61 protein-coding genes are annotated in these 81,566 nt (G+C 45.1%); 29 read left to right on the top strand and 32 right to left on the bottom strand.

The annotated features are described in order from the left end of the window. Window positions 1-27: 27 nt before the first annotated feature. From QZ918_RS01185 to QZ918_RS01165, 5 genes are all read right to left on the bottom strand, one after another. Window positions 28-1,248, bottom strand: a complete 1,221-nt coding sequence (locus tag QZ918_RS01185; RefSeq protein WP_293330060.1) for a GIY-YIG nuclease family protein — start codon at window positions 1,246-1,248, stop codon at window positions 28-30. Continuing rightward, a complete protein-coding gene (locus QZ918_RS01180; RefSeq protein ID WP_293330058.1) occupies window positions 1,241-3,313 on the bottom strand; it encodes a DEAD/DEAH box helicase in 2,073 nt (690 codons plus the stop codon). The genes QZ918_RS01185 and QZ918_RS01180 overlap by 8 nt, the downstream gene beginning before the upstream one ends. Before the next feature lie 161 nt (window positions 3,314-3,474). Beyond that, a complete protein-coding gene (locus QZ918_RS01175; protein WP_293330237.1) occupies window positions 3,475-3,930 on the bottom strand; it encodes a type II toxin-antitoxin system death-on-curing family toxin in 456 nt (151 codons plus the stop codon). 3 nt (window positions 3,931-3,933) lie between these two features. Further along, window positions 3,934-4,947 carry a DNA-binding protein gene (locus QZ918_RS01170; protein WP_293330056.1) on the bottom strand — a complete coding sequence of 338 codons (1,014 nt, stop codon included), beginning with the start codon at window positions 4,945-4,947 and terminating at the stop codon, window positions 3,934-3,936. Between the two features lie 2 nt (window positions 4,948-4,949). Then, the gene (locus QZ918_RS01165) at window positions 4,950-7,751 is read right to left on the bottom strand and encodes a class I SAM-dependent DNA methyltransferase (protein WP_293330053.1); all 2,802 of its coding nucleotides are present in this window, start codon (window positions 7,749-7,751) and stop codon (window positions 4,950-4,952) included. Between the two features lie 247 nt (window positions 7,752-7,998). Between QZ918_RS01165 and QZ918_RS01160 the strand changes: the two genes are divergently transcribed. After that, a complete protein-coding gene (locus QZ918_RS01160) occupies window positions 7,999-9,108 on the top strand; it encodes a vWA domain-containing protein (protein WP_293330051.1) in 1,110 nt (369 codons plus the stop codon). A 966-nt stretch (window positions 9,109-10,074) separates the two neighbouring features. Continuing rightward, a complete protein-coding gene (locus tag QZ918_RS01155; protein WP_293330049.1) occupies window positions 10,075-13,113 on the top strand; it encodes an ATP-binding protein in 3,039 nt (1,012 codons plus the stop codon). Between the two features lie 240 nt (window positions 13,114-13,353). On the opposite strand, the gene QZ918_RS01150 is transcribed toward QZ918_RS01155, so the two are convergent. The 3 genes from QZ918_RS01150 to cobU form a co-directional block, all read right to left on the bottom strand. Further along, window positions 13,354-15,426, bottom strand: coding sequence for an ABC1 kinase family protein (locus QZ918_RS01150; RefSeq protein WP_293330234.1), 2,073 nt, complete (start codon window positions 15,424-15,426; stop codon window positions 13,354-13,356). A gap of 280 nt (window positions 15,427-15,706) precedes the next feature. Continuing rightward, entirely contained in the window at window positions 15,707-16,129 is a 423-nt protein-coding gene (locus tag QZ918_RS01145) for a hypothetical protein (protein WP_293330048.1), read from the bottom strand. A gap of 279 nt (window positions 16,130-16,408) precedes the next feature. Continuing rightward, window positions 16,409-16,957, bottom strand: coding sequence for a bifunctional adenosylcobinamide kinase/adenosylcobinamide-phosphate guanylyltransferase (cobU, locus tag QZ918_RS01140; RefSeq protein ID WP_293330045.1), 549 nt, complete (start codon window positions 16,955-16,957; stop codon window positions 16,409-16,411). Window positions 16,958-17,453: 496 nt separating this feature from the next. Here cobU and QZ918_RS01135 point away from each other — a divergent pair, with 496 nt between their 5' ends. Next, on the top strand, window positions 17,454-18,422 hold the full coding sequence (locus QZ918_RS01135; RefSeq protein ID WP_293330042.1) for a glycosyltransferase family 2 protein: 969 nt from the start codon (window positions 17,454-17,456) through the stop codon (window positions 18,420-18,422). Window position 18,423: 1 nt separating this feature from the next. Here the strand turns inward: QZ918_RS01135 and QZ918_RS01130 are convergent, their stop codons facing one another. Then, on the bottom strand, window positions 18,424-18,636 hold the full coding sequence (locus QZ918_RS01130; RefSeq protein ID WP_293330252.1) for a hypothetical protein: 213 nt from the start codon (window positions 18,634-18,636) through the stop codon (window positions 18,424-18,426). On the opposite strand from QZ918_RS01130, the gene QZ918_RS01125 reads away from it, so the two are divergent. Next, complete coding sequence (locus QZ918_RS01125; protein ID WP_293330231.1) at window positions 18,545-19,504, top strand: glycosyltransferase family 2 protein; 960 nt, start codon at window positions 18,545-18,547, stop codon at window positions 19,502-19,504. The two genes, QZ918_RS01130 and QZ918_RS01125, sit on opposite strands and share 92 nt — an antisense overlap. Window positions 19,505-19,632: 128 nt before the next feature. Here the strand turns inward: QZ918_RS01125 and QZ918_RS01120 are convergent, their stop codons facing one another. The 6 genes from QZ918_RS01120 to QZ918_RS01095 all read right to left on the bottom strand — a co-directional run bounded on the left by QZ918_RS01120 (window position 19,633) and on the right by QZ918_RS01095 (window position 26,597). Beyond that, the gene (locus tag QZ918_RS01120) at window positions 19,633-21,126 is read right to left on the bottom strand and encodes a hypothetical protein (protein ID WP_293330039.1); all 1,494 of its coding nucleotides are present in this window, start codon (window positions 21,124-21,126) and stop codon (window positions 19,633-19,635) included. 5 nt (window positions 21,127-21,131) lie between these two features. Further along, window positions 21,132-21,446, bottom strand: coding sequence for a hypothetical protein (locus tag QZ918_RS01115; protein WP_293330036.1), 315 nt, complete (start codon window positions 21,444-21,446; stop codon window positions 21,132-21,134). A gap of 5 nt (window positions 21,447-21,451) precedes the next feature. Continuing rightward, window positions 21,452-24,295 (bottom strand): CHAT domain-containing protein, encoded by a 2,844-nt coding sequence (locus tag QZ918_RS01110; protein ID WP_293330033.1) that lies wholly within the window; start codon window positions 24,293-24,295, stop codon window positions 21,452-21,454. 185 nt (window positions 24,296-24,480) lie between these two features. Continuing rightward, complete coding sequence (locus QZ918_RS01105) at window positions 24,481-25,140, bottom strand: hypothetical protein (protein ID WP_293330030.1); 660 nt, start codon at window positions 25,138-25,140, stop codon at window positions 24,481-24,483. A 5-nt stretch (window positions 25,141-25,145) separates the two neighbouring features. Further along, window positions 25,146-25,604 (bottom strand): hypothetical protein, encoded by a 459-nt coding sequence (locus QZ918_RS01100; protein ID WP_293330027.1) that lies wholly within the window; start codon window positions 25,602-25,604, stop codon window positions 25,146-25,148. Window positions 25,605-25,802: 198 nt separating this feature from the next. After that, the gene (locus QZ918_RS01095) at window positions 25,803-26,597 is read right to left on the bottom strand and encodes a cation diffusion facilitator family transporter (RefSeq protein WP_293330024.1); all 795 of its coding nucleotides are present in this window, start codon (window positions 26,595-26,597) and stop codon (window positions 25,803-25,805) included. Window positions 26,598-26,641: 44 nt separating this feature from the next. On the opposite strand from QZ918_RS01095, the gene hpsU reads away from it, so the two are divergent. Together hpsU and QZ918_RS01085 are read left to right on the top strand one after the other, a co-directional pair. Then, window positions 26,642-27,322, top strand: coding sequence for a hormogonium polysaccharide biosynthesis acetyltransferase HpsU (gene hpsU / locus QZ918_RS01090; RefSeq protein WP_293330021.1), 681 nt, complete (start codon window positions 26,642-26,644; stop codon window positions 27,320-27,322). Window positions 27,323-27,606: 284 nt separating this feature from the next. Continuing rightward, the gene (locus QZ918_RS01085) at window positions 27,607-28,749 is read left to right on the top strand and encodes a flagellar assembly protein H (protein WP_293330018.1); all 1,143 of its coding nucleotides are present in this window, start codon (window positions 27,607-27,609) and stop codon (window positions 28,747-28,749) included. 290 nt (window positions 28,750-29,039) lie between these two features. On the opposite strand, the gene QZ918_RS01080 is transcribed toward QZ918_RS01085, so the two are convergent. Then, window positions 29,040-29,648: a TetR/AcrR family transcriptional regulator gene (locus tag QZ918_RS01080; RefSeq protein ID WP_293330015.1), complete on the bottom strand. Its 609-nt coding sequence runs from the start codon at window positions 29,646-29,648 to the stop codon at window positions 29,040-29,042. Window positions 29,649-29,762: 114 nt separating this feature from the next. Here QZ918_RS01080 and QZ918_RS01075 point away from each other — a divergent pair, with 114 nt between their 5' ends. The 3 genes from QZ918_RS01075 to QZ918_RS01065 all read left to right on the top strand — a co-directional run bounded on the left by QZ918_RS01075 (window position 29,763) and on the right by QZ918_RS01065 (window position 33,529). Beyond that, complete coding sequence (locus QZ918_RS01075; protein WP_293330012.1) at window positions 29,763-31,184, top strand: HlyD family efflux transporter periplasmic adaptor subunit; 1,422 nt, start codon at window positions 29,763-29,765, stop codon at window positions 31,182-31,184. A 67-nt stretch (window positions 31,185-31,251) separates the two neighbouring features. Then, complete coding sequence (devC, locus tag QZ918_RS01070; protein ID WP_293330009.1) at window positions 31,252-32,436, top strand: ABC transporter permease DevC; 1,185 nt, start codon at window positions 31,252-31,254, stop codon at window positions 32,434-32,436. A 376-nt stretch (window positions 32,437-32,812) separates the two neighbouring features. Beyond that, on the top strand, window positions 32,813-33,529 hold the full coding sequence (locus QZ918_RS01065) for a DevA family ABC transporter ATP-binding protein (RefSeq protein WP_293330006.1): 717 nt from the start codon (window positions 32,813-32,815) through the stop codon (window positions 33,527-33,529). A gap of 109 nt (window positions 33,530-33,638) precedes the next feature. Here the strand turns inward: QZ918_RS01065 and QZ918_RS01060 are convergent, their stop codons facing one another. From QZ918_RS01060 to QZ918_RS01045, 4 genes are all read right to left on the bottom strand, one after another. Beyond that, the gene (locus tag QZ918_RS01060; RefSeq protein WP_293330003.1) at window positions 33,639-34,679 is read right to left on the bottom strand and encodes a glycoside hydrolase family 24 protein; all 1,041 of its coding nucleotides are present in this window, start codon (window positions 34,677-34,679) and stop codon (window positions 33,639-33,641) included. Window positions 34,680-35,154: 475 nt separating this feature from the next. Continuing rightward, on the bottom strand, window positions 35,155-36,423 hold the full coding sequence (locus QZ918_RS01055; protein ID WP_293330000.1) for a glycosyltransferase family 4 protein: 1,269 nt from the start codon (window positions 36,421-36,423) through the stop codon (window positions 35,155-35,157). Between the two features lie 189 nt (window positions 36,424-36,612). Beyond that, window positions 36,613-36,942 (bottom strand): hypothetical protein, encoded by a 330-nt coding sequence (locus tag QZ918_RS01050; RefSeq protein ID WP_293329997.1) that lies wholly within the window; start codon window positions 36,940-36,942, stop codon window positions 36,613-36,615. Between the two features lie 10 nt (window positions 36,943-36,952). After that, window positions 36,953-37,870 carry a YihY/virulence factor BrkB family protein gene (locus QZ918_RS01045; protein ID WP_293148008.1) on the bottom strand — a complete coding sequence of 306 codons (918 nt, stop codon included), beginning with the start codon at window positions 37,868-37,870 and terminating at the stop codon, window positions 36,953-36,955. 246 nt (window positions 37,871-38,116) lie between these two features. On the opposite strand from QZ918_RS01045, the gene QZ918_RS01040 reads away from it, so the two are divergent. Both QZ918_RS01040 and QZ918_RS01035 read left to right on the top strand, forming a co-directional pair. Then, the gene (locus QZ918_RS01040; RefSeq protein WP_293329994.1) at window positions 38,117-39,016 is read left to right on the top strand and encodes a CNNM domain-containing protein; all 900 of its coding nucleotides are present in this window, start codon (window positions 38,117-38,119) and stop codon (window positions 39,014-39,016) included. 103 nt (window positions 39,017-39,119) lie between these two features. Beyond that, complete coding sequence (locus tag QZ918_RS01035; RefSeq protein ID WP_293148012.1) at window positions 39,120-39,317, top strand: hypothetical protein; 198 nt, start codon at window positions 39,120-39,122, stop codon at window positions 39,315-39,317. Between the two features lie 38 nt (window positions 39,318-39,355). On the opposite strand, the gene QZ918_RS01030 is transcribed toward QZ918_RS01035, so the two are convergent. Next, a complete protein-coding gene (locus QZ918_RS01030) occupies window positions 39,356-39,913 on the bottom strand; it encodes a DUF7638 domain-containing protein (protein WP_293329991.1) in 558 nt (185 codons plus the stop codon). A gap of 343 nt (window positions 39,914-40,256) precedes the next feature. Next, window positions 40,257-46,985, bottom strand: a complete 6,729-nt coding sequence (locus QZ918_RS01025; protein ID WP_293329988.1) for a glycosyltransferase — start codon at window positions 46,983-46,985, stop codon at window positions 40,257-40,259. 498 nt (window positions 46,986-47,483) lie between these two features. Between QZ918_RS01025 and ftsH3 the strand changes: the two genes are divergently transcribed. The 5 genes from ftsH3 (at window position 47,484) to QZ918_RS01000 (ending at window position 51,600) form a co-directional block, all read left to right on the top strand. Continuing rightward, window positions 47,484-49,322, top strand: a complete 1,839-nt coding sequence (gene ftsH3, locus QZ918_RS01020) for an ATP-dependent zinc metalloprotease FtsH3 (protein ID WP_293148020.1) — start codon at window positions 47,484-47,486, stop codon at window positions 49,320-49,322. A 128-nt stretch (window positions 49,323-49,450) separates the two neighbouring features. After that, window positions 49,451-49,813, top strand: coding sequence for a YybH family protein (locus QZ918_RS01015; RefSeq protein WP_293329985.1), 363 nt, complete (start codon window positions 49,451-49,453; stop codon window positions 49,811-49,813). 98 nt (window positions 49,814-49,911) lie between these two features. Beyond that, entirely contained in the window at window positions 49,912-50,058 is a 147-nt protein-coding gene (locus QZ918_RS01010) for a hypothetical protein (protein WP_293329982.1), read from the top strand. Between the two features lie 132 nt (window positions 50,059-50,190). Beyond that, on the top strand, window positions 50,191-50,829 hold the full coding sequence (locus QZ918_RS01005) for a bifunctional 4-hydroxy-2-oxoglutarate aldolase/2-dehydro-3-deoxy-phosphogluconate aldolase (RefSeq protein WP_293329979.1): 639 nt from the start codon (window positions 50,191-50,193) through the stop codon (window positions 50,827-50,829). 249 nt (window positions 50,830-51,078) lie between these two features. Further along, window positions 51,079-51,600 carry a L,D-transpeptidase gene (locus QZ918_RS01000; RefSeq protein WP_293148028.1) on the top strand — a complete coding sequence of 174 codons (522 nt, stop codon included), beginning with the start codon at window positions 51,079-51,081 and terminating at the stop codon, window positions 51,598-51,600. A gap of 290 nt (window positions 51,601-51,890) precedes the next feature. Here QZ918_RS01000 and QZ918_RS00995 read toward each other — a convergent pair whose 3' ends face one another. Further along, on the bottom strand, window positions 51,891-53,480 hold the full coding sequence (locus tag QZ918_RS00995; RefSeq protein WP_293330227.1) for an Hsp70 family protein: 1,590 nt from the start codon (window positions 53,478-53,480) through the stop codon (window positions 51,891-51,893). A 463-nt stretch (window positions 53,481-53,943) separates the two neighbouring features. Between QZ918_RS00995 and QZ918_RS00990 the strand changes: the two genes are divergently transcribed. From QZ918_RS00990 to QZ918_RS00960, 7 genes are all read left to right on the top strand, one after another. Then, window positions 53,944-54,633: a CPBP family intramembrane glutamic endopeptidase gene (locus QZ918_RS00990; RefSeq protein WP_293148030.1), complete on the top strand. Its 690-nt coding sequence runs from the start codon at window positions 53,944-53,946 to the stop codon at window positions 54,631-54,633. 1,477 nt (window positions 54,634-56,110) lie between these two features. Next, on the top strand, window positions 56,111-57,283 hold the full coding sequence (locus tag QZ918_RS00985) for a glycosyltransferase family 4 protein (protein WP_293148032.1): 1,173 nt from the start codon (window positions 56,111-56,113) through the stop codon (window positions 57,281-57,283). Between the two features lie 332 nt (window positions 57,284-57,615). Then, window positions 57,616-59,070, top strand: coding sequence for an RNA-guided endonuclease InsQ/TnpB family protein (locus tag QZ918_RS00980; RefSeq protein WP_293142584.1), 1,455 nt, complete (start codon window positions 57,616-57,618; stop codon window positions 59,068-59,070). Between the two features lie 225 nt (window positions 59,071-59,295). Beyond that, window positions 59,296-60,423 (top strand): glycosyltransferase family 4 protein, encoded by a 1,128-nt coding sequence (locus QZ918_RS00975; RefSeq protein ID WP_293329976.1) that lies wholly within the window; start codon window positions 59,296-59,298, stop codon window positions 60,421-60,423. A 213-nt stretch (window positions 60,424-60,636) separates the two neighbouring features. Continuing rightward, a complete protein-coding gene (locus QZ918_RS00970; protein WP_293329973.1) occupies window positions 60,637-62,004 on the top strand; it encodes an O-antigen ligase family protein in 1,368 nt (455 codons plus the stop codon). Between the two features lie 431 nt (window positions 62,005-62,435). Further along, window positions 62,436-63,197, top strand: a complete 762-nt coding sequence (locus QZ918_RS00965) for a WecB/TagA/CpsF family glycosyltransferase (RefSeq protein WP_293329970.1) — start codon at window positions 62,436-62,438, stop codon at window positions 63,195-63,197. Between the two features lie 236 nt (window positions 63,198-63,433). Continuing rightward, on the top strand, window positions 63,434-63,877 hold the full coding sequence (locus tag QZ918_RS00960; RefSeq protein WP_293329967.1) for a DUF4079 domain-containing protein: 444 nt from the start codon (window positions 63,434-63,436) through the stop codon (window positions 63,875-63,877). Window positions 63,878-64,235: 358 nt separating this feature from the next. On the opposite strand, the gene QZ918_RS00955 is transcribed toward QZ918_RS00960, so the two are convergent. After that, complete coding sequence (locus QZ918_RS00955) at window positions 64,236-65,135, bottom strand: alpha/beta fold hydrolase (protein WP_293329964.1); 900 nt, start codon at window positions 65,133-65,135, stop codon at window positions 64,236-64,238. A 503-nt stretch (window positions 65,136-65,638) separates the two neighbouring features. Here QZ918_RS00955 and QZ918_RS00950 point away from each other — a divergent pair. The 5 genes from QZ918_RS00950 to QZ918_RS00930 all read left to right on the top strand — a co-directional run bounded on the left by QZ918_RS00950 (window position 65,639) and on the right by QZ918_RS00930 (window position 72,061). Continuing rightward, window positions 65,639-66,013, top strand: a complete 375-nt coding sequence (locus tag QZ918_RS00950) for a FeoA family protein (RefSeq protein ID WP_293329961.1) — start codon at window positions 65,639-65,641, stop codon at window positions 66,011-66,013. A 185-nt stretch (window positions 66,014-66,198) separates the two neighbouring features. Beyond that, complete coding sequence (locus tag QZ918_RS00945; protein ID WP_293329958.1) at window positions 66,199-66,441, top strand: FeoA family protein; 243 nt, start codon at window positions 66,199-66,201, stop codon at window positions 66,439-66,441. After that, window positions 66,441-68,780, top strand: coding sequence for a Fe(2+) transporter permease subunit FeoB (gene feoB, locus QZ918_RS00940; RefSeq protein WP_293329955.1), 2,340 nt, complete (start codon window positions 66,441-66,443; stop codon window positions 68,778-68,780). The genes QZ918_RS00945 and feoB overlap by 1 nt, the downstream gene beginning before the upstream one ends. A 118-nt stretch (window positions 68,781-68,898) precedes the next feature. Beyond that, window positions 68,899-69,243, top strand: a complete 345-nt coding sequence (locus tag QZ918_RS00935) for a FeoC-like transcriptional regulator (protein WP_293329952.1) — start codon at window positions 68,899-68,901, stop codon at window positions 69,241-69,243. Between the two features lie 385 nt (window positions 69,244-69,628). Further along, window positions 69,629-72,061 (top strand): heavy metal translocating P-type ATPase, encoded by a 2,433-nt coding sequence (locus QZ918_RS00930; RefSeq protein WP_293329949.1) that lies wholly within the window; start codon window positions 69,629-69,631, stop codon window positions 72,059-72,061. 292 nt (window positions 72,062-72,353) lie between these two features. Here QZ918_RS00930 and QZ918_RS00925 read toward each other — a convergent pair whose 3' ends face one another. The 5 genes from QZ918_RS00925 to ubiG form a co-directional block, all read right to left on the bottom strand. Further along, the gene (locus tag QZ918_RS00925) at window positions 72,354-74,348 is read right to left on the bottom strand and encodes a sensor histidine kinase (RefSeq protein WP_293329946.1); all 1,995 of its coding nucleotides are present in this window, start codon (window positions 74,346-74,348) and stop codon (window positions 72,354-72,356) included. 200 nt (window positions 74,349-74,548) lie between these two features. Further along, window positions 74,549-75,286 carry an alpha/beta fold hydrolase gene (locus QZ918_RS00920; protein ID WP_293329943.1) on the bottom strand — a complete coding sequence of 246 codons (738 nt, stop codon included), beginning with the start codon at window positions 75,284-75,286 and terminating at the stop codon, window positions 74,549-74,551. Window positions 75,287-75,557: 271 nt separating this feature from the next. After that, window positions 75,558-76,070, bottom strand: a complete 513-nt coding sequence (gene fldA / locus QZ918_RS00915) for a flavodoxin FldA (protein WP_293329940.1) — start codon at window positions 76,068-76,070, stop codon at window positions 75,558-75,560. A gap of 159 nt (window positions 76,071-76,229) precedes the next feature. Beyond that, a complete protein-coding gene (locus tag QZ918_RS00910; RefSeq protein WP_293329937.1) occupies window positions 76,230-76,556 on the bottom strand; it encodes a cupin domain-containing protein in 327 nt (108 codons plus the stop codon). Between the two features lie 480 nt (window positions 76,557-77,036). Continuing rightward, on the bottom strand, window positions 77,037-77,882 hold the full coding sequence (gene ubiG, locus QZ918_RS00905; protein WP_293329934.1) for a bifunctional 2-polyprenyl-6-hydroxyphenol methylase/3-demethylubiquinol 3-O-methyltransferase UbiG: 846 nt from the start codon (window positions 77,880-77,882) through the stop codon (window positions 77,037-77,039). 218 nt (window positions 77,883-78,100) lie between these two features. Between ubiG and QZ918_RS00900 the strand changes: the two genes are divergently transcribed. Continuing rightward, window positions 78,101-78,976 carry a TIGR04283 family arsenosugar biosynthesis glycosyltransferase gene (locus QZ918_RS00900; protein ID WP_293329931.1) on the top strand — a complete coding sequence of 292 codons (876 nt, stop codon included), beginning with the start codon at window positions 78,101-78,103 and terminating at the stop codon, window positions 78,974-78,976. Window positions 78,977-78,990: 14 nt separating this feature from the next. Here QZ918_RS00900 and QZ918_RS00895 read toward each other — a convergent pair whose 3' ends face one another. The 3 genes from QZ918_RS00895 to coaD form a co-directional block, all read right to left on the bottom strand. Next, on the bottom strand, window positions 78,991-80,043 hold the full coding sequence (locus tag QZ918_RS00895; protein ID WP_293329928.1) for an acyltransferase: 1,053 nt from the start codon (window positions 80,041-80,043) through the stop codon (window positions 78,991-78,993). A 338-nt stretch (window positions 80,044-80,381) separates the two neighbouring features. Beyond that, on the bottom strand, window positions 80,382-81,068 hold the full coding sequence (locus QZ918_RS00890) for an efflux RND transporter periplasmic adaptor subunit (protein ID WP_293329925.1): 687 nt from the start codon (window positions 81,066-81,068) through the stop codon (window positions 80,382-80,384). Further along, the gene (gene coaD, locus QZ918_RS00885; RefSeq protein WP_293330224.1) at window positions 80,951-81,529 is read right to left on the bottom strand and encodes a pantetheine-phosphate adenylyltransferase; all 579 of its coding nucleotides are present in this window, start codon (window positions 81,527-81,529) and stop codon (window positions 80,951-80,953) included. The genes QZ918_RS00890 and coaD overlap by 118 nt, the downstream gene beginning before the upstream one ends. Window positions 81,530-81,566 lie beyond the last annotated feature (37 nt).

Genomic DNA, 81,566 nt, shown 5'->3' with positions numbered 1-81,566 from the left:
GTAGTGAGGACTTTAGTCCTTCTTCTGTCAAGGACTAAAGTCCTCACTACGAACCAAATCGAGCATTGCAATCATTCCTGTTTCCCGATCGTACCGGAATCGATCGATCGTTTCTTCCTGAATTTTTGCGATCGCCTCCCCGATCGCCTCCAGAGGCACAAGGAACCACTCCCTCGGCTGCACTGCCATACCGAAGCGATCCTGCAATTCCACATCCAATCGAACGCTGGCAAAGAACTTGTGCAGGATTGCTTCAAGTTTCTTGCGGTTCATATTTGGTAGCAGATAGGTGGCGACAATTTCTACATCTGCTAGCAGATAGGTGGGGTCTTTCTTTGCATTAGCAATTCGGTTTTTTACGTTTCCTCCCGTGACACCAATCTTGTGAATAATAGACTGATTCTCCACAATAAAAGGATGTTCGGATTTGCTTCTAAGCACGTAAAGATAGCCAGTTGGTAAGTCATCTGCTGCTTCAACATCTGCAAACAGCGGGCCGAAATCTGGGGTGGTGATGCGGCGGCTGGCTTTGTCTTTATTTAAAGCACGTTGAAGCGATCGCACTAACAAATCGCTCTCAGTCCCATTGTCATAAACCACCCGCAGCCGACAGTCTTGCCGCCCGTAATCGCTGACAAACGGTTCACCCATATGCACCACCATCACCTTGTGCCCGTCAAGGATAAACAAATCGTCTTCGTTGACGGCTGCATAGTCCTGATATTTGACGCTTTTCCGTTCCCCAGACTGCAATTGAAGCTGCACTTTCTCGAAAATGGGTTTGAATTCATCAAAGTCCTGGCAGGGAGTCCGTTGGGCGATTTCCTCCGCTGCTTTGATTTCGCTGCGCGATCGCACATGGGTAAGCTGGCTAACGTCATTCTCAGAAGCGGCATCAACGCCCAGAGATGCCAGCAGCGCTTCATCTGTGAGATCGTTTTTGGCGATCGCACCGAGATCAGTCTCAGCATCCAACAGTCGGCGCGAGTCTAGCGGTTCCAAGACGGCGCGACATTCCTCCGATTCTCGCAGCCGATCGAGCCTGACAGCATAAAGTCGCTCGAAAATATCACAATCCTCACCGTGCTGAGGCAGTCTGCCCTGTTCCTCCACAAACCGCTCGATTTCCTCAAAACCCGCGATAATCCGCTCTTCTCTAGCTGAACGCTGGCCGGAGGGTTTGGGGGCGATGTCTATGCCCAATTCCGCCAGCAACTCCAAATCTTCATCGGTGGTATAATTAGGCATTTTTTTCCTCCTTTACCTTGCGTGTGAGGAAAGCAACCCCTTCTGCCATGCGTTTTTCCCACGGATCTGTCGCCGTCAGGGAAGGCAATCTGCCCTTTTCTTGTCTGAAACGACTCGCCCGTTTGGCTAATTCCCGCGCGTCTTCCACGCTAAGGACAATCCGTTTAGCCGCAATGATTTCCGCCACCAGCTTCAGTCTTTCTTCGCTCATCGATTTGGCAAGGATGGCGTAGGCTTCACCGAAAGGATTGATGCGATCGATCAAATCCATTTCCAACTCAGTTACTGATAGCGCAAACTGCCTCACTCCGTCGATGAGGGCAGTGTTTTTCGCCGCCTCACCGCCGGGATTGGTGGTATAGGTGCCACCGCCTTCGTTCATGGTTTTTTTGGCTTGTTGAACAACGGTTAAAGCTGCGATCGCGTGTTGGCGAATGGCTTCTCGATCGCCCTCATCTAGATTTGGACACTTTTCTTTGATGATTTTGCCCATGCGAACCTGGGTTAATTCTTCCGGCACCAATTCCTCATCAAATAGGCCGCGCTCGATCGTAGGCTTATCTTGGACAAAGGCCGCCACTAATTCGGTCAAATCTTCGCGACAAATGCGATCGGCTTCCGGGCTTTTGGGTGTCGCTAGCCCCTTAATTTCCATTTGAATCAAGCCTTTTTCTGGATTGATGCCCACGTTGCACTTATTGGGATTGTAGCCATCTTGTCCGTAGTCGAAGCCCGGTGTGGCTCGATCGTCCGGGCGCTTGGGTTTGAACTCGAAGCGCGGCGCGAGGACTTGCTCCATCAAGAGGCTAGCTGCGATGGCTTTGAGGGTGTCGTTAACTGCCTCGGTGACGGCAGATTCGGCCGCATCCGGTTCGGCAATCAGGTTAGTGAATCGGGCGCGGGTTTTCCCCGGTGCATCGCGGGTGGCGCGGCCGATAATTTGGATGATTTCGGTCAAACTGGAGCGGTAGCCGATCGTCAGGGCGTGTTCGCACCAGATCCAGTCGAAACCTTCCTTCGCCATGCCCAGGGCGATAATGATGTCGATGCGATCGCGATCGTTCTTATATTTCGAGTCTTTTAGAGCGACGGAGACTCGATCGCGCTTAGTCGGATCGTCATCTACGAGATCGGCAATTTTGAGAATCGTACCATCGGCGGTTTTAACCAGTTGAAATCCCGTACTCGGATCGATGCCTTGCCATTCGCCCAATTCCTCGATAATGTGTTCTACTTCGCGAATTTTGTCCTTCGTACTTTCGCGGGAATTCACATTAGGAATGTGCAGGATTGTTTTCTCTTTCGGATTCAACACCCGCACGATTTCATCGGTGTAGCTACCTGCGTAAAAGTAGTAGCCGATGTCGAGTTGCTTCAGGTATTCGTAGCCGTTTAGTTGTTCGTAATAAGTATAGGTAACAGTATCGAATCGGGATTCATCTTCGGGATGTAAAACGGCTTCGGCATCGCCACGAAAGTAGGAACCAGTCATCGCTATGATATGGGTTTTGTCGCGGGCCATGAGTTGGCGCACGCGATCGCCCAATTTGTTATCTGGATTGGCAGAAACATGGTGAAATTCATCTATGGCGATTAGGCGATCGTCCAAAACCTCCACACCAAACTTATCCAAGGCAAAGCGGAATGTAGCGTGAGTGCAGATTAGAATCTTGGCATTGCTGGCTAGAAACTTCTGCACTGCATCCACTTTGCCGCCGTCGTTTCCCGGTGCGTCGCAGAGATTCCACTTCGGCTCAACTTGCCAATCCGCCCAAAATCCAAACTGACTCAAAGGTTCATTATGGAAGCTGGAGCCGATCGCCTTTTCTGGTACTACAATAATGGCTTGTTTCAGTTTCTGATTCTCTAATTTGTCCAGGGCGATGAACATCAATGCGCGACTTTTACCGGAGGCGGGAGGCGATTTGATCAGCAGATATTGTTCGCCGCGCTTCTGGTAAGCTCGTTCCTGCATCGGGCGCATCCCCAGGGCGTTGGGGCGGGTGGAGGTGCCATCTTGGGCGTAGGTGACGGAAACTGAGGGAATCGCGATCGGATTGTTCATGGGTGGGATTTTTTTTCTTTAAGACTTGCTAAAATCGGTTTGCATTAAAGCACTTTTTTGTTGATATGTAGACGTTTCAGACTTCGAGACTAGCCAGCATCGATTTGCGTTAAAGCACTTTCATGCCCAAAAAGGGAGGTAACGAGTCTGTTCCAGCCGATCTATCCATTAGAATCAATATCGCCCATGACAGCAAGCGCCAACTTAAACTTAAGTTCTTCACTGAAATCTTCCTCGAAAATAAGAGACTCAATCAGTTCGCAGAGAAACTCTTTAGAAATTTTTCCCTCTGCTATCCAAACGGCGATATTTTCCATTTCTAGGACAAACTTTTTGACTAAAAAACCATAACCATTGAGCTTGAGAAAATAAGCACCCAATGCAATACTAGAGCGTTTATTGCCATCATTAAAAGCATGAAATTTGTTGACGGCAAAAACTAGGTGAGTTAACTTGTGGTGAATTTCAGGGTAATAGAGATCGTTTTGAATATGTTCTAATGCGCTCTCTAGTAGACTCGGATTATTAGAACCCGGAAATCCCCCTGATTTTTCGATAATCCAATCATGCAGCTCGATCGCATAATGAATGTCAAAGTAAAAAAAATCTGCTGCCATCACTTATCGATCCTTCAATCGCTTAAATACAGCCAAAACAGCCGGATCGGAAAGCTGCTCTTCTAAAGAACGGCTGGTTTCTCCTAAAAATTTCTCAAAGTCGTTCTCTGGAACGCTTTGGATATAGGCTTCTAATTTTTGATGCAGAGCATCCCGAAACCCTAGATCGCGACTGGCCATTTTGATGCGGGCATCTTCAATAATCGGTTTGAGATAGGGGTTTTCCTCTGCCGATTCCAATAGCGAATCGACCTCTTTCTGTTTCAGCTTTCGTCCTACTTTTTCTGACTCGGCTTTCAATTCTGCTGCTAAACCATTCTCTAGACTGGCAATGGCGATGAGAACTTCGGCATACATGGTGTCACGGGGGCAATCGTTTTTACCCAGACTTAATATCTGCTTGTATTCTTCGGCTTTCTCTCGGAAAACAATTTGATACACTTTGTTGGTGTAAATGCCATATTTAAAGTTGCCCATGTCGAGGTAATGATCGAGGGCATCGGTAAAAGTTTTACGATAGCTAAATTCTTGATAGATTGCTGGTAAATAATTGTTATCTCTCTGGTTAATGTATTTGGTATGTCCGCCTGCCCGTTCTGCCATTACGTCAATGACGATATCTAAAATGCGCGATCGCATTGCACGAGCCCGATCGCTCTCTACTAGCACCATCGCTAGGTTTAGGGTTGCCCGGAAGGTGAAAACCCCTAGGACTGTGGTTTTGGTACCGTAATCAGTTACGGTAGCATCCATCAAAGCCTTGAACTCTCGAAGTTTCTGACCTCGTAGCACCCTATAGCCATTAGTTTTCAGCTCATCGTTGTGACTGGATAGATACTTTTCAATTGTACTTTCGCTGATGCCGAAAATCTCAATCAGTTGTTGTTTAGTAAAAAGCAGTTCTTCTTCATAGTAAGTCCCTCCTAATCCCAAGTATTCTTCTATTTTTTCTAAGGCATAGCGATTGTTGAGGATATTTTGCCGATCGCGCAGCGATGAAGTTAAATCTTTTGCCATTATCAATTTTCTCCTTTGGTTTTACGTTTGGCAGACTTTTGGGGGGAAGTTTTTTCGGCGGTCATTTTAGTATACAATTCAAACAGTTTTTCGAGGCGTTCGGTGTCGTTTTTGAAGCGGCGGCCGATGTAGATTCGTTCCAGGATTTCGTCATTGCGATCGTGCGCTTCCCGAACCAAAGGAAATTCGGTATCCATGCGATCGCGATCGTACATATCTGCGATCGTCGCCGGGAAATAGTTCTCCCGTGCTAGCAGGATGTCTTCCGCGCTGCGGGTGAGATCGGCTTTGTTGCGATCGGTGAGGGTGGGGACGGGGAAGGTGTTCCAGCCGAGGGTGTTGGAGTAGCGAAAGTCGGTTTTTAGCTTGCCGCAGACGGTGGCGATCCAGACTAGGTGAATGCGTGAGGCGATGAGTGCCATGTTCCAGAGTGGTGCGTCGTAGAGAGCAAAGCAAAGATTGGTGACTGTAGACTGAGCATCAATTAACCCGACTGGAAGATAAGCTCGACTTTCAGATGAAACGCAGGGCATCGAAATCGTTTGCTTCTTCCCGATATTCATCTCACGCATCTGGTGTGCACGCATAGCCATTTCGTTCGCGCTTTTATCACGACTCGCCAGTCGCATTTGACGAACTCCTTCAATTCGCTTTCGGATCGGTTCGATGGTTAATGCTTCATCTAAATCTGCACCATCAATCCATAGACAATATCGAGATAACCCCCGAATAAATTCTGCCGATCCGTAAATCCGCCGAATAAATCTTTCGCGTTGCTCTTTGCTAAGACCAAGTGTATCTATCTCATTAGTGGAAAGAAGCAGGTTTCCACCGTCATAGGGCATATTGCCTCTCAGCATCTCGTTCGTATTGGATAAAGGATCTTCTTGCTTTGAAATCTGAACATTGGAGCTTAATACCAAATAGGCATTTATATTCGCAGCCTCCCTAGCAACAATCTCACTTCTATCGTCAACGGAAAATAAATATCGAACTTTATCAACGTGATTAGAAATTCCAACAATAATAACCGTCACCCCAGCATTATGACTTGCCAAATTCGCCCATTTGAATGAAGTATGAGCGAAAGCAATCTCGTGGCCCGTTTCAAAAATTATCGGCCAGAGAATCGGCACTTGTTGCCCCTGACAAATCGAATTTGTGGATACAAAAGCTGCGACTGATGTCGTTTTTGTTCCATAATCTGCCGCCTTCATAAACCAGCCCGACACATAATCCAGCGACTTCCACAACTTAGTCCGTCCATCAAAAATGAGTTTCAAATCATCCTTCTGCTCTTTCGATTGCCAAGTCGAACCTAAATAAGGTGGATTCCCACAAATATAAGTTTCCCCGCCCTGATTCTCAAAATCAATCTCCGCCACTTCCCCCATCTCCCCAAACAAATCCAAATCCTCCCGCTGCACCTTCACCCCCGTCCCCGTCGGCGGACAAAGACTCAACCAATCCAACCGCAACGCATTCCCACAGGTAATCCAGTTATCATTCTTCAGCGGCAAAAACTCCGCCAGCGCCAACTTCGGCCCGCGATACATCACATCACATTGATACTCCGCAATAATCAACGCCAACCGCGCAATCTCACAGGAAAAATGGCGCAATTCAATTCCCCGAAAATTCGTCAGCGGAATCTCAGATTTGCGATCCGGCTCCCCCCGCAAACGATTAATTTCCCACTCAATCTCGCGCATCTTCTTATACGCAATCACCAAAAAATTCCCCGATCCACAAGCCGGATCGAACACTCGAATTCGCGCCATTCGTTGCCGCAAATTCAACAACTTGCGCGCATTGTCTCCTGCTGTTTCTAATTGAGCGCGCAAATCGTCGAGGAAAAGCGGATTAAGCACTTTGAGGATATTCGGTACGCTCGTATAGTGCATCCCCAACGCACCCCGTTCCTCATCATTTGCGATCGCCTGAATCATCGAGCCGAAAATATCGGGATTAATCTTTGTCCAGTCCAGATTACCAACATGAAGTAAGTACGATCGCGCAATCTTGCTAAAACGCGGCACCTCCACCCCACCCGAAAACAGCCCTCCATTCACATAGGGAAACACATTCGCCCAACTCCGAATCTTGGCAGCCTCTCGCTCTTTCAGCGGCAGACACATCGCCCGAAACAACTCCGACAGCACCTCATGCGTATTCGAGGAATCACTCATCTGCTGGACAGTTTTCGTAAACAGCCCCTCACTGTGAAAAATATTCGTATCCTCCGCAAAAAAACAGAAAATCAGCCGCGCCATGAAGTGATTTAGCGCTTCCCGATGCTCCGCTTTATCCCAGTCCGGGTTCTCCTTCAACAGTTCCACATAAAGGCGATTCAGACGCGCCGTAGCCTTGATATCAAAGGCATTCTCCCGGATTTGCCTAACCGTCGTAATCCCCGCCAACGGCAGAAAAAAACCAAAATGATCGTGAAAATCGTGGTAATCGCAAGCGACTGTCTCCCCATCAGCCAAATTCTCCGCCTCAAAACTTTTGCCATCGGTAGCAAGGATAAACTTAGCCTTATGTCTAGCAGTCGCCGCACTTTCCCGCAAAGCAGTGAGGGTATTTGTCACCTCACCTTCGGAGCAAACCTTCAAATGAATATTGTTATGCTGAAGTACGCCACCGACATCCGATTTGTTTGAACCACCGCTTTTGCTTTTGAGCTTCTTGATGGTAGTTGACTTGTTACCAAAAGCTTCGAGGAAAGCAAAGGGAAACTCTTCCGAGTCAAAGGGCGATTCAGCAAGCCGGGAAACGGCTTCTTCGATTTCGACTGCATTCATAGTTGTAGTTGTAGGGTGCGTCAGTTGCGACATTACGAATCACCACCAAAAGTATAATTCTGACGCACCTTGAGTTTAAACCGAAAACGATCGTAGCTGACACATCCTACTAATAACTTTTTGTGGAACGGGCATCTTGCCCGTTTCGGAAAAATGTAAAATATTGTTACAAATCACTGGAAACCAGGAACTAAATCTAGATTACCACTGACTATAATTGGTGATCGTAAGGAAATCCCAAAATTCCATGCAGAAACTAACTCGAATTTTATTCACTACAGCCTTAACCCTAAGTATTCTGTGCTCCCCCACAGCCGCTTTCGCCAAAGCAAAAATTCAGATAGCCATCCTTTTAGATTCTAGTAATAGCATGGATGGACTGATCGACCAGACTCGCAATCAACTTTGGCAAATTGTGAATTTTTTATCTAAGGTCAGAAAAGATGGCGAAGTTCCAGATTTAGAAGTTGCTCTCTATCATTATGGCAATGATAGTTTACCATCTTCGGAAGGTTTTGTCAGGTTATTAACTGGATTTACTCCTGAATTAGATTTGGTGTCCGAAAAGTTATTTAGCATCAAAACCAACGGCGGTGAAGAATATGCTGGCTGGGTAATTCGATCGGCAATGCAAGAATTAAACTGGAGTAAAGATCCGGCAGATTTTCGCGTGATTTTTATCGCTGGCAATGAACCATTCGATCAAGGCCCTATAGTTTGGACTCAATCTGTCAATCTCGCTGTTAAAGGAGATACTCTTGTTAATACTATCTACTGTGGTTCAGCGGAAAGTCAGGAACGACAACTTTGGGCATCTGGAGCTATTTTGGCAAAAGGTAGTAACTTCAACATCAATCAAAATCAAGTAATTGTGGTAATTAAGTCGCCTTATGATGAGGAAATTTCTAGTTGGAATACTAAATTAAATGAAACTTATATTCCCTATGGCAGACAAGGAAGAATCGGACAACAACGTCAAGCTACTGAAGATAGTAATGCTGGCGTAAATATCGCAATGCGTGGTGCCTCCAAAGCTTCTGAATACTATAGTAATGATTCTTGGGATTTACTCGACGCTCTTGAAACTGGAAAAGTGAAACTAGAGGAAATATCAGATGAGAGCTTACCGGAAATCATGCGAGGTATGACATTAACTGAAAAAAGAACATATGTAGCTGGCAAGAAAACCGAAAGAGAAAGGATTAAAAAAACGATCCGCGAGTTATCTCAAAAGCGTACCGAATATGTCGAAGGCCAACGCAAAGCCAGTACAGACAAAGGCGAAAATACTGTCGATAGTGTCATAATTCAAAGTCTGCGCCAACAATTAGCTGCTAAGGGATTTAAGCTTCAGTAATTCTTTGAGTTTTATCCGCCCTTGGGTGCAATTGAGGATATTTATTTAGTTTGTCTGCCTTGCCGATAGTTTCTATGTGAGTGTTCAATCTTTAAATACAAAGGTAATATCAATTCCGCTTGTATCGGAATGATTTACCGCTCTTGACATAGAGAATGCAGAGGGACAGAGGAGAAAGATGAATAATTATGATGCTAACGAAATTAATATATAGCGGCTCCATCGAAATAACGGGTACTTTGTTGGGCTTTAGCCCTCTTATTTGAGTGTTATATAAGCTGTATGTCATGCCCGATCTTTTTGAGAAAAACTACAATATCAATCAAGTTAAATTAATAGTAATACCAATTAAAAAAATAAATGCAACAATATTGGTAGGCGCGGCTCCATTTATGCTAGGCAATAAAAAACGAAAAACCTAGCAAGCGACGCAAAGCGTGCGACAATATTTGAATAAACCAACTCAACGAAGAGCGTTGAAGCAAGGATTTTTGAAATTAATATTAATTGAGCCGTATTGGGGTTTATTTCTCACTCTTTGAAAAGAAGAGGTGCATTGCTCGCTCGATTATCGCTCTTTCTTGAGTCTTGTCTGTGGTGGCACACCCTACCACTAAAACCTTTGAAAAGAAGAGGTGCGTCGCTATGAGATAGTCGCTCTTTCTTGAGTATTTTCTATGGCGACACACCCTACAACTACAACTACCTATCAACAATTTATGAATCGCCGCACCCGATCGACAAAAAAGTATAACAACACACACTTTTTTGCCAAGATGGTATAAAATCGAGGAGATCGTTGAAATAATTGACCACAAGCGTAGTAAGTTCTATTTAGACAAAGAAAATAATTTAGCAAAATCTAGCAATGTTTGATATCAGAAAATCGCTGCTATTAGTTTCTGTAAGTCAATAAAAAAGCGATCGCTCTTACAAAGTCTTGGAATTCTATAATCAGTAAAGACAATGACAAATATTTCAGGTTTAGGCGACTACTCAAGACATAAAAATCAGTCAAAAGAACAATTGCGATTGACGGTCGTTTTGCTTTGTTTGCTGGTCTTAGGGTATTTGGGTAACTATTTCAGTATTCCAATTATTCTCTACACAGATTGGCTCTTTGGCAGTGTTTTTGTGATGTTGGTTATGAGATTGTATGGATTAGGCTGGGGAACGCTCGCTGCCGTAATCGCCAATTTCCGTACAATTTTAATTTGGTATCATCCCTACGCTTTTATTCTTTGGACAGTGGAGGCAATCTTTGTCGGATTGGGACTGCGCCGAAGTAAAAATTTATTATTACTTGATGTTATTTTCTGGGCAACGATTGGATTTCCATTGCTTTGGTTTCTTTATGTAGTTTGTGGCAAAGTTTCTCCTCAAGCCGTTCTCTTAATTTCGTTCAGAAATCCAGTCAATCAAATCTGTAATGCTTTGATTGCCAGTCTAATTCTGACTCACACTCCAATTGCTAAATGGCTCCGCGTCAATACTCTCAAAACTCATGCTTTTGAACAAACTCTTCTCAATTTGCTGGTAGCTTTTGTCTTGCTACCAGCATTGGTATTAACTATTTGGAACTGTCACGATGCTACTAATGTTCAACAAAAAAATCTTCTAGGCCAGCTAGAAAACAGCAGACAAGTTGTGAGTACGGATTTACAGGAGTGGCACCGGCAAAGTCTGGAGAAGCTACAAAAACTGGCATCTAATGTTCAGGATAGCAATCTGTTGGATGCTTCACAGATGCAGGAAAAAATTCAAATAGCTCGATCGACTCTTCCAGGGTTCAGCAATCTCTACATTACAGACACCAACGGGCAAATTCTGAATTCCACTACTGTCCAAAATACCGATCGCAATTCAGTCACAAAGCTCGATAGTTTGCCATTGCAGGCTTTACTGACAGCCAAACAACCCGTGCTCTCCGATCTCGTTACGCTGTCAAACTCGCCGACGATCGCGCAAACAGTACCCATTTTCCGGGATAACAACCTGGTAGGTCAAGTTTTTGCAGAAGTTGACACCAACAAATTAAAACAACTGTTGCTCTCCAGTCAAGCCGGATCGACTCGAATGGTGAGTTTGCTCGATCGCGAAAATCGCGTTATTGTCACCACTCGCAAGGATCTCAAGGAAGCGCAACCCTTTGATAAAGATGGGAATGGTGAAATTAATCCGTTGAATCAAAACACCAATATTTGGATACCGAACCTCCCCAACACGCCTAAGGTTATGCGCTGGAGAAAGTCATTTTACGTGCATAAAACTGCTGTTGGCGGTGATTTTTCTGGGATAATTGCGATCGAACAACCCAGCGCCTCCCATTTAGCAGTGTTCGATAGAATTTATACCAAAAGCTTCGCGATTCTCATGGCGATCGCAATTCTCGCCCCGCTTCTGGCAAAATCTATTAGTAGCAGTCTAGTCAAACCCTTGCTGGAACTTGCCAACATTACCAACAATTTACCCGATAAACTTACAGAACAACAATCGCTGCAAATTCCCAACAGTTCCATCAGCGAAATAAACACCCTGTCCAATAACTTCCAACTGATGGCTTTAGCCCTGCAAGATAAGTTTCAGGAAATTCAACAAGCCAACCTAGATATTCAGCGAGCGAAAGAAACAGCCGAATTTGCCAATCAAGCCAAAAGCGAATTCTTAGCCAACATGAGTCACGAATTGCGGACACCCCTCAACGGAATTCTCGGCTACACCCAAATCCTGCAACGCAGCGAACCCCTCACCCCGAAAGCAAGCAACGGCGTCAACATCATCTACCAGTGTGGCTCTCACCTGCTCACCCTGATTAACGATATATTGGATCTTTCCAAAATCGAAGCCCGAAAACTCGAACTGAATCCCGCACCTTTGCACCTACCTTCCTTCCTGCAAAGTGTCGTCGAAATCCACCGCATCCGTGCCGAAGAAAAAGGGATTTACTTTGAGTTTAAAGCGGAAAAAGGCTTGCCTGTGGGAGTTTTTGCAGATCAAAAACGCCTCCGTCAAGTTTTGATTAACCTACTGGGAAATGCGATTAAATTTACCGATCGCGGCGGTGTCACCTTCAAAGTTGAATCTGTTGGAAAAAAGATTCGCTTTCACATTCAAGATACCGGAGTTGGCATGACCCCGCAAGAAATCGAGAAGATTTTCCTGCCCTTTGAACAAGTTGGTGATACCCAAAAGCAAGCTGAAGGCACAGGTTTAGGACTCGCAATTAGCCACAAAATTGTTTCGATCATGGGCGGTGAAATTAGCGTCGCCAGTATCTCCGGTGAAGGCAGCACCTTCTCCTTTGAAGTAGAACTCCCCGTCGCCGACAATTCGGCATCCGTTGCGAAAGTATCTCACCAACGGGCGATCGCTGGATATCAAGGCAAAAAACACAAAATTCTCGTTATTGATGACTCTTGGGAAAATCGCTCGGTTTTACTCAATCTTTTAGAACCGATCGGTTTTGAAATCGTTGAAGCCAGCAACGGACTCGAAGGAATTGAACAAACTCTCAACACTTCACCAGATTTAATTATTACCGATTTAAGTATGCCTGTGATGGATGGGTATGAGTTCTTGCGGAAGCTACAGACTTATCCCCAACTCAAAGAAACGATTGTTATCGTCTCCTCTGCCAGCGTATTTGAAAGCGATCGCCACAAGAGTCTGGAAGCTGGAGGAACTGACTTTTTGCCTAAACCCATAGAAGCTGATACCTTACTCGAACTAATGCAAAAACATCTGCAACTGGATTGGATTTACGACACCAATAACAATCAAAACCAGAATGCTGATGTTGCAACAGAGTCAATTCAGCCACCTGCAACCGAAATTTTAAACGAACTATTTGAGCTAGCACAAAATGGAGAACTTGACGGCATTATCGAAATTGCAGAACAACTTCAAGATGATAACCGGGCTGCCTTTGCCAGAGAATTGATTCGTCTTGCCGAAGCTTGCGAGCTCCGACAACTGCAAGCATTTATCCAACAATATTTCAGTTAAAATCTAAATACAAAAAAGGTACGTTGTTGGGCTTGAGCCCTCTTTCCTAATATTATAAAGAGCGCCATACACAAAAAAGGTACGTTGTTGGGCTTTAGCCCTCTTTCCTGATATCATAAAGAGCGCGATACACAAAAAGGTACGTTGTTGGGCTTTAGCCCTCTTTCTGAGATCCGGAAAGAGCGCTAAAGCGCAACTACGTACCTTTTTTTATCTGATTTTTTCGATCTCCCGATCTAACTACTTCGCCGCCGGCAAAGACAACTGAGGCGAAGTATGAGAATAGCTGCCATTTTCAGGAATAGCTGCGGGTTTCTCGGAAAGTAAAAACTCGCGGATCAACCTAGCAACTGCTCTTTGAGCTAAGCCGCCGACGACTTGCTGGCCCATATTCTGCACTTCTGGTTTCACCAACAACTGTGGCAGTAGTTGCAATACTTTCATGCCATCAAAACCCGGAGTTGATTGCAAAATATCCCAAATCCGCTTGATGTGCTCTAAGTTTTTTTGTTCGGTTTGTGAAACTACAGGTAAACTTGCTTTGACTCCAAACCATTCGCCGACAACTGCTTTGGCGTTAGCAACAGCATTGCTCGAAAGTGTGTCGAGACTTTTCACCAATTCAGCAACAATGCGATCGCGAATATAATCTCCTCTTTGCGAAAATAAATACTCTAACGCTTGGTTGAGGATTTTGCTGACATCGTAATCGTCGCTTTCGCGGGCATTGTTCAGCAAGTTTTCTAAGCGATTCCAGCGGAATTCGCCTTGTTTGAACAATAAATCTTGTAGGGATGCTCTCAATTCCGGTGCAGGGTCGCTCAACAGCCGTTTTGCTACGTAAGGATAAGCTTTGCTCAGCACTTTGAATTCTGGATCGACATTAATCGCAATCCCTTCTAGCGTAACGAGCGATCGAATAATCAGCGCGTAGTAAGCTGGAACTCGGAAAGGATACTCGTACATCACCGCCGAAAGTTCGTCAGTAATGCTTTTGAAATTGAGTTCCGCAACGCTAGCACCCAAAGCATTGTTAAATACCCCAGCCAAAGCCGGAATAATTGGCGTCAAATCGGTGTCTGGCGTTAAAAATTCCAACTTTACGTAATCTCTGGCCAAACCTTCAAAGTCGCGGTTTACCAAATGCACCACAGCTTCCAACAAGCCGTACCGCTGATAAGGTTTGACTTCGCTCATCATCCCGAAATCGAGATAAGCCAACTGACCGTCAGGAGTTGCCAAAAGATTGCCGGGATGCGGGTCAGCGTGAAAGAAACCGTGTTCTAGAAGCTGTCTGAGAGAACACTGCACCCCCACTTCAATTAAGTAAGGAGCGTCGATTCCTTGAGCCTTGACGGCTTCTAAATTAGTGAGTTTGATGCCGGTAATCCACTCCATGGTCAAGACGCGGCGGCGGGTATATTCCCAGTAGATTTTGGGAACGTAAATATCCTTCAGATTCCCGTAGAGTTCGGCAAAGCGTTCGGCATTTTGTCCTTCGTGGGTGTAGTCCATTTCTTCGTAAATGCGCTCGCCCAACTCGTCCATAATTCCGGCGAGGTCACTGCGAATTATTTTGAAGTTGTTTTGCGCCCAAACTGCGACGCGCCGCAGGATGTAAATATCTAAGCCGATGTTTTCGGCTAAACCGGGTCGCTGCACTTTGATGGCGACGGTTTCGCCGGTTTTGAGTTTGCCTTTATAGACTTGTCCGAGGGATGCTGCTGCGATCGGATCTGCGGTAATTTCGGCGTAAATATCCTTGGGGTGTGCGCCCAATTCTTCTTGTATAAATTGATATGCTACTTCGTTGGGAAACGCTGGCAATTGGTCTTGCAGCGTGGTTAATTCTTCTAAATATGCTGGCGGTACTAAGTCAGGGCGAGTTGAGAGTGCTTGTCCGATTTTGATGAAAGCTGGGCCGAGTTGGCCCAGAATTTCTCGCAGGCGGGCGGCGCGGCGCTTTTCGTTGGCTGCGGTGCGGCCTCTCTTTTTGTCCCACCACAAACTGAAGGCAAAGCTAAAAAATGTCCAAACCACGCTTGACAGCCGTCTCCAGACTTGCAGGGGGCGATTGCGATACTCGGCTGCGATCGCAACTGGATCGTAGCGCACAGCTTCTCCTGCCAACTCATAAGCGATATCTTTGGCTGATTTGAGCGGTTCGGGAGTCGCTGCGGGACTTTCTATTTCTACTTGTACTGCTTGCAGGGGAAGTGTTTCTACCTCTTTGAGATTATTGCCGAGTGCAGCGTGAGTCCCTGAATTTGAGTAAGTTACTGGGGAGGCTGGCGATACCGTCTTGACATCCATAAACTCAGACCTAGTGTGAAGCATTGTAAAGACATTGTAACAATTTGTGGCCTTCTTGCCACTACTGTGAGATAGAGTTGGCAGTTGACAGTTGACAGTTGACAGTTGACAGTTGTCATTTTGGCAGTTGACAGTTGGCAAAGGACTAAAGAAATCGGGTTTTGTAGTGGAGTATCCAAGGTTGTAACGCTTGTTTGGGCGAAAAACCCCATTTCTCCCCCTCTCACATTCTCCCCCTCTCCCATTCTCCCATTCTCCCCCTCTCACCCTCTCTCCCTCTTCACTCCCCACCGGTTCTGAGGAGTCGATCGCAAATGCTGGAAAGTTGCAATTTGGTGCTGACGGGCGATCGGGGTTGGGGCATTTCGGCATCGGGCCAGTTGGCTAAGTCGAAACAAGGACAGCACTCTGGCGGCATTCCGGTTTGTTGGAACACCACGGGCATGGCACAGCGCGCGCAGGGACTGATTTCCCATGCTGGTGTCAGCAGTTCGGCAATTGTTTCGTTGGTGCCTTGCAGGTAGGAGTCTCCGCTGTCGGAGGAGATGATTTTTTGCCAGCATTCTTCAAATTCGCTGCTGTAGCGATCGCCCGCAATTACCGATTTGGGCAGCAGCGCTTCGGAACCGTTGCGAATAAATACTTTTTTGCCTAACTGAAACCAGTAAGCAATATATTTTCTGACTTCACTTTCTGATGCCATAGCTTTTACTCAATCCTGCAATTCATTGGTAATTTTAGACTTTAAACTTTAAATTCGAGTTCTATCTCAAGAGACATTTGATATTTGACATTCTTTCAAAAACTGACTATTTTCGCTGTCAAATTGTTGTGCTGGTTGCTGGGCGCGAGTATTTTTTTGGAGTGATTGATGTGATTTTTGAGTTTTCGAGCTTAATTGTAATTATAGCTGATTTTTAGTTAAAATTGTCTGCGGGCAAACGGAGCTTTTTGCTCCCCAAGTCGATCGGGCTTCCGTCTGTTAATTCTTGGCGGGCGGTAGCGGCGTACCCAAAGCGGACAGGTTCAAGGCGTAACCTCCGGTGGCGAGATAAACAGTATCGGCGATCGCCCCGATGTGACGGACGAGAGTGCCGAGGCGATCGCGAAACAGCCGCCCCGCCGGATAAGCAGGCACAACACCCCATCCGGTTTCCTCTCCTACAAAAATTGCATCGGCCGCAGTTGACTTCAAACTCGCTAGCAAATCTTGCTGTGCAGCAGTCCAAAGTGTGGCTTCTTGTTCTAAAAGATTCGCCGTCCAAGTTCCGAGGGAATCAATTAACAAGCAATCCGAGGGTTTACCAGTGCGGATAACTGTCGGTAAGTCGATCGGTACTTCGAGAGTTTTCCAATGAACCGGACGGCGATTTCGGTGCTGTTCGAGGCGGCGCAGCCACTCCAAATCTGTTTCATCAACCATGCCAGTAGCCACATAGATTACTTGTTTTCCCGAAGCCGTGGCCAGAGTTTCGGCCCATTCACTTTTACCACTTCGAGCAGGCCCAGTTACTAAGATTATTTTAGTCATTGGTTATTGGTTATTGGTTATTGGTTATTGGTTAACTGTCAACCAAGAGGGCGGGCACGGGGGCACCGCCCCTACATCAACTGTCAACTGTTACAGGAGCATCCCAATTTGGTAAAAAGGGTTTTTTAGGCAGTGCGAGCGTCTCGCTCGCGGCAGGGTTCGTTCGCGAGCGAGACGCTCGCACTGCTGCGATCCAAATATATTATTCTGATGCAACTTTCCGCGATCTGAAAGCAAAAATGGGATGCTCCTCCTGTCGATCGATGCAAAACCAGCCCTCCCATAAGCGTGTTTATTTGTAACTACATCTTTACGAAAGATTAAACACAATTGCCAATTATTAATGACAAATTGCCAATTACTAATTACCAATTACAAATTATCAATTATGATTTAAAATGCCAACTACCAAATGCTTTTTAAGCGATAATAGCATTGATGAGACAAGATCGGAGTCAGTCGATCGCGAATCCCAATATTTCCCAAACTGTTATTTATGAAAAATCCTCAGATATCAGCGATAATTTGCACTCACAATCGCGCCAGCTATTTAGCTGGGGCGATCGACAGCTTGCTGGTACAGGATTTTCCCGATAACTTTGAAATAGTAGTAGTGGATAACGGTTCTAACGATTATGCCAGCCCCACAAGTTCTACTTCGCGCACTCGCGAGGTGGTGGAAGCAAGACTCTCCGACGGCCGCCTCAAGTATGTCTGGGAACCCAAAATCGGTCTGTCAGTAGCGCGAAACACCGGCGCTAAGGAAGCTAACAGCGAAATATTAGCTTATCTCGACGACGATGCTATTGCTGAGCCGAATTGGCTTAGAGTGCTGCACGCCGCCTATCAAAGCAATCAAAAACTAGCGGTAGCCGGCGGTAAAGTTAACTTGCTGTGGCCTTGTGGAGTCTCCCCGCCCGAGTGGCTATCGCCCGGATTGGCCCAAAACTTGGGAGTTTACGATTTAGGGGATACTTGCCAGTACGTAACTGCTGCCGGTTTAACTCCCAGGGGTGTAAACTACTCGATCCGGCGTGCTTTTCTCGAACAAATTGGTGGCTTCGATGTCAAACTCGGTAGAATCGGCAAAAAGTTGTTGTCAAATGAAGAATTGCGCGCGACAGAATTAGCATTAGAGTTAGGCTGGCAAGTGGTTTATCTGCCCGAGGCCCTGGTTCTGCACAATGTGGCTGTAGAAAGGCTCAAGCAAGCTTGGTTTCTCGATCGGGGTTGGTGGCAAGGCATCAGCGAGTGTTATCGGGAACAATTGTCCGATCGAGCAGGTATTGCTCAGCTTGGGCGGGGGGGGGAAAGAATACTGAGGGGTGTCTACAAGTCTTTTAAATACATTAGAGATCCGGGACTGCGCTTTGAAAATTTTGTTTTTGCTTGGGGTCAAATCGGTTATTTGAGTGCAGCCCTTCGGGGCCTGATTTTTCTACCGAAATCGACCAGCAGGCATTAGGCTATAGGCAATATCCCTCGCTGTTAAAGTCGTCGGCGCTACCATGCCGATCGCACTTCATCCACAATAACTCGACCGCATTCAGGTTCAAGCACTCGATTATGACATCTAGTTCATCCAAGATTCCGGTTTCAGTTCTCATTCCGGCAAAAGACGAAGAACTCAATCTACCTGCGTGTCTGGCCAGCATTGCCAGGGCGGATGAAGTTTTCATGGTTGATTCCCAAAGTAGCGATCGCACGGTAGAAATTGCCATCAGCAGCGGTGCCAAAGTCGTGCAATTCTATTTTGACAACCGCTGGCCGAAAAAGAAAAATTGGTCTTTGGACAACCTGCCCTTTCGCAACGAATGGGTTTTAATTGTCGATTGCGACGAACGCATCCCCCCGGAACTTTGGGACGAAATAGCCCAAGTCATCCAAGACCCAAATTTTGACGGCTACTACCTCAACCGCAAAGTATTCTTTTTAGGTAAATGGCTGCGTTACGGCGGCCGATATCCCGACTGGAATTTGCGTTTGTTCAAGCATCAAAAAGGTCGCTACGAAAATCTCGGCACCGAATCCGTCCCCAATACCGGCGACAACGAAGTGCACGAACACGTCATTTTAGCAGGTCAAGTCGGCTACTTAAAACACGACATGATCCACGAAGATTACCGCGATTTATTTCACTGGATAGAACGGCACAACCGCTATTCAAATTGGGAAGCCCGCGTTTATTACAATATTATTGAAGGCCGCGACGACAGCGGCACTATTGGCGCCCACCTATTTGGAGATGCAGTACAGCAGAAGCGATTTCTCAAAAAAGTTTGGGTGAGGCTGCCTTTTAAGCCAATGCTGCGATTTATTTTATTTTACTTCATTCAGCGCGGTTTTTTAGATGGAAAAGCTGGCTATATTTATGCAAGGTTATTAAGTCAGTACGAGTATCAAATTAATGCAAAACTTTACGAGTTGCGCTGTTGCGGCGGTCAGTTAAATGTGGCAGAACCCGAGACTGCATTGTCGCCTCCAGTTATAAGTGATTCGGCGGTTGAAACCGCTACTACAAAAACGAAGTCTGCCTCCGCAGACTAAGAAATAAATGGATATTTAAGCCGAATTTTTGTATTAGTCCGCGGAGGCGGACATTGTTTGTATAGCCGCGGTTTCCAACCGCCGGGTTTCTTCGTTTGTAGAGCTGCGGTTTCTAACCGCCGCGTTTTTTAGTCCGCTTCCGGCAACCTACGATTAACTGCTGCACTTTGGGAACCAGATACAGTTTTTGGCTGAGATGATGATTTTATCACTTTACGGGCGATCGCCCAAGCAACCCATCCGAAGGCTCCACCGAACAAGCAACTAACTAAAATAGCACCAAAGAAGGGATGCGGCCATAGCAACAGGTGTTCGCGAGATGGTAAAGCCCAACTTTTGTCTACTTTGTCTACAGCCAGGGTGAAGCTGCTGGCGATCGTACCGGCAACGCCTACTCCTACGCCGATACCAGTACCTACTGATTGAATTGTATTTTGTAATTCGCGATCGCGTTCTGCTTGCTCAATCTCCACCCGTCCTCGGATAGCATTTAAAGCTTTTTCTAGTAAATCCGATCCATTTGCAAAATAGTCCAAGTCTGCTTGAATTTGCTCTTGAAAAATATGAGCTTTTTCATCTGCAAAATTTTCCAAAAAACTTAAATCTTCTTGTGGGTATTTTTTTTGTATCAGCTTGAGCTCTCTTTCATAATTTTGAAGATTGATTTTAAGGGGGAGGCGGTAGTTATTCAAGTCTCTGATTAACTCAACATAACTAAGATTAAGGCTGGGAATGCGGTTAAGGGTCTTTTTTAAGTCTTCTAAATTACTCGCATCTAAAGTCTTATTATCTGGCAAACTTTCAACAATAGCTATTTCGGCTTTTACTGCTTTATAGCTATGCGAAAGGACTTTATAGACAGAGCGACTTAATTTATATGCCTGGGTAATTTTATGGCGATAGCAAAAAATATCAACTAAATTCGGGTATTCTTCTTGTAATTTTGTGTCGGTTTCAGGAGTGACGAATATCCAAACTAAAACGTGACAATAATTTTCTAACTCATCGGCAATACCATACTCAAAAATGGGACTACCAAATAATTCACCCGATCGGTAAAATGGAGGAGTCTCTAAGTTTTCAGGAATAAAAGCTCGCAAGCATTTATCCGCCAAAGATTTCAGCTTTTTTTGGTCTTCTCTTGAGTTCCAAAATTGCCAAGTTTTCTCTGGAGTGTACCAAAGAGTTAACAATAATGTTTGACCAAGCGAAGCATTAACTTGGCTTGGCATCCAGCAGTCGCTAGGATGCAATCGTTCAAAACAGTCGATATCTACGTCGGAAGTTTTAATTCCCTGTTCGTTTTTTTCGGGACGGCGGACATTTAATGCTAAGGCAAAAGTGTCGTGAATTCGGACGGGATACGCAATGCCCGTGATGGGGGAATCCGACCACTTTTCAAAGAAAATGGAGGCATCATCTTCGGTTTGTTGAGCAGAAAGTTCAACTCGATATCCGGGTTTGTCTTGGATATCGAGTGTTTGATTAATCCCGAATTCTTTTAAGATATTTTCGCTTTTCTTAAATAGTTCTTGGAGATTATTTTTTTGAGGTTCCGATTCTTTTCGCAACTGATAGGCAAACAAATGAATGTTCGGTGCATAGATTTTAGGAGGAGACATAAAAGTTATTTACCTTTTTCGAGTTTTTCGAGTTTTTGTTTTACTGCTTCGCTTAATTCTTCAAAAACGTTAGTGACCCCGGTTTTGGGTTGTTGAGGTTTAACTTTAGTAACTTCTTTGTTATTTAGTGCAAACTTCCTTAGCTGTTCTCTGATATTTTTTTTGTTGCGTAACCATTCATTCAGAGTTTGCTCTATATTTTGTGAAGGTTCGCTACTGAGGGATTCTAAGGCTTGATCCAATTCTCTTAAACAGTCTATTTCAATGGGTTCGCTTTTCACAAAGTTTGGGAAAGCTAATAAGAGAGGGTTTGTAGTCATAATTTTTAGTTTCCTATAGCGCAAAACGCAGCCCAAAAAACTGGGCTTTCAAATGGTGTTTCGTCAGCATCGTAAGTTTCAAGAAAACCTTTGATATGTTGGGTTGACTCTGAATCTAATTTTAATTCGCCAATCCATTCTAGCAATTTAGATTGGGTAGCATCTCGCAGCCAAATTTGAGCAGTATTCAGGGCTACAGCCATATCAGCGGTTGCCAGATTTTCGTAGCATTTAATCATTAGATAGGCGGTGGCGAAGTCATCAACTGACCACAAACTGGAGAGTACCCCCTGACTACCAGCATACAAAAAGCCTGTAGCCAAGCCAATACAGTCATCACTCTGCTTGCTTGTGTCTGTCAACCCGGTTTCGCAAGCGGAGAGGGTGACGAGGCGACATTTAGGTAAGTTCAGTGTAGCAAAGATGTCTTGCAGAGTTAGGCATTTGGCGGGGTTGGCTTGTCCCCCGGAACGCAATCGGAGGGATTTTTGCCCGGTGGGGTTGGGTGAGTCTGTTGATTCCATCGCTCCTGCTAGGATTAGGGATGAAATTAGGGGTGTCTGGAAATCAAAGGAACCATGACAGGAAAAGTGGACGTAGTGCGCTTGGGCGAGGGTTTCGAGGTTGTCGATGAGGGCGGTTTTGGTGGCTTGTTGTTTGCTTAAAATGTCGGCGGGTTTAAAGGCCTGTTTGATGACTTCTACTTCTATATCAGTATAGGCAAGGTCTTCGGTAGGGTTTTGGATGGCGAAAAGGGTGCGGGTATCGGCGGCTGGACGTTTTCGTTGTTGTACCTGTTGCAGGAGTTGACAACTGGGGGCGTATCGCACGCCTTTTTTGAAGCAATCTAGCAGACAAGGGTTGGCGGGGGGTTGGAGATGCAAAGTTTCTTGGTTAAATCGCAACCAAGTTTGTTGGCTGACGGATAAGGAATGAAGGGGAAATAGATGCAAATAGCGGTGGGGAACTAAAATCAGGGAGTCACAATTGTCTAGGGCGGGATGATTGAGAATTTCATTGAGGCGCAATATCTGGGAAAGACTACTCAGCCACTTGGAAAGATTATCTTGCCAGGTTTCGGTGTCGTTAAATAAGGCTCCGAGATACTGCTGATTCCACGCTTCCAGCTTTTCTAATTTGGCTTTGTCAAACTGCACAACTTCCAAATTTGACTGGGTGACGATGAATATTTGGAAACTGTCTGTGCCAATATGCCACTCTAAAATAGCGGTGTGGGAGTCAATCAAATCGCGGATTTCGGCAACGGTAATAGGTTTGACTTCTTGAGTAAGGGTGAAGGCGGGATCTAGTTTCTGACACTTGGCGAAGACTTCATCGAGTTGGCGCTGATATTCTTGCAGGAGTTGGCGTTGTCGATCGATATACTCATGGGTGAGGCTGGATGTTTCGCTGCCACGAAATCCCTGGAAACTGTCGCGATTAAAAGTGCTTTTATTATCTGTTTGGGCTAGTAATTGGCGTATTGATGAAATGGTTCTTCTTAGCCTGCGTAAATCCTGTTTTAGTGAATCACTAGCACCTTTGGGTTCAAGTTCAGAATTTGCTAGTAGTTCGACTAAGTTGCGAGATTTGCTGCGTTCGACGGTTTCGAGGGCTTTTTCAATTTGTCCGTCATTGATGCAGGCTTGCACCATTTTGATGTAGACATCTATGGCATCCGATTGGATTTCTTGACGGGCTGCTTCGTTGGTTGCCCATTCGCGACGTTTTTCTACTGCTTCTATGGCTTTTTCATAACCTTGTATAGCTACTGTCCAGTTTTGAGTAATAAAAGCAGTGTCACCTAACAATAGAGCAGAGCCAAAACATTCTCTGGGTAACAATGCAGGAGTGAAAATTTCTAGAGACAATTGCAAACATTCAGTAGCAGATTTAATTTCACCCTTTTCTTTGTAAATAAATCCTAAAGTACGTTGAGTAAATGCCCATTCATAAGGATTTTTTTCACGAAGGAAAACTTGTAAAGCCTCTTGGCTATGAGTGAGTGCTATTTCTAAGTAATCTAGTCTTTCACCATTACTTATGAAGAGATAAATGGCTGCTAGGTTATGTTGGATATTTGCCCAATCTAGGGGAAACTCTTCACGGGTAACAACTTGTAAGGCAGATTGGCAATATTTAATTGCTATTTCCCCATTATACGCCTTATTTTTCGATTTTTTTATGGAGTTCTCTACTAAGTTATTTTGAATCATTGCCCATTGTCGGGGAAATGCCTCACGGCTATAAACTTCTAAGGCATCTTGATAATTGGCAAACGCCAACTCTTGATTATATGCTTTTTTCCCTCTAATCCTTTGAGCGTAAGCCATTGCCAGATTATTTTTAGTTCTTGCCCAATCTTCAGGAAACTCTTCAGGGGTGAAAACTTCTAAGGCATTGTGATAAAATGCTAATCCTTGTTTGATATTTTCTGTTTCATCGCCGAAAATTCTATCCCTATAAGCATTGCCCAAATTATGCTGATTTCTTGCCCAGTTTAAAGGAAATACCTCACGGCTATAAATTTTTTGCGTCATCTCAAGACCTGTAATAGAAATTTCTATGTTCTGGGCTCTGTTGCCTAAAGGGAACTCTTTGATTAAGCTACTAAAATTGCTAACAATATCAGTAATTATTAAAGCTTCTGGATAATCTTCTGTGTCTATAATTGCTGTTGTCCAGTCTCGCCATAAGATCCTAAACTCCTCATTTAGTTTGTCTTGATTTGCTGCTAATATTGGGTAAAATCCTTGGGGAGTATCATTGCCTTCTAAAATTGCTTGTAAGATTTCCAACCAAAAATCTAAATAGGTTTGTGAAGTTTTATTTGCTGCATCATTGTTCATAGCTATTTCCATTGCGTATAACCTTCAAAGTATCAGCCCTGATTTCTGCAAACTTCCACTCAGTCTCTTTTTTCGAGGTCAAACTACACAAACAAAGTCTGCCTACGGGGACTAAGAGATAACAAAATATTGCAACTTGTCAATATTTTTCTTAGTTTCTATACTGTAAACACTCTATTTAGCTGTTAGGCTTTCGATCGCATTTCTGTTTCGCCAGCACCAGCTCGCACCATAATTGTCCGAACAAGAGAACCAAATATTCTCCACCCGACAAGACTTAGGCTGGCGTGCCGTGTCGCTAACAGCAAATCATCAAGGCGTATCTGTATAATGCCATCAAATATGACAGCATTGCCCACCACATTGCGAGAGTCCCCTGGTAATGGTGGAAGATACATTCGCTTAGTCGATTTGAACTTTAGCAGTTCACCGAGGAGTTGCTTTGCATCAGGATCGTCAGAAAAAATTGGTTGCAATCGCAGCAGTGAGGCATAATCGCGGCGGCCCTGAACAAGGTCACAGGTTGAGCTTGCAACAGCAAACTTCATGTCAGTAATACGTTCTCCCAAGAAGTAGCCAGCGTCACTACTAACAATATCTCCCTGCAAAAGGGCGAAGGCATCCTCATCGTCGCCAACCAAACCTCTTGCTAGCATATCCCGATACTCAATGGGCTGACGCACCAGCGCTCCCTCTGCTCCGAAAACTTTCTGACGGTCTTTTGTCTTACCAAGTCGATCGGCAAAGTCCTGAATAATTGTGAAAACTCGATCGTCGTGAGAAAGTTCGCGAAGCTGATTTTCAAGAGTTTCTAGATTGTTAGGCTCATTATTTGCTACAGCCATCACAATTAATCTATCCTATTGTCGATCGCACTCTCAGATTCCAAAGGACGCTCAATTTCATCAGGATCGAGCATCACTTCATCATCTTCATCCAAGTCGAAATTCTCTGGAACTAATCGATCAAAACTATTGCGGGTTGGAAGCTCAGGCATATCTCCCAGCATAGCAACTGCTTCAGCAAGTAAATTCAGATTCTCTGGATCGGGGTGTTTTTGTGCCGCCCGCACAGCCAAAACAACGATACGCAATCCTCCCCTTAGCCGATCGACATCACGGGCCAGTCCATACATTGCTTGAAAGTCATTTTCCTCAATAATGCGGTACTGTCCTGTTTTTGTCTGGAGGGTAGCAATGACACCATTGGCGATCGAACTGAGTGCTTCTGCGCCTTTCAAACGAAACTTCTCAAATGATGTCCAATTTGCACCGCTTCGTAACCTAAATTTTTTATTTGTAATTTGCATAGTTTAACCTCTTTCTTATATCCTAACGTAAATCCAACGAAAAAACAACGGCTATTGATTTTGATGGGTGGCTGGCCAGAAACCGGGTTTTTGCGACAGACTTCGTTACAGCCCACAGATTCGGAAAAAAACCCGGTTTCTTTGGATCTTAACCGCAGATGGTGGCGGATAAACGCTGATGAACGCAGATGAAAGGCATCATTTAATCAGTTCTTCGAGGGATGGGAAAAGCAATTTCTCTGCGCTGATTCTTTCGCAGTCGCAAGGTTCTTGAACTGCGGATATTACTGATACTTTTCCCAGCAACAATTGGATGCTTTCAATCAGCAATGGTAGGGTTAATAAAATAATTGATGCCGATACTAGCAAGCTGATTAAGCCGTCCGCCCAATTCCAATGCAGCCACGCCACGGCGATCGCCGCTAAAATTACTCCAACCGACGAAAATATGTCGGCGACTGCGTGCAAAAAGGCGCTTTTGAGGTTCAAGTCGCCGTGACAGCAGGAATGCAAGCAGCAAGCGTTGATTGAGTTGACGCTTAAACCGACTATTGCGGTAATTAACATCGGAAGCCCTTCTACTTCGGGAGTTGGGGACAGCAAGCGGGCGATCGACTCTGCTGCAATCCACAGGGCGATCGCCACTAAACTGATACTATTAACTAAAGCAGCAATGATTTCTGGGCGGGCAGGAATTGCCGATCGGGCGATCGCACAATCCACCGATTTACTTCTTTGTCGTGACGAGTACCAAGTGGCTGTCAAAGTTATCGCTAAAGCTGCTACATCTGATAAAACGTGACCCGCATCTGCCAATAGGGATAAACTGTGAGAATTGATGGCGGCGATTAACTCTGCTACAAAAAAGCTGCTAAGCAGTATTAAAGCTGTTTGTAAAAGTCGCACTTTGGGAATGCTGGGATTTGGATTTTGGCTGTGTGCGAGATCCTTCGTGTTTTCAGAGTTAAAATTGTCCTTAACTGGAGATGTCATGCAGCAGTCCTTAAAGTTAAACTCGATTTTCAATTAAATATTAGATGACTCATTATACGCCAACTCCTGACCCGGAACCGCCGCATCCGATCGCCAATTCCGCAAATCCTGCAATCAATTATCATCCAACTAGCGACAACCAACCAAATATTTTAACAGGCGAATCTTTAATTGATTTGCGGAAGTACGATCAATCAAATTTCGATCGCGGAAGGCCTGGTTGGCTAATTTTGGTTTGGTGGTTCGTACAGGCGATCGTATTTCCGCTCACTCCACACCCTTTTAACGGCATCAGAAGCGGGTTGCTGCGGTTATTTGGCGCGAAAATCGGTTTTGGGGTAATTATCCGCCCTACGGCTCGTTTTACCTATCCCTGGAAAATTGAAATCGGCGATTATAGCTGGATTGGGGATGATGTTGTATTGTACAGTTTGGATCGAATTGCGATCGGCGAACACTGCGTCATTTCCCAAAAAAGTTACCTCTGCACCGGCACTCATGACCCCCAAGACCCAGCCTTTGGGTTAATAACAGCACCTGTTATCATTAATAACGGCGTTTGGATTGCCGCCGATTGTTTTATTGGCCCTGGTGTTGCGATCGGTGCAAATGCGTTAATCGGAGCTCGCAGCAGCGTGTTTAAAAATATGCCAGCCGGCTTTATTTGTATGGGAAATCCCTGTCGCCCGCGCGATCGGCGAGAAATCAAAAAAGTTTGTAGTTAGGACTTCAGTCCTTTCTCCTCCCACTTCGTTGATAAATATAGCAATCCTAAATTATTTGTGTAACTTTTGTAGGGGTTCTTCCCGAACTCGATTGCGCGATAGATAGGGCGTAGGTACGGGGGCGCTACCCCTAAAAATTTATATCAATCATTCATAAATGCTATATCACTTAAACGAAAATAAGAGGGCTAAAGCCCAACAACGTACCTCATATTTCTGAGAACTACTGTAAATAAATATCCCACATCTGCTATTATTAACGGATAAAGTTAATCGTAATTTCTATGACGCGATTTATTCACGATCGCTTTGCTAAAGAATTTCTGGAAGAATTGCTGTCCCCTCTCGGAACGGTGAATGTCGGTCGCGATGTGACGAGCGAAGTCCGAGAAATCGATGTTTACTTCACTCCTGGAACCGCAATTCCCGAATACTCCGAAAATCTAGGATTGTTGGGAAAAATGGCGGGTACGACTGCTATTTTTGAGCCGTTTCGCAATCCGGCAAACCCCAGCGAAATTTGTAGCTGTTTGGGCAAATTATTGGACGTGCGAGGCGAATTGGAGCGAAAGTTTAGAAGAGAAAATACTCGCTATGATGACGCTCAGTTACCCAAACTGTGGATTTTGACACCGACAGCATCGAAAGCATTGGTAGATGGCTTTAATGCGACACCAGATACAGAGAATTGGATGCAGGGAATCTATTTTTTGGGGGAATCTTTGCGATCGGCAATTGTGGCTGTTCACCAGTTGCCGGAAACTCCCGAAACTCTGTGGTTGAGGATTTTGGGCAAAGGGAAAGTGCAGGAAAGGGCGATCGCCCAATTGAGCGCTTTAGCCACAAACGATCCGTTGCGGATTATCGCGCTAGAATTATTGTATCGGTTACAGTCAAATTTAGTGACTGATATCCCACAGGAATTAGAGCCAGAAGAGCAGGAGTTAATTATGACGATCGCACCACTTTTTAGAGAACAAATACAAGCTGCACAGCAACAAGCTAGGGAAGAAGGATTAGAACAAGGGCGAGAACAAGGGCTAGAACGAGGGCTGGAACAAGGACTCGAACGAGGCAGACAAGAACAACAGCGGTTAATTTTAGAAAATTTTCTGCGAGTTAGATTTGGAGAATTAAGCCCGAAAATGACGGTTTTTCTATCTCCAATCTCAAAGTTGTTTGCTGCGGATTTTACGGTTTTGTTGCTGGCAATATCGATGCTGACAGTCGATGAATCGGGGCGGGAAGAAGCGGTCAAGTTGTTGGCTGAAAGTGTCTTGAAAATGTTTGTTACTAACTTGCAGGATATTCTGCCCCAGGCGGTGACTAATTTATTGGCTTTGCCTGTGGCAGAATTGACTTTGTTTGTGGAACAACTGCCACATTTATCAGATGCTCAATTGAGGGAAAGATTGGTTGACAGTTGACATTTGTAGGGGCGGTGCCCCCGTGCCCGCCCTCTTCGTTGACAGTTGACAGCGGGAGCATCTCAGGTTTGCAAAAAGCATTTTTTTATTATAGTGCTGTCCCCGCTCGCGTATTCTACCAATCGCGAGCGGGGACGCTCGCACTACTATAAATGTAAAACTCAGATGCTCCCGTTGACAGCAAAGTTTTAAAGCTCCAATGATGGGGGAAAAGCGAGATGGAAAGCGACTACTCAAAATCTCAAACATTAACCCGATCGCCCCATCTTCCCATCAATATTCGATCGCACTTAGGGATTTGACTGCGATCGCAAAATCAAGTGCAGCAGAGCATCGATTACTCGATCGCGCTCCATTGGGATAATATCTCTACCGTGCATCATCTCCTGCGTTAACTGGAAATATACCAGAGAGCCAATAAAAACCCGCGCCGTCGCCTCAGGATCGGGCAAATTTAACTCTGGATGCAATGTTAAATATTCAGTTAGGCGATCGATACCCGGTTTAGCTAAGTTTCTCACAAAAGTCTGCGCTAGCTGGGGAAAACGCCCCGACTCCGCAATCACTAGCCTGACGAAATTGAGAAATTCGGGTTCGTGCGTCGCCTGATCCAATATAGTTGTGGCAATGAATCGCAGCGCTACGGCGGGTTCTTCATCCAGAACTGTAAAATGGACTTTTTTTCGCGCCAGCCACTGCACCAAGGCCGCGAACAATCCCTCTTTATCTTGAAAGTAGCTGTAAACCGTGGCTTTGGAAACTCCCCCCGTCTTGGCTACCTTGTCCATACTCGTACCCGCGTAGCCGTGGGTTAAAAATTCTTGCATCGCACCTTGCAGGATTTGCTCGCTTTTATCGCCTAATGTTGCGTCTGGTTCGATTGGTTTTGTCCTTGCCATCTCTGGTTTCTGTAATTTTTGCTTCGGGTATTGACATCATTATACTGAACGGTTTAGTATTTATTTATAAACTAAACCGTTTAGTTTTTACCTACCCAAATCATGAGGTGTGTCATGGTACACCGCTTAACCGCAGAAAGCTTATCTTCCAATTCACCCTTAGTTAAACAACTCGTAGTTGTAGCAGCCTTAGCAACTCTGGCGGCTGGGGGAACTACTGGTTACACGATCTGGCGATCGCACCAGCCAGATCCCAATGCAGCAACCGCAGCAGCAGCAGTCACAGCATCCCAATTAAGCACAGTGACGGCTTTGGGGCGACTCGAACCGAGGGGAGAAGTGATTAAAGTTTCGGGCTCTGGGGCGGCGGATGGAAACAGGATCGATCGACTCCTGGTGAAAGAAGGAGACAGAGTGCAAACAGGTGAAACGATCGCAATTCTCGACAATCGCGATCGCCTGCAAGCAGCCTTTGACCAAGCACAAGAACAAGTGCGCGTTGCCCAGGCAAATCTCGCAAAAGTGAAAGCAGGAGCCAAAAACGGCGAAATTCAAGCCCAGAAAGCCAGTATTGCCCGCTTAGAAGCCGATCGCAGTAACGAGATCGCAGCCCAACAGGCGATCGTTGCTCGCTTAGAAGTCGATCGCAGCACCGAAATTGCAGCCCAACAAGCCACCATTGCGCGCATCAGAGCCGAACAACAAGGGGAAATTCAAACCCAAAAAGCCGCAATTACCCGCCTAGAAGCCGAACTCCGCAACGCTACAAGCGAGGAACAACGTTACTCGCAACTGTTTCTAGAAGGAGCAATTTCTTCTTCAACTAGCGACAGCAAAAAACTCGCCACAGAAACATCGCAACAGCAACTCAATGAAGGAAAGGCAAAACTGAATCAAATTCAGCAATCCCGCCAGCAACAAATTAACGAAGCCCAAGCCAAATTGAATCAAATTCAGCAATCCCGCCAGCAACAAATTAATGAAGCCCAAGCCAAATTGAATCAAATTCAGGAATCGCGCCAGCAACAAATTAATGAAGCAGCGGCAAATCTCGATCGCATCGCCGAAGTGCGTCCCGTTGACATAGAAGCAGCCGCCGCCGAAGTCGGTTCCGCCCAAGCCGCCGCCAAACAAGCCAAAGCCAATCTAGATCTAGCTTACATCCGCGCTCCCAGAGATGCTCAAGTCCTAAAAATTCACACGTATCCTGGGGAAAAAGTTGGAAACGACGGCATTGTCGAACTCGGACAAACTCGCGAAATGCTGGCGGTGGCTGAAATCTACCAAAGTGATGTGGACAAAGTACGGATTGGAAAGCCAGCCAAAATTACTAGCGATTCTTTTGAGGGGGAATTGCAGGGAAGTATTGAATACATCGGTTTGCAGGTGCAGCGGCAAAATATTGTTAACACCGATCCTTCTGCGAATATTGATGCCCGAATTGTGGAGGTAAAAGTGCGCTTAGATGCAGCTTCCAGTCAGAAAGTCGCGGGATTGACTAATTTGCAAGTCAAAGTTGCGATCGGCGGGAATTAAGAATTAAGATTTTTTAACCGCAGAGAGCGCAGAGAACGCAGAGAAAATAGAGGAAGAGAAGAGAGATATGATTGGACTAATTAAACCTTTACAACAGTTAAGAAACAGAACTCCTCTCGGATGGCTGCAACTGAGTCACGACAAAGGGCGAATGGCGGTTGCAGTTGCAGGAATTGCCTTTGCTGACGTTTTGATGTTCATGCAGTTGGGATTTCAAAATGCGCTTTACAGTAGCAATACGCGCCTGCACCAAACTTTGCAAACTGACTTAGTTTTGATGAATCCCCAAGGCCGGAATTTGCTGAATTTATCTTCTTTTTCAAGACGCAGATTATATCAGGCGATGAATGTACCTGGTGTGAAATCAGCCGATCCACTTTATGTCAAAATTGCTACTTGGAAAGTTCCTGAAACTCGGCGGGAAACGTCGATTATGGTGTTGGGATTTAATCCCGATCGCCCTGCATTTGACCTGCCAGAAGTCAACAAGAATTTGAATTTGATTAAATTGCCGGATACTGTGTTATTTGACCGAGCTTCAAGGGGAGATTATCAAGGGTCTATCGCGCAAATTAATCAGGGACAATCTGTTAAAACTGAGATCGATCGGCGCACAATTGCGATCGGCGGTTTATTTACAGTTGGAGCATCTTTTGCCGCTGACGGAGCTTTAATCACCAGCGATCAAAATTATCTACGCCTGTTTCCCCGACAGGATTCTGCAAGCGTAAATGCCGGATTAATTCAACTGCAACCGGGTGCTGACTCGCTGCAAGTCCAACAAGTTTTAAAAGCATATTTGCCATCGGATGTCAAGGTTTTGACCAAACAAGAATTTATCGAGTTCGAGAAAAATTATTGGGCTAAAAATACTGCGATCGGCTTTGTCTTTAATTTAGGCGTAGCCATGGGTTTTGTAGTAGGAGTAATTATCGTTTACCAAGTTCTCTCAACCGATGTCAGCGACCACATGGGAGAATATGCTACTTTTAAAGCGATGGGCTACCGGAATGTTTATTTGCTCGGCATTGTTTTTGAAGAAGCTCTAATTTTATCAATCATCGGTTTTTTTCCAGGGTTGGGAGTATCTTTCGGACTTTACGCCTTAACTCGTAACGCTACAAATCTGCCGCTGTACATGACACTGATGCGAGCAGTTGCAATATTAATTTTAAACATGATTATGTGCAGTATTTCAGGCGCCATTGCTACTCGGAAACTGCAAGCAGCCGACCCAGCAGATATGTTTTAATCTGGTTCGTAGTGAGGACTTTAGTCCTTCCAGGTTCGTAGTGAGGACTTTAGTCCTTCCAGGTTCGTAGTGAGGACTTTAGTCCTTCCCCCGTTTCTTAGTCGTAGGGTGCGTCGCTCTCGCTCATCCCTAAATAAACATTGACGATCTCATGGCGACGCACCTGTGCCTACAGGGTTAACTCAATAAACCCAATAAAATAATTGTTAGGCGCAGTGAAACGGATGGTTGTTTACAATAACTGCAATAGCACAGGTGCGTCGCTACCAGATTGTCGATAAATTTCAAAGATTGTTCATAGCGACGCACCCTACGACTTATCTCTCTCTGCGTTCTCTGCGTCCTCTGCGGTTAAAAAAATCCGAATCTTTAACTTATGAAATCCACTCTTGCCAACCCCACAACTAACAATTTACAGATTCCTGAACCTGTAATTGCCGCGCATCACCTCGACCACTACTTCGGTCAAGGTCAACTGCGAAAACAGGTACTTTTTGACATCAACCTCGAAATTAATGCTGGGGAAATTGTGCTGATGACGGGGCCTTCTGGTTCGGGAAAAACCACGCTTTTGACGTTGATTGGCGGACTGCGGTCAACTCAATTTGGCAGTCTCAAAATTCTCGGTCAAGAGATGTGCAAGGCTAGTTCAGATGTATTGGTAAAAGGGCGGCGGAAAATTGGCTATATTTTCCAAGCCCACAACTTGCACCGCAGTTTGACGGCGCTGCAAAACGTGCAAATGGGTTTGGAAGTTCACGGCAATTTGTCGCGTGCCGAAATGCGCGATCGCTCTGCAAAAATGCTAGAATTAGTTGGGCTCCAACAACGGGTTAACTATTATCCCGATGATTTGTCGGGCGGACAAAAACAAAGAATTGCGATCGCCCGTGCCTTAGTTAGTCGCCCGCAAATTGTTTTGGCTGATGAACCAACAGCGGCCCTAGACAGCAAATCCGGGCGGGAAGTGGTGAATTTGATGCAGCAACTTGCCAAAGAGCAGGGTTGTACGATTTTGTTAGTTACCCACGATAACCGTATTTTGGATATTGCCGATCGCATTGTTAATATGGAAGATGGAAAGTTAGCATAATTTTTAAGTTCTCAAAGAATCGACATCACCCATAACCCCCAACTTTTAATTTTGGATGCTCTAGAGTCTATCCAAAATCGCAAATTGTAACTCGTCCTCGGACTATTAACTAATTGCTAACAACTAATCCTGGGCGATAAATCCCTAAATTTTCCCGGTACATTTTTTCGAGTTTGGGCAGCGACGAGTCCACGGAACCGCCAAAACGCCGAAAAGAAGGCCAGATGTAAGCGAGTTTTCTGACTGCTGGCTCCAATCGACCCGCTTTTATATCTTCTAATGCACCTCGTTCTCGAATTAACTCTATAGCCATTAGGTCTTGATTTTCTGGACTGAAATCCTTGACACCGAATTTTTTGGCGAATCTGTCCCAAGTTGTGCTGAGAAACTGATACCGCCCCGCAGCGTCGGAACAGAGTTTTTTGCCGTAGCGGCGGCCGCATCTCATTTCTCTGGGATGGTCGCTGAAACTGGCAAATTTGGTTCCTGTGTACTGGGTGTGGTAGCCATCGGCAGCAGCGGTGCCTTCGGCGCTGGCGATGGTGTCGAGAAATGCTTTTACCCGATCGCGCTCAATGCTATCGTCGTTATCGTCGTTCTGATCTCCTTTGTCTGGTGGCTCGTCAGTTGCAACTTTCGGAAACGCTTCTGATGCCGAAGCCGGCGAGCTTTCTGCCGAGGCAGTCAGGCGTTTTGGAGGTGGCGACATTTCTGCCGAGACTGTTTGTCCCCAGAGTTTCGGGGCCATTCTACCCAAAAAAAAGCACAAACAGATGCACAAACTCCACCCCAGCCTCAAACGGAGTCGTTTGGACTGCTGGCTGTGCTGTCGCACGGGCCACGCGTACAGAGGGATAGCTGCCGGCAAGATTCGGGTTTGCTGGCCGAAGGCGAACAGCGATTTTACAGCTAGCAAGGTTTGCTTGTAGAAACGGGGTGGAACTTTGCGAGCCCTCATCGCTGCGGCGAAAGTCTGGACATCTGTCAGAGTCACTTGTGCCAGCGGTTTGTCTACAAACAGTCGAAAACCGTTGGCGGCCTGCCAGCTAAAGCGCTTGCTGGGGGTAGATTTGCGGTTTACCCACAGACGAATTAGCTCTTGGTCGGACATACGAAGCAGATGGCTTCCCAGATGTTCTGATGCGTACAAGAGTACCTCCTCATAAAAAACACTCGGTAAGTGGGAAACAAGCGAGTCTTTAGACCTGAAAGGAAAACGACGCGGGGGACTTCAGTCCCCGTCAATCCCCTGAAAGGGGGTTGGAGGGGTATGGTTGCCCCTCCAATGGAGATATGGTTGTCTCCTTTCTCCCTTGCGGGGTAATGTTTGCCTCGACCTGGTTATAAAGGCTTGTTAGACCTGCAACACTGTTGAGCGTGACTTTCAAACTGTTTAATTGCAGATGACAGAGCCCAAAACTGGCGTCGCATTCGCCGGTGTCGTGACCTGAATAACGTCTCCTCGCAATTGAGGGGTCTGGTCAGAACAGCTTGTAATTTCTTACAAGCGAGCGTGGCACTGAGCCCTGAGTTCCTGACATCACTTCTAGTTGAAGGTTCCCAGTTTATAGATGAGATGGATAGGGATCGAGGGAAACAGGCTTCAACCATACTAAGTGATACTACTAAGCGCTCACGGGGTCAAGTTTCATCGCCGATTTTTCGAGCAGTTGAGTGTAAAGTTGACCGAGTTGGGAGGCCACACCGTCCCAACTGAAATTGGTTTGGACGCGCACTCTGCCTGCTTGTCCGAGTTGCTGGCGCCATACTGAGTCAACTAACAGCCGATCGATCGCACTTGCAAAGGCTGCTTCATTTTTTACAGGCGCCAGCAAACCGGTTTCTCGCGGCAATACGGTATATTTGAGCCCTCCCACGTCGGAGGCGACTACGGGCGTGCCGCAGGCCATCGCTTCAATGGCGACTAAACCGAAGGGTTCGTAATGGCTGGGAACCACGCAGACATCGGCGGCGGCGTAGTAGGCGGGGAGAATCTCTCGGCTCAAGCCACCGGGAAAGCTGGTAATGTCGCTTAAGCCTAATTCTTCCACGATGCTGCCGATGCGATCGCGCTCTTTGCCGTCGCATTCCCCCTCGCGCCAGCCACCGCCGATAATTAGTTTTAAATCCCCTTTGCGCCGCAGCGCCGACAGACTGACGGCGCGGACTAAGGTTTCGATGCCCTTGCGGGGGTCAAAACGACCGACGTACAGCACGACTTTGGTTTCGGGGGCTATTCCCAACTGGCGGCGGGCTGCCGATCGGGCGATCGATCCAAACTGCTGAGTGTCGGTACCGCAGGGAACGATGTCTATATTGCCTTTTGAGGACACCAGAGACCTCATGTGTTCTTTTTCTTGGGGACTGGTAGCCACCACGCGATCGGCTGTTTCTAGAAGAGTTTTTTCTACTTGCAGTCTAGTTTTAGCAATCATCGGAATAGTCGCAACCGACTTGTATTTAACTGCTGCCAAAGAATGATAGGTGTGAACTTGTCGCAGGGGTTGGGATTTTTTCAACTCCATTCCCACCCAAGAAGACAGCCAGTAATTCGTGTGAACTAAGGGATATTGAAAGCCTGACTCTAACTGAAACTTCTGAAATTCGCGAACAAAAATTGGCAAATATCCGTAAAGTTCGTCGCGGGGAATAAATTCTTGCGGCCCTGCTACTAGGCGAATTGTCCGGCAATTGGGGCTGTGCTGGACAATACTTGCTTGTTCGCGATCGGATGAACGGGTGAACATATCAACTTGCCATCCTTGTTTCGCCAAAGATTCTCCTACTTGACGCACGTAAACGTTTTGCCCGCCCGCTTCTTCTTTGCCAATTTCCACAGCCGGATCGCCGTGCACCGAGATCAGGGCGATGCGTTTTTTTGTTAATGAAATCATGATTGTTTACCAAAATTTTAAAAAAATGCAGCCGATTAATGTGCGATTTTGGCTACTGCGCGGGGAATGAAATGTAGCTGCTAATTGTTATTAAAGTCAAAATAGGCGATCGATAAATCATCCCTCAGGGATAATTCCACGGGAAAAATTAACAAACGACTTCCTTCTGCTGACAGAGACCAGCAGCAGCTAAAACTCTAGATAATCTAAATGGAAATGAACGAGGGTGAAAAGAATTTCCCGGATTTGAGCAGTTGTCAAACTCGAACCAGCTTTCAGCTTGCTGTTCGAGCCGATCCCGTCAGTCGGAGGTAAAATTTTTACCTGTCGCGATAAATAATTTGAACTGTGGAGAAAGCAGAAGTAAATCTTCCCAAAGACAGAATTTGACATGGCGCTCGAAGAGAAAGATAAATTATTGCCTTCAAAATTTTTCTTTCCTTCCGCCTTCCGCTTTCTGGCTGCTTCGCTCTTGCTTTTATCAAAGCCGGGGATAGACTTTAACCTCAAATTTCCCAATTGTCAAATATTAAGAATTTTTTCGATGTTTGCGTGTGGAGGATTCCCCCTTTTCACTGTGCAGGGTATTATTTCGCGAACCTCGCATTCGAGAGCCGTATCGGTTAGCCCAAACTTGGGTAAACTCGGCACCTAAGAACAGAATTTGAGCGGAATAATTAATCCAAAGCAGGATAATTACGAACGATCCCGCAGCACCGTAGGTAGAGGCAATACCGCTACCTCCCAGGTAAACTCCTATTAGCGATTTGCCGATCGTAAACAGGACTGAGGTGATGGCGGCGCCGATCCACACATCATTCCAAGCAAGATCGACATCGGGCAAAAGTTTGTAAATCAAGGCAAACAGCAGCGTAACTACACCAAAGGATATCCCAAAATCCACAATCTGCCAAATATTGACTGGTAATTGCAGCAAGCCGTTCAACCAATAGCTGACGGCTGCTAAAACGGCGCTAATTACTAAAGATACTAACAATAGAAAGCCGATGCCTAAAATCATCGCAAAAGACAATACGCGGTCTTGCAAAAATCCCCAAATGCCGCGTCCCGGAGGCGGTGAAACATTCCAAATAGTATTGAGAGCTTCTTTGAGGTTAGTAAATACGTTGGAAGCGCCCCACAAAAGTGTAGCGAGACCAACTATAGTAGCAATCATTCCCGACTTGGGTTCGGAAGCTTTAAGGATTAGTTCTTGGACAGTTTGAGCGCCATCTTTGCCGATTAAACTTTGAAGTTGGGCGACGATTTGACCTTGGGCTGCATCTGCACCAAAGACTAAACCGACGATCGCAATTACGATAATTAGCAGCGGGGCGAGGGAGAAAACTGTGTAATAAGCTAGGGCGGCGGCTAGGGTTGGTGCTTTATCTTCTTGCCATTCAGTAAAAGTTTGTTTTAGCAGTGATACGACTGTTTTTAAGTTCACGATGTTTGGTTTCCTTCTACTTGTCTTTCACCAATAAATCGTAATATGTTATGAGTTTTTTCTCGTCGGCCAGAAGATAGATTTATGGATGGCAAATTGCTTTTTTTATCTATTTGTAGGGTGTGCAATGCACACCTTACGAAGACCCGTAGTGCGGATATCCGATATGTGGAGCCGTCAATCTATCTGAATTGCAAGCTAAGATGAAATGATTAACCTAAACATCTATCAGATTAGATATCTATCTTGAATAACCTTACTTGTCTGGAAATAGAAGTCGCCGAAACACTGCTGAGGTTAGCAATGTTGCTGGGCTTAACACTTTTAATTGCGTTTTTTGTGGCGTCAGAACTAGCATTAGTATCAGCCGATCGCCATCAAATCCGCCAACTCGCCCAGTTGCGCGATCGCCCAAACGCGAAAACCGCCGAACTCGTCCATCTAGCGCAGAACAACATACCGCATTACCTCTCGGTGACTCAAACAGGCACAACAGCCGGAAGTCTGCTGTTGGGATGGTTGGGCGAGGGTGCGACTGTACACTGGATCGAGCCCTGGATCGACAAATTGCCGATCGGGCATTTTCCCGCGATGCTGACGGCGCATTCGATCGCAGTTCCCGTAGCATTCATCTTCGTTACATACATCGAGATAGTATTAGGAGAACTCATCCCCAAAGTATTAGCAACCCACGCCCCAGAACGCACAGCTTTGTTACTGATGCCCGCCCTGGAAGTCTGCTCGAAAATACTCTGGCCGCTGCTAGCAGTTCTCAACGGTACGGTACGGATGCTGACAGGTTGGATTACCAGTAAACAGTCAGAACCGCTGCTACCAGCTTCCGAAGCAACTCTGATTGAAAAAGACGCTCATTCAGCCCTAATTTCCGGCGTCTGGGAAGTAACAGCAGTTAACGAAAAACTCGGGTTAAACCTGCCAACCAACCAAGCGTACCAAACAATCGCCGGCTTCGCGATCTACAATTTCGGTAGAATGCCTGCTCAGGGCGATCGATTTTTGTGGGGAGAATTAGAAATAGAAGCAGCAGATGTAGTAGAAGGCAGTTTAGAAACAGTGCTGCTGCGCCAAGTAACTCGCCCTTTGTTTGAGCCGCAACGTCCCGAACTTGTATTAAATAAATCCTAAATCAGGCTTAAATACTTCCTCGATCTATGTGTCTTAGGTTGTAATTGTGCGACAATGTATCAAAAATCTACAAATTGCGTAAAGCACAGTTTATGAGGTGGATATGCTGAAAACACTTTGGGCTACTGTTCGACAAGGAAAAATTGAACTGCTAGAGTTATCAGAGTTACCCGAAGGGGCAAAAGTATTAGTAACACTCTTACCTGATGAAGAAACTGAGTTTTGGCTTCAAGCCAGTCAAACATCACTAGATACAGTTTGGGATAATACTGAGGATGATATCTATGCCCAGTTACTCTAAAAATGACATAATTTTGGTTAGATATTTCCTTAATTTAACTATTCCCAAATCCATTCATAGTCTGTCTTACAGTATTCGATAATTTCTTGAGAAACTTCTGTGTCTTCGTCGATACACGTTAAAATCGCCGAATCTTTACAATCCATATCGCCAAGAACATAAATTCTCAGATGTTTGGGAATAGCATCGTAAGCTGCTCGCAAGCTAATTTTATTTTCTGGTGTTGGGAAGGTTAGGAATCTAGTAAAGGCTTGAAGGCAAGTCTTTGCAACTGTTGGCTTCCCTTGAAGCTGGTTTATGATATCTGCTACTTCTTTTACAAACTCATCAATCTCTATATAAAACTCTAAAGTCGAGTTTCCCCAGTAGAGATGGTGACAGCTTATCCTCGCACCCTTGGGAACTTGGGTAACAACCCATCCCTGAGCAACTTTGGTTTTGAATTCCTCAAAGTCAACCAATCCCCAACAATCGATTTTACCATCTTCAAAGACTTTGATGATAGTTTCATGGTAGTTCACATTGTGTATAAATGCCGACAGCCCTTGACCCCGAATTATTTCTCCATTTGCACCATTTCTATAGATTTGAAGCATTTATTTTGTCCTTCAAAATCAAGTTACAATTGCCTAATTAATTGCGCCAGACAGGGCTGGGTAATATGCGCCCCAGCCTGCGTTATGCCAGTTTGTATCATTTCCAGTTGTATAGGAATGATTTAACCGCAGAGAGCACAGAGGGCACAGAGAGAGAAGATATAGATGAATACAGGAGGATGCAACCGGATTTGATATTACCAGAAAGAATTGGTTGAAAGCCCGCCCGCCTTTGAGGGAGAAATTAAAATCAGACGATTCATTACTCAAATCCTCTTGTTTCTAGGTTGAGGTCGCTCTCCCATGGTCAACTGTCAACTGTCAACTGTCAACCGTCAACTGTTTACTTCACAGCCACCTGAACCGCACCCCCAACAAACTGCTCGTAATCCTCAAACAACCATTCAGGTAAACAACTATCCGCATCCTGAACTTGCAACTGTCCAGCGCGACAAAACAGCCTCGCAGCCAACAAATAATTCACAGCTTGAGGCATTCCAAACCCTTTACTCAACTCACCCACCAACGCATTCAAAACAGTACGTTCAGTATCAGTCAGCGGCTCGTTAACAAACCCACTCCCGAGCATTGCCTTGTAACCTTTACCCAAATCGCTCCGGTACAAAAGTTCAAGTTGTTCGCCGGAAACCTTCAGCCACACATCAGCAATTTGTTTGCGAATTTCCCGCAAATCTGCTATTACCATTTCCGCCGTCGGTTCGATTTCATAAAGATTCAGGGCAGCAGTTAATTGATTGAGAAACTGCGGGAGATAATCTTGGTTGACAATCGTTTGTTGATTGTCCGCGAATGGGATTTCAAAGATTTTTTCGTAATCGTCAATCAACCACTGTGGCAAGCGGGTGCGAGGGTCGGAAACCCGCATTTTTCCGGGTACAAAGTACAGCATTCCACCCAGCAAAGCATTGATAGCTTGAGGATGCACTAACCCTTTGCTAATTTCGGTTACTTGCTGCAAAAAGTTGTGTTCGGCTTCAGTCATTGATTGTGCTTGCAAGCCGCAGTTAAGTATTGCTTGATATGCTTTGCGAACTTCCCCTCGGTAAACATTTTCTAGTTTTTCTGTGGGAACAATCAGCCAAAAATCAGCCAGTTGTTTGCGGATTTGGCGGAGTTCCAAAACTACCGATTCGTCTGACGGATCGATCCGGTAAAGATTGACGCATCCTAATAGTTGATTTACAAATTGCGGCGATTGAATGTATTGAGCGAGTAAGTCAGAACTTGACTCCTTCTCGACGGTATCTTCTGTTTCAAAAACTTGTTTGTAATCGCCGATTAACCAGTGTGGCAAGCGGTTGCGAGCGTCGGGAATCCGCATGGTTCCCGGCGGGAAATACAGCATTGCTGCGAGCAAGGCGTTGACAGCTTTAGGATGCACTAATCCTTTGCTAATCTGGGTTAGTTGCTGCAAAAATATTTGTTCGCCTTCCATCATCGCTTGATGTTGAAAGTAGCTGTGCAGCAGCATTTGATAGCTTTTTCCGGCAGCACTTTTATAGGTGGCTTCCAGGTTTTCGGTGGGAACATTTAGCCAGAAATCAGCGATTTGTTTGCGGATTTGGCGGAGTTCGGATATTGCTGAGATGTTTGATGAGTTTCTTTGGTAAAGCTGGACGTTATGCAAGAGTTTCTCACCCAAGTCTGGCTGTTTGGGAATGCTATCCTGCAAGCTGCGGGAGGCTTCTAGGTGGCTGGTTTGCCAGTTGCTAAAGAGTTCTTGAAATAGTTTTGCGATCGCCCCCGAGTATGCCACACTGTCAAAACAGGCGGGATTTGCCTGCATTTTCTGCACTATTTCCTGGCGTTTTTGCTGGCGCAGTTGCGGATTTGTGGCGAGATTGACGGCTAGCTGAATGTAGGATGCCTCGTCACGGGCGATTAAATCGGGCATCAAGAGCGATCGTACCACTGCTGCTCCCATGCGCGATCGTAAAGTATCACCATCCCTGACAACAGTTGGCAATCCCACCTCCAGCGGATCCACCAGAGAAGTAGTCCCCCCATAGGGGTAAGAATCCAAATAAACATCACCCAACTTCAAAACTTCCTTGACATCCGCACGATTCGGCAAAGCCTTCACCACCCGCAAACGCTGACTCTCAACCCCATACTTCGCCAAAATCCCTTGCATATTATTCACAAAAGCCGCCCCAGGATAATAATTAGTCCAGCTAGGGCCAAAAGGCATTAAAAACAGTATGGAATTAGGAACAGCAGCCAAAATCTTCGCCCAAGTTTCCCTTAACTCCGGCACCAACTTATACAAATTAGCGCTGGAAATAAACACAACCGATTCCTCAGAAATCCCCAGGCTACTTCTAGTCATTTGAAGATTCGGAGTATAGGGTTCGAGGGTATAGCTAAAACAGCAACCCAAACCGTCAACAGTGGCTAATTCCTCGCGATAGTGCGTGCGTCCCTCAATGGCAGGTTCCATCAACTTGCCAGCAATATAATAGTCAACGTGGCGCATTCCCGTAGTCACAGGAGAATTAAAACAAGTAGTTTGTACCCGCGCCAATCGATGCTGCGCCAGCAAACTAATCGGATGAGTGACAGCAGTAATATTCGTAGCAACCAACAGAATATCTAAGTCATCAGCGCGGATAGTCTGAACTTGACTTGGCAAATCACTCGGCAATTGCACCAACCTATCCGCGCGACTCTGGCAATACTGTTCTAATTTATTACCATCCAAATTGATAGCATACAAAATAATTTCAAACTGTTCTCGATTCAGATATTCAAAAGCAGGCAAAGTCGCGAAAGTTTCCGTCATCGCCCCGAAATGCTTAGTCAGAACTCCGACGCGAATTTTCTGTCTGTTTGCAGGCCTCGCCGGAAAAATGCAATCAATGGCAGCCCCGCGATTTTTCATCGCAAATTCAATGATTTCTGCCCGTTTGGTGTAAACCTGCTTGAGATTTTCGCTATTGAAATACAAAGGGATAAAGTTAGCGGTTTGAGTGAAAAACCAGGCAATTTCCTGCCAAATTTGTGAATTCTGGTTTTGGAATATATTGCGGTGGACGTAACTAACCCAGCCCTGAAAGTAGCGGCAATAATTGTCAGCCTCTCCTAGTTCTTGAAAGAGAGTCGGCGCGGCAAACATAAACTTGAGATAGTCGTTGACAAACCAATTGGGTATAGCTGCATTTTCATACTTTAGCAATAACTGATCGGCACGACGGTAAAGAGAGGCTGCTAGTAAGTAGCTAACATCTTTCAGAGTTTTAATTCCCTGGGATAGATGTGTTTCCAGTTGACCGATTAAACTCTGTTCAGTATCTGTGATTGCTTCATATTTGATCGTGCTGTGAAGCAGCATTTGATGTGCCTTACCTGCCTCACCGGAATAGGCAGTTTCTAGTTTCTCTGCCGGGAGATTCACAAAATAATCGGCAAGTTGTCGGCGCAGTTGGCGGATGTGAGCGAGAGCAACTTGATTGGTTTGGTCTTTTTGATACTCTCCCAGGTACTGAGGAAGGGAATCTAAAAACTGTTGCGGTGCATTCAGTTGAGCCACTTCATCAGCAATTAAGTTACCGTGTTGCTGCCAAACTTTTTCTGACCAACGCACTTCTTCTGGTTTGTAAAGTTGAGAGTGCAGGCGAACAATTGTAGCCCTCATCAAGTCTAATTTGGCGCGCTCTCCCGCCATTTTTTGGGTTCTGCTAGAGCCGTCGCCGTGTTGCCTGTAGTAGAGATAAGGCTGAGGCAAACGATCGCCTAACCAGCCTTTTTCATAGGCAGAAATCCAAAATTCCCAATCTTCGCATCCCAGCTTCATCACTTTTTTCAAGCCGCCTACTTGCTCGTAAATTTCTCTTCTAAATAAGGAAGTCGCCGGGGCTTGATTGTCTCTCAAAAACTTATTGGGGTCAAAATCGCCGTGGTTGACTAAATCGCAGTTTGCTCCGAAGTGCTGCACATCTGTATAAACAAAACCCACCTCCGGTTTCGCTGCTAAAACTTCAACGCACTCCTCTAGAAATTTGGGATGAATTTTATCATCGGCATCTAGAAATAAAACAAACTTTCCTGACGATTGCTGAACACCAATATTTCTGGAATCAGCGGGCCCCGTGTTGGGTTTGTCGATGAGGCGCAGCGCTTTTTGAGGATATAATTGAATTAAATAATTGGCGAAGTTGCTGGTATCGTCGGTGCTACCGTCGTTGACAATGATGCACTCCCAATTTTGATAGGTTTGATTGACAACACTTTCAACAGCTTCTCTGAGTAGATTGGCGTGGTTGTAGCAGGGGATGATGATGCTGACGAGTGCTGTTTCGGGCGTGCGGTAGGGCATGGCATTTAGCTGTGACACAGAGATGGCAACGGGGACGGTAGTGATGGGTTTGATACCTCGGCGGATGATGCCGTATTCATTCCATATCTTAAGCGTTTCTTGTTGCGATCGCCCTGAACCATGTTCTAAACCTTGCTCGTTGTGGTAGTAAAGCCCAAGTATTTCCGGGATGCGGCACATATTTTCGGTTTTTCCCGCCCGCAACCAAAATTCGTAATCGCCAGCAGCAGTCAATTCTGCTCGGAAATAGCCGTGTTTTTCGTGTAGCGATTTTCTCCACATTGGCCCAGAACCCAGGATGCAGCGTCGTTCCAGTTCCCCATAGGAAAAGTCTGGCCAATTCCACCGCGTTTGAGCTTGCGTCGCCACCCAGGTATCATTAACAACATTCGTAATTAATTGATCGCCGTAAACCAGAGCAGTTTCTGGTTGCGAGTCCAAATAATTAGCCATGATTTCCAAGGCATCGGGGCGGTGTCTGTCGTCAGCGTTAGCATTAGTAATGTATCTGCCGCGCGACATCTCTATTCCTCGATTCCAAGCGGCATAAATTGTTTCTCGCTGCGGTATCCGGCAATAAATTATGTTGGGATATTTCGCTTGAAACTCCCGGGCGATATCTCCTTCATTCTGTTCGGAATTGCTGTCAATGACAATGATTTCCAGTTCGCCTTTTTGGTAAAGCGTTTGGTTTGCCAAGTCTTCCAAGCAGCCGCGAATAAACTTTTCTGAGTTGTAGGTAGAAACGATCGCAGATACTTTGAAATCTGACGGGACAGGCTGCGATGTGTCATAATTCGATAATTCGCTCTGTAAGGCTGGATCGGCTTGCGGTTGAGCGGAACGCTCAGCTACTTGAACCAAAACTGAGCTAACAGTTGCAGCCATTTTCGACCAGGAAAACATCTTAGCTTGCTCTAAACCCGCCGCAATTAATGAGTGGCGGACAGCAGGCTTCTGTATTTCCCGCAAAGCCTTGACAAGCCCGCTGACATCATCGCCACCTACATAAACCGCTGCTTTTCCTGCTACTTCCGGAATCGAACCGTTTGGAGAAGTGATGACTGGACAACCGCAAGCCATAGCCTCGATGACTGGTAACCCAAAGCCTTCATATTTCGACGGATAAACTAATACCGCAGCACCCGAATAAGCAACTCTCAATTCGCTATCGCTTAGTTGCAGCGTGCGGACAGTGATTCCAGAACAATACAATTGCAGATCGGGTTCTAATACAGGTTTTCCGCCTGTGCAGACTATATCAAAGTCAAACTTATTGGCAAGTTGAGAAAAGGCTTTGAAGAATAATATCCCATTCTTGTAACCATGCCAGCCTACCCTCTCGCCTACCAAAAGAAAATAGGGTTTAGCAATGCCGTACTTTGACTTAAAACCTGCTATTTCTTCTCTATCGGCTGGCGAGAAATTGGCGTCTATTCCACAGTGCGCTACAGCTACAGAAGCTGAAGATATCTGCGGAAAAACCTTAACTAAATCGCGGGCTGTATTTTCGGAAATGGCGATGTAGGCTGAGGCGTGACGGATACCGCAATGCTTTTCTCTCCACTCGGAATGAGCAAGATTTTGTCCCATCAACTCTGGAATCATGTCATAGGCCATGAATACCGATCGCGTTGACAAAGGCGTTGTATAATAAGTAGAAATAAATAAATCGGCTTTTTCTTCATCGCAGATTTGCTGTAGCATTTGGCGGTCTGCATCGGTTTGGCTGTAGTCGTAGCGGGCTACATTCCGGTACTGGATGCCGGGAATTTTGGGGGCGGTTCCCGCTCTGTCAAGAACTATAATTTGTTTAGCAAAACCATTTTCTGCCCAATTTTCTAGCAGCGATGTCCAGACGCGACCAATGCCGGTGCTGTTAAGCTGATAAAATACGCCGTCAATCACAATCTTTTTTAAATTTTTAGGAGATAGGGCTGCTGGAGTTCTCATTGATTTGCGGTTCTCTATGTCGGCAATTTTTCTCAAAGCTGCCTCGTAATCCTCTTGGAGTAATGAGGCTTTTTTCAATTCCGGTTCTTGGCAATATGATAGGCTTTGAAAAAGTTGAGGCGGGATTTCTTTTTCTGTCAAGAGGTGCAAAGAATCGCCGTTAGAGTAAAAATTTAAATTGAATTTTTCGGCAATTACAGACAGTGCCTTGGTGGTATAAATAGAAATGTGCTGACCTTCATCTAGGGCATAGTACCACCATTCGCTGGGCTGGGGATTGTTGGCTGGCAGCAATTTGGTACTGAATAAAATATTGGGAGAATATTTGAAGATTTTTTCGACCTCCGACAGCGGGTCAACAAAATGCTCAAACACTTCAAATGCTGTTACTAATTCGTAGCGGTAGCTGCTGTTTGCCTCGGCTTCAAAGCCTTGTGCAAATATATTTTTGCAATATTTATCATGCCATGAAAAATCAAATCCTAAATCTCTCATCATCCGAACAAATACACCGTAGCCGCCCCCGTAGTCTAAAAATTTAGCGCGGTGATTAAACAAATTAAAAATAATATTATTGGCTGCGGTGGAGAACATCGTGCTTCTCGATAACATTCCCACGTCGCTGCTAGCTATGGCTTCAGAATAAGCCTCCTCAAGCCAGTACGGTTCCTCGGTTTGAACAAATCCGCAATTTGAGCATTGAAAATACTCAACTCTATATTTTTTTAGTACCGTAGCCGCTGCAAAGCTGTTTGTTGGAGAATCACAAATATTGCACTTCATTTTTTTTTGATTATCTAAATTTACACAATTATTAAAGTGACTGTCTGTATTGGAATGCCGAATATCTCTCGCTCTTAACTCAATTTTTAATCTGGCAAAGTGATGGCAATGGGTAGGCTAGACTGTTTTAATGCTGAGGCTTGAAATCTTCGGACGGTTCCTCAACGGTCGATCGTTGTATATGAAGAGTGAATAAACAGGAACATCCTACACCAATGCAGCCCTGACTCAGAGATCTTATCAGGAGTCCGCCCCCTCAAGATTACTTCGACTAAAGGCTTGACAATTTTTAATTTATGCTATATGTGACTCCTTAGTAAAGCACTCCCATCTCCTGACGGCTTTCAGGGCAGTTCGGTTTCCACGACCTCAGACGAGCGATCGCCCTTGCCGGGATTCCTGATAACACAAAAATAAGTTACAATTAGGTTAAGATTGATGAACATAAATAAAAATTCCCTGATCGCAGGGACTAAATAATTAGGAGGATCGACCTCGGTGAATAAACGGTGGAGAAACGCTGGACTGTACGCACTGCTGGCTATTGTAGTCATTGCCCTAGCCACGGCATTTTTTGACAAACAGCCCCCTAGTCGGGAAGTTTGGAAGTACAGCCAATTCATTCAGGAAGTCGAAGGCAACAGAGTAGACAAAATAAATATCAGTTCCGATCGCAGCAAAGCTCTCGTAACGGCTCAAGACGGCAGCAAGGTAATCGTCAACCTGCCTAACGACCCCGAACTGATTAACATCCTGACCAAAAATAAGGTAGATATTTCAGTTCTGCCCCAAAACGACGAAGGCTTCTGGGTAAAAGCCCTCAGCAGCCTGTTCTTCCCGATCCTGCTCTTGGTGGGACTGTTTTTCCTGGTGCGGCGCGCCCAAAACGGGCCCGGCAATCAAGCCATGAACTTCGGCAAATCGAAAGCTAGAGTCCAAATGGAGCCTCAAACTCAGGTGACTTTCGGCGATGTAGCCGGCATCGAACAAGCCAAGCTAGAACTCGCTGAAGTCGTGGACTTCCTGAAAAATGCCGATCGCTTCACCGCAGTCGGAGCTAAAATCCCCAAAGGCGTGCTGCTAGTCGGCCCTCCCGGAACAGGCAAAACCTTGCTCGCCAAAGCAGTCGCTGGAGAAGCTGGCGTTCCTTTCTTCTCGATTTCCGGTTCGGAATTTGTCGAAATGTTCGTCGGTGTCGGTGCTTCCCGCGTCCGCGACTTGTTTGAACAAGCTAAAACAAACGCTCCTTGTATCGTATTTATTGATGAAATTGACGCCGTAGGCCGCCAGCGCGGAGCTGGTTTGGGCGGTGGTAACGACGAACGGGAACAAACCCTGAACCAGTTACTGACCGAAATGGACGGTTTTGAAGGCAATACAGGCATCATTTTGATTGCTGCTACGAACCGCCCCGACGTGCTGGATGCTGCGCTGCTGCGCCCGGGCCGCTTCGATCGCCAAGTTGTGGTCGATCGCCCCGATTTCTCCGGCCGCCTCGAAATTCTTAACGTTCACGCCCGCGGCAAAACCTTGTCGAAAGACGTGGATTTGGAAAAAATCGCCCGCCGCACTCCCGGTTTCACCGGTGCTGATTTGGCTAACCTGCTCAATGAAGCAGCAATTTTGGCCGCCCGTCGCAATTTGACTGAAGTCTCGATGGATGAAGTCAATGATGCGATCGATCGCGTGCTCGCCGGCCCAGAAAAGAAAGACCGCGTGATGAGCGAAAAACGCAAAACTTTGGTAGCTTACCACGAAGCCGGTCACGCTTTAGTTGGTGCCCTGATGCCCGACTACGATCCCGTACAGAAAATCAGCATTATCCCCCGCGGCCGCGCTGGCGGTTTGACTTGGTTCACACCTAGCGAAGATCGCATGGATTCTGGCTTGTATTCTCGCTCTTACTTGCAAAATCAAATGGCGGTAGCTTTGGGCGGCCGCATCGCTGAAGAGATTGTCTTCGGCGAGGAAGAAGTCACAACTGGCGCTTCCAATGACTTGCAACAAGTAGCCAGAGTAGCACGCCAAATGGTAACTCGCTTCGGTATGAGCGATCGGCTAGGCCCTGTAGCTCTCGGTCGCCAACAAGGGAATATGTTCATGGGTCGCGATATCATGGCCGAACGTGACTTTTCTGAAGAAACCGCAGCTACGATCGACGATGAAGTTCGCTTGTTGGTAGAAGAAGCTTACCGTCGCGCTAAAGACGTGCTCGTCGGCAACCGCCACGTGCTGAACGCCTTGGCAGATATGTTAGTTGACAAGGAAACTGTCGATGCTGATGAATTGCAAAATTTGTTAGCTAACAGCGATGTCAAAATGGCGACAATTGCCTAAACGATTTTAAATTTTAGATTTTAGATTTTAGATTTCATCTAAAGCTTAAAATCGATAATTGGGGTGGTTCTGGAATTGTCTGGAATCGCCCCAATTTTTTAGTTGCATACAGGAATCAATAGCAAACTATGATCCTCACCGAAGATAGAGCGCGCGAACTTGCACGTGATTGGGTAGAAGCTTGGAATACTCACAATCTCGATCGCATCATGTCGCATTATGCAGAAGATGTAATTCTGATCTCGCCTGTCGCAGCGCAAATGCTCAACGAACCATCTGGGATAGTCACAGGCAAAGAAGCACTAAGAAACTATTTCAAAAAGGGCCTGGAAGTTTATCCTAACCTCAAGTTTGAGCTGCTCGATGTCATGTGGGGAATTTCCAGTCTTGTGCTGTACTACATCAACCAAAAAGGCACGAAAACAGGTGAGTTTATGGAAGTCAATTCCATTGGAAAAATGACTAAAGTTGTTGCTCATTACAACGAGTAGAGCGAGGTTCTGCAAATGGCGTTCAACAGTTGACTTTTGACCGTTGACCGTTGACAGTTTGAGAGCGACCTCTATCTAGAAGTCGGAGGATTGGAGTAATGGAGAGTCTGATTTTAATTTCTCCCGATCGGGGAGAGGCTTTCAACCAATTCTTTCTGGTAATATGGATGGCACAACCGACCGATGCTGAGGCTTTACTTACTCTAGCCAGGGAGTCAAACGCAGTCAACTCGCCTGTAGTGTAAAAAAAATAACGCAATTTCAACCGCTCTATTTTCAACCCACGGAGGTGGGTTTTATTTGTATAGACGCGGTTTCAACCGCTCGGTATTCCGATCTGAACTGTATAGAATTATCTGGGGGCAAAATCAGTTAGCATGAATCATCAATCATGGTTGACACTACTAAAAAAACACCGCGCGATCGCCGTGATCCGTTCATCCGAACAGGAAGTCGCTTGGCAGATGGCAAAATCTGTAGCAGCAGGAGGAATCCAATTTATTGAAATTACCTGGAATACCCACAAAGCCGCTGAATTAATTTCGCAACTCCGCTCAGAATTGCCCGATTTTACTATTGGTACTGGCACTTTATTACACTTAGAACAGTTGCAGCAAGCCATAGATTGCGGGGCTCAATTCCTGTTTACTCCCCACACCAATATAACCATGATTCAAGCAGCAGTTGATGCGAGAGTGCCGATCGTCCCTGGTGCTTTTTCTCCCACAGAAATTATGACGGCGTGGCAAGCAGGTGCTACCTGCGTGAAAGTTTTTCCGATCGCGGGTTTGGGAGGCGCTGCTTACCTGAAAAGCCTGCAAGGCCCTCTGGGCGACATTCCTTTGATTCCCACGGGCGGGGTAACGCTGGAAAATGCCAAGGTATTTATTGACGCTGGGGCGATCGCCGTTGGTTTAGCCGGAGACTTATTTCCCAAACACTTAGTGCAAAATCGAGATTGGCGGGCGATCGTCGAAATTGCCAAAACTCTCACCCAAAACTTAACAACTTGTTAAACAGTTGACAGTTGACAGTTGACAGTTGACAGTTGAAGCATAAGATTTTTAAGATGAAGATTTAAACAGTTGACAATTGCAGGGTAGCGTATTGGTTTAAAGGGGGTTGATGAGGATCGAATTTTGAAAATTTATGCCCAAAATCTTAACATTATGTTGCTAAAATAAGCTGCTCACAATCCCTTGAGATATCCTGTAAATAAGGAGTCCTCCAAAGATATAGTTTTCTAGATTCAAGAGGTGTGAGAAATGAAAAGCATTATAAACTCAAATTATTTACGCTGCGCTGGAACTTTTTGTGCCAGTTTCGCGCTGACTCTGGCTGCTGTCTGTGGCGGTTACACACCTGCAATTGCAGGTCAACAGCGCAACATAATTGCCAATAGAATTATGCAGTTGCAAGAATCCAACCAGCGCTGGATTGAAATTGATTTGTCCAGACAAAAGTTAGTAGCTTGGGAAGGCAATAAATCCGTTTACGCTGTCAATGTTTCCACTGGAAAATCATCGACTCCCACCCGGACGGGAACCTTTGCCATTCAAACCAAACACCGCGTTACTAGAATGACTGGCGATGACTACGACGTGCCCGACGTTCCCTATACAATGTATTACGATGGAGGTATGGCAATTCACGGCGCTTACTGGCACAATTTGTTTGGCAATCCCGTCACTCACGGCTGCACAAATGTCGCTGTAGATCATGCAAAATGGCTGTTCAATTGGGCCTCGGTGGGGACGCCTGTAGTGGTGCACAAATCTGAAATTTAACTAATAGGTTCGTAGTGAGGACTTTAGTCCTCAGAAAAGAAAGGACTGAAGTCCTCACTACGAACCTGGACTTTAGTCCTCAGAAAAGAAAGGACTGAAGTCCTCACTACGAACCTGTAATTAGAAATACACCTTAGAAAAGAAAGGACTGAAGTCCTCACTACGAACCTGGACTTTAGTCCTCAGAAAAGAAAGGACTGAAGTCCTCACTACGAACCTGTAATTAGAAATACACCTTAGAAAAGAAAGGACTGAAGTCCTCACTACGAACCTATAATTAGAAATACACCTTAACTTAACTGCACCACTGGTCTATCCTCTAACAAATTTTGATTGGTTAGCAAATCTTCCACAGTAATCCGCAAAAAGCGCTGTTCGTCAACGCGGAAGAAGATTTTGACTCGATCGCTCCCCGGATACCCAGGAGGCGTCAATTGCGCGATACTGCGAGCTCCGTCTTTGTCATTTAGCGGCTGTACGGATCTTTCGCCCGCGAGTTGGCGAGTAATTAGCCTGTCGCCGTCAAAATAGATCTCCGTCCCACCAGTTTCGGATCCCAATTCGCCGATAATTAATTCTATGCTGGGTTGATTTTCCAAAGAAGCTCCCAAGACTAATTCTACCGGTTCGGTCATCGGATAAGACTGACCGGATTTAATTAAACTGTGCCAACTGTGGCAATTGTCGCGGCGGTTCCAGTAGCGAATGCCGTAACTGTGATAGAGAAAATCTTTGATTTCTATGCCTTGACTTAATTGTAGAGCACCTTGGGCGATCGCCTCAAAGGGTTTGTCGCACCGAATTTTTGCCGGATCGAAATATTGCTGCACCCAACGCTGCACCGCAGGAATTTGGACAGTACCGCCAACGAGCAAAACTGCATTGATGTCGCCAATTTCTAAGCCTTGGCGCCGCGCTTGCTGCAATACTTGATTCATGCACTCGTCGAGGTTCTCAAAAAATTGATGTTCGGCGAGGATAGATTCAAAGCCCGATCTGTCTAATTCTAATTCGTAACTCTCAAAAGTTTCATCATCAAAATAAACCTCAGTCGCATTATTTAGCAAAGATAACTGAATTTTTAACCTTTCTGCCAATCTCATCGTAATCGGAGATTTTGCCAACTTTTTCGTTTTAACAAAATAGTCAACCAACCAATTGTCAATATCAGAACCGCCTAAATTTTGTCCGGCTTTAGCCAAAACCCTGGCAACTTTTGTCTTTTGTGCAGAAGATTCAGCTAACAACTTTTCGCCCCATTTCAGCAAAAACCCCAAAGGCTTTTTGTTGGCATTAACATCGAGGCGTACCAATGAAATATCGAGAGTGCCGCCGCCGAAATCAATCACTAATAGAATTTCGCGATCGGCCAAACCGTAACCCAAAGCAGCCGCCGTAGGCTCATCCAACATCCGCACCTGTTCCACTTGCAGAGATTCAGAAACTTTACCCAACCAATGGCGGTAAGCTTCAAAACTATCTACCGGCACAGTAAAAACCAAAGAATCTACCGACAAAGGCAGTTTGCGAATTGAGTTCACAATTTGGCTCAAATACCACTCGCCGACTCGTTCAAAATTAACAATTTGCCCGTCAAGTTCTGGCACAAAACCCTGCACAGGAGTGCCAATTCCCCGCTTAAAATTGCGAAAAAACCGAGAATCTCCACTCAGATCGAGGCCTTTGTCGCGGACTTGCTGACCGATGATTACTTTACTTTGAGCAGCGTCCTCAACGTAGAGTAAACTGGGAATTAGGGGTGGATTTTGAACCGAGATTGCCGACAATCCCGGTAATTTCAAAGTTTCCGGCTGCTGGAGGGCCTGATTCCAGCGAGCGACGACGGTGTTGCTAGTTCCAAAATCGATTGCGATCGCCATTGGGCCAAAATACACAGCTACTACGGATTCAATCATCTTATGGTATTTGGAGCCGCAAATGCAAAAATCCAATCAAAATGTTCTTGCACGAACATTTTGTTGTTGCCGAAACGGCTTGAGTGGCTGATTGTTCAATTTTGTGCAACTGCATATTTTGGGATGTAACAAAGACGCACCACCTTGATAAGCGGCACAAAACTCATACTATTTTAGATTTTAGATTTTAGATTGGGCATGACTGACGGCATCAGAATTTCAGGTTTGGCTAAAGTTAAATTTTTGTAAAACTGGTATGGCAATTCTAAATCATTTGTGAATTTCTTACTCCCTCCCCTTAATAAGGGGAGGGTTGGGGTGGGGTAAAAAACTTTACGACTCCTGCAAGGACTGCTATATCACCTCTGGGAACCGGCCAAGCTTTTACCTTTGATGTCAATCCAAATTTTCAAAGGTGGCCTGAAAAATGCTGGAAATTGGCGATCGCAAAACAGCACTCTTAGCTCTCACACTGCTCGTCCCCGCTGCGAGTATTGGTATTATAACAGGCTTGTATATTGCCCCCGGAAGCTGGGGACAAACAGCATCAGCCTTGTGTCAACTTTGGTTGCTCCTTTTCCCGATCGCCTGGTGTGTTTTAGTCGATCGGCAAAAACTGCATTTATCCCTCCCCAAGCGGCGAGAATTGCTGGCTGGAGCCATTTGGGGAATAGCCATGTTTGCGGTAATTGTGGGTATCTACAGCCTTTTCGGCCAGCACTGGATCGATCCTGTAGCGGCCAAAGAAAAAGCTCGCCAATTGGGAACCAACAGCCAAAATATTTACTTAATTGTTGAAGCATATTTTGTGCTAGTTAACTCGCTGATTGAAGAATTTACTTGGCGGTGGTTTGTCTGCAACAAATGCCAGATTCTGACACCAGGAAAACCAGCCATATTTCTCAGTTCACTATTTTTCACCCTCCACCACATTTTTGTAATCGCAGCCTACAGCGACTGGCGCGCTGTGATTTTAGGCTCCTTCGCCGTCTTCACCGCCGGGATAATTTGGTCGCACTGTTATCTAACTTACCGTTCGCTGTGGCCTAGTTATATCAGCCACGCGATCGCAGATTTAGCCCTCGCAATGATTGCTTGGCAAATCCTCTTTAACTAGCCAGTTTTTGAGCAACTATAGTCCAATACCCTTGGGCTAACACTTTTTGTCCGCAGCCATGGGGCCCCAAAGCAATCTCCGTGTCTATTTTTCAAATCGTTATGACTGCGGGACTCTCTTAACTAAACCGTATTGGACGCTGCTGGGATTTTGACTGATGCTGTACAACAATTGAAAGTTCATTTATTCCCAAAGAGAGATGCTTTGTGTGAAGACATCTGTTTAAAGTTAGAGGTTTTGTTGCGCTGGCGCATAATGTTGACTGCGTGAAAACTAGCAAACCATATCGTTGCCACCCTGGACAGCACAACGCCCAAAAGTACACCGATTGTCCTTCCGAATCGCCAACTCAGGAAATCTGATTCTTTCATAACAGGATTTTTTTTGTAAGCAAACTCGTTTGATACATACCGCTAAGCTGCGGCTACCAATTAAGAGTCAAGGTTGCCACGATCTATATCACTGCACCCTGACAATTACTGTGATATTTAGACGATCGTTAGGTAATTCGGGGAACTTGATTTTTACGGTAATTACTTAGACACCTGTTGGGCACGCTACATACTCGGTGGAAAAGTGGCAGTCACTTTTGGGGATACTTTCAGGCGATCGCCTGCCATTAAAAAATTTAAAACTCAGGCAGTTAATTAAATTGATACCAATCAAATTATATATTCTGTAGCGATCGACAAACCTACCTTTTTCAGCAGTCCAGACGCATCAAACGGTTTTTTAAGATATTTATGACAACAAAGATCGAAAAACAGTTAAAAAAACCAGTTTTTCCTGATTAACCTATCCATGACTGTGATTTCCGCGATTCCCTTTCATAATTAGCTCGCGTCCGTGCAGGTGTTTGAGCAAATTACATCTCTGAATTCAGAATAAATAATATATTTTTAAGCGAAACAGAGCGTGCAGTAACTTAGAAAACACAGTCAAATATCAGTATTTTTAGCGATAGTAGCTATCGTAAGTCAACTTCTTATAACTAATAATTTAATTTAATAAGATTTTATAACCCAGTTTTCCGGACGGCGATTGTCAATCTCCGGAATATTGTTACGCTGGCTACCTTTACCCAACACTAAAGTTTGGAGAGTTTCGGTTTACCGTAACTATCTGTCGGTAAGATAAGCAAGTGATGTTATGTTAGGTAGGAAGTGTTGTAGAGCTTCGTGTGGGGCGAAAAAAGCTGATGTTAGATCGCGTATCTGTCTTGAGAAGTAACTTTCCGAGACCCAAAACAATATGCCTGCGGAACAGTTTCGCGATCGAATCCATCATTACTATAAATAGAATGACAGCGAAATTGTCATCGATACTGGGGTGTTGCGAACAGTCGCTAGGCTTGATTCTATGCCCACACCGGGAAAGCGGTAATTAAGATTCACCCGCCCCTCTTTCCTGTCGGCTCTCACAAAGCACGCTCATCGCAGCGTCGAAACCGAGTCGGATTATTCAGCGGGAGTTAAACATGAAAATCACCTTTGTTCTTCCAACTCTGTGTCTGACTGGTGGAATACGAGTAGTATCTATTTTCGCAGAACTTTTGAGAAAACGAGGGCACTCCGTGTTCGTCATCTCTGTACCCCACACCCCAGCGAGTCTGCGCCAGCAAGTCAAGTCGCTGCTGCGGGGAAGGGGTTGGATTTCCACACCTGAAAATGAACCATCATTTTTCGATAATCTGAGTGTAGAACACAAAATTATCGATCGCTCGCGCCCAGTAGAAGACAAAGATGTGCCTGACGCTGACGTAGTAGTTGCCACCTGGTGGGAAACCGCCGAGTGGGTAGCAAAACTCTCCCCGAGCAAAGGAGCTAAAGCTTATTTTATCCAGCACCATGAAGTTTTTGACTATCTACCTGAAGGTAGAGTCGAAGCAACCTGGATGCTACCCATGCACAAAATTACGATTTCTGACTGGTTAGTTGACCTAGCTCGGACTAAATATGGCGATAGCCAAGTTTCCTCAGCTCCTCCGAGCGTTGACACCAAGCAATTTTATGCCTGCCCTCGCCACAAACAATCGGTTCCTACCATTGGCATGATGTACTCTACAATTTACTGGAAAGGAACCGACATCGCACTCAAAGCTTTTTCCCTAGCGGCTGAAAAAATTCCCAACCTGCGTCTGGTTGCCTTCGGTACAGAGGCCCCATCCCCGGAATTGCCGCTACCAGCCAATGCCGAGTATGTAATTAGACCCGACCAAGACAAACTCAAAGATTATTACAGCAAATGCGATGCGTGGCTGCTGGCGAGTCGCTCTGAAGGCTTCGGCTTGCCAATTATCGAAGCGATGGCGTGCCGCACTCCCGTCATCAGTACCACAGCAGGCGCTGCTCCTGAAATTTTGAGCGGCGGTACTGGCATACTTGTCAGCCCAGAAGATCCCGAAGAAATGGCAAAAGCCATAGAATCTATGTGTCATTTGTCAAATGCCCAGTGGCAAGCCATGTCGGAAGCCGCCTATGCTAAGGTGACCAATTACTCTTGGAAAGATGCCACGGAGCATTTTGAAGCAGGATTGAAAGTTGCTGTAGAGAAATCTCAACAGCGTGAAGTTAACATAGTTTCCTGTTCTCCCTACTATGTGCGGGGCCCATTACCATGCCGGGTTCCCACTGGCGCCGGAAAAAGTTAAGCTTTGATGTTAACAGCAGCAATTTGAAATTCTGCGCTAGTGATGCCAGCGATCGCGGGATTCTGCATAGGAACTCAATTATCGTTTGGTGGGGTGCTTCTACTAAAACTCACATCGGCGGTGTCCTGTTTTCTACCCAGCAGTTTCGACACTAATTCTGACCGCATCTACCTCAAATACTGGTTTCCTGTTACTGCCGGCCAAAATCTCAACCCGAGTTCAACGGATGTTTGAAAGCTCAGGCTGTTTTCGTATAGTAAACGATTTCTTGTAAATTCCTTGAAGATAGCGGTAGACATTGATACTATGTAATCAACAAAAAACCACCGTGTATGATGAATTCCAATACATTGGATACGGACTCAACTTCACGCGCCAAGAAATTCTTGCCTTTTTGGGACAAGTCATGTCAGGAGATATCGAGACAGTTGTGGTCGTCGATCGCTTTGACCTACTCGCGCCCAGGAGTTGACAGATCCATATTATCAAGTGGATCTGTCAACAGCAAAATTGCTAACTCCTGGTTCTGTGCCGAACAGACTTATCTCCCCAACCAGAAATGGTTGAAGATATCCTATGAATCATCCAGGCTGACGATTGCGGACTCTACTCCCAGCGTCAAGACAAATCTACTATCCAAAAAGATCAGAGTCTACCCGGAAACAAAACTAGCTCAGAAATGGCGGACATGGATAGCCGCAAGCAGATGGTGTTACAATCAAGCAATTGCCATTCTCAAAAATGAAAAAATCGGTAAATATGAATTGCGTAAACGCATCATGGATTCAGCACCTGAATGGGTGTCTCAACAGCCATACAACCCGCGTCAACTAGCAGTATTTCAAGCCTGCGAAGCACACAAAGCAGCTTGTAAATCCCAAGGTACAGCCAAATTTAGAAGTTGTAAAGCTCCTACTCAAACTATTAGGTTTCAAACAGCAAACTGGAAATCAAACACATTCTATCCGCGCGAAACCAAAGGCTTGTCTTTTAAAGCGTCTGAAGCAATAGTGGAGGTAATGCAACACGAACCAACCCTTAGTATTATCAACGATCAATGGTTTATCTGCTATGCGGTTGACACTGTTGCACCGCCTCCGACTCAATCCGAATTAGCGATTGCCTTAGACCCGGGAATCAGAACATTTATGACAGGATTTGACGGTCATAATATACTGAAATTAGGCAAAAGTGATATCGGTCGCATTTATCGGTTAGCCAGACATTTAGACAAGTTGATGTCTCGGCTCGGAAAAAGCAAAGGTAGTCAGTTTAAGCGGCTGCGGTATCGATCGAGAAAAGTAGCAGCCAGGATTCGTGTTAAGATTAAGAACTTAGTTTCGGAATTGCACAATAAGGCGGCTAATTACCTAGTTAGCAAGTATAAGTTAATTTTCTTGCCAACATTTGAAACGCAGCAAATGGTAAAAAAGGGTAAGCGAAAACTTGCCACGAAGACAGCTAGAGCGATGGTAACTTTGAGTCATTATCGTTTTAAACAAACGTTGAAGCATCAAGCATCCAAGTACGGTTGTGTTGTAGTAGACGTGACAGAAGAGTACACCAGTAAGACTTGCTCAAAATGCGGTCATATCCATAGCAAGTTGGGCGGCTTAAAAACGTTTAAATGTCCCGAATGCGGACACACTCTGGACAGGGATTTAAACGGCGCTTTCAATATTCTGTTGAAAGCTTTGAGGGATACCTCCATGTCTGGTAAGCTGCAAGCTTTCCAGATTATGCCATACACAGTAGATTTGGGTGGATTCCTAGATTTACCGGGTTAAATGTATCTGTTAAAGGTTAGACTTGTCTAATTCTCACACATCTCCTGATTTGTCATTGGCAAAAGTCCCTGACGACAAAGTACGGCCGGCTCGACATCAAGTAACGATCGCCTCGATCTTTGACCTAAACCCTGCGCCAAACCCAAAAAGAGACTCGTCAGTGCAAATAGATTAGGATGGAGAAGCTCGATCGACCAGTTTTGATCTTTCACATCTACCTATACTATGAGAATTACTTTTGTCCTTCCTACCCTTGCTCTTACAGGTGGCATGAGGGTTTTGTCTATCTACACACAAATTCTCCAACAGCGAGGACACAAAATATGTATCGTCTCTACACCTCACGAACGACCAAGTTTAATGCAACAATTGCGCTCTGTGGTCAGAGGTAAGGGTTGGGAACCCGCTCAGGCGAGAGGGCCGTCTCACTTTGACCGTATAGATGTCGAAAGTCGAGTTACCGAAACCTACCGTCCAATTACCGACAGGGACGTACCTGATGCCGATATTATCATGGCTACTTGGTGGGAAACTGCCGAGTGGGTGTCTAAACTCTCCCCCAGCAAAGGAGCGAAAGTATATTTTCTCCAACACTACGAGGCTTTTGACTACACACCAAAAGCTCGAGTAGATGCAACTTGGCGGCTGCCGATGCACAAAATTGCCGTGGCTAAGTGGCTGGAAGACAAGGCTAGGAATGAATTTGGTAATTTGTCTGTATCTCTCGTGCCTCCGACTGTTGACACCACACAATTTTATGACCCCCGATCGCGATCGGGGCAGCCGCGGGGCAAGCAGTCAGTTCCCACAGTCGGGATGTACTATTCTATAGCTCCTTGGAAAGGGTGTGCTCTTGCCATTGAAGCTTTCAATCTAGCGGCCAAAAGAATCCCTAATCTTCGTTTAGTTGCCTTTGGTTCCGGCGAAACTGCTCCTCCGAATTTGTTGCAGCATAATATTGAGTATTATAAGATACCTAGTCAAGACGAACTCAAAGAACTTTACAGCAAATGCGATGCTTGGCTGTTTGCCAGCCAAACCGAAGGCTTCGGCTTGCCAATTTTAGAAGCGATGGCTTGTGGCACTCCAGTGATCGGCACTCCTGCTGGCGCGGCTCCGGAACTCCTAGCTGGCGGGGGTGGAATACTTGTGAAACCAGAAGACCCAGAGGATATGGCAAAAGCGATCGAGCAGATTTGTCAGTTGTCTGATGCCGAATGGCGGGCCATGTCTGAGACTGCTTTGGACACGGTGATACATTATACCTGGGAGGATGCAACCGATATCTTCGAGGCTGCACTGTACACCGCACTCGAACGTCAGCCACAATTAACGGACAACCTGTACAAATAGAAAGCTATTTATAGCCTTTCGAGCTGCCCTATGAGGTACTCATGGGCATAGGGCATTGGGCATAGGCCTCCGTCATAGGTCTCCGTGGGCATACCTCACCACGCTTGAGAACCGCTTTATCAAGATCGGGTAAAGAGGCGATCGTCAGAGCGAGAATTCAGATCCGGGAAATAAAGTAGTCTTTCTACCACCATTTTACTGCCAAAAAAACCTATGGCTGCATTAATCCCATTGACGATGTTCGGTTTGATCCCGATCGTTCTTTACTTGTTTGTGAGGTTTCCGACTCAGCGGGCGGTAATTATCACTTTTGTGGCAGCGTGGCTGTTTTTACCACAAGTTTCTTATCCCATCCCCATATTCCCGGCCTATACCAAAGTTTCGGCATCTTGCTACGCCATTTTGCTTGGCGTTATGATCTACGATACTGAGCGCATCACCAAATTTAAGCCTGGTTGGCTGGACGTGCCAATGGTAATTTGCTGTTTGTCTCCAATTATTTCACAACTTACCAATGGCGGTAGCCCGATTTCTCCGACTTTCAACCAAATCGTTAGTTGGGGGCTGCCTTATTTTTTTGGACGGTTGTATCTGGGTAGTTTAGACGGGCTGCGACAATTGGCGATCGGGATTTTTGCAGGTGGTTTAGCCTACATTCCTTTTACTTTAGTTGAAGGGGTTAAGGGCCCACTTCTGCACCAAATGGTTTACGGCGTCAACGCATTTGAGGACTGGGGTCAAGCAAGGCGCATGGGGGGGTGGAGACCGGTAGTATTTATGCAGCACGGTTTGATGGTGGGCGTGTGGATGATGACAGCAGCCTTAATCGCAATTTGGTTGTGGCAAACTGGGGCGCTCAAAAAGTTTCAGGGCAAAAACATTAAGACTCTAGCAATTGTATCAACTATCGCTTTTTTCCTGTGCCGTTCTACAGGTGCCTATACTTTATTTTTTATCGCGTTGCTCATATTATTTGGTGCTAAGTGGTTTCGCACTTCTTTGCCACTACTATTCATAATTGGATATATAGCGTTTTATCTGTACATAGCTGCATCGGGTCAATTTTCGAGCCGCGACGTGATGAGTGTAGTCAATCCCATATTTGGCGAAGAACGGGCGGCCTCTCTGAAGTTTAGATTTGACATGGAAGAGATATTAGGAGATAAAGCACGACAAAGATTTATTTTTGGCTGGGGGGATTCGGGCGGAAACCGCGTGTACGACGGGTACGGTAAAGATATCTCGGTCACAGACAGCTTGTGGATTATTGCATTTGGCGTCAACGGTATAGTTGGTTTAGTTAGTTTATTTTCTTCATTTTTACTTCCTGTTGTCGTGTTTACGTTCAAGTATCCCGCCAGAACCTGGTCTCACCCGAAAGTAGCGCCCGCTGCTGTCCTGGCAGTATCCGTAACTATGTATATGTTTGACTGTGTTTTGAACGCTATGGCTAACCCGATTTTTGCGGTCATTGCTGGAGGAATATCGGGTCTGGTTTTAAAAGCTCCAGAAAGTCTCAAGGCCAAGAAAACCAGTTCGCCACCAAGAAGACAGTCCCTGGTTCACCAAAAATCAGGATGATTTTCAAGCTTTGAGCGCGCTCAAAGCTTGAAAATATATTGCATTCTCTAGATACAAAAATTCAAGAATCTACTATGTTTGTATTAAATCTAGTTGGGAAGTTACAATCTCTTTCTCAGTTGGCTGAAAATTAATGTAATAAAATAAAATATCGATATTAATTGGCAAGGTTTCAAACATTAGCACCGGATTGTGTTTTGATTAAAACTGTGTTGCGAGTTGTAAACCAAATTAGCTTTATACACTTTTTCCTAAAAGCAGCAGATTCTTTACACAATCTTTAAACATTCTGACTGGACAGGTAGGGTGTAGGGCGATATACTAAAAAAAGTATATTCACCCCACGCCCAAGTAGTGAAAACACTCTTGCTGTATCGTGGGTTTATGGTTTGAGTTGTAGTTGAATATCAAGGCTGGATGGGAATAACAAAATGAAAACCGTTAATTTATTGAATGTAGCGATAGATAACTTTACAATTGAAGAGTTATTTGAAAAACTAGACGACGAAGGTGGTGTGGTATTTACACCCAATGTAGACCACTTAATTAAGTTGCAATATGACCGCGACTTTTATGAAGCTTACAATAAATCTAGTTATAGAGTCTGCGACAGTCAAATCTTGATGTATGCTTCAAAATTTTTGGGTACTCCTCTCAAGGAAAAAATTTCTGGTTCTGACTTGTTTCCGGCATTTTATGAGCATCACAGGAATACCAAGGATGTTAAAATATTTTTGCTAGGAGCGGCTGAAGGAATTGCCAGGAAAGCTCAGGAAAAAATCAATCAAAAAATTGGTAGAGAAATAGTTGTTGAAGCACTTTCTCCTTCTTTTGGATTTGAAAAAAATGAGGAGGAGTGTGAAGCAATAATTGACACGATCAATAAATCAGGAGCTACAGTTCTGGCGATAGGAGTGGGAGCGCCGAAGCAAGAGAAGTGGCTGGTTAAATACAGAAGTAAATTCACCCACGTGAAAGTTTTCTTGGCTGTAGGTGCAACCATTGATTTTGAAGCTGGTTGCAAAGCAAGATCTCCCAAATGGATGAGCGAAGTCGGCATCGAATGGGCGTACCGACTGTTAAGCGAACCGAGAAGGTTGTGGAGAAGATATTTGATAGAAGGTCTGCCGTTTTTCCGCTTGATCGTAGAACAAAAATTAGGGTTTTATAAAATGCCTTTCGTTGACAGTTAAACCACGAAGCTAGAAGGGAAGGCGCTTGGGAAAGACTCTTACCTACAAATCAATAACGTCAATGAATCTGAGTATGATGTCTGGCGTTTGAATTGGGTTCAGACAGATGGAATCTGTGCAAAGTGCGATCGCACTTTCTGCCAATAATTCTGCCAACTATATTTATTTTTGGTTTCAGGTGCAGGTAAAATCGGAAAGAAACCTTTGTTGCAAATCCCTAACTCGGGATTTAAATCATGAATCTGCCTTCTTTCTTGTGGTTGTGGAAAATAGCGGCGTGGTCAATGGGTGCGTCGCTTTTGGCTTACCTGTTGTTGGCCGTTACTGGAACGTGGATGTTTGCCGCCCGCAGCACGAAACAGCCGCGCCCCAAATGGCTGCGTCCCTTTCATTTGGGGACTGGTGCGGGGATGGCGATTCTGGTAATTTTACTGCTCTTAATTGGCGTAGTCGGTACGCTGGGAGAGTACGGCAAGTTGGGTCATTCGGTTCATTTACCGGCGGGGTTGGCTGTGGTGGCGTTGGTGTTGGTTTCTGTGGGAAGCGGGCTGCAAATTGGCCCGAAAAATCCTTGGGCGCGTCCGCTACACATTGGCACTAATTTGGCTTTGTCTGGGGGATTTGTGATTGTTTTGCTCACCGGATGGACGATTGTACAAAAGTATTTACCGAAAGTTTAACGTTTGATGGTTCGGACTTCAGTCCTCTGATAGGTAGATGCGGACTGAAGTCCTCACTACGAACCCGAACCTGAGATGCGGACTGAAGTCCTCACTACGAACCCGAACCTGAGATGCGGACTGAAGTCCTCACTACGAACCCGAACCTGAGATGCGGACTGAAGTCCTCACTACGAACCTGAGATGCGGACTGAAGTCCTCACTACGAACCTGAGATGCGGACTGAAGTCCTCACTACGAACCTGAGATGCGGACTGAAGTCCTCACTACGAACCTGATGCGGACTGAAGTCCTCACTACGAACCTGAGATGCGGACTGAAGTCCTCACTACGAACCTGATGCGGACTGAAGTCCTCACTACGAACCTGCTACTTTAGCTGTGAAATCTAAGATATGTTGAGCGGTAATCTGTGGTTTTTCTAAGTGGGGAACGTGTCCGCAATCCGGTATCCAAATTAGTTGGGAATTTGCGATCGCACTTTTAAACTTTTCTGCATCCGCTGTCCCTAAAATTCTATCTTGTTTTCCCCACAAAATCAAGGTTTGCTGCTGAATTTGCGATAGTTTTTGCCCAAAACCGCCGTAACCGCCGCTTTTGGTAAACGCAATTAAAGCTTGATTCCAGTTGGGCATTTCTAAGTGCAAGGCCGCGCAGGTTTGTGCGTCAACAGAAGCCAAAGTTTTGTCGAAATAAGCATTGACGCTAATTTTTTGGCGAATTCTTGGGTTTCGTAAAAATGAAGTTGCCAGATATCCTAAAGGAGGAATTAAAAATTTTCCCTTGTTAGATGTGACGGCAAAACCTGCACTGTCTATTAAGACTAATTTTTTGACAGCTTCTGGATGATTGAGGGTAAAATCTATGGCTGCTGCACCTCCCATCGACGCGCCAACTAAGATTACAGGCTGCGAAATAAGTGTTTTCCAGAAATAATAGAGGTGAGTGCCAATCGCTTTTTGACTGAATGGCAAATCCGCCGCTCTTTCTGTAAAGCCAAAACCCAACAAATCAACGGCCCAAGTCTCGTTTTTTTCGGCAAGCAGCGGCAACAGGCGGCGGTATTCAAATACGGAACTGTCGAAGCCGTGAATTAACAAAATTGGCGTATTTCCGCTGCCTTGGCGCGCGTAGGTTGTGGCAATTGGCTCCTGTGTTATGGGAGTTGTAATTGCCTCTTGTTGGATGTTTTGGGCTAAGCTAATTGAGGTAGATTCTGTGAGTTGTGCGATCGACTTTGGGAGAAAACTTGCTGGCATAATTCTTGATAAAGTGTGAATCGGTAGGGTCGATGCCTCCGCGATCGCCCCTTTCCCTCAAACATTTAAGTATATATGCTCGATCGCCTCCTACTTGAGGATTTAGGGCGATCGACCTCTGAAACCAGGATCTATATTTAGTCTCCTGGTGTCTCGGCTAAGGCTGAGTTGGTTAACTATATGTTAAAATATTTGAGAATAGTTGCTAATAATTCCTTTTTAATTTACTATGCTTAAGAGCAGTAGGTATTGCTTCGTGGGGGTTAAAGCGCACATTGGCATCTAACGCAAGAGAGATTAAAACTACGAACTCGCCAAAAAATCGTCTTTCTGGGCTGGTTGGATGGCTGCGTCCGAAATATTAACAGGGAAAGAGTTCGCTGAAACTGGAAATTTAGCGATGTATACCATTGTGCGCTGCCAGTATTGAGAATTAATCTCAAGTCTGGCGCACAAGCAAGCCCAAGCAAAAAGTTACTAAAATCGATCGACAACCAGAAGAGATGAAAGAAAACACCCAAAAATACAGCCAACAAAACGAACAGCTAAACCCCAGACAGTTCGGGGCTTTTACCTTTTACGGCGAGACACCAGAAGTCTCTCAAACCGCAGAGGATAGCACAGAAATTCAGCCAGACTCAGCTAAAGGTAAATCATTCCCGCTAGCAATGGCAAGCGTTGGCGACAAGCTGCGGATAGTCAAACTCAAAGGTTCAGAAGGCACCATGCGACGCCTCATCGGCATGGGATTAGTCCCCGGCATCGAAGTTCAAATCGTCAGCAATTCTGGGGGATCGGTGATTGTGGGGATTTGCGACAACCGCATTGGTTTGGGGGCGGGTATGGCACAGAAAATTATGTGTACGAATCTTGTCTAGGGAAATTATCAAAAAATTGTATCTACAGCAATTTTATTTGATTTGTGACAAAGATTTTCTTTTTTTTACCGCAGAGGGCGCAGAGGGCGCAGAGGAAGAGTAAAGAGAGGTGTTCGCACATTTTGAAAGGGTTGCTAGATTCAGGAATTTAATTTGTTCAAATTTAGACTGCATTCAAACAACTGATGAACGAGAAAAAACAAGTAGGGGATTTGGCTGTCGGCGCAATCGGCCGCGTTATTGGCTATGAGAAAACAGCCCGCGCTTATAAGGGCAAATTGTTGGCAATGGGGCTGACACCGGGAACTGAGTTTACTGTTACTCGCTATGCACCTTTGGGAGATCCGATAGAAATCCTGGTGCGGGGTTTTAAACTCAGTTTACGCAAAGATGAAGCTAAAACTCTATTTGTAGAAGAAGTGAAATAATGACTAAGCAAATTATTGGATTGGTAGGTAATCCTAACTGTGGCAAAACTACTTTATTTAATGCCCTGACTGGTGCTAATCAGCGAGTTGGTAATTGGCCGGGAGTCACTGTCGAACGCAAAGAGGGAAAATACACTCACGATGGTTTAGCAATTACGATTGTTGATTTGCCGGGAGTTTATTCCCTTGATGCGGAAGATGGAGATACGGGATTAGATGAATTGGTGGCGCGAGATTATCTGTTGTCGGGCGAAGCTGATGTGATTATTAATATTGTTGATGCTTCTAACTTAGAACGAAATTTGTATCTGACAACGCAAATTTTAGAGATGCGCGTGCCGATGATAGTCGCGCTAAACATGATGGATGTTGCCAAGGAACGAGACATCCGAATTAATGTTAGCAAACTCGCAGAACGCCTCGGCTGTATTGTAGTGCCGATGAGTGCTACGTCAAATGACGGGGTGCCTTTGTTGCGCGATGCTGTGAATAAGGCGCTGGTTAAGCCGATCGTACCATCTGCCTCTGTCGCTTATCCGGCTGTCATCGAAGATGCGATCGCCCAACTAATCCCGCATATCCAACAGCATAGCCCAAACCGCAGTATAGATGCCCGCTGGACAGCCCTGAAACTCCTAGAATACCACGATGAAGTCGCTCCCGAACTCGCCAATACAGAGTTAGAAAAAATAGTCGTCCCGCACCGCCGCCGAGTTCACGAAACCCTCGATGACGACTTAGATATTATCATTGCCGACAGCCGCTACACCTTCATCCGCACCCTCACTCAAGGCGTCGCCGAATCTTCCAGAGAAGTCAAAGCCAATCTTTCCGATAAAATCGACCAAATTGTGCTCAATCGTTTCTTGGGCATTCCCGTATTCTTAGCGGTAATGTACTTAATGTTTACCATTTCGATTAACGTCGGTGCAGTATTTATCGACTTCTTTGACATCGCCTTAGGAACAATTTTTGTAGATGGTTTTGCTAAAGTTTTAGAAAGCCTCAGCGCACCCGGATGGTTGATTGGAATCTTAGCAAAAGGTGCTGGTGGCGGGATTCAAACCACATCTACTTTTATTCCCCAAATTGGGATGATGTTCTTGTGTTTGTCAGCCCTCGAAGACTCCGGCTACATGGCACGGGCAGCTTTTGTGATGGACAGATTAATGCGGTTTGTCGGACTTCCCGGCAAATCCTTTGTACCGATGATGGTCGGTTTTGGGTGCAATATTCCGGGAATCATGGCGACGCGGACATTAGAAAATAAGCGCGATCGCACGATGACGATTATGATGAATCCATTCATGTCTTGTAGTGCCAGATTAGCAGTTTACGCCCTGTTTTGTGGCGCATTCTTCCAAGTGGGCGGTCAAAACATGGTGTTGGGGCTTTACCTGTTAGGCATTTTAGCAGCAGTGATCACTGGACTAATCCTCAAGAATACCATCCTGCAAGGAGAAGCTGCACCGTTTGTGATGGAACTGCCGCCCTACCACATTCCTAAGCTCAAAGGCGTGCTGCTGCGGACTTGGGACAGATTGCAAGCTTTTATCAAAAAGGCAGGAATTGCGATCGTCATCATGGTAATTATATTGGGAACCATGAGTTCAGTTGGCACCGACGGTTCCTTCGGCAAAGAAAACAGCAAAGATTCAATTCTGAGTGCAGTTGGCCGCGCAGCAACACCCGTATTTACACCCATGGGAATCACCCAAGAAAACTGGCCCGCTACCGTTGGTTTGCTAACAGGAGTATTTGCCAAAGAAGTCATGGTTGGAACCTTGGATTCCTTGTACACCCAACTAGCAGACGAACAAAAAGCAGCAGGTGGAGAACCGGAGAAAGAAGAAGAATTTAGCTTCTGGGGAAATATCGGCAAAGCATTTTTTACAATCCCAGAAAATCTCACAAAACTTCCCGGTCAACTTTTCGATCCCCTCGGCTTAAGTTCCATCAATATTGCAGATCAAAAAACAGCAGCAGAAGATCAAGGTATTTCTGGTAGCACCTACGGACAAATGTCTCAGCGGTTCGGTTCTAATAGTGCAGCTTTTGCCTATTTGCTGTTTGTATTGCTATATTTTCCCTGCGTCTCCGCCACCGCAGCACTTTACCGCGAAACTAACTTAGGTTGGACAGTATTCGCGGGTCTTTGGACTACTGGTATCGCCTATTTCACAGCAGTTGTGTACTATCAAATCGCTACATTTTCAGAGCATCCAGACTCTTCTCTGGTTTGCATTGTCAGACTAATGATAGCGATGGGCTTGACTCTTGCGGCATTAAAACTGGCTGGTGGAAAACGAGCAAAGCGACGGGAAGCAATTAGTCAGTAGTTAGTAGTCAGTAGTTAGTAGTTAGTAGTTAGTAGTTAGTAGTCAACTGTCAACTGTCAACTGTCAACTGTCAACTGAAAGAAAGAGGGCGGGCCCGCACCATCCACCGCCCCTACAAATGTCAACTGTCAACTGTCAACTGTCAACTGTCATCAGAATTCATCTACGTTTAAGAATCAAACAAAGGAGAAAAACCATGATTTTAAGCGACATCCAAAAATTTATTGCTGAGAACAAAAGAGCCTCCATCGCAGATTTAAAAATCCACTTCCGCATGGATGGTGATGCTTTACGCGGAATGTTAAATCGCCTAATTCGCAAAGGCAGAATCAGTAAAATGACAGAAGCCAAAAAGTGCGGCGGATGCAGCAGTTGCGCCGACGATGCAACGGAGATTTATGTGTGGGTAAATGCTGGCGAGTCGGTGTCAGAAAAAGAGCCTGTTTCTGCAACTTGTCATTAAGTGATAAGTAATATCATTTTTCTGTGAAGCTGCATTAAATGGATCCTTTACAGTAAAAGTTTTCAGGCTTTCTATTCCGTGCGGCTTCATAGTGAATTAGTATAAGCTTACCTCAAAAACAGAATACTAATCAAACCCGGAGATCCCCTAACTCCCGTGGTGGGAGGGGGGAGAATATTCCGATCGAAGTCCCCCAACAATGAGGGAGATTTAGGGGGATCTAGACTCGAATAAAAACGACATTTATTATGGGCTTCAGTCTTAGTTGTTACCAATGGGCTTACTTAACAAATTTAGTGAAAATTAGTATATGATTTTATTAAACATCTGAATATCTGTTCATTGATTGTGATAATCATTCTAAACTCTCAACAATATACTGATTATGACCCCAACTTCTCCTCTCAAAACCTTACAAACTAAAATTGGTGGCATGGATTGCGGTAGCTGCGCCAAAACCGTAGAAGCAGGCTTACAAAAGTTACCGGGAGTTAGCGATATCAATGTAGTTTTTGCAACAGAAAGCTTGCGGTTAAATTATGACCCGCAGCAAGTCAGTGAGAAAGCTATTTTCGATCGCATTCAAGCTCTAGGTTACACTATCGAACAGACTGTAGCAGCTCTCAAAACCTTACAAACGAAAATTGGCGGCATGGATTGCGGTAGCTGCGCCAAAACCGTAGAAGCAGGCTTACAAAAGTTACCGGGAATTACCGATATCAATGTAGTTTTTGCAACAGAAAGTTTGCGCTTAAATTACGATCCTCAACAAGTAACCGAAAAGGCAATTTTCGATCGCATTCAAACTCTAGGCTACACTATCGAACAGCCCTCCGCAGCAGTATCCTCGAAGGAGGAGTGTTGTTCGGGCGAACACCATCACGAACACCATCACCAGCATTCAACTGTCGAGAAAACTCAAAAAACCAACCCAAGTAACTGGGAATTCTGGCTTCGCAATCGCCGGGGACAGACTGTGATTTTAGCAGGATTGGGATTAATTCTGGGATTGCTAACTCAGCATTTAGCACTGCCAATTTGGCTGTCGCGGGGTTTTTACGGTATCGGTATTATTGTAGCTGGATTTGCGATCGCCCGCGCCGGCCTCATGGAGTTGCGCTTGCGGCGGGCTGACATGAATTTATTGATGACAGTTTCGGTAATTGGTGCGGTGATTTTAGGCGATTGGTTTGAAGGGGCGCTGGTTGTATTCCTGTTTAGTTTGGGAACAACTTTGCAAACTTTTACTTTCAGTCGCACTCGCAGCGCCATTGCTAGTTTAATGGATATTACACCTCCGACGGCAACTGTCAAGCGCGACAATAATCAGGAAGTAACGGTGCGCGTCGAGGAGATTCAAGTAGGAGAAATTCTCACAATTCGTCCCGGACAAAAGGTGGCTTTGGATGGTATAGTTGTATCGGGGAATTCTGCGATCGACCAATCGCCAATTACGGGCGAATCTATCCCGGAAGATAAGCAAAAGGGCGATCGCGTTTTTGCCGGCACTTTAAATCAAACTGGCTTTTTGGAAGTCCAAGTCACCCACATTTCTAGCGATACGACGGTTGCTAAAATTGTTCACTTAGTCGAGTCAGCGCAGTCAAGTCGCGCCCCAACTCAGCAGTGGGTGGACAGGTTTGCAGAGATTTATACTCCTATTGTGATTGTAAGTGCGATCGCCCTAACAGTAATTCCGCCCTTAATTTTTGGTCAACCCTTCAGCGTTTGGTGCTACCGCGCCCTGGTAATGTTAGTCATAGCCTGTCCCTGCGCCTTAGTAATTTCCACTCCGGTTTCCATTGTCAGCGCCATCGGTGCAGCCACCAGTCAAGGCGTGTTATTTAAGGGCGGAAACGGCTTAGAAAATGCTGGAAAAATTAAGAGTCTGGCTTTTGATAAAACCGGAACTTTGACTGAAGGTAAACCCGTTGTGAAAAAGGTTTACAACTTGGGAGAATTGAGCGCCAGCACGGTATTGTTAATTGCAGCTTCTTTGGAACAAAAATCGGAACATCCTTTAGCTAAGGCAATTATTACCAAAGCAAAGGAAGCAGGAATCGAGTTAGAAACTCCCGAAAATTTTACGGCTTATCCGGGTAAAGGAATTGCTGCTAATTTTGCAAACAACCTCTATCTTGTCGGAAATCGCCGCTTATTTGCCGATCAAAATATCGAACTGCCAACATCAGCAGTCTCTCTGCTAGATGATATCGAGAAATTAGGGCAAACTCCCGTTTTAGTCGGCAGTAGCCGCGGTTTGCTGGGAGTGATTGCTTTGGCTGACGGCTTGCGACTGGAAGCTGCCGAAGCCCTACATTTGCTGAAACAGATGGGTTTGAACAATTTGGTGATGCTTACGGGCGATCGCACTTTTGTAGCCCAGCAAATAGCCCAACAACTCAACCTATCCGAGTATAAAGCAGAATTGCTACCATTCGACAAACTTCAATCAATTCAACAATTGCGAAATAAGGGAACCGTCGGAATGGTAGGCGACGGCATTAATGATGCCCCAGCTTTAGCAGCCGCCGATATCAGCTTTGCAGTTGGCGGCATTGATATCGCCCTAGAAACTGCCGATGTAGTGCTAGTTGGTAGCGACTTAAGAAAACTCGCCTATGCAGTCGATTTGAGCCGCCGTACTGTAGCCGTAATTCAGCAGAATGTGATTTTTTCCTTAGTCACAAAAGCGCTGTTTTTATTGTTGGGAACTTTTGGATTTGTCGGGTTAGCAGTTGCAGTGCTTGCAGATACGGGAACATCCTTAATTGTGACAGCAAATGGAATGCGGTTGTTTCGCTCAAAATTAAATTAGTAATACCAAATTCAGCATCAATATCCTCATTATTGATGATAGGTAGGGTGCGTCAGTCGAGATATTTGCCATTAATCAAAAAGCTAGTTTCTGACGCACCTTACTTAGGATTGATATAATGTCCGGTCAGATAACAATGATAAAAATGGTTTGTAGTGAGGACTTTAGTCCTTAATTGCTGAGGACTAAAGTCCGATGCTGCGAACATTATTATATAATGAATTCAGCTCAAATACAACTTAGAAACCTAAAATATAGATGCACTAACTGATATTAAATTCAAACAATTGTCTTAACTCTGGCAAAGACAAGCGTCTTCTTTAATGCGAGCTTTAACAGGTAAATAAATAGCAAACTCTGCTCCCTCACCTATTTCGGAATTCACTTCTATTTTTCCCTGATGCTTCTCGATAATCTGGTAAGAAATTGACAACCCTAAACCAGTCCCCTTGCCCACAGGTTTAGTCGTAAAAAATGGGTCAAACAACCGATCGATCGCATCCGGGTCAATCCCTGTACCGTTATCTCTAATCCTCACCACCACTCGATCTACTCCTGCTATTTCTGTAATAATTTCAATTTCCTTGTTTCGCAGATTTGGATTGCTCAGCAGTGCATCAGCAGCATTGGCTGTGATATTCATAAATACCTGATTTAACTGCGATGGATAGCATTCTACTAAGGGCAATTTTCCATAACTTTTAATGACTTTAATGGCTGTTTTGATTTTGCTGTTTAAAATTAACAGAGTGCTGTCAATTCCTTCATGGATATCGACTGGTTTCATTTCAGCTTCATCTAACCTAGAGAAGTTTCGCAGAGACAAAACAATTTGCTGAATCTGCTCGGTTCCCATTTTCATAGAAGATATCAACTTCGATAAATCTTCTGATAAAAAGTCGAGTTCAATTGCTTCTATGTAATCTTGAATCGGCGCGCTTGCATTCGGATATTCTTGCTGGTAAAGTTCTACAAGTCTGAGCAAATCTTGAGTATATTGGTTAGCGTGACAGAGGTTGCCGTAAATAAAGTTGACTGGGTTGTTAATTTCGTGAGCGATTCCGGCCATCATTAATCCCAAGCCGGACATTTTTTCGGCTTGAATGAGCTGAGATTGGGCATTTTTTAGATCGTGAAGCGTTTGTTTTAATTGGTGCAACTGTAGGTTGAGTGTACTATCGCGCTTTTCTACTTGTTCTATCATAAAGTTGAAAGCTTCAGCAAGTTGACCTAATTCATAGCCGGAAGGAATGGGTACTTTACCAGAAAAGTATTCATTGCTTGCCATCCAATTCACATTTTGAGTTAAGTCAACAATTGGTTTTCCGATAATTCGGCTAACTACAACACCAACAATCGTGGCTAGAATTACTCCTGCCCAAAAAAAACTATCGAGCCTGTTAGATAAGGTTAATTGTGTTTGCTGCGTTGTCGCCATTGGATTAAACACGGCTAGCTTTATACCGTCGCCTATTTCCGACATTTCTACCGTTTTCATTATGTAAGATTGCCGCTCAATATCAATTTTAGTAGTGGATGTCTGTGGTGCAGGTGCTTCCCAAGATTTTGAGCGGATTTCAGGAAAATTAGTCGCTATTAATTCGTCGGATTTGAAGATGGCAAAGTAATTTATGTTGTTAGTATCAATGCTGATTTGCTGCAATTGTTCGTCTGTGACTAAATAACCAATTAGTACAGCACCAATTATCTTATTACTGCTTCTAATCGGTGCAAATCCTACTAGCAATGCTTGCGGTTTGCCGTCAATGCTGACGAAATTTGACTTTTCTAAGCCTTTGAGTGCTGAATTTATCGCTCCGCGATTGCTCAAGTTATTGCCTGTGAGCCACTCTTCTCGCAACTCTGCTACTATGTCGCCGCGCGCATCTACTACTTTGACTAAATCTAGTTTGAAAGTGGTTTGTAGAGATAATATATCTTGACGCAAGATATCTGTGTCTTTTTGTTGTAAAGCCCGAATAATTTCTGGTGATTCTGATAGCAGTTTGGCTTGCTTTGTCAATTGAGTCGATCGACTTTTGAAGTCTCGCACTGCTAAAGTTGCTTGGTTTTCAACTCTCTCGCGCACTCCTTTTTCGAGAGTGTTGGCAAATCCGATTTTGACTGTGTGTATCACTAATAACAATAGAGTGACGGATACACTTAGAAACGGTACGATAATTTTGAGGCTCAGCGGTACTTGAAAACGGCGGGCTCTTGATTGAGCTGTTGTTGCCTTCGTAGGCGCAAGCCGGGGCGTAACGATCGCACTTCTTATATTTTTCATAATTAATTATTGAGAATAAAACTCATTAAGAGATCGTAATACATTAACCGTAAATTTTCATTGTAGGGAGATGGTAGTGCTGCAAATCCTTAATATATAAAGAGTTGACAGGATAGTAATTTTTTGCAGCATGGCGAGTAGACTGCTTTTAGCACCCCAAAACTTGTTACTTATTTATATCAATAGTGGCGATCGCAAATCTAGAACTTCAAATCTAAAATCGGTTGGCGGCTGTGTAGGGATAGCCAAAAGTTCAGTATCTCTTCCCCAACTTGTTCTGGATAAAAGTGATGGAAAAAATGCCGTCCGTCTGGACATTCCCAAAAGCGATCGCCTTTTTTGAGAAGTTTTGCCCAGCGACGCATGACAATAGGAGATACCACAAAATCCGTTTTGCTACTACATATCAACAAAGGTACTTCTACACCTTCATCGCTAGAATTAATCACCTTAAATAAAGAGTGAGGACAAGGAGAACAGGCTAAGTCATCCTCAAAATATGGTATAAATTTTTGATTAATACTCTGATTTGGGAATTCCAGCATATCGCCAACTATTTGACTTAAAACTTGTTTGCCACTCCAGGGAAAAGCCGAAAGATATGTATAGTAATGAGCTTGCCAATTAATATTAGATGGCACACCGACACTTAAAAGTCCCAAAGAACTTATTTTGTGAGGGTAGCGACGGGCATACATTAAACCAACTAATCCACTGGTACTGTGGCCTAGCAGGTGAATTGGGCGATCGCGCATTGTTAAAAAGTCGTGCAAAAGCTCAACAGCCATATTTAAAGAACAACCTTCGTCTTCAGTTTGTTGGTATTCCCATACTTGCACGGGGACAGAATGATTTAAATAGGCAAGTAGAGAGCGATCGAAGCAATATAAACTCGGACTTACACTTAACCAAAGCACGTCATCTGAACTGAATTTCATCAATTTCAAGTTGGATATAAAGTTATTTAGAACTTGGTACACATAATGTTGAAATGTAGCGCGGGCATTGCCCACTTACCCTGAATAAATATGTAGATGGAGATAGCAAGTCTGGATGTTTTGGCGCAAACAAGACTTATTTTTTTGAACCGCAGAGGACGCAGAGGACGCAAGAGATGTTCATAGGTTAGCTGATTGTGGGGCGGGTTCAGAGTATCCGCCCCCAAAATACAGGTGTTTTGCAGTTTACCAAGCTGCCCTAGCGTTAATCCTATATCCCAAATTCTTTTTTGAGTTGAGATACCCAAGCTTTGACGCGCGCTTCTGTCATGTCAGATTGGTTATCTTCATCAATAGCTAAACCCAAAAATTTGCCATCAACCACGGCCTTAGATTCATTAAAATCATAGCCGTCTACCGGCCAATAGCCGACTGTTTCGCCTCCCTGTTCCGTGATTTTCTCTGCCAAAATGCCCATTGCATCCATAAAATTATCCGGGTATCCTTCTTGGTCGCCAGTTCCCAAATAAGCGACTTTCTTGCCGCTAAAATCAATATTTTCGATTTCCGGCAAAAATCCTTCCCAGTCGCTTTGTAGTTCACCTATATTCCAGGTAGGACAGGCGATAATCAAGCATTCGTACTCGGCAAAATCATCGCTGTCAGTGTTGCCGATGTCGTATAAAGTCACGATACTACCGCCAAATTCATCCCGAATCATGTCAGCAACAGACTCAGTTTTGCCAGTTGTAGTTCCGTAGAATAGTCCAATAGATTTCGACATTGTTACTCCGAAGGTAAAAGTTGGCTGGGTTTAAGATTTTTTTTTCGTCAGGATTTGGCATTTCCTGTCTGCAATTGAGACAAAAACAGTAGATGCGATTGTGGCTAACCTGAGAAATCAGGGAATCAAGACAGCAAGGGCACTGTTTTTTCATCTTGTTTAAAGTTGAAAATTCATTAACCAAGCTGACTCGCTCATATCGGGATCTGCTTCGCAGTTAATCAGTAAAAGATTCAGCGTTGTTTCTGCTTTTAGGGTGCGTGGGATGCCGGCGGGTACAAACACAAATACTCCCGGTTGTAAAGTGACTGTCCGATCGCACACCGTGAGAGTTCCCACTCCTTCTAAGATGGCTATGGTGACATCTTTGGAGCGATCGAGGTCAGATATTTCGGAATTTTGACCCAAACTCATTAGTCTTTGGCTGTCGGCAGGTTGCCCCTCGCTGATTCGCGAGGCTGACGCGGAAACTATTGCTGCTGTCACGGTGATTGACCTCCAGGTACTGTTAACTTCCGGTACTTATTGCAATTAATATTCAATAAGCTACCATGCAATTCCTCTAAAATGTCAATAATTTAATGTTAAGATTTGTAACAAAAAGTTGGCTGCATTGGATTTTTTGGAAGAAATTACAGCCTTAAATTTAGACATAGCGGTGGTTTTGGGCGATTTAGCGGGAATGGGCGATCGGTAAAATTCTAAAATACTTGCAAATTATATGCAATTGTGTCTAAAAAAAGGGGGGGGTCGTAGAGGGATTTGGTCGATCGCACAAATCTCTTTACAACCCGCCCGTTAATTACAACAGTCAACTATCAACAATTAACAGACTAATTCTCAGGGCTGTTTCATTCTCTTGTAGGGGCGGTGCCCCTGTGCACGCCCTCTCCGAGTAGAGGGGGTAGGCACGGGGGCACTACCCCTACAAAATCGCAATCGTCCTGAGAATGAAATAACCCTGGGCTAATTCTTCGCCCCTACCCCAACATACATAATCGATCTATCCTCATTAATTTTGATTTTAAACAACCCAGATTTTTTGTAATCAACATAGTTAGCGATATTAGAGAGCAGCACTTGAGAAACTTGCTGGAAACTTGCCAGGGAAGGAAATAGCTGCTTTCCACTTGTAAGATTTCCCCAAAAACTGTGCATTTCGCTTAAAACAGCCCCCATTTCTCCAAACATATCAAAACCTTTAATTTCAATCTTGTCGAACCCCGTATTTTGCATTACCGCAGACAGTTCCTCGGGGGTAATAAACTTTTCCCAATCATGAACCCCTCGCTTAATTTCCTGCAAGGTATTTTCCATCAGTCCAATCATCACAATTTGCGAGGCAAAAGTTCGGTTGATTGTATCGAAAAAGAACAGTCCACCGGGCTTGAGAATTCTGTGAACCTCTGACACAACTTGTTTGTAATCGGCAACGTGTTCTAAAACATCCACGCAGATTACCACATCAAAGGTATTGTCCGCGTAGGGCATATTTTCGGCAAAGCCTTGTCTGTAGTCTATCTCGAAACCGCTGGTAACTGCGTGATTCTGGGCTGCTACAATACATTTGTGCGATCGATCTATTCCCGAAACCACAGCGCCCCTCTCGGCCATAAACTCGCAGGAAAAACCGCCGCCGCACCCAACATCTAAGGTTTTCAGCCCTCGCCAATTGGTCGCGTGTCTGTCAAAAAACTCAAATCGGGGTTTGTTTAGATGGTAGAGAGCATAGATTTTAGCATTTTCGTCCCACCAATTATCAGCATTTTCATCGTAAAATTCTAAATCGTTTTTTACTTCTGTTTTCTGCACGATTTTTTTAGTCCTGATTAGTTAGTGGAATATCAGATAGGACGTACGGTTGAAACCGCGTCTACAAAAAGGAAGTCTGCCTCCGCAGACTGAAGAAGATAACGTAATTTTAACCAGCCACTCTTCAACCTGCACTCCTCCGGTTTTGTGTGTATAGATGCGGTTTCAACCGCCCGTTGTTCTTGATTTTATAGGACTGATGCCAAGAAACCAGATTTATGATAAAAATCCGAGGTTTCGTGACAAGTTCGCAGCCAGAAACCGGGTTTATGAATCCGCGCGTGCAAGTTATATTTTTTCTCAAGTTGCGAATCGCCACAGTTTTTTATTATAATAGTTTTGGCATAAATTTCAACCTGATGGCTAGCGTTTCTATTATCATCCCCGTCCTGAATGAAGCGACTTGTCTAGAACGCACCCTCCGCCAACTCAGCATTCTCAATCCTCCAGCTTGGGAAATATTAGTGGTAGACGGCGGCAGTCAAGACGACACAGTGGCGATCGCCCTTACTTCCACAACCCGTGTTATTGTTAGCAGTATGCCGGGACGTTCCGTGCAAATGAATCTAGGTGCAAAAACCGCCACAGGCGAAATCTTGTGCTTCCTCCACGCCGATACTCTAGTTCCCTCCGACATCGTAACAGTCATCCAAAAGACATTATCCGATACCGAAATTGTCGGAGGCGGGTTTATCTCCCTGATGGCTGGTTCGCAGCAGACAAGATGGGGTTTTTCGCTGCACAATTACCTGAAAACTTACTACGCGCCACTGTTATTTCGGCCTCATTTATTTCTTAAAGGATTGCGCCTGCTGTTTGGGGATCAAGTTATTTTTTGCCGGCGTACAGATTTTTGGGAATGCGATGGTTTCGATGCCGCACTGCCAATTATGGAGGAAGCGGATTTGTGTTTAAAGTTAGTGCGACGTGGTGGTAAAATTAAGTTAGTTCATCGTGTCGTAGAAAGTAGCGATCGCCGAGTGGCGCATTGGGGCGAATTGAAAGCAACTGCCATCTATCTTGCGATCGGTTTTTTGTGGGGGTTTGGCGTTTCAGCGAAGTATCTCAAGCAGTTTTATGAAGACATTCGCTGAAACACAAAATCTGATTAAATTCCCAGAATGTACTGGCTGTATTTTTTTGGCAAAACTTTCTGCAACAGGTAAATAATCGCCAAACAACCGCACAAAGTGCCTGTAACTAAAAAGCTGAGCTTCAATAGCGGATGTACGGGATCGATAAATTTATAAAACACTAACAATACATATTGCACGACAGTTGAATCCAGCAAATATATCGGGAATGAATACGCAGCCAAGAGTTTGACTAACCCCGAAACTCTACTGGGAAGTGCAATATTTTTAGAAAATGCGAGGATCGACAAGACGAACAAAATTGCGTATCCTTGGGCAGATAGTTTAAAAAACGAGCGGAAAAACCATGCCTCCGCAGTAACTCCGGTGAGCAGATAATATTCCCAAATGCTTGCTAGAAAAAAGAGGACTGTTGCTCCTAAAACTAGAGTTTTTCTGCGTTCGAGAATTGGTTGAATTTTGTCATAGACTGCGCCCAAAAATAGACCTATTGAAAATGGCAAAATCCAACTAAAAATCCAGCGTTCCATCAAAGGTAGAGGTATTGATATGTATTTGAAAGCACTCAAGTAAAAGAATATGGTAAAAATTGTTTGAATTGTTAAACCCAATCCCAAAACTTTGATGGGTTCTAAAAATCGTGATTTCACTAGCAGCCACCACCAACCGTAGCATTGAATAATTACAACGATGAAATAATAGGGAGGCATCACGGAGCCTGTCAGAATATTTCTGAGCAATGACAGTAAATCAATTTTTTGGAGTGAGTTCCAATTATTTAAGATGTACAAAGTTACTGACCAAAACAGGTAGGGTGGTATAATTCTTGACAGTCTTTTTTTGACTACCTGTCCGGGATTATTTTGATTGTCGAGTTTGTTAGTGAGGAAAAAACCGCTGAGGATAAAAAAAGCTGGTACGCAGAAGAGTTGTAAGGTATCGATAGAGACAAACAAAATTCGGCGATCGCGAAATGCTGAAAACCCAGCATGAGTAATCACAACACTGACTATGGCTAAAGCTCGGATCAAGTCAAATTCCGCAAACCGATTAGAAGCTTTTTGCATGGTAAATAGTAGATTGCAAAAATTATGGTCAAATCAGAAATTTTCTGCCTGATGGATTTTCACCATAGCAAAAAATGCTATATTTGCTCCTATCTTCACAAAAATTATTAATATTCAAACAAGTCTTGCTACAATCCTCAATCCGATCGCAATTATTCAAATTCTCACACTCACAGAACTCCGCATCGGACACTGCACCCTGCCGTTTTCCTAGCACTCGCACGATGTCGCGCCAAGTACGTCGGACACGGGGATAGCGTTTCCCTGTTACTCGATCGTCCGATCGCCCGTAAATTCACAAAATTACCGATAACTCACACTTTGATTAAAGCAGTTAACTAACCGTTGTTGTGATGGATGTGCGACGCAGAAACACTATCCAATTGATCTCGCCCATTGCGGATCACGCGCAGCATATCGCTCAGCTTGTGCTCAATATTATCGAGCACTTGGTCGGCATAATCGTCGGCGCCATTTTGAATTTCCTCGCATTCAGCCATCGCCCTGGCTTTCATTTCTTCCAGTTCCTCTTGAGCCTGGTAGCGAATTTGTTCTACTTCCGCCAGCGTCGCCTGCTGAATTGCTTCGCAGTCGAGCAAAACTTGCTGTCGCAACTGATCTGCTTCTATCTTCGCCTGCTGGAGCAAGCCCATATCATTTAAAAGTTCTGCTGCTCGCTGCTCTGCTGCTTCTATCACTTCTTGAGCGTAGAGTTGGGCTTCTTGGATCAGTTCCTCTTTGTGCCGGATGACCGTTTCAGCTTCCCCAAAGGCGATCGGCAAATTTAGCCTCACCAAGTCTAACTGATCGAGCAACTGTTCTTCATCCACCAGAGTGCGTCTGGTCATGGGAATCCGCGGGCTGTCGAGAACAATTTCCTCAAGCCGGTTCAATTCCCGCTGGATGTCTACTCCTGCGGTTCTGGTTTCGTCTCCGAAGGCGGCGGTGTTCTGAGGTGATTCGTTCTCAGTGCTGCGTCCGGTAGTGTCGGGTTCGATGCGATTTGGTTCCTGCTGGCGTAACATTTGTAAATATCTAGGGCGACGTGTTTCGGAACAAGATGATCTACGGAGCCACCAAACTTGGCGATTTCTTTAACTACACTACTACTTAAAAAGCTGTACTCGTTAGAAGTTGCCAAAAAAACTGTTTCAATTTCCCCCAGAAGGGTTTTATTGGTGTGGGCCATCTGGAGTTCCATTTCAAAATCCGTTAATACCCGGAGTCCCCGCAGCAGCACTTTGGCTTGTCGAATCTTAGCATAGTTTACTGTCAAACCCTCAAAACTGTCTACTTCTACGTTGGGCAGGTGTTTGGTAGAGCGCAGGATCTGCTCGATCCGTTCTTCTACGGTGAACAGAGGAGTTTTACTGGGATTTTTGACTACGGTAACAATTATGCGATCGAACAGTTTAGATCCCCGCTCGATAATATCTGCGTGACCGAAGGTAATCGGGTCAAAGCTGCCTGGATAGATTGCAATCACTTGTTTGGCGGGAGAGGGGAGAGGGGGAGAGGGGAGA

The organism is Microcoleus sp. CAWBG58, from assembly GCF_020883045.1.
GTDB lineage: Bacteria > Cyanobacteriota > Cyanobacteriia > Cyanobacteriales > Microcoleaceae > Microcoleus.
The sequence above is the reverse complement of the archived record's forward strand: the minus strand, read 5'-3'. Positions and strand labels throughout refer to the sequence as shown.

What these genes read in the sequence shown, in the direction of transcription:
- QZ918_RS01185 (WP_293330060.1), bottom strand. Translation starts at nt 1,248, where the DNA reads ATGCCTAATTATACCACCGATGAAGATTTGGAGTTGCTGGCGGAATTG.
- QZ918_RS01180 (WP_293330058.1), bottom strand. Translation starts at nt 3,313, where the DNA reads ATGAACAATCCGATCGCGATTCCCTCAGTTTCCGTCACCTACGCCCAA.
- QZ918_RS01175 (WP_293330237.1), bottom strand. Translation starts at nt 3,930, where the DNA reads ATGGCAGCAGATTTTTTTTACTTTGACATTCATTATGCGATCGAGCTG.
- QZ918_RS01170 (WP_293330056.1), bottom strand. Translation starts at nt 4,947, where the DNA reads ATGGCAAAAGATTTAACTTCATCGCTGCGCGATCGGCAAAATATCCTC.
- QZ918_RS01165 (WP_293330053.1), bottom strand. Translation starts at nt 7,751, where the DNA reads ATGAATGCAGTCGAAATCGAAGAAGCCGTTTCCCGGCTTGCTGAATCG.
- QZ918_RS01160 (WP_293330051.1), top strand. Translation starts at nt 7,999, where the DNA reads ATGCAGAAACTAACTCGAATTTTATTCACTACAGCCTTAACCCTAAGT.
- QZ918_RS01155 (WP_293330049.1), top strand. Translation starts at nt 10,075, where the DNA reads ATGACAAATATTTCAGGTTTAGGCGACTACTCAAGACATAAAAATCAG.
- QZ918_RS01150 (WP_293330234.1), bottom strand. Translation starts at nt 15,426, where the DNA reads ATGGATGTCAAGACGGTATCGCCAGCCTCCCCAGTAACTTACTCAAAT.
- QZ918_RS01145 (WP_293330048.1), bottom strand. Translation starts at nt 16,129, where the DNA reads ATGGCATCAGAAAGTGAAGTCAGAAAATATATTGCTTACTGGTTTCAG.
- cobU (WP_293330045.1), bottom strand. Translation starts at nt 16,957, where the DNA reads ATGACTAAAATAATCTTAGTAACTGGGCCTGCTCGAAGTGGTAAAAGT.
- QZ918_RS01135 (WP_293330042.1), top strand. Translation starts at nt 17,454, where the DNA reads ATGAAAAATCCTCAGATATCAGCGATAATTTGCACTCACAATCGCGCC.
- QZ918_RS01130 (WP_293330252.1), bottom strand. Translation starts at nt 18,636, where the DNA reads ATGAAAACTTCATCCGCCCTGGCAATGCTGGCCAGACACGCAGGTAGA.
- QZ918_RS01120 (WP_293330039.1), bottom strand. Translation starts at nt 21,126, where the DNA reads ATGTCTCCTCCTAAAATCTATGCACCGAACATTCATTTGTTTGCCTAT.
- QZ918_RS01115 (WP_293330036.1), bottom strand. Translation starts at nt 21,446, where the DNA reads ATGACTACAAACCCTCTCTTATTAGCTTTCCCAAACTTTGTGAAAAGC.
- QZ918_RS01110 (WP_293330033.1), bottom strand. Translation starts at nt 24,295, where the DNA reads ATGAACAATGATGCAGCAAATAAAACTTCACAAACCTATTTAGATTTT.
- QZ918_RS01105 (WP_293330030.1), bottom strand. Translation starts at nt 25,140, where the DNA reads ATGGCTGTAGCAAATAATGAGCCTAACAATCTAGAAACTCTTGAAAAT.
- QZ918_RS01100 (WP_293330027.1), bottom strand. Translation starts at nt 25,604, where the DNA reads ATGCAAATTACAAATAAAAAATTTAGGTTACGAAGCGGTGCAAATTGG.
- QZ918_RS01095 (WP_293330024.1), bottom strand. Translation starts at nt 26,597, where the DNA reads ATGACATCTCCAGTTAAGGACAATTTTAACTCTGAAAACACGAAGGAT.
- hpsU (WP_293330021.1), top strand. Translation starts at nt 26,642, where the DNA reads ATGACTCATTATACGCCAACTCCTGACCCGGAACCGCCGCATCCGATC.
- QZ918_RS01085 (WP_293330018.1), top strand. Translation starts at nt 27,607, where the DNA reads ATGACGCGATTTATTCACGATCGCTTTGCTAAAGAATTTCTGGAAGAA.
- QZ918_RS01080 (WP_293330015.1), bottom strand. Translation starts at nt 29,648, where the DNA reads ATGGCAAGGACAAAACCAATCGAACCAGACGCAACATTAGGCGATAAA.
- QZ918_RS01075 (WP_293330012.1), top strand. Translation starts at nt 29,763, where the DNA reads ATGGTACACCGCTTAACCGCAGAAAGCTTATCTTCCAATTCACCCTTA.
- devC (WP_293330009.1), top strand. Translation starts at nt 31,252, where the DNA reads ATGATTGGACTAATTAAACCTTTACAACAGTTAAGAAACAGAACTCCT.
- QZ918_RS01065 (WP_293330006.1), top strand. Translation starts at nt 32,813, where the DNA reads ATGAAATCCACTCTTGCCAACCCCACAACTAACAATTTACAGATTCCT.
- QZ918_RS01055 (WP_293330000.1), bottom strand. Translation starts at nt 36,423, where the DNA reads ATGATTTCATTAACAAAAAAACGCATCGCCCTGATCTCGGTGCACGGC.
- QZ918_RS01035 (WP_293148012.1), top strand. Translation starts at nt 39,120, where the DNA reads ATGCTGAAAACACTTTGGGCTACTGTTCGACAAGGAAAAATTGAACTG.
- QZ918_RS01030 (WP_293329991.1), bottom strand. Translation starts at nt 39,913, where the DNA reads ATGCTTCAAATCTATAGAAATGGTGCAAATGGAGAAATAATTCGGGGT.
- QZ918_RS01025 (WP_293329988.1), bottom strand. Translation starts at nt 46,985, where the DNA reads ATGAAGTGCAATATTTGTGATTCTCCAACAAACAGCTTTGCAGCGGCT.
- QZ918_RS01015 (WP_293329985.1), top strand. Translation starts at nt 49,451, where the DNA reads ATGATCCTCACCGAAGATAGAGCGCGCGAACTTGCACGTGATTGGGTA.
- QZ918_RS01010 (WP_293329982.1), top strand. Translation starts at nt 49,912, where the DNA reads ATGGAGAGTCTGATTTTAATTTCTCCCGATCGGGGAGAGGCTTTCAAC.
- QZ918_RS01005 (WP_293329979.1), top strand. Translation starts at nt 50,191, where the DNA reads ATGAATCATCAATCATGGTTGACACTACTAAAAAAACACCGCGCGATC.
- QZ918_RS01000 (WP_293148028.1), top strand. Translation starts at nt 51,079, where the DNA reads ATGAAAAGCATTATAAACTCAAATTATTTACGCTGCGCTGGAACTTTT.
- QZ918_RS00995 (WP_293330227.1), bottom strand. Translation starts at nt 53,480, where the DNA reads ATGGCGATCGCAATCGATTTTGGAACTAGCAACACCGTCGTCGCTCGC.
- QZ918_RS00990 (WP_293148030.1), top strand. Translation starts at nt 53,944, where the DNA reads ATGCTGGAAATTGGCGATCGCAAAACAGCACTCTTAGCTCTCACACTG.
- QZ918_RS00985 (WP_293148032.1), top strand. Translation starts at nt 56,111, where the DNA reads ATGAAAATCACCTTTGTTCTTCCAACTCTGTGTCTGACTGGTGGAATA.
- QZ918_RS00980 (WP_293142584.1), top strand. Translation starts at nt 57,616, where the DNA reads ATGATGAATTCCAATACATTGGATACGGACTCAACTTCACGCGCCAAG.
- QZ918_RS00975 (WP_293329976.1), top strand. Translation starts at nt 59,296, where the DNA reads ATGAGAATTACTTTTGTCCTTCCTACCCTTGCTCTTACAGGTGGCATG.
- QZ918_RS00970 (WP_293329973.1), top strand. Translation starts at nt 60,637, where the DNA reads ATGGCTGCATTAATCCCATTGACGATGTTCGGTTTGATCCCGATCGTT.
- QZ918_RS00965 (WP_293329970.1), top strand. Translation starts at nt 62,436, where the DNA reads ATGAAAACCGTTAATTTATTGAATGTAGCGATAGATAACTTTACAATT.
- QZ918_RS00960 (WP_293329967.1), top strand. Translation starts at nt 63,434, where the DNA reads ATGAATCTGCCTTCTTTCTTGTGGTTGTGGAAAATAGCGGCGTGGTCA.
- QZ918_RS00955 (WP_293329964.1), bottom strand. Translation starts at nt 65,135, where the DNA reads ATGCCAGCAAGTTTTCTCCCAAAGTCGATCGCACAACTCACAGAATCT.
- QZ918_RS00950 (WP_293329961.1), top strand. Translation starts at nt 65,639, where the DNA reads ATGAAAGAAAACACCCAAAAATACAGCCAACAAAACGAACAGCTAAAC.
- QZ918_RS00945 (WP_293329958.1), top strand. Translation starts at nt 66,199, where the DNA reads ATGAACGAGAAAAAACAAGTAGGGGATTTGGCTGTCGGCGCAATCGGC.
- feoB (WP_293329955.1), top strand. Translation starts at nt 66,441, where the DNA reads ATGACTAAGCAAATTATTGGATTGGTAGGTAATCCTAACTGTGGCAAA.
- QZ918_RS00935 (WP_293329952.1), top strand. Translation starts at nt 68,899, where the DNA reads ATGTCAACTGTCAACTGTCAACTGTCAACTGTCATCAGAATTCATCTA.
- QZ918_RS00930 (WP_293329949.1), top strand. Translation starts at nt 69,629, where the DNA reads ATGACCCCAACTTCTCCTCTCAAAACCTTACAAACTAAAATTGGTGGC.
- QZ918_RS00925 (WP_293329946.1), bottom strand. Translation starts at nt 74,348, where the DNA reads ATGAAAAATATAAGAAGTGCGATCGTTACGCCCCGGCTTGCGCCTACG.
- QZ918_RS00920 (WP_293329943.1), bottom strand. Translation starts at nt 75,286, where the DNA reads ATGAAATTCAGTTCAGATGACGTGCTTTGGTTAAGTGTAAGTCCGAGT.
- fldA (WP_293329940.1), bottom strand. Translation starts at nt 76,070, where the DNA reads ATGTCGAAATCTATTGGACTATTCTACGGAACTACAACTGGCAAAACT.
- QZ918_RS00900 (WP_293329931.1), top strand. Translation starts at nt 78,101, where the DNA reads ATGATAAAAATCCGAGGTTTCGTGACAAGTTCGCAGCCAGAAACCGGG.
- QZ918_RS00895 (WP_293329928.1), bottom strand. Translation starts at nt 80,043, where the DNA reads ATGCAAAAAGCTTCTAATCGGTTTGCGGAATTTGACTTGATCCGAGCT.
- QZ918_RS00890 (WP_293329925.1), bottom strand. Translation starts at nt 81,068, where the DNA reads ATGTTACGCCAGCAGGAACCAAATCGCATCGAACCCGACACTACCGGA.